Here is a 113613-nt window from a genome sequence, read left to right as displayed (position 1 = left end):
CGCGCAGGCCGCGCCGCAGCACAGCGCGAGGACGGAGAACAGCACGCGACGGGGCAGAGCTGGCATGGATGGGTCTTCGCCGATGAGGAGGGCGACGACTTAAGCATGCGCGGAAGCGACTGTCACGTGATGACGGTCAGTGGGACAACACTAGCGCTCGCGCGGGGAGCAGTTCGTCGTAGGAATCAACTGCCATGCAGCCGCGACGAACGATTCCTGCTGTGCACCCACCCTTTTGGTTACCTTTTTCTTTGCGCGAGAAAAGAAGCGCTTCTCAGCAGCCGAAGGCTGATCAAAGTAACTCGCCCGCAAGGGCGAAAGCCGTTGCTATTGCTCATTTTGTTGCGGCGGCAGTTGGATTGTAGGAGCGGCTTCAGCCGCGACCGGACTTTACCGGGAAAGCCTGGTCGCGGCTGAAGCCGCTCCTACAAGGGCGCTACAGGGGCACGGCGACATGATCGACACCGGCACGCCAGCGGCAAAACCTCGCTCCCCGCCTCAGTCCTGCAGCCCCAGCGCCGCCAGTACCTGCGCGGCCAGCGCTTCGGCATTGTCGCCATCGGCGTGCAGGTGCAGTTCCGGCCGCTCCGGCGCTTCGTACGGCGAATCGATGCCGGTGAAGTTGGGGATCAGGCCGGCGCGCGCCTTGGCGTACAGGCCCTTGATGTCGCGCGCCTCGGCCACCGGCAGCGGGACGTCGACGAACACCTCGAGGAATTCGCCCTCGCCGAAGCGCTCGCGCGCCAGTTGCCGCTCGGCGCGGAACGGTGAGATGAAGCTGACCAGCACGATCAGGCCGGCGTCGGTCATCAACCTGGCCACTTCGGCGACGCGACGGATGTTCTCGACGCGGTCCTCGTCGGTGAAGCCCAGGTCGCGATTCAGGCCGTGGCGGACGTTGTCGCCGTCGAGGATGAAGGTGTGGTAGCCCAGTGCGTGCAGGCGCTTGTCGACCAGGTTGGCGATGGTCGACTTGCCGGCGCCGGACAGGCCGGTGAACCACAGCACCTTCGGCGTCTGTCCCTTGATCCGCGCGCGCGCGGCCTTGTCCACGTCCAGGTGCTGCCAGTGCACGTTGCCGGCGCGGCGCAGCGCGAAATCCAGGGTGCCGGCGGCGACGGTGGCATTGCTGTGGCGGTCGATCAGGATGAAACCGCCGAGTGTGCGGTCCTGCGCGTACGGGGCGAAGGCGATCGGCTGGTCCAGCGCCAGGTTGCAGTAGCCGACCTCGTTGAGTTCCAGCCGCTTGGCCGCCAGCCGCTCCTGCGTGTTGACGTCGATGCGGTGCTTGATCTCGGTGACGCTGGCGGCCACGGTGCGCGCGCCGATCTTCAGCCAGTACGGGCGGCCCGGCAACAGCGCGGCATCGTCCATCCACAGCACGTGCGCGGCGAACTGGTCGGCCACCTCCGGCGGATCGCCGGCGGCGGCGATGACGTCGCCACGGCTGACGTCGATCTCCTCGGTCAGGGTCAGGGTCACCGCCTGCCCGACCACCGCGCGCGGCACCGGCTCGGCGCCGACCAGCACCTGTGCCACCTGCGCGCGCCGCGCCGACGGCAGCACCACCACCGCATCGCCGGGCTGCACCGCACCGGCCGCCACGGTGCCGGCGAAGCCGCGGAACTGCGCGTGCGGGCGGTTGACCCACTGCACCGGCAGGCGCAGGCCGCTGTCGCCGCCGCGCGCATCCAGCTGCACGCCTTCCAGATGCTCGAGCAGCGCCGGACCGGCGTACCAGGGCATGCGCGGCGAGCGCTGCGACAGGTTGTCGCCCTCCAACGCGGACAGCGGAATGCACTGCACGTCGGCGATGCCCAGTTGCGCGGCGAGCGCACGGTACTCGCTGGCGATGCTCTCGAACGTCGCCTGATCGAACTCGACCAGGTCCATCTTGTTGACCGCCAACACCACGTGGCGGATGCCCAGCAGGGCGACGATGTAGCTGTGCCGGCGGGTCTGGGTCAGCACCCCCTTGGCGGCGTCGACCAACACCACCGCCACGTCGGCGGTGGACGCACCGGTGGCCATGTTGCGGGTGTACTGCGCATGCCCGGGGCAATCGGCGACGATGAACTTGCGCCGGTCGGTGTCGAAATAGCGGTAGGCCACGTCGATGGTGATGCCCTGTTCGCGCTCGGCGGCCAGGCCATCCAGCAACAGCGCATAGTCGATGGCCCCACCGCGGGTGCCGTGGCGCTTGCTGTCGGCACCGAGCGCAGCCAACTGGTCGTCGAACAGCCGCTTGCTGTCGTACAGCAAGCGCCCGATCAGCGTGCTCTTGCCGTCGTCGACGCTGCCGCAGGTGATGAAGCGCAGCAGTGGCTTGTGTTCGTGTTGTTGCAAGTAGGCGGCGACTGCGTCGCCGCCTACGGGATTGGAGATTCGGGATTGGGGATTCGTAACAGCGTTCCCTCCCGACACCGCATCCGTCGCCGAACTGCGCTCTTGCGAATCCCCAATCCCGAATCCCGACTCCCGGCCCATCAGAAATAACCCTCCACCTTTTTCTGCTCCATCGACGCGCCCGGATCCTGGTCGATGATCCGGCCCTGGCGTTCGGAGGTGGTGGCCTGCAGCATCTCGGCGATGATCTTCTCCAGGGTGTCGGCCTGCGACTCGATCGCGCCGGTCAGCGGGTAGCAGCCGAGGGTGCGGAAGCGCACGCGGCGCAGTTGCGGGGTTTCGCCGGGACGCAGCGGCAGGCGCGCGTCGTCGACCATGATCAGCGTGCCGTCGCGCTCCACCACCGGGCGTTCGGCGGCGAAGTACAGCGGCACCACCGGGATCGCTTCGCGGTAGATGTACAGCCAGATGTCCAGTTCGGTCCAGTTGGACAGCGGGAACACGCGCACGCTCTCGCCGGGGTGGATCCGCGGGTTGTACAGATTCCACAGCTCCGGACGCTGCTGCTTGGGATCCCAGCGGTGGTGCGCGTTGCGGAACGAGAACACGCGCTCCTTGGCGCGCGCCTTCTCCTCGTCGCGGCGCGCGCCGCCGATGGCGGCATCGAACTTCCACAGGTCCAGGGCCTGCTTCAGCGCCTGGGTCTTCATCACGTCGGTGTGCACGCTGGCGCCGTGACTGAACGGGCCAACGCCCTGCGCGACGCCGTCGGGATTGATGTGCACGCGAAGCTCCACGCCGGTCTCGGCGGCGCGGTGGTCGCGGAAGGCGATCATCTCGCGGAACTTCCAGCGTGTGTCCACGTGCAGCAGCGGGATCGGCGGCAGCGCCGGCGCGAACGCCTTGAGCAGCAGGTGCAGCAGCACCGAGCTGTCCTTGCCCACCGAATACAGCAGCACCGGGTTGCGGAATTCGGCGGCGACCTCGCGCAGGATGTGGATGCTCTCGGCCTCGAGGCGGTCGAGATGGGACAGGGGTGACGAACTCATCGAGACGGCAGCGGCAGGCAGTGGAGACCGGACCGAAGCGTAGCAGCGGTCGTGGCAGTCGGGTCGGCAGTGTGCGTCCGCTGGCCACTCGGCAGAAATAAGCCCCGGGCATGAGCCGATAACCCCTGTTCCTTTCTGCACCGCGCAACGAATCCCTAACATCGGCCATCCCTTCCTCATACATCGGACCGGCCATGACCGCCGCCTCGCCCGCGTTGCCGCCCAGCCCCTTGCCCGAGGAGCGCAAGGCATTGCTGGCGCGGACCGTGGAGGGCCTGGACGCGGCCGGCCTGTGGTGGCTGTCCGGCTACGCCGCCGGCCTGGCCCAGGCGCAGGGGCCGGCGACCCCGGCGCTGGCCGTGGTCGCCGGCGCTGCCGCGGCCCCCTCGCCCGCGCCGCAGTTGAGCATCGTCTACGGCAGCCAGACCGGCAACGCGCGTCGCGCCGCCGAACAGGTGGCCGCCGAGGCCGAAACCGCTGGCCTGGCGGTGCGGCTGCTGCGCGCCGACGCCTATCCCACCCGCGAGCTGGGCAACGAGCGTCTGCTGTACGTGGTCATCAGCACCCAGGGCGAGGGCGACCCGCCGGACGATGCGATCGGCTTCGTCGAGTTCCTGCAGGGCCGGCGCGCGCCGAAGCTGCCGCAGCTGCAATACGCCGTGCTCGGCCTGGGCGATTCCAGCTACGCCGATTTCTGCGGCATCGCCCGGCGCCTGGACGCGCGCCTGGCCGAACTCGGCGCGCAGCGGCTGCTGCCGCTGGGCGAGGCCGACCTGGAGATCGAAACGGTAGCCGCGCCGTGGCGCGCGCAGGCGCTGGCGCAGGCACGCGCCGTGCTGGGCCGCACGCCCGCGGCGCCATCGGCCACGGTGACGCCGCTGCGCGGCGCCGCCGCCGCGACGTGGAGCCGCACCCAGCCGTTCGCCGCCGAGGTGCTGGCCAACCAGCCGATCAGCGGCCGCGATTTCAAGGGGCCGCGCTACGCCGCGCACGGCCAGGCCGACAAGGACGTGCGCCACCTGGAACTGTCGCTGGCCGGCAGCGGCCTGCACTACGAACCCGGCGATGCCTTGGGCGTGCGCCATCGCAATCCGCCCGCGCTGGTCGAGGCGGTGTTGACCGCGACCCGACTGGACGGTGACGTCGAATTCACTGCCGATGGGCAGACACTGTCCCTGCACGAGTGGCTCAGCGGCCACCGCGAACTGACCCGGGCCTCGCGCCCGTTGCTCGCCGCGGTGGCCGAACGCGCCGGCGCGACCGCGCTGACCGAGCTGCTCGACCCCACCCAGACCGCCGGCCTGGCGGCGCTGCTCGCCGATCACCAAGTGATCGACGTGCTGCGTCGCTGGCCGGCGGATTGGGACCACGCCGCGCTGCTGCAGGCGCTGCGGCCGATGGTCCCGCGGCTGTACTCGATCGCCTCCAGCCAAAAGCGGGTCGGCGACGAAGCCCACCTCACCGTCGACGTCCTCGCCTATGACGCACACGGCCATGCGCATGGCGGCGCCGCCAGCGGCTATCTGGCCGCCTTGGCCGAAGGCGACAGCGCGCCGGTCTACATCGAACCCAACGAACGCTTCCGGGTGCCGGCCGACGGCAGCCGCGACATCGTGATGATCGGCCCCGGCACCGGCGTGGCGCCGTTCCGCGGCTTCGTGCAGGAACGCGCCGAAAGCGGTGCCAGCGGCCGCAACTGGTTGTTCTTCGGCGCCCGCCACTTCAACCGCGATTTCCTCTACCAGACCGAATGGCAGCAGGCACTGCGCAGCGGCGAACTGCACCGGCTGGACCTGGCGTTCTCGCGCGACGTGCAGCCGCTGCACGGCACCGCCGCGCCAGCCAAGGTGTACGTGCAGCAGCGCCTGCGCGAACACGGCCGCGCCGTCTACGACTGGCTGCAGAACGGCGCGCACCTGTACGTGTGCGGCGCCATCGCCATGGGCAAGGACGTGCACGCCACCCTGCTGGAGCTCGTCGCCGAACACGGCGCCCACAGCCCCGAGGACGCCGCGGCCTACCTCAGCCAATTGCAGCGGGAGGGGCGGTATGCGCGCGATGTCTATTGAGGCCGGGATTTGGGAGTCGGGATTGGGGATTCGTCGAAGCGGCGATCCGCGCGCCTGTTGCTGTCGAAGGCTTTGATCCGTCAGCACACGTCTGCTCGCTCCACCAATCCCGAATCCCCATTCCCCAATCCCGGCCCTTCAATGTCCCATTCCGTCGAAGACATCAAGCACAAAAGCCAGCGGCTGCGCGGGTCGCTGCTGCAGAGCCTGGCCGATCCGGTCACCGGGGCGCTGCGCGAGGACGATCAGACCCTGATCAAGTACCACGGCAGCTACCAGCAGGACGACCGCGATCTGCGCGAGGAGCGGCGCCGGCAGAAGCTGGAGCCGGCCTACCAGTTCATGATCCGCACGCGCACCCCGGGCGGGGTGGTGGATCCGGCGCAGTGGCTCAAGCTCGACGCCATCGCCACCACCTACGGCAACCACTCGCTGCGCATCACCACGCGCCAGGCATTCCAGTTCCACGGGGTGATCAAGCGCGAACTGAAAGCGACCATGCAGGCGATCAACGCCGCGCTGATCGACACGCTGGCCGCCTGCGGCGACGTCAACCGCAACGTGCAGGTCGCCGCCAATCCGCTGGCCTCGCAGGCGCATGCCACGCTCTATGCCGATGCCGCGCGCGTGTCCGAACACCTGCTGCCCAACACCCGCGCCTACTACGAGATCTGGCTGGACGAGGAGCAGGTCGCCGGCAGCGGCCAGGAGGACGAGCCGATCTACGGCAACGCCTACCTGCCGCGCAAGTTCAAGATCGGCTTCGCACTGCCGCCGGTCAACGACGTCGACGTGTTCGCCAACGACCTGGGGTTCATCGGCGTGCTCGACGCCGACGGCACGCTGGCTGGCTACAACGTCAGTCTTGGCGGCGGCATGGGCGCCAGCCACGGCGACGCGGAGACCTACCCGCGCGTGGCCAACGTAGTCGGCTTCATCGACCGCGCGCAGTTGCTCGACGTCGCCACCGCCGTGGTCACCACCCAGCGCGACCTGGGCAACCGCACGGTGCGCAAGCGCGCACGCTTCAAATACACCATCGACGACCACGGCCTGGACACGGTGGTGGCGGAGATCGAGCGCCGCGCCGGCGTGCGCCTGCAGCCCGTGCGCGCCTTCGCCTTCGAGCACAACGGCGACCGCGACGGCTGGAACGAAGGCGAAGACGGCCGCTGGCACCTGACCCTGTCGCTGCCCGCCGGGCGTATCGCCGACCACGCCGACGGCGCGCAGCACCTCAGCGGCCTGCGCGCGATCGCCGCGCACCTGCGCGACGACGGCGACGGTGCGCACTTCCGCATGACCGCGAACCAGAACCTGGTGATCGCCGGCATTCCCGCCGCGCAACGCGCCGCGATCGACGCGCTGGTGCGCGCGCACGCGCTGGACGCCGGCAACCGCGCGCCCACCGCGCTGGCGCGCGCGGCGATGGCCTGCGTGGCCCTGCCGACCTGCGGTCTTGCGATGGCCGAGGCCGAGCGCTACCTGCCGGCCTTCGCCGCGCAGCTGCAACCGTTGCTGGCCCGCCACGGCCTGGAAGACGCGCCGATCCTGCTGCGCCTCTCCGGCTGCCCGAACGGCTGTTCGCGGCCGTACCTGGCCGAGATCGCCCTGGTCGGCAAGGCGCCGGGGCGCTACAACCTGATGCTCGGCGGCGACCACCGCGGCCAGCGCCTCAACACCCTGTACCGCGAGAACATCGCCGAGCCGGAGATCCTCGCCGCGCTGGAACCGCTGTTCGCACGCTATGCCAGCGAACGCGGCGCGGACGAGCGCTTCGGCGACTTCCTGCACCGCACCGGCGTGGTCGAACTGCCCGCCTACCCCACCCACCGTCACCTGATTCCGTCGGAACTGCACGCATGAGCGCTCTGCCCGCTGCCTCCCACAACGTCTCCGCCAACGCACCGGCGCCAGCCCTGGATCTCGATGCCGCCAATGCGCTGCTGGCGACGCTGTCCGCGCCGGAGCGGGTGGCCTGGGCGCTGCAGCACGGCCCGGCCGAGCCCGCGTTGTCGTCCAGCTTCGGCGCGCAATCGGCGGCCACCTTGCACCTGCTGACCCGGCAGCGCCCGGACATCCCGGTGATCCTGATCGACACCGGCTACCTGTTCGCCGAAACCTATCGCTTCGCCGACGCGCTCACCGAGCGGCTCAAGCTCAATCTCAAGATCTACCGCCCGCTGGTCAGCCGTGCCTGGATGGAAGCGCGCCACGGCCGCCTGTGGGAACAGGGCATGGTCGGCATCGAGCAATACAACAACCTGCGCAAGGTCGAGCCGATGCGCCGCGCCCTGGACGAACTGAAGGTCGGCACCTGGTTCACCGGCCTGCGCCGCAGCCAGTCCGACAGCCGCGCGCAGACCCCGTTCGTGCAGAAGCGCGGCGACCGCTACAAGATCAACCCGATCGCCGACTGGAGCGACCGCGACCTGTGGCAATACATGCAGCAGCACGACCTGCCCTATCACCCGCTGTGGGAGCAGGGCTACGTCTCCATCGGCGACTTCCACACCACCCGCCGCTGGGAACCGGGCATGCGCGAGGAAGACACCCGCTTCTTCGGGCTCAAGCGCGAGTGCGGGATCCACGAGGATCTGTGACGCGCTCCAGCACGCGCCCGGCCTGTTGTAGGAACTCTAGGAGCGGCTTCAGCCGCGACAGACGTACCGACCACACCGTGTCTTTTCCGTAGGAGCGGCTTCAGCCGCGACCGGGCGTTCCGATGCCCCCCGGTCGCGGCTGAAGCCGCTCCTACAAGGGCGGCCCCGTGCCCCCTGTGCAAGTCCCGACGCCAGCGCTGACCACTGATCCCTCCTTGTGGGAGGGACTTCAGTCCCGACTGCAGCCAGGCTGGAGGCGCCGACGGCTTCGCTTACCGCCGCAGAATCACAGTGGATGCCTCACCGACCTCCTAAGCCGCCACCGCGGGCTCGCGCCGCAGCACCAGCACCCAGTCCAGCGCCAGCATCAGCAGCAAGGACAGGCCGACCAGCGGGAACAGCATCCCGCCCAGCGCCAGCAGCGCGACCACGCCGCGCAAGGTGCGCCGATCCGCCGGTAACGGCGGCACCCCGAGCCCGCCCTGCGGACGCCGCTTCCACCACATCACCGCGGCGCTCACACACAGCAGCACGATGCCCAGGCAGGCGCCGATCAGGATGAGCTGGTTGAGCACGCCGTACTCCTGGCCGAGGTGCACGTTGATGCCCCACTCCAGCGTCTTGGCCAGCGGGCCGTAGTCGGCATAGCGCATGTCCAGCAGCACCTGGCCGCTGTACTGATCCAGATGGATCACCCGTTGCTGGGCCAGGTCCGGCGGATACACCGAGGCGGTATAGACCCCGCGCACGCCGCGCGGCAGCGCCACGCTGTAGCCCGGCGCGATGCCGCGCGCCTGGAACCGCGCCACCGCTGCATCCAGGCCGATCGCGTCCGCCGCCGGCGCGGCGTCCGGCATGTCGGCCATGCCGCCGTGTTCGGCGTGACCATCGTGCGCGCCGTGCGCCGCATGCGGGTCCGCGGCCGGCGGCGACGATTGCGGCAGGCGCGCCTGCCGCAACGACCACGCTGGCACCTCGCTGTCGCTCAGCCGCTGCGTCGACATCGGCACATCCACCCGCAGCCCGGACGGATAGCCATAGTGGTGGCCATTGGCCAGGCGGTTGACCTGCGCGCCCCAGAACCACGACCACGGCATCCCGGTCAGCGCCAGGAACAGCAGCAGCGCACCGACCACGCTGCCGGTGAGCGCATGCAGATCGCGCCAGAACACGCGCTGCGCCGGCCGCCCGCGCACCGTGGTCACGCCGCCACGGCGCCCGCGCGGCCACCACAGGTACACGCCGGTCAGCACCAGCAGGATCGCCCAGCCGGCCGCCACCTCGATCAGTGCATTGGCGAACCAGCCGACATAGTCGAGGCTGTGCAGGCGGCGGATCGTCCAGGCCACGGTGCCGTGCTCGGGCAACTGACCCAGCACCCGCGCCCGGTACGGATCCACGTACACGACCGCGTGGCGACCATCGGCGGTGGCGATGGTCACTTCGGCCGAGGCATCGCGCCGCAGCGGCGTGGTGTAGCGCAGCGCCTGGCCCGGTTGCGCGGCCAGGGCCGCATCCAGCAGCCGCTGCGGTGCCAACGCCTGCGCGTGCTCCGGCACCGGCACGGTCTTCAGCGCGCGGTGGAAGTAGCCGTCGATCGGCTGCTGGTAGACGAAGGCCGCACCGGTCAGCGCCAGCCAGAGCAGCAGCGGCAGCACCAGCAGGCCGGCATAGAAATGCCAGCGCCACACCGCGCGGTAGAAGCGCGCCGGCGCCGCCTCGGTGATGATGGCTTTCGTGGTCATCACCAACCCCAGCTCAGCGTGGCGTACAGCGCGCGGCCGTCGCCGGGCGAGTAGCCGGAGGACCCGCTGTCGTACCAGGCGTAGACGTAGTGCCGATCGGTCAGGTTCTTCAGTTGCAGCGACAGTTCGCGCTGCGCGCGCCAGCGCCAGGTCGCACCGAGATTGGCCAGCGCGTAGCCGCCGTAGCGGCCCAAGGTGTTGCTGCGCTCCACGTAGTAGTCGCCCTGCGCATTGCCCCAGGCCGACAGCGTCAGCCGCGGCGTGGCCTGCCAGTCGATGCCCGCCGTCGCAAGATAGTGCGGCACGTTCTCGATCTCCTTGCCGCGTGTGTCAGGCGCACTCGGGTCCGGCGTGACGATCAGCGCGCGTTGCCGCGAGTACGCCAGCCACAGCGTCCAACGTTCGTCCGGACGCAGGTTCAGTTGCGCGTCCCAGCCGCGGCGCAGGGTCTTGCCGACATTGCCGACCTCGCCGGTGCCGACACTGCCGTTCACGCCGAGGATGGTCGCCACTTCGTCGGAGGCGCGCTGCTCCCAGTAAGCCACGCGCGCGTCCCAGCGCTGCTGCGTGCCGGCGAACTTGAGGCCGGTCTCCCAGCCATCGTTGAACGAGGGCGCCAGGTTGCCTGCCTGGGTACGATAGGCGCCGTTGCCGCTGCCGATCTGGAAGGTGCGGCCGATGTTGGCGTACAGGCTGGCCTGCGCGGTCAGCGCATACACCGCGCTGAACTTGGGTTGGCGGATCGTGCCGTAGGCGTAGGCGGGATAGCGCGCGCCGCTGGCGACGTCGCGGAACTGCCCGCCGACGCGATCCACCCGGTAGCCGGGCACCAGCTGCAGGCGCGCGGTCGGGCGCAGCACCGCCTGCACGTAGGCGCCTTCGGTGTGCAGATCGAAGTCCCAGTCGCGCAGCGGCGCGGTGCGCACGCGCGCCACCGTGCGGTAGCGCTGCGAGATGTTGTCCTGCCACTGCGCATCCACCCCGCCCTCCAGCGCGAAGGCGTCGGCGCGGGCCAGCGCCGGGCGCCAGCTGAGCCTGGCCAGCACGCCGCGCTGGCGCTCGTCGGTGTCGCGCTCCTGCTGCGCGCCGGCGGCGGTGAAGCGCACCCAGCGCTGGTTGTCGTAGCGGTTCCAGTACGCCTTGGCGCTGCCCTGCACGCTGTCGGCCAGACGCCCGTCCAGGTGCAGCGACAGCTGCGTGGTGTGGCGTTGGCTGCGGTCGTCGCGCGCGTAGTCGGGGGAACTGCGCGGGGCGCGCTGCGCGGTGGCGTAGTCGAGATAGCCCGCCTCCAACGCCGTGTTGCGGTAGTCCCGCGCGCTGAGCCCGGCGCGCCAGCGCCCGTCCGGATCGGTATAGAACCATTTGCCGGAGAACGCGTGCTTGCGTGCGTCGGCGTGGTCGCGGTAGCCGTCGCTGTCGCGCCAGGCGGCGAAATAGTTCTGGCTCCAGGCGCCGCGCTCGATGCCCTGCGTCGCCTGCACCTCGCGGGTGCCGAAGCTGCCGACGGTGACGCTGGCGCGGCCGTCGTTGCCGCCGCTGCGGGTCAGCACGTCGACGCTGCCGGCGATCGCGTCCAGGCCGTAGCGCGGGTCGTTGGTGCCGCGCACGATCTCGATCGCGGCGATGTCCAGCGGGAATACCGCATCCAGGTACGGCATGGCGCCGGCATTGTCGTTGCTGGGCACGCCGTCGATCAGCAGCTTGACCGCATTGACCCGGCCTTCGCCGTTGAAGCCGCGAAAGGAAAAACGCCCGGCGTCGGTGCCCATCTTGAACTGGGTCACCTGCACGCCGGGCGCGCGCATCAGCAGTTCCCAGCTGTAGTCCACGTGCTGGTCCTGCAGCAGGTCGCCGCCGAGGATGTCGACGGAACTGAACACGCTGCGCGCGTTGGAACCGGCGGCCAGCGGCGAGGTGGCCTGGACCTTGCCCAGGGTGAGCACGGAATCGCCGGCGGCGCCCGGTGGCGCATCGGCGGCACGGGCGGGCGCGACCGCTGCGAGGCACACGCAGCAGCACGCCGCCACGGGCGGCATGGCAGAAAAGCGGAACATGGCGAAACTCCATCGGCACGAGGACATGCCGCAGCAGCGCCGCGGCACGGAAACGGCAACCCGTGGATCAGGAGAACAGCGGTGGCCCGCGCACCGGGTGTGCGCGGCGTGCGGTGGCCGTGACGACGCGGCGGCGCAGCGCCGCCACCGGCGCCGGCGGACAGCGCCAGGGCAGCAGCGCCAGCAACAGCGCCACCCACGGCAGCAGCCGCGCGGCGAGCAGGCAGTAATCGCAGGCCGGCGCATGCGCCAGCCCGGCATCGTCGTGATGGCCGCCATGCGCTGCAGACATGGCACCTGCCAGCGCCGCCAGGCGCAGGCCGCCACTGGTGCACAGCGCCTGGTCCTGCAGCGCCGCCGCCTCGGCCTGCGCCTGCCGCCACTGACTGATCGGCGGCGCCAGCAGCAACAGGCCGAGCGCCAGTGCGGCGAGCACGGCCCAGAGCGACGGCGGCTGGCGGAGACGGAACATCGGCGCATTCTAGAGGGTGTGCCGGCCATTGGACCGCCTGCGACGCGGTGTGCGGCGAAGTGACGCACACCCCGCGTCGCGGAAGTGCAGGACGGACCGCGTCATCGGTCGGCAGGCGACGGCCGTCAACAACGGCGCCTGCCTCCGTCATGGCCTCAGGCGGCGTCCTGCCGCCGGCCAGGCGCCCGGCAAGGTGGTCCATCGGTTACCCGGCCAGACCCGCTGTCGCTGCAGATCGACGACCGGCCGGTCCCATCCGGCCACGACCGCGACGAGCGCCGCGCACGCGCGGTGTCCGACGAGCGTGGCCCTTGCATGGCGCCGCGAATGCGGCACCATCGGCCGCGGCCGCGCAGCGCAGTCCCTTCCGGCCGCCCTTGTCCTGTCCATCCAGCGAGCCGCCCCATGCCGACGATCACCATCTACCACAACCCTGCCTGCGGCACTTCGCGCAACGTGCTCGGGCTGATCCGCAACAGCGGCGTCGAACCGACCGTGATCGAGTACCTGAAGACACCGCCGGACCGCGCCACCGTGCAGGCGCTGGCGGCCGCCAGCGGCCAGCCGCTGCGCGCACTGATCCGCGAGAAGGCCACACCGTACGCGGAGTTGGGACTGGACGATCCGGCGCTGGACGAGGACGCGCTGCTGGACGCCATCCAGCAACACCCGATCCTGCTCAACCGGCCGATCGTGGTCACCCCGCTGGGCACGCGCCTGTGCCGGCCGTCGGAGACGGTGCTGGAGATCCTGCCGTCGCCGCAGCGCGGCGCCTTCGCCCAGGAGGACGGCACGTTGCTGGTCGACGCGCAGGGCCGCTGGGTGGGCTGAAGCGAGGGGTCGCCGACGCTCCATCGAATTCGCTAAGCACGGGTGCAGCTCACGCGAGCGCCGCGTGAACGCCGTGTCGGCAAAAACCGTGACAGGTACCATAAACTGCGCGCCTTCCTGCCCGAGTCGCGCTGCATGTCCACCGTCGAAACCGCCGCCGACCCGGTCTACTGCGCGGCCAAGCCCCGCAACGAAGCGCTGCGCCTGGACGCACTGCACAGCTACGCGATCCTGGACACGCCGCGCGAGCCGGCGTTCGACGACATCACCCGGCTGGCCGGGCTGATCTGCCAGGCGCCGATCGCGGTGGTCAACCTGATCGACAGCGAGCGCCAGTGGTTCAAGAGCGAGATCGGGCTGGGCACGCGCGAAACGCCGTTGGCGACCTCGCTGTGCGCGCACGCCCTGCTCGAGGACGACCTGCTGCTGGTGCCGGATACCCGCGAGGACCCGCGCTTCGCCTGCAACCCGCTGGTCACCGGCGACATGCGCCTGCACTTCTACGCCGGCGCGCTGCTGAAGACCTCCGACGGCCTGGCCCTGGGCACGGTGTGCGTGCTGGACCGGCGCCCGCGCCAGCTCAGCTACGAGCAGATCGAAGCGCTGCGCGCGCTGGCGCGCCAGGCGATGGGGCAACTGGAACTGCGCAAGGCACTGCACATGGCGCAGGAATCCAACCACTACCGCAGCCGCCTGATGGCCATTGCCGGCCACGATCTGAAGGCGCCGCTGCGCACCGCGTCCTACGCGCTGAGCAAGCTGCAGCGTCAGCAGGACGCCGCGCAGGATGGTTCGCTGGAGACCGCGCGCGCCGCCTTGAACCAGGTCGCCAGCGGACTCGACCAGCTCGCCACCAACGCCGCCGCCGGCGAACTGCGCCTGCCGGCGCTGCAGGACCTGGCCCTGGCCGACGTGCTGGCGCCGATCCTGGCCACCTGGCAGCCGCAGGCGGCGGCCAAGGGCGTGCGGTTGCGCAGCGTGCCGACGTCCCTGCGCGTGCGCAGCAGTGCGCCCTTGCTGTCCACCTTGCTCGGCAACCTGCTGGGCAACGCGGTCAAATACACCGCGCAGGGCAAGGTGCTGATCGGCTGCCGGCGCCTTGGCGACCAGGTGGCGGTGGAGATCATCGACCGCGGCATCGGCATGGACGAAGACGGCCTGCGCACGCTGTTCCAGGCCTTCCGCCAGGCCGACCCGCGCAGCGACGGCCTCGGCCTCGGCCTGTGGATCGTGCGCCGCGCCGCCGAGACCCTGGGCTGCACCGTCGAAGTGCGCAGCCAGCCCGGCCAGGGCACCCGCTTCACCGTGCTGCTGCCGGCGGCCGCGCCCGTCACCTGAGCCGTGCCGGGCGCAGGAGCTGCCGCTGGCGCCCGCCCCCTCATCCGCCCCTTCGGGGCACCTTCTCCCGGTGGGAGAAGGGTGCGGCTCGACCCGCATGCAGTCGGGACTGAAGTCCCTCTCACAATGGCCACGCCCGCTCAGCGTGAGGGGCCTGGGCGCAGCCGCCGCGGAAATCCCGCCTTTGCGAATCCCGAATCCCGAATCCCCATTCCCGGCTTCACCGCGATTCCCCAATCCCGAATCCCCACTCCCGGCCTCACCATCACTCCTTCAACACCATATCGATGCACAGCACCGCCGCCATGATCAGGATCCGCCGCGGATCCTCGGCCGGTACGCTGTCGGCGATCGACAGCATGTAGTTGTCGGCGCTGGTGAACAGTTCCTTGCCCAGCCCGGCCCACTTCTTGGACACCTGCGCCAGTTCGTGCTCGCCCTGCACGAAGCGGAAATCCCAGCTGGTCCACTTGCCGCGCAGCGTGCACACCGGCGCGCCCTGGGCATCGAGCACATCGAACTTGCCGCCGATGGAAAAGAATTTCTGGCTGAAGGAACCGACCAGCCGGTCGTGCTCGTCCAGTACCTCGACCTTGGACAGGAACAGCGAGAACCCGCGCTTGACCGTCAGCACCTTCTGCCCGTCCGGGCTGCGCACTTCCACCTGGAACGGGGTCATGCGCTTGTAGTCGCTGAAACGAAAGATCTTGGTGAACACGCCCAGGTTCGGCTCGCGGCATTCCAGCAGCTTGCGGTTGCTGTGCGGGTCGAACACGTCGTAGTTGTTGGCGGCCTTGAACATGCCGACCTGTTCCTTGACGAAGAACAGGTTGTGCTGAAGAACAGGATGCATCGGGCGTCCTTGCGTTGGGGAAATCGACGCGCCCTGGGCGGCGGCCGCACGGCGGCGGCGCAGTGCCGGCCGCCGCCGGCACGTCCAGGGTCGCGGTCTGCCGGGTGGCAGAGCGGGCCGCATGATAGGCGGCGGCTCCGGCAGCGGCAACGCGCGCGGCGGGCAGCCGCGCCAGTGCGTGGTCTGCATTCCAGCATTCCAGTGCAGGCCGCGATGCCGTTGCCCTTGCTTCTTTTGCTCGGAAGCCTGTCCGAAGCCGTCGACGCATCGAGCACGGGGCGCCGCTGTTGCCATTCCCCATTCCCGATTCCCGACTTCATCGCGCCTTGGCTGGCGATGGCCTAATCAGCCGCACCAAGCGGCCATGTCGATGCATCGATGCGGGTCTTCGTTCCAGCATCCCGCACAGGCCGCGGTGTCGTTGCCCGCATGTCTTTTGCCCGGACGTCTGCCCGAAGCCAATCGACGCATCGCGAACGCGGCGCCGCTGTTGCCATTCCCCAATCCCGATTCCCCATTCCCGGCTTCAACTGGTGATGGTCTGGGTCAGCGCTTCCCAGCTCGGCGGCGCCGGCCAGTCCGGCTGCTGGTTGCCCTCCATCACCCGGCGCAGGTCGCGGGTGTCGATCTGCGGCGCCAGCACGTGCACCAGTTCCAGCGCGTAGTCGCGCAATACGCGGTCGCGCGGCAGCACCGCCCAGGCGATGCACTCGGGAATCTCCGGCGGTGCCGGCCACGCGCGCAGGTCGGTGTCGTTGGCGCTCACCGCCATCTCCGCCAGCAGGCCCACGCCGAGCCCGGTGCGCACATAGGTCTTGATCAGGTCGGCATCGAGCGCGGTCAACGCGATCCGCGGCTCCAGCCCAAGCCGGCCGAAGGCGCGCTGCAGCGAGGAGCCGGCGCGGGTCGAGGATTCGTAGCTGATCAGCGGCTGCGCCGCCAGCGCGGCCATGTCCGGCACCCGCTTCGGTACGTCCAGCGCATGCCCGCGCGGCACCAGCACCAGCCGCCGCCAGCGGTACAGCGGCACCGCGATGCCGGCCGCCGGCGCGGTGCCGGCGGTGCTGACGATGGCGATATCGGCATCGCCCTGGCTGAGCAGGTCCAGCGCCGCGCTCTCGGCGGCCTGCTGCAGGTGCACGCTGACCTGCGGATAGGCCTGCTTGATCTGCGCCACCGCCGGCGGCAGCACGAAGCGTGCCTGGGTGTGGGTGGTGGTGAGGGTCAGTTGACCCTGGCTCTCGCGGCGCTGGTTGGCCGCATAGGTGCGGATGTTGTTGGCCTCGGCCAGCACCGCACGGGCGCGCTCGATCACCTCGCGCCCGGCCGGCGTCACCGTCTCCAGGCTGCGGCCCTTGCGCACGAACAGCAGGAAGCCCAGTTCGTCCTCCAGTTGTTTGAGCTGCTTGGACAGCCCCGGCTGGGTGGCATGCACGCGCGCCGCCGCCAGGGTGATGTTCAGATCGGCATCGGCAATGGCGACGAGATAGCGGAGTTGGGTCAGCGTCATCGGGACGAGGGCGAGGCGCCGCCTGGCGGAGACGCTCGACTGTAGTGGAATTCGGCCTTTCACCTTATAACCGAAAGCTATCTGCGGTGGGCATGAAGTCATTTCCTGGGGCTATGAGCCGGCGCTACGGTCGTCGCTCCCGTCTGCCCCGCGTTGCGAGCCGTCCCTGTGAGCCCAGCCCCGATTGCCCTGTATCCGGACCTGCGCGACCGGGCCGTGCTGGTGATCGGCGGCGGCGCGGCCGCCGAGCGCCAGGTGCAGGCGCTGCTCGCCGCCGGCGCCGCGCCGCAGGTGGCGGCACCGGCCCTGACCCCGACGCTGCACGCGCTGGCCGCGCAGGGGCGGCTGGCGTGGCGGCGCGGCGCCTTCGACAGCGCCTGGCTGGACAGCGTCTGGTACCTGATCGCCGCCAGCGAGGACGCCGCGGCCAACCGCCAGGCGCTGCAGGCCGCTACCGCCAAGCGGGTGCTGGCGCAGGCGTTGCCGGCCGAGGCGCTGGCGACGCCGGCGGATGCCGCCGCCAAGTCGACGCTGCCGCCGCTGCGCCCAGGCAGCGTGACCCTGGTCGGCGCCGGCCCTGGCGATCCCGGCCTGCTCACCGGTCACGCGCTGCACGCCTTGCGCCAGGCCGACGTGGTCCTGCACGACCGCCTGGTCAGCGCCGCGATCCTGCAGCTTGTGCCGGCGGGCACCGAACGCATCGCCGTCGGCAAGTCGGCCGACGGCCACAGCGTCGCCCAGGAGCAGATCCACGCGCTGCTGCTGGAACACGCGCGGCGCGGGCGCCGAGTGGTGCGGCTGAAGGGCGGCGATCCGTTCGTGTTCGGCCGCGGCGGCGAGGAACTGGAGTACCTGCGCGCCCACGGCGTGGACTACGCCGTGGTGCCCGGCATCACCGCCGCACTGGCCTGCGCCGCCTACGCCGGCATCCCGCTGACCCATCGCGACCACGCGCAATCGCTGCGCCTGGTCACCGCGCACTGCAAGGCCTCGCTGGACACCCTGGACTGGGCCGCGCTGGCGCAGGAGCGACAGACCCTGGCGGTGTACATGGGCGTGGCCGGCCTGGACACGGTGCGCACGCGCCTGCTCGCCGCCGGCCGCGCCGCCAGCACGCCGTTCGCGCTGGTGGAGAACGGCTCGCGCACCGAGCAGCGGGTGGTGCTCGGGACCCTCGCCGACCTGCCCGACACCGCCCGTGCGCATGCGGTGCGCGCGCCGGCGCTGCTGATCCTCGGCGAGGTCGCCGCGCTGGCCGACACCCTGCACTGGTTCGGCGCCGCGCCGTTGCGCGCGCCCTCACCTTCCCCGAAGCCGGCCGTGCCTACCCTGGCCCACGCCGCCTGACCCGCACTTTCCGGAGACCCCACGCATGGCCATCTACGACAACATCCTCGACACCATCGGCCACACCCCGATCGTCAAGCTGCAACGCCTGGCGCCGGCGCACGTGGACCTCTACGTCAAGGTCGAAGCCTTCAATCCCGGCGGTTCGGTCAAGGACCGCCTGGCCCTGGCGATCGTGCTCGACGCCGAGGCGCGCGGCCTGCTCAAGCCCGGCGACACCATCGTCGAAGCGACCTCCGGCAACACCGGCGTGGCCCTGGCGATGGTCGCCGCCGCGCGCGGCTACAAGTTCGTGGCGACGATGGTGGAGACCTTCTCGATCGAGCGCCGCAAGCTGATGCGCGCCTACGGCGCCAAGGTCATCCTGACCCCGGCCGCCGAGCGCGGCAGCGGCATGGTGCGCAAGGCCGAGGAACTGGCCAAGCAGCACGGCTGGTTCCTGGCCCGGCAGTTCGCCAACCCGGCCAATCCGGCCTACCACCGCAGCACCACCGCCGCGGAGATCCTGCGCGACTTCGCCGGCCGCCGGCTCGACCATTTCGTCAGCGGCTGGGGCACCGGCGGCACGCTCACCGGCGTCGGCGAAGTGCTGCGCCTGGCCCGCCCGGAAGTACGCATCACCGCCACCGAGCCGGCCGGTGCGGCCCTGCTGCAGGGCCAGGAGTGGAAGCCGCACAAGATCCAGGGCTGGACCCCGGACTTCGTGCCCGAGGTACTCAACCGCGAGGTCTACGACGACGTGCTGAGCGTGGACGACGCCGACGCCATCACGGTGTCGCGCCGCCTCGCCGCCGAGGAAGGCATCTTCACCGGCATCTCGGGCGGCGGCACCGTCGCCACCGCACTGCGGGTGGCCGAGACCGCCACGCCCGGCGCGGTGATCCTGGCGATGCTGCCGGATACCGGCGAGCGCTATTTCTCCACGCCGCTGTTCGCCGACATCAACGAAGGCAGCGACGACGACTGGCTGGCCGGCCTGCCGTAAGCGCACCGTGGCGCCTGCGCGCTCGCCGCGCCACATCGGCGCGGCATCGCTAGTGCGCGTGCGGATCGAAGTACGCCGTCCATGACCCCGCGGCGGCGCGCAAGCTCGCCGCCTGCCGGAACGCGGCCCTGGCCTCGGCCTCCTGGCCCACGTTGAGCAAGGCCACGCCGAGGTTGAAGTAGGTATTGCGATCGTCGGACTGCAGGCGCTCGGCGCGGCGCAATGCCGTCAGCGCCCGCCGGTAGTGCCCGCGATCGCACAGCACCGCGCCCAGGCAGGTGAGTGCGCCGGGATCGGCCGGCGCCGCCCTGGCCGCGGCGCGCAACAACGCTTCGGCCTCGGCCAGCCGCGCATCGGCACGCTGCGGATCCTGGAACGCCGCCATCGCCAAGGCCTTCGCTTGGGCGAGGCGATCATCGGGCGAGGACGCGCTCATGCCGGAAGGGCCCAGACCGGCGCCCCGCCTGTGCCGCATGCGAGCGGCATGGACACAGGTCCGCTGCGCACCACGACGCCGCGCCTTGCACCGGACTGCACATCCGCGTGCGCCATGCCTCAGCCCGGCAGCGGCGCGCCCAGCGCCGGCGGCTGCGGCGCGGTCAGGCGCTCTACCAACAACTCTTCGATGGCCGCCACGTCGACCTCGCGCACCACCTGCTGCGCCTGCTCGCCCAGGCCCGGCTGGTAGCCCGGCGCCCACGACAGGATGTCGCCGTAGCCGGCGCCGAACTCGGTGTTGGTGTCCACGTACAGGGTCTCGCTGACGGTGGCCAGTTCCGGGCGCAGCCACAGCGCGGTGGCCAGTTCGTCCCACATCGGGAAGCCGGGTTCGCGCCGGCGCAGCGCATGGCCGATCGGCGTGTCGGCGGCGCTCATCCGCGCCAGCAACTGCGGGGTCAGTTCGGTGGCGGTGGACGGATCCACCGGCACCATCACCATGCGCCGCCACGGCGAGCGCATCACGATGCTGGCCGCCTCCGGATCCCAGCGGATGTTGAACTCGCGCCGCGGCGAATTGACGAACTCGCGCGCGAATTGCGCTGCCGACACGCTGTCGCGGCGCTGCCGCGGGTTGAGGCTGCCGCCCATGTAGACCAGTTCCTTGGCCAGCGAGGCGAACTCCGGGTCCAGCCGCTGCGCCAACGCCAGGTTGGTCAACGGCCCGGTGGCGACGATGCTGACCTCGCCGGGGAACTCGCGCACCTTGCGGATCATGAACAAGGCGGCCGGCTCGCTGGCCGCCTGCACCACGGTGGGATTGCCCAGCGGCAGGTCCGGGACCACGTCGTGGGCGTGGTAGCGCGGCGCGCTCTGCACCGTGTCGTGCTCGACCCATTGCTTGGTCCAGGCGCCCTTCCACAGCAGCTTGCCGTACAGCGCTTCCCAGCGCTCGGTGGCCAATTCGCTGTTGAGCAGCGGGAACACCGGGCCGGGCAACACCGGCACCTCGCCGCGCCCGGCGATTTCCAGCAGCCGGCGCGTATGCGCCAGCGCCTCGTCGCGCCAGATGTTGCCGCTGACCACCGAGATGCCGAGCACCTCGACCTCGGGCGATTGCAGCAACAGCAGCTGCGCCGGGGTGAAGCCGTCGATGTCGTCCTCGAGGATGACCCGGCGGCGTGGGGCGATGGCGGATGAGGACGCGAGAGTGTTGGCGGTGCTGGTGGAGGCGATCGGCATGAGGCGTGAAAGCGGATGGCGGAACGGAAACGGGACACGATCGGCGCGCAAGGACAGCGGTCGAGGTGGACGGATCCGGCACGTCGAAACGCAAGCGCGTGCGACGTGCCGCGTGGGCGCTAGGGTAATCGGTTTACGTGCATTGCCACGCGCGCGATACGCCGCCGGGCGCTGTCGGGCCGCGCTCGCGGCATCCGTGACGCGCTCGCGCGCGAACGCCGTGGGCAGCCGCGTAAACTTGCGCGGCCGCAACCAGACCAGGGAAGGACTTCATGCACGAACGAACCGACCGCACCGATCCACCGCCCGTACGCGCGCAGGCGCGCGTGCCGCTGCTGGTGCGCACGACCTCGCCGGCGCATTTCCTGCTGGCGCTGCTGCTCGGCGCCAGCCTGCAGCACGCGCTGCCCTTGCCGCTGCCGCAGGGCGCCGCCCTGGCCTGGCTGCAGTTGGGCGGCGGCGTGGTCGCGCTCGCCGGCCTGCTGCTGGCGTGCTGGTGCTTCGTGCTGTTCGCGCGCGGCCGCACCACCCTGCTGCCCAAGCGCGCACCTTCGCAGTTGGTCTGCCACGGGCCGTATCGGCATACCCGCAATCCGATGTACGTCAGCCTGACCCTGAGCTACCTCGGCCTGAGCGTGCAGATCGGCTGGCCGTGGTCGGCGCTGCTGCTGCCGTTGCCGCTGCTGGCCTTGCAGTGGGTGGTGATCCCCTACGAGGAGGCCCGCCTGCGCGAGCGCTTCGGCAGCGCCTACGACCGCTACTGCGCGCAGGTGGCGCGCTGGCTGTAGCCGTCGCCACGGGGGTTCGCCTCAACGCAGCAGCCACCAGGCCGCTGCCGCGACCAGCAGCAGCGCCAGCAGCACCCAACGCCAGGCCCCGCCGCGGTCGCCGGCCACCACGGTCGAAGCAGCGCCCAGCGTCGGCGCCGACCGCAGATGCCGCTGCACCATCTCCAGGGCCTCGCGCAGCGACATGTCCGGGTAGTGCTCGAACACCAGCTTGGCGGCCTTGCGCCGCTCGCCGCGGCGCAGCGCCAGTTCCGCCGCCGGCGGCAGCCGCCGTTCCTCGGCCACGGCCGGCGCGTGCGCCTCGGCCGTGGTATCCGGCCTTGCCGCCGCGCCGGAGGCATGGCGGTCGAGCAGGTCCGTCACCGAGCGCGCCGCGCCGTCCAGCAGCCACGCGTCGACCTGCTCCTTGGCGCTGCGCAGATCCATGCCGCTGTGCGTCCGCAGCAGCTTGATCGCCTTGATGATCTGGCCCTGCGCGATGGCCTCGGCGACCTGCGGTGGCGGCGGATTCGGGTTCATGTCGCAGGTGCTGAGATAGGGGCGCGCCAGTCTTGCCGCTAGCCGGTTAAGCGGCTGTGGCAATGCGCGACGGCAGTGGCGACACCCTCACGTGTCCATCATTCGGCTCCCCTAAAGATCGGCGTATGAACATCGAAATCTGGCAAGGCGACATCACCCAACTCGACGTGGACGCGATCGTCAACGCCGCCAACGAGTCCCTGCTCGGCGGCGGCGGCGTGGACGGCGCCATCCACCGTGCCGCCGGCCCGGACCTGCTGGAAGAATGCCGGCGCCTGCCGGAACTCAAGCCGGGCGTGCGTTGCCCGGTGGGCGAGGTTCGCGCCACTGCGGGCCACCGGCTCAAGGCGCGGCACGTGCTGCACACGGTGGGCCCGGTGTGGCGCGACGGCGCCCACAACGAACCGGCCCTGCTCGCCAACTGCTACTGGCGCGCCCTGCGCCTGGCCGAACAGATGGGTCTGCACTCGGTCGCCTTCCCGGCGATCAGCTGTGGCGTCTACGGCTACCCGCTGCACCAGGCCACACGCATCGCGGTCGCCGAGACCGACGCCTGGCAGCGCGCGCATGCGGTGCCGAAGCGGATCATCCTGGTGGCCTACAACGACGCCACCACCAAGGCATACCGACAGGCGCTGCGCGACATGCAGTGCGCCACCGCGGCCTGAGCGGCCGATTGCTGGCGGGGCCCAGCCGAGCATCTTCATCCCAAGCGCCCGCATCAAGCGCCTGACCATGCGATGCCTGCGCTCCACCCGATCGCAGGCATCGTCGATCGTCTGCAATGGCGGCGGCACCGCGCACTGCGGCATTCCCCCGATACCGTGTCGTGGGACGCCGTAAAGAGTGACTGCGCGCCAAAGCGCTGGGCGTGAACTTCCTCGAGTACGACCGGCGCCGACTCGACACGCAGATGTACCGCTTGCGGCGCCGCGTGGAAGAGATCAGCGGACGCCCGTTGCCGGTGAAGACCCTGCGCAACAGCGGCTACCGCTTCCACGCGCCGGCCGCGTTGGCGCCCTGAGCGCAGTGCGGCGTTTTTTCTACGCACGCCCTATCGCTGGCGTCAGCGCTGCGAAAGCACCTCTGCGCGCATCATCCGCACGACACTGGGCCTCAAAACGAAAAACGCCGGCGATGCCGGCGTTCTTCGTAGGCGGTGTCAGGAGGACTCAGCCCTGCCACTTGCCCAGCGCGGCCAGGCCGTTTTCCTTGGCGCGCTCGTACACCACCTGCTGCGCCTTGGCGAAATTGCCCTTCATGTCCTGCGCCCACAGCTTCAGCGCGGCCTGCTGCATGGCGCGGCCATAGGAGAAGCTCAGCGGCCACGGCAGGTTGCCGAGCTGGTTCATCGCGTTGAGGTGCGCGGTGGACTGCTCGTCGGTCTGGCCGCCGGACAGGAACACGATGCCCGGCAGGATCGCCGGCACGGTGCTCTTGAGGCACATCACGGTGGACTCGGCCACTTCCTCGACGCTGGCCTGCTCGTCGCAGTCCTTGCCGGCGATGACCATCGATGCCTTGAGGATGGTGCCTTCCAGGACCACGTTCTGCTCGTACAGCGCGCCGAACAGCGAACGCAGCGTGGCTTCGGTGACTTCGTAGCAGGTCTCGATGTCGTGGTCGCCGTCCATCAGCACTTCCGGCTCCACCATCGGCACCAGGCCCTGCTCCTGGCACAGCGCGGCGTAGCGGGCCAGCGCATGCGCGTTGGTCTCGATGCACACGCCGGACGGGATGTCCTCGCCGATGGTGATGACCGCGCGCCACTTGGCGAAGCGCGCGCCGAGCTTGTAGTACTCCTCCAGGCGTGCGCGCAGGCCGTCCAGGCCTTCGGTGATCAGCTCACCCGGCATGCCGGCCAGCGGATGCGTGCCCTTGTCGACCTTGATGCCGGGGATGATGCCGTGCTCGGCCATGTACTTGGCGAACGGCACGCCGTCCTTGGTCTTCTGGCGGATGGTCTCGTCGTACAGGATCGCGCCGGAGATGTGGTCGCCCAGCTTCGGCGTGGTCAGCAGCAGCTCGCGGTAGGCACGGCGGTTCTCTTCGACATTCTCGATGCCCACGCCGGCGAAGCGCTTGGCGATCGTGCTGGTGGATTCGTCGATCGCGATGATGCCCTTGCCCGGGGCGACCATTGCCTGTGCGGTTTCGGCAAGCTGTTCGATGCTCATACGGTTCCTGATGGCTGCAACGGGGGAACCCCCAGTATACCGGGCCGGCCTGCATGCATTCCGTTACCGCCAGCGCTGCAAGCGGTTACAGGCGTAGACCGCACTCGGTCGGCTTCAGCCGAGCGCGTCCGTCATCGCCTCGGACTGCGCCTCTTCGTCGACCTGCGCCGTCTGCAGCGGCGCAGCGCCCGCGGCTGGTGCCGGTGCCGGCGGATGCGCGGCCTGCGCCGCCGGCAGTGCGATGTCCAGCGCATCGAGCACGGGCCGCCAGTCGTCGGCGCTGCGCGCGCGGCGGTGCGCCAGCAACGCGGCATGGCGGCGCAGCCCGGGCAGTTGCCAGCGCAACTCGCAGCAGATGCGATCGACCTCCTCGGCCGCCTCCGGCGCGGCGATCAGCCACGGCAACTGCTCGACCATCTTGCCGGCACCGGAATCGTGGATGGCCATGATGTAGCCGACGATCAGCAGCAGCAGGTGTTGCAGGGCCGCGCGCTCGTCTTCGCGCAGGTCGCCGCCGCGCTGCAGCCGCAATACCTCGTCGCGAGCCTGTTCCAGGCCGTCGAGCGAGGCCGCCACCACCTCCCGAAGGCCCTGCGGGTCGTGCGTCGGCGCCGGCTCCAGCGCGCAATCGCGCAACCGCTCGGTCAACAGATCGACCACGTCGCGCGGGAACTGCCCGGGCACCATGCGCAGCGCGATGCGCATCCGCGCCAGCGCGTGCGCATGGCCGTGCTCGCGTTCGAGCAAGGCATCCAGCGCTTCGGCGCAGGAGATCAACCGGCCCAGCGGCGACAGCACTGGCGCGCCGACCGGATAGCCGGAGCCGTCGATGCGTTCGTGATGCTCGCGCGCGGCAGCGGCCTGCTGCGCCGAGTACACGCCGGATTCGCCCAGCAACGCGGCGCTGATCACCGGATGCACGCAATGCATGCGCCACTGCGCGAAATCCTGCTGCGCTTCCGGCAGCTCCAGCACCGCCGGATCCACGTACATCTCGCCGAGATCGTGCAGCAGACCGACCTCCGCGGCCTCGCGCATCGCCGCGTCCGAGCGCGACAGCAGCGCCGCCAGCCAGGCCACCAGCATCGCCGCCCGCACCGCGTGCGAGAACGCGGCCGGTCGGGTCTGGCCGAGCGTGGTCAGCAAGGTGCCGGGCGCGCCCAGCGTGCGGGCACGGGCCAGCGCGGTCATGACCGATTGCACGTCGTCGCCCAGCAGCACGCGCAGGTGCGGGTGTTCGTCCAGCTCGCGCTGCGCGGCCAGTTGCACTTCGCTCGGGCGCAGCTCCTCGCAGAACGCCAGCGAGGATTCGAGCGGGCGCAGCAGGCGCCGCGCGATCAGGCGTTCGCGAAGGCCGGCATTGATGCGCTGGCCCTTGGCGACCAGCAGGATGCCGCGGCGGTCGCGGATGTCCTCGGTGACCACAAGCTCGCGCGTGGCCGAGGCCTGGATCAGGTGTTCAAGACAATGCGTGCCGGGGCGCTCGGGCAGTTCCAGCCCGAGTTCGGCGTGCGCGCTCGTGGACGTCATAGGGAATCGCGATCAGGGAACGATGGATGCCGCGCCGTTCCATGCGCGATCGAGCAGGTGGTGCCGACGGTGCGGCGGCCTTGGCCGCCGCACCGCGCGTCCTTCAGAGTTCGCCGAGGCCGCTGGCGCGGCCGTCCGGGCCGACTTCGAGCAGGCGCAGGGTGTTGGTGGCACCGTGGGTTTCCATGTGCTCGCCGCTGGTGAACACCACACGGTCGCCCGGCGCCAGCAGGCCGGCCTCGACCAGCACGCGGATCGCGCCGCGCGCGGCCTCGCGCGGGGTCAGGCCGCGGCTGTCGAAGTTGATCGGGAACACGTCGCGCATCATCGCCATGTGCCGACGCGCGCCGTCGTGGCGGGTCACCGCGAAGATCGGCGCCTTGGCGCGGAAGCGCGACAGGTAGCGCGGGGTGCCACCGGATTCGGTCATCGCCACGATCGCGCGCACGCCCACGTGCTGGGACAGGAACATCGTGGCCATGGCGATGGCCTGGTCGGCACGCTCGAGGTTGCGCGGGGCCATGCCGAAGTCGGTTTCGGTTTCGAACTGGCGCTCGGCGCCCAGGCAGATGCGCGCCATCGCCTCGACCGCACGGATCGGATAGGCGCCGGCGGCGCTCTCGGCCGACAGCATCACCGCGTCGGTGCCGTCGATCACCGAGTTGGCCACGTCCAGCACTTCGGCGCGGGTCGGGATCGGGCTCTCCACCATCGACTGCAGCATCTGCGTGGCGGTGATCACCACTTTGTTCTGCGCCAGCGATTCCTTGATGATCTTCTTCTGCAGGCCCGGCAGTTCGGCGTCGCCGATCTCCACGCCCAGGTCGCCACGCGCGACCATCACCACGTCCGAGGCCTCGACGATCTCGCTGAGGTTCTCGATCGCCTCGGTGCGCTCGATCTTGGACACCAGCGCCGCGTCGCAGCCGTGCGCGCGGGCGATGCGGCGCGCCTCGTTCATGTCCTCGGCGTTGCGGCAGAACGACACGGCGATGAAGTCCACGCCGATCTTGGCGACGATGCCGATCAGTTCCTTGTCGCGCTCGGTCAGCGCGCCCAGCGACAGGCCGCCGCCCTGCTTGTTCAAGCCCTTGCGATCGGACAGCACGCCGTCGTTGAGCACGCTGGTGACGATGCGCTCGCCATTGACCTCGACCACCTGCAACTGCACCAGGCCGTCGTCCAGCAGCAGCACGTCGCCGGCGGCCACGTCCTGCGGCAGGCCCAGGTAGCTGACCCCGACCTGGGTCGCATCGCCGGGCGCGGCGTTGGGGTCGGCGATCAGGTCGAAGCGGTCGCCGAGCTTGAGCGAGACCTTGCCCTGGGCGAAGCGCTCGATGCGGATCTTCGGACCCGGCAGGTCGGCGAGGATGCCGATCTCGGCGCCGACGCGAGCCGCGGCGGCACGCACTTCGGCGGCGCGCTTGGCCTGGCCGGACGGATCGCCGTGGCTGAAGTTCAGCCGCACCACGTTGACGCCGGCGCGGAACAGATCCTCGAGCACGCCGGGCGGGTCGGTGGCCGGACCGAGGGTGGCGAGAATCTTGGTGCGGCGCTGGCGTTCGATCATGACGGCATCCTTGGAAAAGCGCTCAAAGCTAGCACACGCGCCCATCACACGGCATGGCATTTCGGCATAGACGCCCGCGCGGCCCGGCATAGCGACCGGACAATGCGGGACAGTATGTGGTCACGCCACGCCCGCAGACGCCGGCCTGCGGACGTTGCAGTGGCGATCGCAGCGTGCGCCATGCCGTGCATGGCGCCCCTCGCATGCGCCGGACACGCCGACGCATGCAGGCCTCAGGCCGCGACCAGCGCCGGCAACTGCGCCGGCGTCTGCGCGAGGACATCGGCGCCGGCCTGGCGCAGTTCCTCGGCATCGCCGAAGCCCCACAGCACGCCGATGCTGCGCATGCCGTGATGGCGCGCGCCGTCGATGTCCATGCGCCGGTCGCCGATCATGCGGCACTGCGCCGGCACGACAGAGAGCCGCCGCAGCGCCTCGGCGATCAGCTCGGGCTTGGCCCGGCGCGCACCGTCGTCGCTGGCGCCGATCACGTCCTCGAAGCGGGCGCCGAACGGCAGATGCTCGACGATGCGGCGCGCGAAGCGCTCGTTCTTCGAGGTCACCACCGCCAGGCGGTGGCCGGCCGCGGCGATCGCCTCCACCGCTGCGCCGATGTCCGGAAACACCGTGTGCTCGCGCCAGCCGTGGCTGTCGTAGCGGCTGCGGTACAGCGTCAGCGCCCGCTCCACCAATGCCGCGTCGTCGGGGAAGTGCTGCTGGAAGCTGTCGCGCAGCGGCGGGCCGATCCAGGCGCGCAACTGCGCCGGCGTCGGCAGCGGCTGCCCCAGTTCGGCAAAGGCATGGCGCAGGCTGCCGACGATGCCGGCCTCCGAGTCGACCAGGGTGCCGTCCAGGTCGAAGAACAGAACGTCGGCGGCGCTCACGCGCCGCGCGCCTGCAGTGCGGCCACCGCCGGCAGGGTCTTGCCTTCCAGGAACTCCAGGAACGCGCCGCCGCCGGTGGAGATGTAGCTGACCTGCTCGGCGATGCCGTACTTGTCGACCGCGGCCAGGGTGTCGCCGCCGCCGGCGATGGAGAACGCCGGCGACGCGGCAATCGCCCGCGCCAGGGTCTCGGTGCCCTTGCCGAAAGCGTCGAATTCGAACACGCCGACCGGGCCGTTCCAGACCACGGTACCGGCCTTGGCGATCAGGTCGGCGTAGTGCGCAGCGGTCTGCGGGCCGATGTCCAGGATCAGGTCGTCGTCGGCGACGGCGGTGACGGCCTTCACCGTGGCCTCGGCATCAGGCATGAACTGCTTGGCCACCACCACGTCGCTCGGCAGCGGGATCGCCGCGCCGCGCGCGTTGGCATCGGCCACGATCTTGCGCGCGGTCTCGAGCAGGTCCGGCTCGCACAGCGACTTGCCCACCGCATGCCCGGCCGCGGCGATGAAGGTGTTGGCGATGCCGCCACCGACGATCAGTTGGTCGACCTTGTCCACCAGGTTGGACAGCAGCTCCAGCTTGGTCGAGACCTTGCTGCCGGCGACGATCGCCAGCAGCGGCTTGGCCGGCTGTTCCAGCGCCTTGGCCAGCGCATCCAGCTCGGCCATCAGCAGCGGGCCGCCCGCAGCCACTGGCGCGAACTTAATCACGCCATGGGTGGACGCCTGCGCGCGGTGCGCGGTGCCGAACGCGTCCATCACGAACACGTCGCACAACGCCGCGTACTTCTTCGCCAGGGCCTCGTCGTCCTTGCCCTCGCCGACGTTCATGCGGCAGTTTTCCAGCAGCACGATCTGCCCCGGCTGCACGTCCACGCCATCGACCCAGTCGCGGATCAGCGGCACGTCGACGCCGAGCAGCGCGGCCAGGCGGATCGCCACCGGCTCCAGCGAATCCTCCTGGGTCCACACGCCTTCCTTGGGCCGGCCCAGATGAGAGGTCACCATTACCGCCGCGCCCTGCTCCAGTGCGTGCTTGAGCGTCGGCACCGAGGCCAGGATGCGCTGCTCGGAGGTGATCAGGCCATTGTCGATCGGCACATTCAGGTCTTGCCGGATCAGCACGCGCTTGCCGGACAGGTCGAGATCGGTCATTCGCAGGATGGACATGTGATTGCTCGCTTTCGTGGGGTTGCAAAGGGAAAACAGCGCCAGCCATGCAGTATCGGCGTCGGCTGCGGAACGTCGGGTGCACGGAAGCCGGCCGAGCGCCGCGCGGCGGTCAAACCGGCATTGTCCGGCGTCGGCCGCACAGCGGCAAATCGCGGTGGTGCGGTGCCGCGCACGGTACAGCGTGCGCGCCATCGCCGGATCGGTCAGCCCGTGCCGTCGGCGCCGCCGGGTTTGCGCAGCAGGCTCAGTGCGAAGCCGACCACCAGCAGCGCACCGCCGACCAGCAGCGCCCACAGCAGCCAGGTCTTCCAGTCGCGCGGCGGCGGCGGCGCCTGCAACGCCGCAGCGCCGGCCAGCGGCTGTGCGGCGCCGAGGCTGGCGGTGGCCGGCGCCCATTGCGGCCCGCGCTGAACATGCAAGGCCTGCAACGCGGCGGCCAACGGCGCCTGCGCACGCTGGGTGCGCGCACTGCCGGCAGCCAAGGCATACGGCGGCGCGCCCTGCGCCAGGAACACCAGCGTCTCCGGCTGATAGCCCAGGCGCAGCGCCGGCCGCTGCCGGCCCGGGTCCTGCGCCGCGAACAGCCGCCAGTAGCGGTCGCGTACCGGCGCGGTCAGCGCCTGCGGCGGCGAGCGGCTGCCGCCACCGACCTGGTAGGCCAGCCACGGACCGGCGCGGTCCTGCCAGGGCGCCTCGGCGCTGTCGCGGCTCTGCACGCGCCATTCAATCGCGTTGTTGCCGGGCAAGGCGACGTCCACGCGCGTCACCGGGTAGCGGCCCGGCGACACGAAGGCGTAGCTGTGCTGCGCGGGGTCGGTGCTGACTGCGTCCAGTTGCTGCCAATGCCAGTCGGCGGCCACCGGCGCGGGCGCCAGCTCGGCCTCCACCCCGGTCAGCGGCGGCGCGCTGGCGCCGGCCAGCGGCAGCAGGCGCAAGTAGCGCACCTGCCGGCCGATGGGGATGCGCAGTTGCTGCAGCCGGTGTCCCTGGTTGCTCAGGTCGACCAGGGTCGCATCCGCCACCAGCACCTCCCAGTCGCGCAGGTCGTCGCTGCCCTCGACCCGGTAGCGCGCCTGCTGCGGCTGCGCGGCGGCGGCCCATTGCAGCGACACCGCGCGCAGCGGCGCGTGCAGCGCGCTGGCGTCGACCAGCCAGCCTGCGCCGGCGTCGGCCGCGCCGCTGGCCACACGGGTCTGGATACGGCGCACGCTGCCATCGCGGTCGCGTTCGGCGATCAGCTCCAGGTCCGGTGTGCGCCCATCGCGCGAGGCCGGCAGCGGAAACCACGGCAACGGCTGCCGGCGCGGCGTGGTCTCGGCCTGCTCGGCGGCGAACAAGGCCGCCGGCAACGGATCGCCCGCCGCGTTGAACACCTCCACGTCGCCCAGCGAGGCGCGCTGCGCACGGCGGTAGACCGCATCGTCGAGCTGCACGCGATAGGCCCCGGCATCGGCGTCCTGCAGGGTCAGCGGCCACTGCTGGGCGTAATCGTCGCGCTGGCTGGCGGCGAAGGCGCACAGCGGCAGCCAGGCCAGCAGCAACGGACACAGCGCACGTCGGATCATGGGATGGCCCCCTCGGCCGGTTCGGCGGCGCGCGGCGGTGCCGGCGCCAGATAGCCGACCACGGTACACAACAGCCCGTAAGCGATGAACGACGCGATGCCGGCGACGTTGCCGAGGTTGCCGCGGTCCACCAGCAACAGCTTGCCCAGCACGACCGCCATCAACACCGCACCGGCCAGCCACAGCCCGCGCTGGCCGCGCCGCGAGCCCAGCACCCAGCCGAACACGCCCAGCACGCTCCAGACCACGGTCAGACTGGTCTGCGCCACCCCATTGCCCAACACGCCGGGCCACGGCACCGCCGCCCAATAGTGCACCGCATGCAGGGTGACGCTGGTGATCCACAGGAACCCGGCGCCGGCCAGCAGGTGCGTGCGCCAGGGACGCAGCAGCGCCGGCAGTTCGGGGCTGCGGGTCCAGCGCACGCCGAGCACCAGCAGCGCCAGTTGAGTCAGTTCCAGCGGGTTGAGCACCGGCACCCACGGCAGCGGCGCACTGCTGCCAGGCCGGCCCAGGCTGTACAGCCAGGCCACCGCGAGCAGGCCGAAGTAGGTGCTCTGCAAGGCCGTGCGCCACGGCGCGAACGCCGCGCCCAGCGGCGCCGCCAACCAGGTCCAGCGCCACAGCGACAGCGCCGCGACCAGCAGCCAGGGCGCCACCAGCAGCATCCAGCGCCAGCCGGCGGCGAGACCGCTGTGCAGCGCCAGCCAGCCGCACAGCAAGGTGGCCACGATCGGCCACACCAGCCACCACACGTACTGCGCCGCGCGCGCCACGCTGCCGCCACTGTCGCGCAGGCACAGCAGGCTGCGCACGCCGAGCACGGCGTACAGCGCCCAGGCCCAGGCGCCATGCCCGGCAAACGGCTGCCCGTGCGCATCGGCCTGCCAGGCCGCCAGCGGCACCGCCAGCGCCAGGCTGCCCAGCGTGGTCGCGGCCAATGCCGGTGCCGGCCAGCGCCGCTGCGCTTCGGCGGCGAGCCAGCCGCTGACCGCGACCCAGGCCAGCAACACATCGGCACGCGCATCGGTGTCGACGAACCGCAGGATCTCGGCAACGCCGATGCCGCACCACCAGGCCAGCCCCCACAGGTAGTAGCCCAGCGCCGGCAGCGCGGCACGCTCGCGGCGGTAGCACCAGGCGCTGACGAAGCCGGCCAGGGCCAGCAGCAGCGCGCTCATGAAGGTGGCATTGACGATCGCCTGGGTGTCCTGCACCACCGCGTCCAGGCCCACGGTGAAGCCGAACGCGGCCGCCAGTTGCAGGCCGGCGCCGCTGAGCTGCGGCAGCCAGCGCCGCTGACGCAGGCCCAGCCACACCAGCGACGCGCCCTCCAGCGCGAACACGCTGGCGGTGGCCCGCGCGGACAGCGCCAACGGCACCGCCAGCGTGGCGAAGCCCACCGCCAGCACCGCATACGCCTGCCCCAGCAGCGCGAAGCGCGCGCGCCGGATCAGCGCCGCCGCCAGCAGCGCATAGATCGCCGCCAGGCCCAGCGCGCAGAAGGCCAGCGGCAGGCGCTCGCCGCGCAGCAGACCGGCCTGCAGCGAGAACGCGATCAGCGGCGTGCCGAACAGCAGGCTGCCGTCGATCAGCGTGCTGCGCGTGGCCTCCTGGCGCCGCGCGTACAGGATCGGGATCAGCAGGTAGAAGGCGAAGAACAGCAGCAGGAACGGCTCGGTGCTGGCGAACTTGTCAGGACGGTACTGCAGCACGCCCCACAGCGTGCCGATGCCGAAGGTGAAGCCGAACCCGAGCAGGTTCAGCACCCGCCACGGCCGGTACCAGGCGATCGCGAACACCGCCGCGTTGAGCAGCGCGTAGTAGGAGAACAGCGCGACGTGGTTGCCGCTGCCGGTGGATAGCCACAGCGGCGCGAGGAAGCCGGCCAGCGTGCCCAGCACCGCCAGCGTGCGCGACTCCTGCGCCACCGCCAGCACGCACATGCCCGCGACCAGCGCGACGCTCAGCGCCAGCGCCGCGCCGGCGGGGATCAGCCCGGACAGCTTGAACGCGGCAAACACGGTCAGCAGCAGCACGCCGATCGCCCCGCCCTGCAGGGCCAGCGCAAAGCTGCGCTTGCGCGTGCGCTGGCGCCAGCCGAAGGCCAGGCCGGCCAGCGACGCGGCGGCGATGCCGGCATAGCGCAGCTCGATCGGCATGCGCAGCCAGCCCTGGTCGCCGGCGTACTTCAGCAGCGCGGCGACGCCGGCCAGCAGCACCAGCATGCCGATCTTGACCGGGACGTTGCCCTCGGTGAACCAGCGTTTGATCCCGCCCAGCAGCCGCTCGATCGGATCCGGCCGATGCAGCGCGGCGATCGCGGCGCTGGCGGCGGCGCGCGCCTGCGCCTGCTCCCGCTCGGCCTGTTCGACCGCGGCGGCCAGCGTCGCGAAATCGTCGGCCTGCGGCGGCACCGGCAAGGGCGGCGGCACGCCGGCATCCTCCGCGACCTGGTGCGGACGCGCGAGGTCGAGGGACGCCGCGATCGGCAGGCCCTCGGCCTCCACCTCGGGTTCGGCGGCAGCATCGGGCGTCCCGGCCGCGGCCACGGGGCCGGCCCAGGCCGTCGCAGGCGGCACCGGGGCGGCGGCCATCCGTGCGACCTGCGCCTCCAACGCGGCGAGCCGCTGGCGCAGACGCGATTGCCCCACCAGCGTCACGATCAACAGCACCGGCACCGCCAGCACCGCCAACACCACCAGCACGATCAACATCTCCATTCGACTCGCATCTCCACAGCGGTGGTGCGGCGCCACAAGGCGCCCATCCGGTGTCCGGCAGCGCCGGACCTGGCGCAGATGGTAGACGAGTTCGGTGCCGGCATCGGTCCGCGAACGCGGCCGCGACCCAGGCAGGGCAAGGCACGACGTTCCGACGGACGGTCTTCACGCCACCCTCAAGGCGTTAGCTCGACGGCCGCTACACCCCTTACCACGTCGTGCGTCTGCTGTTCCCTCCCACCCCACCGGCAGCATGAATGAACCTACCCGCCCACCCCGCCGACGCGGGGATCGATGACCATATCCGCGCGGTCGTCGGCCTGTCCGACCAATTGCTGGGCCAGCTGCGCCGCTCGTTGCAGGGCATCGACGCGATCAACCGCACCACCCACATGATCTCGATGAACGCGCGCATCGAATCGGCGCGGATCGGCGCCGCCGGACGCGGCTTCAGCGTCATCGCGCAGGAAATGGACGGGCTGTCGCGACGCGTGGCCGAAGCCACGCAGGACCTGGACAAGGTCGCCGCGCGCACCAGCGCGGAGATGCGGCAGACGCTGGGCCGGCTGCAGGACGACGTGCGCCGCACCCGGCTCAGCGAACTGGCGCTGAGCAACATCGACCTGATCGACCGCAACCTCTACGAGCGCAGTTGCGACGTGCGCTGGTGGGCCACCGACGCCGCGGTCGTGGCGGCGGCACGCGCCGACAGCGACGCCGATGCACTGGCCTACGCATCGCGGCGCATGGGCCAGATCCTGGATTCGTACACGGTTTACTTCGACCTGATCCTGGCCGGCAGCGATGGCCGCATCCGCGCCAACGGCCGGCCGCGGCAGTTTGCCTCGGTCGGCAGCGACGTCTCCGCACAACCGTGGTTCGAACACGCCATGCGCACCCGCAGCGGCGAGGACTTCAGCTTTCAGGGCGTGCACCCCAGTGCGCTGGCCGATGGCGAGCGGGTGCTGGTGTACGCGTGCACGGTCCGCGAGGGGGGCCGCATCGATGGCCGCGTGCTCGGCGTGCTGGGCATCGTGTTCCGCTGGGACGCACTGGCGCAGACGATCGTGCAGCGCACGCCGCTGTCCGAATCCGAATGGGGCCGCAGCCGCGTCTGCATCGTCGACGCGCAGGGCCAGGTGCTGGCCGACTCGGCCGGACGCATGCTGCAGGAGCGGCTCGACTTCGACGGCCGCGAGGCCTTGTTCAAGCAACCGCGCGGCGCGTTGCTGATCGACCTCGATGGCCGGCCGCACTGCATTGCGCATGCCGCCTCGCCCGGCTACGAAACCTACCGCACCGGCTGGCACTCGCTGATCCTGCAGGCGCTGTAGTCGGTACACGACGCACCGCGTCCTGCGCAAAAAGCGGCAGCGGATCACAGGGCAGTGCGTGCTGTGTCGGCACGATGCGCAGGCAACGCCATGCCGCATCGCGTTCGCGATCCGGCCACGAGCATCGCCGACACAGGTGTCGTCGCTGCCTGAACGCCGCTGCATGCCGTATTGACGGCGTCATTTCGCCATGCCTAAGCTCGTTGCGCCGCGCTGATGCCGGACCGACGCATCGCCTCGACGCGACCGGTGCACGCTGGATTGCAGACGCCACTCCCCAGGTAAACGGACATGACCATGAAACCCTTTCGCACCCTGCTGATCTCGACGCTGCTGGCCGCGTCCTTCGCCGCTCCCGCCCTGGCCGAAAAGGTCGACAATCCAGCGCTTTACACCCCTGATGCGGTCAAGAAGAACATCGTCATCGGCAAGACCACCAGGGAGCAGGTGCGCGCCATCTATGGCGAGCCCACCTATGTCTCCAGGACCTCCGGGAAAGAAGGCGGTTACGAGAAGTCTTGGAGCTATCGCCCTAGCGAATCCCACGGCGAGAAGGCGCGCAAGACCGCCACCGGCTTGCTGAAGCGCATGCTGCCCGGTTACTACACCGGCCCTGCGGTCAACGAGGCGCAGGAGCATGGTGTCGGCGCGCGCAACGTCAAGTCGTACGACCTGGAAGTGGAATTCGATGCCAAGGGCGTAGTCACCGATTACCAGCAGAGCGAAAGCAACGTCTCCAAGGACGCGCTGTAACGGCGGCTGAGACGGAGCCGGTGCTCATCGCGCCGTCTCCATCCGCAGCAGTCGGGCCGCCGTCGCGACGGCAAAGCCCATCACGCCACGCCCTGTCACAGCAAAAAGGAGCGCCGATGCGCTCCTTTTTGTTTGCGTCCGTTCGCGGTGTCGCGGGCGTTCGACCGGCGGCGGCACGCCGCCGCGGTCGATGCCACAAGGCCGCGCCGTCCGCACTCGGCGAACGACGCCAGGCGTCTTACTTCGCCACCACCTTGACCATTTCCAGGCACTTGTTGGAGTAGCCCCACTCGTTGTCGTACCAGGACACCAGCTTGACGAAGGTGCTATCCAGGGCGATGCCGGCATCGGCATCGAAGATCGAGGTGCGTGCGTCGCCGCGGAAATCGGTGGCCACCACCTTGTCCTCGGTGTAGCCGAGGATGCCCTTCAGCGCGCCTTCGCTCTGCGCCTTCACTTCGGCACAGATCTCGGCGTAGGTGGCCGGCTTCTCCAGTTCCACGGTCAGGTCGACCACCGACACGTCCGAGGTCGGCACGCGGAAGCTCATGCCGGTGAGCTTCTTGTTCAACTCCGGGATCACCACGCCGACCGCCTTGGCCGCGCCGGTGCTGGACGGAATGATGTTCTCCAGGATGCCGCGGCCGCCGCGCCAATCCTTGTTGCTCGGGCCGTCCACGGTCTTCTGGGTGGCGGTGGCCGCGTGCACGGTGGTCATCAGGCCACGCTTGATGCCCCACTTGTCGTTGATCACCTTGGCCAGCGGCGCCAGGCAGTTGGTGGTGCAGCTGGCGTTGGAGACGATGGCCTGGCCGGCATAGGTGCTGTCGTTGACGCCGTAGACGAACATCGGCGTGTCGTCCTTCGAAGGCGCCGACAGGATCACCTTCTTGGCGCCGGCGTCCAGATGCTTCTGCGCGGTTTCCTTGGTCAGGAACAGGCCGGTGGATTCGATCACCACGTCCACGCCGACCTCGCCCCACTTCAGCGCCGCCGGATCGCGTTCCTGGGTCAGGCGGATCTTCTTGCCGTTGACCAGCAGGTGGCCGCCGTCGACCGACACCTCGCCCTCGAAGCGGCCGTGCACGGAGTCGTACTGCAGCATGTAGGCCAGATAATCCGGCTCCAGCAGGTCGTTGATGGCGACGATCTCGATGTCGCTGCCGAAATTCTGCACCGCCGAGCGCAGCACGTTGCGCCCGATGCGACCGAAACCGTTGATGCCGACCTTGATTGCCATTTCAGTAGCTCCTGCGGCCGCGCCTGGCGCGGCGGATGGAAGGGGAAATCCCATTCTAGCAGGCCAGCCGCGCCCCGCCGGACACGCCGGTTTGATCAGGATCAAGGCGCCACGGTGCGCCGCGCCGGACACTGCGCCCACACCCAACCGAGACTCCACCATGCGTACCCCCTCCCCCTTCCTGCTCACCGGCCTGGCCGCCGCCCTGACCCTGTGCGCCCTGCCGGCGCTGGCGCAGTCGCAAGGCGACTGGACCATCGGCATCGGCGCCCACCAGGTCAATCCGAAGTCCGACAACGGCGCGTTGGCCGGTGGCACCCTGCCGCTGCGCATCGACAGCAACATCCGCCCGACGGTGACCTTCGAGTATTTCGTGCAGCAGAACCTGGGCGTGGAAGTACTGGCCGCGCTGCCGTTCGAGCACGACATCAGCGTCAAGGGCGTGGGCAAGGTCGGCAGCACCAAGCATCTGCCGCCGGTGGTGTCGCTGCAGTACCACTTCAACAGTGCCGGCAAGGTCTCGCCGTTCATCGGCGCCGGCCTCAACTACACCACCTTCTTCAGCGAGAAGACCACCGGCGCGCTGGCCGGCAGCAAGCTCAAGCTGGACGACTCCTGGGGCCTGGCCGCGCACGCCGGCGTGGACATCGCGCTCACCGAAAAATCGGCGCTGCGCGTGGACATGCGCTGGATCGACATCGACAGCAAGGTGAAGGTCAACGGCAGCGATCTGGGCACCGCGCACATCGATCCGCTGGTGTACGGCCTGGCCTACGTGATGAAGTTCTGAAAAGGCTCCGGCGCCGCCGCCATGTGCGACGGCGCCGACAGGACTGGCGCCGTTCGCCGCGGTGGCGCCTCCCGGGCACCGGTCGCGCGCCAGGTCGGCAGCGGCCACGCACGCGGACACGCCGGTCGCAGCGCGTCCGCGGCGCTTCTCTGGCAGACTACGCGCCACACGGATGTGGATCGGCGCACGCCGGGCCGACACGGGGTTCGCATCCGCCCACTCGTCGTCCACCGGGGTCTCCCATGCCGCCACGCCTGTTCCGTCGCCTTGCCGTCGCCGCCATCGCCAGCATCGCCCTGCCCGCTGCGGCGCAATCGGCCGGCCATTTCACCACCAGCTACGGCCTGCACGGCATGGTGCCGGGCGGCTCCAACGGCACGCTGCGCGGCAGCGACCAGCGCTTCGACGCCGACACCGCGCCGGCCGTATCGTTCAGTTACGAGTACTTCTTCCGCGGCAACCTCGGCGTGGAGATCCAGGGCCTGGTCGGCCAGCAGAAGATCGGCGTGGACCGCGGCGGCGATATCGGCAGCGCCTGGATGCTGTCGCCCACCATCTCGCTGCAATACCACTTCAACGGCAACGGCGACATCTCCCCGTTCGTCGGCGCCGGCCTCAACTACACCGCCTTCCTCGGCAGCGACGGCAAGGGCGCATTTTCGTCCAATGACGTGAAGTTCAAGGACAGCGTCGGCCCGGCGCTGCATACGGGCGTGGACTTCGCCGTGGGCGAGCGCAGCGCGATCCGCGTGGACGCACGCTGGACCGGCATGCGCAGCGACGTGGAGGTCGATGGCAGCAAGCTCGGCAAGGCCAAGCTCGATCCGGTCACCTACGGCGTCGCCTACCTGATGTATTTCTGAGCCAGCGCATCGGGCCGCGTCCAAGGCGGCCCTGGGCAGCCGGCACACCTGCCGCGCCACGTTGTCGCCACGCTGAGCCGCAGCGCAACGGACCCGGCACGGGTCATGGCCGCGTCGTCGTCGCCGGCTAGAATCCGCGCATGAAAACCTCTTCCCTCGTTTGCACCGCGCTTGCCGCGGCCCTCGCCGCCGCGCCGTCCGCCGCTTTCGCCTGGGGCCCGCTGGGCCACCGCCTGGTCGCCGATCTCGCCGACACCCAACTCACCCCGGAAGCCCGCGCCCAGGTCCAGGCCCTGCTGCAGGGCGAACCCGAACCGACCCTGGCCGGCGTGGCCAACTGGGCCGACCAGCTCCGCGAACACGATCCCGACCTGGGCAAGCGCAGCGCGCGCTGGCACTACGTCAACCTGGCCGAGAACGACTGCCACTACGAACAGACCCGCGACTGCCCGGACGGCAACTGCGCGGTCGAGGCGCTGCGCCGCCAGGCCGCGATCCTCGCCGATCGCAGCCAGCCGCAGGCCGCGCGCGTGCAGGCACTGAAGTTCGTCGTGCATTTCACCGGCGACGTGCAGCAGCCGCTGCATGCCGGCTACGCCCGCGACAAGGGCGCCAACACCGTGCAGATCCAGTTCGATGGCAAGGGCACCAATCTGCACGCGCTGTGGGACAGCGGCCTGCTGCGCAGCCGTGGATTCGACGAACAGGCCTACCTGGCCGAGCTGGAAAAGCAGCCGTTGCCGGCGCCGTCCCCGGCCGGCAGCGCACTGCCGCCGCCAGCGGCCGCCTGGGCCGAGGCCTCCTGCAAGATCATGATGCGCCCGGGCTTCTATCCGCCTGGCGCCAAGCTGCCGGCCGATTACGTGACGACCTGGCGCCCGGTCGCCGAGGCGCAATTGCGCCAGGCCGGCGCCGACCTGGCGGCAACCTTGAACGCAGCGCTGGGCAAGTAAGCGCGGCGCACAGTGTAGGAGCGGCTTCAGCCGCGATGGGCTTGCCTGGGAAAGCACATCGCGGCTGAAGCCGCTCCTACAAGAGCACTTCTTACGCCACACCCGGCTGCGCCCGCGCCCAGCGCACGATCTCGGCGGTGCCGATGGCGCCGCTGTGCCGGCCGAGTTCGCGTCCCTGCCGCAGGAGAATCAGCGTCGGAATGCTGCGAATCCCGAAGCGCCCGGCCAGCGCCGGCTGCGCGTCGCTGTCGAGCTTGCCCAGGCGCAATTGCGGCTCCAGTTGCGCCGCAGCAGCGGCGAAATGCGGGGCCATGGTCCGGCACGGGCCGCACCACGGCGCCCAGACGTCCACCAGCAGGGGAAGATCGCTGCGTTCGGCATGCGCGGCCAAGTTGTCCGCAGTCAGCGTCACCGGCGTGGCGTCGAACAAACCGCGATGGCAGCGCCCGCACTGCGGCGACGCCGACAGCTTATCGCCCGGCACGCGGTTGAGCGCGGCGCAGTGCGGGCAGGCGACATGCAGCGGCTCGCTCATGCCCCGGCCTCGATGCTCTTGTCACCGAGCAGCACGGTGCCCTGCGCATCCTTGACGGTGACCTGCACGTCGATGCCCTGGCGCACGCTCTGGGTGACCACGCAGAACTGCTCGAACTGGGCGAGGATCCGCTCCAGTTGCGCGTAGTCCTGGTTGGCGCCGGGCAACTGCAGTTCCACCGACGCCTGCGGAATGCGCCAGAACCCCTCCGGATTGCGCATCGGCGTGGCGGTGATGTGCGCGACCACACCGGCCGGATCGTTCTTGTACTTGCGCATCGCGAACAACAGGCTCGCCGCCAGGCAATTGGCGATGCCGGCCAGCAGGATGCGCGTGGGATTGGGGCCGCGCTCCTGGCCCAGCGGCGCGGCTTCGTCGCTCAGCCAGGGCTCCAGCGCGGTTTCGTCGAAGCGGATACGGAACGCGAAGTCCGTGTCATGCTCCAGGGTGACGCGGATCGGATCGCCGATGGGCATGCCGGAGGCTCCACTGCGAAGAAGGGACTTGCGACTCTACGCCGGCACCGGGAACGGGATGTGGACGCATCGTCGCGCTCACGTCGCCGCTTCGCGCCGCGCCAGCGGGTAGTACAACAGCGGGATGACCAGCAGGGTCAGCGCGGTGCTGACCAGGATGCCGAACAGCAGTGCCACCGCCAGGCCGTTGAAGATCGGATCGTCGAGGATGAACAACGCGCCCAGCATCGCCGCCAGGCCGGTCAGCACGATCGGCGGCGCGCGCACCGCGCAGGCCTCGATCACCGCCTGTTCGGCGCTTCGCCCTTGCGCCAAGGCATGGCGAATGAAGTCCACCAGCAGGATCGAGTTGCGCACGATGATACCGGCCAGCGCGATCATGCCGATCATGCTGGTCGCGGTGAACTGCGCGCCGAGCAGGGCGTGGCCCGGCATCACTCCGATCACCGTCAGCGGAATCGGCGCCATGATCACCAGCGGCAGCAGATAGCTGCGGAACTGCGCCACCACCAGCAGATAGATCAGCAACAGGCCGACCGCGTAGGCGATGCCCATGTCGCGGAAGGTCTCGTAGGTGATCTGCCATTCGCCGTCCCACTTCACCGCGAAATCGCCGGTGTCGGCCGGCGGCGCGATGAAGTGCTGCTGCAGCGTCTGGCCGCCGGGCTGGTGCCGGCGCAGTTGCCCGACCAGGTCGAACATGCCGTACAGCGGGCTATCCAGGCGCCCGGCTTCGTCGCCGGTGACGTACACCACCGGCCGCAGGTCCTTGTGCGCGATGCTGTCGTCCCAGGGCAGGCGCTGCACCGCCACCAGTTCCGACAACGGCACCAGTTGCCCATCGCCGCCGCGCACGCGCAGCGCCAGCAGGCGTGCACTGGCGGCCTGCTCGGCAGCCGGCAGGCGCAGCCGCACCGGCTGTGCCACCTTGGAGGCGCCATCGTGCAGCCAGGTGACGTCCAGGCCCTGCACGGCTGTGACCAGGGCGTCTGCGACAGCCGCCTGGCTCACGCCAAGGCGGGCGGCGCGGACCCGGTCCACCACCAGCGTTTCGCGGCTGGCTGCGCTCTCCACGCTGGTGTCGACATCGACCACGTTCGGCGTGCGCAGGAAGCGCTGCGCCAGCGCCAGGGCGATCTGGCGGCTGCGCGCATAGTCCGGCCCGTACACCTCGGCCACCAACGGCGCCAGCACCGGCGGCCCCGGCGGCACTTCCACCACCTTCAGCGAGGCGCCATGACGTCGCGCGATCGCTGCCAGCGGCGGCCGCAGCGCACGGGCGATGGCGTGGCTGTGGCGCGTGCGCTGGTGCTTGTCGACCAGGTTCACCTGCAGGTCGCCGACGTTGTTGCCGCTGCGCAGGAAGTACTGGCGCACCAGACCATTGAAGTTGACCGGCGCCGAGGTACCGGCGTAGCCCTGGTAATCGTGCACCTCCGGCGTGCGCTCGAGCACGCCGGACAGTTCCACCAACAGCGCGTCGGTCTCTTGCAGGGTGCTGCCCTCGGGCAAGTCGACCACGATCTGCAGTTCGGACTTGTCGTCGAACGGCAGCATCTTCAGGACCACCCATTGCAGCCCGACCAGGCCCACCGCGGCCAGCAGCAAGGCGGCGATGCCGGCGAACAGCCAGCCGCGCCGCCGCGCGCCGCGGACCGGATCCAGGAACGGGTGCAGCAAGCGCGCGAACAGGCGCTGCAGGCGCGGCGGCGCGTTGCCCCCCGCCTCTGCCTGCGCGGCTTGTACCGGCACATGGCGTTTCAGCAGCTTCAGCGCCAGCCACGGCGTCACCACCAGCGCGATCGCCAGCGACAACAGCATGCCGACCGAGGCATTGATCGGGATCGGCCGCATGTACGGCCCCATCAGGCCGCTGACGAAGGCCATCGGCATCAGCGCCGCGATCACGGTGAACGTGGCGAGGATGGTCGGCCCGCCGACTTCGTCCACCGCCGGCGGAATCGCCTCGCGCAGGGTCTTGCCGCCGGCACGGAGATGGCGGTGGATGTTCTCGACCACCACGATGGCGTCATCGACCAGGATGCCGATCGAGAAGATCAGCGCGAACAACGACACGCGATTGAGGGTGAACCCCATCGCCCACGAGGCGAACAGCGTGAGCGCCAGGGTCAGCACCACCGCGCTGCCGACCACGATGGCCTCGCGCCAGCCCAGCGCGAACAGCACCAGCAGCACCACCGAGGCGGTGGCGAACACCAGTTTGTGGATCAGCTTGCCGGCCTTGGCCGCCGCGCTGGCGCCATAGTCGCGCGTGACCTCCGCATGCACGCCCTGCGGCAGCAGCTCGCCACGCAATGCCTGCAGGCGCGCACTCACCGCGCGGGTGAGCGCCGAGGCGTCGCTCCCCGGCTTCTTGGCGATGGCCAGGGTCACCGCCGGCGCACGTCCCTGCGCCGGCCCGCCGCGCGCGGGCGGCGCGCCGTACCACACATACGCATCGGGCAGGTCGGCGCCGGCCTGCACCTGCGCCACGTCACGCAACTGCAGCGGCTGGCCACCGTGCATGCCGATCACCAGGTCGCGCACCGTATCGGCATCGGCCAGGAAGCGGCCGGCACTGAGCGGCACCGCGCGGCCGCCGCCGATCCGGTCGCCGAGCTGGCGCACCACGTTCGCGCCCTGCAACGCCTGACCGAGGTCGGCCACGGTGAGGTCGTATGCGGCCAGCCGCGCCGGGTCCAGGGTCACCGTCAGCACTCGCGGCGGCGCACCGATGCTGTAGATGTCGCGCGTGCCGGGAATGCGCTTGAGTTCGGTTTCCAGCGTGCGCGCGATCGCGCCCAGGTCCGCGGCGCTGCGCTGCGGATCGTCGCTCCACAGGGTCACGCTCATCACCGGTACGTCGTCGATACCCTTGGGCTTGATCAGCGGCGCGCTCGCGCCCATCCGTGTCGGCAGCACGTCCAGGTTGGAATACACCTGGTTGTACAGGCGCACCAGGGCGGTCTGGCGCGGCACCCCGACCTCGAACTCGACGGTCAGCACCGCCTGGCCCGGGCGGCTGACCGAGTACACGTGCTTGATGCCTTCGATCTCGTCGAGCTTCTGTTCCAGCGGCGTGCTCAGCAACTGCTCGACTTCGCGCGCATCGGCGCCGGGCAAGGCGACGAAGACATTGGCCATGGTCACGTCGATCTGCGGCTCTTCTTCGCGCGGGGTGACCGCCACCGCGGCCAGGCCGAGCAGCAGGCCGAGCAGGGCCAGCAGTGGCGTCAGTGGATTGGCCTGGAAGAACGCCGCCAGGCGCCCGGACATGCCCATCTCAGCGCTCCGCCAGCGCGCGCCGCTGCGCCGCCAGCGCCTGTCCGGCGGCGACCGGGTCGCGCACCACACGCTCGCCCGCGCGCAACCCGGCCAGCACTTCCACCCGCTGTGCATCGCGCCGCCCGATCCGCAGCTGACGCAGGATCAGCCGCCCATCGACCAGGACATAGGCGGCGCTGAGCTCGCCTCGCTGCAACAACGCCGAGCGTGGAATGCTCAACGGCACCGCCTCCGCGGCATCGCCGACGGCCAGCGCAAAGCCGACCTTGGCCGTGGTGCCCGGCGCCGGGGCCGGCTGCAGCGCCGGCAGCGGCACCCGCACCGTCACGCTGTGGCTGCGCGGATCGGCGGTGGGGAACACCGCCACCTGCGGAACCTGCAGGCTGCGCCCATCATCCAGCCGCACCTGCGCGCGCGGCGCGGCACGGATCGCCTCCGCATCGGACTGCGGCACCTGCACCTCGATGCGCTGCGCGCCGGGCACGTACAGCGACAGCAACGCCTGCCCGGCCGCCACCGCCTCGCCCGGCTGCACCTGGCGCGCGCTGATCACCCCGGCAAACGGCGCGCGCACCAGCGTGTACTCGGCCGGCTGTTGCGCCTGGGCCAGTTGCGCGGCGGCCGCGGCGCGGGCCGCGCTGGCCGCATCGCGGGTGGCGCGGGCCTGATCCAGTTGTGCGCGCGACACGTACTGCGCGTCGGCCAGGGCGGCATAGCGGCGGTAGCTGGCCTCGGCCTCGCCGGCGCTGGCCATGGCAGCGCGCAGCTGCGCCTGTGCGCTGTCGACACCGGCGCGCTGTTCCACCGCGCTCAGTTGCAGCAGCACCTGGCCGGCGGCGACCCGATCGCCCACGTCCACCGCGACGCTGCGCACCCGACCGCCGGTCTGCGCGCTCAGCTCTGCATGTTCCACCGCGGCGACCACGCCGTCCCAGGAGCGGGACCCTATCGCCACGGCTTCCACCGGCGCGGTCGCCAGCACCGGCAATGGCGGCGGCGCAACGGCAGCGGCGTCATGGCGGCAGCCGGCGAGCGCCAGCATGGCCAGCGACGCGAACACAGCGGGCAGGGTCGCGCGGACGCTCCGGCGCAACGGCGTGGCGGCAGCCGTGCCCGTGCAGCGCCGCCGTCCGGCGTTCTCCGCGTCCCAGATCGGCCAACGACGCACATGCATGATCGAACTCCAGAAGGAAAGGCAGGTTTGCGCCGTCGACGGGCGATGCCCCGCGGCGGCGGTTGCGACCGCGCGAGGCTGGCCGCGAGATAAATTAGAATTTTCTTATATTAGAGTCAACTGATATGATGTGCACACTTTCCCGCCGAGCACCCCCAATGCCCGTCTCCTCCGCTCAAGCCCTGGTCGATCGCGCACGCGCGCAAATCCACGAAACCCCCGTCCACACCGATGCCGCCGCCACGCCGCTGCCCGGCGAATGGATCATCGACGTGCGCGAACCCGGCGAGTTCGCCATGGGCCACCTGCCCAACGCCCTCAACATCCCGCGCGGCATCCTCGAGTTCCGCCTCGACGCCGATCCGGCGCTGGCCCGGCGCGACCAGCCGATCCTGCTGTACTGCGCCAGCGGCGGCCGCTCCACGCTGGCGGCGCTGAGCCTGCAGCACCTGGGCTACACCGCGGTGCGCTCGCTGACCGGTGGCTTCCTCGGCTGGACCGCGGCCGGCGGCCCGGTCGATTTCTGAGCCCATGCCGCGCCGCGCCGCGCCCGCCCTGGATCCTGCCGCGATGCGTGCGCACGCCAGCGAGGCCGCACGCCTGCTGAAGGCGCTCGGCAACGAGAAGCGGCTGCTGCTGTTGTGTCTGCTGGTGGACAACGAACAATCGGTCGGTGAACTCAACGCACGCGTGGAGTTGAGCCAGTCGGCGCTATCGCAACATCTGGCGCTGCTGCGCGAGGATGGGCTGGTGCAGACCCGTCGCGACGGCCAGACCATCTATTATTCGCTGGTGCCCGGCCCGGTGCAGCGCATCCTCGAGGTGCTGCACGGCATCTACTGCAGCGCCGCGCCGCCCGCCGCCGCCAGGAGCGATCGATGAGCCAGCGTCCGCACGTCCATCCCTTCCACCATGCCGGTTCCGGCACCTGGAGCTATGTGGTCGAGGACGGCCAGGACGCCGCGGTGATCGACCCGGTGGTGGGCTACGACCCGCAGACCGGCGCACTGGACGACGCACCGGCGCAGGCCCTGGCCGAGTGCCTGGGCGAACGTGGACTGCACTTGCGCTGGATCCTCGAGACCCACGCCCACGCCGACCATGTCTCCGCGGCGCAGTGGTTCAAGCAGCGCTGGCCGCAGGCGACGCTGGCGATCGGCGACGGCATCCGCGAGGTGCGCGCCCGCTTCGCGCCGCAGTTCGGCTTGGACACAGAGGCGCAAACGCAGGCGCGCTGCGGCTTCGATCACCTGTTCGCCGATGGCGAGCGCTTCGCGATCGGCGAGCTGCAGGCGCAGGTGATCGCGGTACCCGGCCACACCGGCGACAGCGTCGCCTACCTGATCGGCGATGCGCTGTTCCCGGGCGATTCGCTGTTCATGCCCGACAGCGGCACCGCGCGCTGCGATTTCCCCGGCGGCGACGCGGCCACGCTGTACCGCTCGATCCAGCGGCTGTACGCGCTGCCGGAGGCGACGCGCGTGTTCGTGTGCCACGACTACGGCGCCGGCGGCCGCGCGGTCGCCTGCCAGACCAGCATCGGCGAACAGCGCCGCGCCAACATCCACGTGCGCGACGGCATCGACGAAGCGGCCTTCGTGGCCTTGCGCCAGGCGCGCGATGCGACGCTGGCCGAGCCGCGGCTGATGCAGCCGTCGGTGCGCGCCAACATCCAGGCCGGCCGCACCGACGATCTGGCGCCGCCCACGCACTGAAGACGCTAGGATGCGGGCATGCAACGATCCCGCTTACTCGCCCTGCTCTGCCTGAGCCTTGTCTGCATGCAGACCCGGGCGCAGACCGCACCCGCGCCCGGCGACGCCGCAACGCATGCCGCCGGCGCCCTGCCCATCGCCCTCGACCCGACCGCGCTGGCCGCGGTTCCACGCGAGCGGATCGTCGCGCAGGCGCACGGCCAGCGCCTGGACTGCGAAGGCGTGGCGCTCGCCGCCCTGTTGCAGGCGCAACACGCGATGCCGACCGAGCCGCTGCGTGGCGCGCAGTTGCAACGCCGGATCGAGGTCGTCGCACGCGACGGCTACACTGACGTGTTCGCCCTGGCCGAGCTGGACCCGACCCTGGGGGCGCGGCGCGTGCTGCTGGTCGACCGCTGCGGTGGCGAGCCACTCGCGGCCGACGCGGGGCCACTGCGCCTGATCGTGCCGCAGGACCAACGGCCGGCGCGATGGGTGCGCCAGGTTCGCGCGATCACCGTCATCACCCCCTGATCCTCTGGAGCCGCTCATGCCCCGTTTCCTGCGCCGCTTGTGCCTGTTCGTCCTCGCCGCCGCCATCGCGCTGCCATCGGCCGCCGCGCAGACGCCGCTGACCGTGTTCGCCGCCGCCAGCCTCAAGGAATCGCTGGACGAGGCCGCCAGCGCCTACCAGCAAGCGCACGGCACCCCGGTACAGGTGTCCTACGCCGCCAGCTCCACGCTGGCCCGGCAGGTGGAACAGGGCGCGCCGGCGGACGTGTTCGTGTCCGCCGACCAGGAATGGATGGACTACCTGCAGCAGCGCAAGCTGATCGACCCGGCGCAGCGCCGCGATCTGCTCGGCAACACCCTGGTACTGGTGGCGCCGGCCGCCAGCACGGCCCAGGTCGATCTGCGCAAGCCCGGCGCGCTGCTCGCCGCGCTCGGTGCCCAGGGGCGGCTGGCGGTCGGCCAGACCGCCAGCGTGCCCGCCGGCAAGTACGCACGCGCCGCGCTGCAGGCGCTGGGCCAGTGGGACAGCGTGCAGCCGCGCCTGGCCGAGAGCGAGAGCGTGCGCAGCGCGCTGATGCTGGTGGCGCGCGGCGAGGCCCCGCTGGGCATCGTCTACGGCTCCGACGCCCAGGCCGAGCCGAAGGTGCGGGTGGTGGCGACTTTCCCCGCCGACAGCCATGCACCGATCGTGTACCCGGTGGCGCCGCTGCGCGCGAGCACGCAAGGCAAGGCCGCCGCAGAGTTCGTGCGCTGGCTGGGCACGCCGCCGGCACAGGCGATCTTCCGTCGCCACGGATTCTCTCTCGCCCACTGAGGCCTGCCGTTGTTCGACTTCACCGCGCAGGAACTGACCGCGATCGCACTGAGCGTCAAGGTCGCGCTGGTCGCGGCGCTGGCCAGCCTGCCGTTCGCGGTGGCCTGCGGCTGGCTGCTGGCGCGGCGCCGCTTCTTCGGCAAGGCCTTGCTGGACGCGCTGCTGCACCTGCCGCTGGTGATGCCGCCGATCGTCACCGGCTATGCGCTGCTGCAGTTGTTCGGCCTGCAGGGCCCGATCGGCGGCTGGCTGTTCGAACAGTTCGGCGTGCAGTTCGCGTTCCGCTGGACCGGCGCGGCGCTGGCCAGCGCAGTAATGGGCTTTCCGCTGATGGTGCGGGCGATCCGCCTGGCCCTGGAAGCCACCGACCGCCGCCTGGAAGCGGCCGCCGCCACGCTCGGCGCCGGCCCATGGCGGGTGTTCTTCACCATCACCCTGCCGCTGGCGTGGCCGGGCGTGGTCGCCGGCGGCGTGCTCGGCTTCGCCAAGGCGCTGGGCGAGTTCGGCGCCACCATCACCTTCGTCTCCAACATCCCGGGACAGACCCAGACCCTGGCCTCGGCGATCTACGGCCTGCTGCAGGTGCCTGGCGCCGAAGCCGGCATCTGGCGGCTGGCGGCGGTGGCGCTGGCGATCTCGCTGGGCGCCTTGCTGGCCTCCGAGTGGCTGGTCCGGCGCCAGCGCGGCGCGGAGGCGGACGCATGAGCCGCGCGTGCATTCGGAGCCGGCACCGATGCTGAGCATCGACCTCCACCTGCAGCGCGGCCGCTTCGCGCGCCACGTGCGCATCGAGGAACAGGCGCGCGTGGTCGCCCTGGTCGGCCCGTCCGGCGCCGGCAAGACCAGCCTGCTCAACGCCATCGCCGGCGTACTGCCGCCGCGCAGCGGGCGCATCGCCATCGATGGCCGGGTGCTGTACGACAGCGCCGCCGGCATCGACCTGCCGGCGCACCGCCGCGGCATCGGCTACGTGTTCCAGGACGCGCGGCTGTTCCCGCACATGGACGTGCGCCGCAACCTCGGCTACGGCCGCCACGGCCGCGGCCAGCCGGCACGCTTCGCACTGGACGCAGTGGTCGACCTGCTCGGCATCGGCGCCCTGCTCGGGCGGCGCCCCGACACGCTCTCCGGCGGCGAAGCGCAGCGCGTGGCGATCGGCCGCGCGTTATTGGCGCAGCCGTCGCTGCTGCTGTTCGACGAACCGCTGTCGGCGCTGGACGCCGATCGCCGCAGCGAACTCATTCCCTACCTGCAACGCGTGCGCGACGAAGTGCGCCTGCCGATGCTCTACGTCAGCCACCAGGCCGAGGAAGTGGCGCGCATCGCCGACGCGGTGCATCGGCTGGACTGACGCCGACACCGCGTTCACCGCCGCTGGCGAGACTGGGTTCTCCGCCCGCCAGCACACTTCGCATGCGCCGCTACCGCAAGCTCGACTTCCCCACGCAGGAGGTCCGCCGCTTTCTCGAGCCGGGCCCGGTGGTGCTGGTCAGTTCGGCCTGGAAGCAGCAGCGCGACATCATGACCCTGGGCTGGCACATGGTGCTGGAGTTCTCGCCGTCGCTGCTTGCCTGCTGCATTTCCAGCGCCAACCACAGCTTCGACCTGATCCGGCGCAGCCGGCAATGCGTGATCAACCTGCCCACCGCCGACCTGGTCGACACCGTGGTCGGCATCGGCAATACCAGCGGCGCGGAGCTGGACAAATTCTCGCACTTCGGCCTCACCGCGGTACCCGCCACGCACGTGGCGGCGCCGCTGATCGCCGAGTGCTACGCCAGCTTCGAATGCCGCCTGCACGACGGCAGCCAGATCGGCAAACACGGCCTGTTCGTGTGGGAGGTGGTCAAGGCGCACGTCGCCGCCTCGCCGAAGCGGCCGCGCACCCTGCACTACCGTGGCGACGGCCGCTTCATGCTGTCCGGCCCGGATATCTCGCGGCGGCGCCTGTTCAAGCCGGAGATGCTGTAGCCCCGCGCGGATCGCGCCGCTGTCAGTGGAGCGGAGCGGAAGCGGACAATCCCTGTGCCGCCCCGCCCGAGCGAGGACCACGGGCATCCGGAAGACCGTCCTGACCGGATGCCCCAGCCGCCGGCTCAGCGCACGCCGCTCACGCGTCCGGACTGCACGCTGGCCTTGCCTTGCCGGACCTCGAAGGTGAACGCATAGGCCAGCGTCACCGGCACTTCCTGCACCGACTGCGCGTCGTCGCAGCGCCCGTCCTGCGCCGGCCGCTGCGCCGGATCGGCATAGGTACAGATCGCCGCCGGCACGAAGCGCCACTGCGCGACCGCGTCCTGTACCGCCTGCAGCAGATCGGCCATCTCCGGCTGCGCGCCCGCGCTGCAATCCGGGCGATCGTCCAGCAGCGCGCTGCGCTCCACCGCGCCTTGTGCGGACAGGACCACCCGCACACAGACCGTGGTCGGGGACAGGCTGCGGCGCGGCGAATCGGCCGGCAGCTGCGGGGTCGGTGCCTGCAGCGGTTGCGGCATGCGGAACACCTGCTGCGGCTGCATCTGATACGACTGCACCGCGGCCGCGCCCGGCGCCGCGCCGAAGCCCGTTTCCAGCATGCGCTGATCCACCGAGTCGATCCGTTGGGTCTGCTGCGGGGCCTCCCGTGGCACCTGGCTGGCGCAGCCGGTCAAGCCGAGTGCGAGCAGCATGCCGGTTCGCCAGTGCGCCTTCATCGCACGGTCCGCACCATGCCGCACAGCGGCGCGGCACCGCCCGTGCCGGGGAACACCTTGTCGCACAGGCTCGCCACCGCATCGCCGGCACCTTCGCCCAGGCGGTACCAGCGGTAATCGGCGGCCTCGGCGACGCCCGCCGGCGCCTCCACCGGATCCATCTCCACGTCGAACGCCACCGGGATCTTCATGCGGCTGGGCACGGGGCTGCCGTGTTCGGTCGCCGGAGAGAACCGCCACTTCCAGGCGGCGGACACCGCCGCCGCATCCAATGCCGCACTGCCGCTGCCATGATCGAGCACGCGCACACCGCTGGGCGTCCCGTGCGCGTCGAGGTCGACCAGCAGCATCACCTTCCCGGAGACGCCGGCACGCACGGCGGCTTCGGGATACTTCGGCGGGGTCATGTCGATCACCTTGGCGGGCCGCGTGGTCGCCCGCGCTTTGGCAGATCCGCGCTGCGGCACGGATGCCTGTGCGCTGTCCATCTCACTGGCAACCAACTCGCGCGCCATCCCGCCGACCGGCGCAGCGCTAGGCAGCGCCAACACCACGGCACTCCCGCTCAACGCAGCCAGCGTCACCACCGCGATGCCGGCACGACGCCGCCAGCCGCGCACCGCCGGACGCCGCAGCAGGGCAATGCGCTGGCACAACACGCTACCCGCCTGCCAATGGCAGCCCACCGGCAAGGCCAGCGCATCCAGTTGCGTCTGCAGCATCGCCTCGGCGTAGTGGCGGCGCGTGCCGGGATGGAGTGCCAGCACCGCCGCATCGCAGGCCAGTTCCTGATCCAGGCGGAAGCGCGTGGCCGCCCAGTGCAGCAGCGGATTGAACCAGTACACGCAGCGCAACGCGGCGAGCAACAGATTGCAGCGGGTATCGCCGCGGGCGATGTGCATGCGCTCGTGCGCCAGCACCAGCTGCGCCTGCGGCGGCGGATAGCGCGCGGCGAAGTCCATCGGCACCACCACCTGCGGCCGCCACGCGCCCAGCACCAGCGGCCCGTGCGACGCATGTTCGGCGACCAGCACGCCCTCCTCGCCCGGCCTCAAGCGACCCAGGCTGCGCCGATAGCGGCGCTGTTGCCGCCACAGCACGGCCGCCGAGGCCAACGCACCTGCCAGCCACACCGCCAGCAACCACACCGTGGCGTGACCGTTCGCCGGCACGCCGCCGCCTGCGGACATCTGCGCCTGTGGCGCACCGACCAGCACCGCCGGCATGTCCAGCACCAACTCCGCCGGCAACGATGGACGCCAGCCACTCGGCAACAGCGCCACCAGCAGCGCCAGCGGCACCGCCGTCCATAGCGCGTAGGCGATGCTGGCGCCGAACGCGCGCCGCATCGGCACGCGCAACGCCAACACAGCCGCGATGGCCACGCTGACGACCAGCGCGGTGCTACCGAGGTCCCTCACGATCCCGTCAATGCTCATCGTCCAGCTCCTGGATCAGTCGTTTGAGTTCGGCGATATCGGCGTCGCTGAGCTTGCCGCGCTCGCTGAAGTGCGCCACCAGCGGCGCTATACGGCCGCCGAACAGGCGGTCGAGCAGGCCTTCGCTCTGCTGCTGCACCCACTGCGCGCGCAGCAGCAGGGGCGTGTACAGATAGCGGCGGCCTTGTTTGTCGGCGCGGATCGCGCCCTTGTTGAGCAAGCGGTTGAGCAGGGTCTTGACCGTGGGTTCGGCCCAGCCGCCATGGCCGGACAAGGCGGCGAACACCTCCTCGGCGCTGAGCGGGTGGCGCTCCCACAGCACCTCCATGACCACGGCTTCCGCATCGCTGATCGACATCCGTTTACACCCGTAAATTTTCATCGATTACACGAGTAAACAAAACCGCTGTCAAGCGTTTTTTCCAATCCCGGTGCCGCCGCCGCGACAGGTATCGCACCGCCAACACCGGGCGACGAGTGCCGCAGCGCCCGGACACTGCGGCGACAGCGAACACGCCGACGCGTGACCGGCGCCCGGCGGCTACAAGCACTCATCGGAAGCCGTCCCGCCTGCACCGACGTACCCGCGCCATGTCCGAAAGCACTGCAATCGGCGGCACACCCTCTAAGCTATGCCGATGACCGATCATCTCGACGACCTCGACGCCGCTGCCGACCTGATCCTGCAGCGCATCGCCGGCCCGCTGCGCGTGGGCGCACCGCTGGGCCTGGGCAAACCGCACCGCCTGCTCAACGTGCTGTACGACCGGGTCGAACACGATCCGACGCGGCCGCTGCAGATCTACACCGCGCTGTCGCTGCATCCGCCAGCGCCCGGCGGCGGGTTGCAGGGGCGTTTCGCGCGGCCGTTCGTGCAACGCCATTTCGGCGATGACTTCCCGCGCCTGCGCTACGTGCAGGCGATGCAGCGCGATGCGCTGCCGGCGCACATCCAGGTCGAAGAGTTCTACATGCAGTCCGGCGCGCTGCTGCGTTCGACCCAGGCGCAGCGCAGCTACACCAGCCTCAACTACACCCATGCCGCCGACGCGGTGGCGCAGCGCGCGCCGAACCTGATCGTGCAGAAGGTGGCGCGCGAGCCCGACGGCACCCGGCTGTCGTTCTCGTGCAACAACGACATCACCCAGGACACCCTGGCCGCGGTGCAACGGCGCGGCCTGCCGCGGCCACTGCTGGTGGCCGAGGTCGATCCGCAGCTGCCGTGGATCGGCGGTTGCGCGGCAGTGGAGCCGAGCTTCTTCGACGTGGTGGTGACCCCGCCGGGGCCGTATCCGCGCCTGTTCGGGCTGCCGCGGCAGCCGGTCGCCGATGCCGATTACGCCATCGGCCTGTACGCCAGCACCCTGGTGCGCGACGGCGGCACGCTGCAGATCGGCATCGGCACCCTGGCCGATGCGCTGTGCCACGCGCTGGTGCTGCGGCATACCGACAACGCGCGCTACCGGCAGGTGCTGGCGGCGCTGGATCCGGGCCTGGAGCGGCATCCGGCGGTGCGCGAATGCGGTGGTCTGGATCCGTTCGCGGTCGGCCTGTTCGGCTGCAGCGAGATGCTCAACGAGGGCTTCCGGCAACTGGTCCAGTGCGGAGTGATCCGGCGCAAGGTACTCGACGACGCGCCGCTGCTGCAGCGCGTGGCCGACGGCAGCGCCGACGCGCAGGACCTGCAGCGCCTGGAGCGCGAGGGCGAATACCTGCAGGGCGCGTTCTACCTGGGCTCGCCGGAGTTCTACGCCTGGCTGCGCGACATGGATCCGCAGACGCGCGCGGCGATCGGCATGCGCCGCATCAGCGAGATCAACCAGCTCTACGGCGGCGAGACGCTGCGCCGGCTGCAACGGCGCGAGGCGCGCTTCTTCAACTCCTGCATGATGGCCACCGCGCTCGGCGCGGCGGTGTCCGATGCGCTGGACGACGGCCGCGTGGTGTCCGGCGTCGGCGGCCAGTACAACTTCGTGTCCATGGCGCACGCGCTGGACGACGCGCGCAGCGTGCTGATGTTCCGCGCCGTGCGCAGCGATGCCGGCGCAGCGCAGTCCAACGTGCGCTGGAACTACGGCCACACCACCATTCCGCGGCACCTGCGCGACCTCTACGTCAACGAATACGGCATCGCCGATCTGCGCGGCCTGACCGACGAGGATTGCATCGCCGCCATGACCGGAATCGCCGACGTGCAGGCCCAGCCCGCATTGCTGGAGACGGCGAAGGCCAACGGCAAGCTGGGTGCCGATTTTGCGGCGCCTGCGCACTGGCAGCGCAACCACGCTGCGCGGGTACGCGACGCGCTGGCGCCGTTCCGCCGCGACGGCACCCTGCCCGACTACCCGCTGGGCAGCGATTTCACCGAGGTCGAGCAGCGTCTGCTGCGCGCCCTGTCCTGGCTGCAGCAACACACCGCCACCACCGGCGCCAAGCTGAAGACGGTGGCCAGCGCGGTGCTGGCGCGCCCCACGGCGGATGCCGCCTGCATGCAGCGCATGGGGCTGGATGCACCGCGCAGCATCGGCGAGCGCCTGGAAGCGACATTGCTGGCGTTCGCCCTGCAGCGCACGCGCACGCCGCAGTGACGCGCGAACGCGCCTGACGCGCCAATGCGCAGGCGCGGGTCGATCGCGGCCGACGGCGCGAGAGGGTGATCGCAGTCGCGCGCGCGACGCATCGCAGGGTTCGCCGCACATCGGCAGCGATGACACGATTCGGCAACATGCCGGCAGGACGCGCGTCAACTCCGCTCGGGATGCTGTCGGGATATCGTTACCAAACGGACCCGCGATGCCTTCCAAGCGTTCTGTCCCGATGTCGTCGAATTCCTGTCGCGGGTCGGTTGCGCTGCGCGCCCTGTTGGTGGTGTTGGCGCTGTTGCCGTTGGCGCTGCACGCCGAGCCCAAACTCAACGACCTGCAATACATCGGCAGCCACAACAGCTACCACGCCGGTTTCGCGCCCAGCGAAGCGGCGCTGTGGAAGCGGCTGGACCCGGCGACGTTCGCAGTGCTGGATTACCGGCATCCGCCGTTGACGCAGCAACTGGACGACGGCGTGCGCCAGATCGAACTGGACATCTACGCCGACGCCAAGGGCGGACGCTACGCGCACCCGGCGATGATCGACCAGCTCGCCAAGGCCGGCCTGCCGCCGGCGCCGCCAATCGCTGCGCCTGGGGTGATGCAGCGACCGGGCTTCAAGGTCATGCACATCCAGGACCTCGACCAGCGCAGCACCTGCCAGCCGTTGCTGGCCTGCCTGCGCGAAGTGCGGGCGTGGTCGAAAGAGCACCCCGGGCATCTGCCGATCTTCATTCTGCTGGAAACCAAGCAATCGACGCTGCCGGCAGCGTTTCCCACGGTGCAGCCGGAGCCGTTCGACGGCAAGGCGCTGGATGCGCTGGACGCCGAGCTGCGCTCGGTGTTCGCCGCGAACGCGTACATCAGCCCTGACCTGGTGCGCGGCAACGCCGCCACGCTCAACGCCGCCGTGCTCGCGCATGGCTGGCCGACGCTGGCGGCGGCGCGCGGCAAGGTGGTGTTCCTGCTCGACCAGCGTGCCGTCGGCCCGGCCTACCTCGCCGGCCATCCGGCCTTGCGCGGCCGCGTGTGCTTCACCAACGCCGATCCCGGCACCGCCGATGCCGCCTTCGTCGAGCGCAACGACGGCAGCGCCGATGAGATCGCGCAGTTGGTGAAGGCCGGCTACCTGGTGCGCACGCGTACCGATGCCGACCTCAAGGAAGCCGCGCACGCCGACACGAAACGGCGCGACGCCATGCTGGCCAGCGGCGCGCAGTTGCTCAGCACCGACTTTCCCGACCACGAGCCGGCAGCCTCCGGCTACGTGGTGCGCTTTCCCGGCGACGCCGTCGCCCGCTGCAATCCGCAACGTCCGCAGGCCGACTGCCACGGCGTCGACCTGCGCCACTGATCGCCCGCGGCCGCGCTGCGTCGCGGCCACGCCCACACGCATGCAATGGAAGGCCTGGGCGATCCGCGCGCCGGCATCGGCGTGTCCGGACCTCGGATCGCAACCGCTGTTTCCCCCAACGAGTCGCCCCCATGTCCCCGTTCCATCGCCCCCGTCCCCTGTGCTGTGCCATCGCCCTCGCGCTTGCGCTCTCGCCCGCCGCCCACGCCAGCGACGCCGATGACGTCCCTGACGCCAGCGCGCGCACCACCACCCTGGATTCGGTCAACGTGCAAGCCGCGCAGGCCACCGTGCCGGGTTCGCTGGACGAACAGCGCCTGTCCAACGGCGTCAACAGCGTGATGAGCAAGCAGCAGATCGATGCGATTCCCTCCGCCGGCATCGCCGACGTGGTCGCGCACCTGCCCGGGCTGTCGGCCTACAGCGACATGCACCTGGGCCAGGCCACCACCGGCGAGAACGCCTACGTCAGCATCCGCGGCCTGGATGCCAGCTACAACAGCTACCGCCTCAACGGCTTCGGCATGCCCGAGACCGACTCGTCCACGCGCGCGATCTCGCTGAACATGCTGGCGCCGTTCGGCATCCAGTCGGTGAAGGTCTCCAAGTCGCCGACCCCGGACCTGCCGGGCGACGCGATCGGCGGCGCGATCGACATGCGCACGCCCAGCGCGTTCGACTTCGATGGCGATTTCTACGGCAAGACCACCGCGCAAGGCCAGTTCAACGCGCTCGCCTCCGACCTCGGCGGCAAGCACACCGGCGGCACGGTGCAACAGGAGCTGGCCTGGAAGTTCGGCGACGACCACGCGTTCGGCGTCTATGCCTCGGCGTACTACGGCAAGAACAACAACATGGCGCAGGCGCCCGCGCCCAACAGCGCGTACTTCCCGGCGGATCCGGCGCAGGCCAAGGCCGTCGACCTGCGCGATGTCGGCCCGCTGCTCAGCGCCCGCTACAAGTACAGCGTCTACACCAGCCAGATCGAGCGCTACGGCGGCAATCTCGCCTTCGACTGGCAAGGCGACCATAGTTCCTTCTTCGCCCGCGCCATCTACGGCAGCTACAACGTCACCGGCCAGCAGGATCAGTCCAGCGCACGCCTGGAAACCGTCAACAACCAGCCGACCGCGGTGCGCGGCGGCTACTTCAACACCCACGACATCAAGGAAACCCTGGCCACGCTGCAACTGGGTGGGCAGACCACGCTGGACCGCCTGCGCTTCGATTACGGCAGCTCGTTCGGGCGCGGCACGCGCAGCCGCCCGGACTACGTCGCGGCGAGCCTGTACGGCTTCACCCCGGGCAGTTTCGCGTTCGATCTCAGCGACCCGACCTACCCGAGCATCGGCCCGAGCTCGCCGGCCCTGAAGAACTTCTTCTACAGCCTGGATTCGGCGCTGTTCTGGAAGACCCAGGGCCACGATGCCGGCAGCCACGACAACCGCGCCAGCGCGCATGCCGACATCAGCTATCGCGTGGACGGCGACATCCTCGACGAGGTCAAGACCGGCCTGTCGCTCGACCACGCCGATCGCGGTTCCTACGATCACCCGTTCTTCCACAAGGACGGCAACTTCATCTACAACGGCCCCTACTTCGGCGGCAGCAACTACGTGTTCCCCAACGCCGGCGGCCCGCCGCTGAGCGCGCTCCCCGGCCGCCTCACCTACGCGGCGTTCGATGGCCACTATGCCGGCCCGTTCAAGATCCTGGACCGCGACTGGGTACGTGCGCAGGCGGTGCCGTACAAGTACGTCAACGATCCCAACGGGGCCGGCGTCTACACCGCCAACGACTACAACGCCAACACCACCTCCAGCACCGAGGCGATCTACGCCGGCTACGCGATGGCCACGCTGCATGTCGGCGCGGTGACCATCCTGCCCGGCGTGCGCTACGAACTGACCCGCTACTCCGCCGACGCCTGGCAGTCGAACGGCGACGGCATCAACGGCCGCTTCGTCGGCAGCGGTCGCAGCTACGGCGAGGTGTTGCCGGGCATCAGCCTCAACTACCGTCCTGACGACCTGACCGTCTACCGCGCCTCGTTGCGACGCAGCTTCAGCCGCCCGGCGTTCGGGCTGATTTCCGGCGAGACCGTGTACACGGTCGACCCCACCCAGAAGGTCATCGGCATCTCCAAACCCAATCCCGACCTGCAGCCGAGCAAGGCCGACAACGCCGATCTGTCCGCGGAATTCTACGACCGCAACGGCGGCGTGCTCAGCGCCTCGACCTACTACAAGCGCATCAGCGGCTTCATCTACACCTCGCAGTCGGCGACCAGCAACGACAACACGCTCGGCGGCCTGGTCCCGACCGGCACCACCTTCGAGGACGGCGTGCCGGTGACCATGCCGCAGAACGGCGGCACCGCCAAGCTGTACGGCGTGGAGCTGGCCGGCAGCAAGCGCCTGCAGGACCTGCCCGGGTTCTGGGGCAATTTCGGCATCGCCGCCAACCTGACCCTGCAGCACAGCTCGGCCGACAGCAAGCGCGCCGACCAGCCCGGCAAGACCTGGCTGCCGCGTGCGCCCGAGCGCATCTACAACCTCGACCTGTTCTACGACGACAGCCACCTGCGCGCCGACCTCAGCTACAACTACACCGGCCTGCAACTGCTCGGCCTGACCAGCGACCGGCTCAACTACTACCTGCAACCGGTCAAGTCGCTGGACTTCACCGCCACCTACCACCTGCCGCACGGCATCGACGTCGGCATCGCCGCCAAGAACCTGCTCAACTCGGCCACGTTCTACGAGACCCAGGGCAAGTCCACGCGCTACATGGCCTACGACCCGGGCGCCGATGGCGCCTATGTGGAAACCGGGCGCGTGTACATGCTTACGCTGAGCTATACCTACTGACGCTCCCCCTGCCTCCGGCGCGCCGCGCCGGAGGCCTTGTGGCGTATCGGCAGCCTTGGACGCGCCGGGCTGTGCGCACGCCTGGAATAGCGATTGGTCCCGAGGGCCGCGTGAGCGGCGCCTCGCATCCCTGGGCGCATGCGACGCCAGCGCCACCTGCGCGCCACCAGGACCGCGCGACGCCCGCCACGCAACGGTTTCCGCCCCACAGACGCACGCGCCGGCGGGGGATGTCATTCGCGTGTAAAATTGCGGGTTTTTGACCACTCACATGGCGAAAGCCCCTCCACGGGCGCCCGTCCCGGGCCCAGCCTTCATTCGCCTGCTGGCGCGCCTGAGCGATGCGCCGATGCCCGCGTCCAGCCCCGCGCTGGCCGACAGGCTCGGCCAATGGATCGACTGGAACCGCGCGGTGGCGGTGTCGCGGGCGCTGGACGGCAAACTGCCCGAGCCTGCCGAGGACGCGCCCGAGGTGCCGGAACCGTCGGCGCTGGAGGCCGAATGCGGCCGCGTGCGCGCCGCGCTGGAAGAGAGCATCGCGCTGGATATCGCCAAGGAGACCGGCAAGCCCGTGGGCAAGCGCCAGCACGACCCTGACGCACCGATCGAGTACGCGCCGTTCCGCCAGCGCTACCTGGCGCTGCAACGGTCAATGCTCACCGCCACCGGGCGCCTGCGCGGCCTGCTGCGCGACGCACTGGTCCCGCTCTCGCCGGACATGGCGCGGCTGGCCGAGGTCGACGCGGTGATGGAACTGACCCTCAGCCCGCGCGAGCAAAGCTTGCTGGCCACGGTGCCCAACCTGCTCGAAGCGCATTTCCAGCGCCTGCGTGCCGCTGCGGCGGCGCACGCCCCCGATCCCTCCCTCACCGACGTCTCCCCGGCGCCGTCCGATACGGCCTGGCTGGACCTGTTCCGCCAGGACCTGCACAGCGTCCTGCGCGCCGAACTGGACGTCCGCTTCCATCCCATCGAAGCGCTGCTCGCCGCGCTTCGCAGCCGTTGATCCGACCCTCATGCCCAAGACCCTGTTCCATTCCGCCCTGTTCCTCGCCGGCCTCGCCGTGGTCTGCTGGATCGGCGCCGGCTATCTCGGCTCCAACCCGCTGGGCGCCGGCTTCGCCGCGTTGATCGGCCTCTGCTACCTGGCCGGCGTCGCCGAGCTGTACCGCTACCGCCAGGCCACCGCGACCCTGCACACCGCGCTGCGCGACGCCGAGGCCGCGCGCAGCGATCTGGGCGGCTGGCTGCAACGGCTGCACCCGAGCCTGCGCAACGCGGTGCGCCTGCGCATCGAAGGCGAGCGCGCGGCCCTGCCGGTGCCGGCGCTGACCCCGTACCTGGTCGGCCTGTTGGTGCTGCTGGGCATGCTCGGCACCTTCCTGGGCATGATGGCGACGCTGCGCGGCACCGGTCTGGCGCTGGACAGCGCCACCGACCTGCACGCCATCCGCGCCTCGCTGGCGGCGCCGCTGAAGGGCCTGGGCTTCGCCTTCGGCACCTCCATCGCCGGCGTGGCCGCCTCGGCGATGCTCGGTCTGCTCGCCGCGTTGTGCCGGCGCGAGCGCCTGCAGGCAGTGCAGCAACTGGATCTGCATGCGGCCACCGCGCTGCGCACGCACTCGCTGGCCTACCAGCGCAACGAGGCGTTCAAGCTGCTGCAGACCCAGGCCACGCTGATGCCGAGCCTGATCGAGCGCATGCAGACGATGATGGCGGCGCTGGAACAGCACAGCGCGGTCAGCGGCGAACGCCTGGCCAGCAGCCAGGACGCGTTCCACAGCCGCACCGAGGCCGCCTACACGCGCCTGGCCGGGTCAGTCGAACACGCCCTGCAGGCCGGCGTGGCCGCGCACGCGCGTGCGTTCGGCGACGCGCTGGAGCCGGTGGTGCAACGCACGCTCGACGGCGTGGCGCGCGAGACCGCCGCGCTGCAGGACACCGTCGGCCAGGCGGTGCAGCGGCAACTGGACGGCCTGGCCAGCGGCTTCGCACAGGCCGCCGAGCAGGCCACGCAGCGCTGGGACAGCGCGCTGGCCGAACAGCAACGCGTCAACGGCGCGCTGCTGCAGGAACTCGGCAGCGCGCTGCAACGCGCCGGCGACGGCCTGGAACAGCGTGCAACCACGCTCGTGGAGGCGACCGCGGCGCGCCTGCAGGCCGCCAGCGACGACGCCAGGCAGGCCTGGGCCGAGGCGCTGACGCAACAACGCGAGGCCAACGACAGCCTCGCCGCGCGCCATGCGCAGGCACTGGACACCGTCGCAGGCCGCCTGGATGCCACCGCCGAGGCCGCACAGCAGGCCTGGAACGCCGCGCTGGAGCAGCAGCGCGATGCCAACGCGGCACTGGTCACACGCAACGCGCAGGCGCTGGACACCGTGGCGATACGCTTGGACGCCACCGCCGCGGCCGCGCAACAAGGCTGGGGCGCGGCGCTGGCACAACAGCGCGAGGTCAACGACACCCTCGCCACGCGCAATGCGCAGGCACTGGAGACCGTGGCGAGCCGCCTGGATGCCACTGTCGAGGCCGCGCAGCACGCGTGGAGCGCGGCGCTGGTGCAGCAACGCGAGGTCAACGAGGCCCTGGCCGCGCGCAATGCGCAGGCGCTGGACTCCGCTGCGGCCAGCCTGGAACAGCGCGCCGCCGCGCTCGCCGAGACACTGCAGCAGGCCCATGCCGACCTGCAGGAGGCGCTGGAAGCGCGCGACCAGGCGCGCCTGCGCGCCTGGACCGACAGCTTCGCCAGCATGGCCGCGACCCTCGGCGGGCAATGGGAGCACCACGGCGAGCGCATCGCGCAGCGCCAGCAGGAGATCTGCAGCACGCTGCAGGAGACCGCCGCGGCGATGTCGGAACAGAGCCAGGCGCAGGCGCGCGACACCATCGCCGAGATCGAACGGCTGGTGCAGGTGGCCTCGGAAGCGCCAAAGGCCGCGGCCGACGTGGTCGCGGAACTGCGCCAGAAACTCTCCGACAGCATGGTCCGCGACACCGCGATGCTGGACGAACGCAATCGTCTGCTGGCCACGCTGCAGACCTTGCTGGAGGCGGTCAACCACGCCTCCACCGAGCAGCGCAGCGCGGTGGACGCGCTGGTCGCGACCTCGGCGGATTTGCTGGAGCGCGTCGGCAGCCGTTTCACCGACCAGATCGAAGCGCAGACCGGCAAGCTCGGCGACGCCGCCGCGCAGGTCGTTGCCGGCGCCACCGAGGTGGCCAGCCTGGGCGACGCGTTCTCCGGCGCGGTGCAGGCGTTCGGCGAATCGAACATGGCCCTGCTGGAACGCCTGCAGGGTATCGAGCAGGCCTTGGACAAGTCGCTGGCGCGCAGCGACGAACAGTTGGCCTACTACGTGGCGCAGGCACGTGAGGTGATCGACCTGAGCATGCTGTCGCAGCAGCAGATCACCGAGGAGCTGCGCCAGCTCGCCGCGCGCCAGGCGCCCGACCAGGCCGACGTGGCATGAGCGACGAGCTGGAACTCGACGCCGACACCGGCGCGCCGGTCTGGGCGGTGTTTGGCGACCTGATGTCGGTGCTGCTAGGCGCGTTCGTGCTGATCCTGATCGGGGTGATCGGCGTGCAGTTGCAGTTGTCGAACAAGCTGGACGAAGAAATGCGCCAGCGCCAGCTCGAAGCGCAGCAGCGCAAGACCCTGGAACAGGCGCTGGCGGCGCCGCTGGCGGCCGGCCGGGTAACCTTAGTCGACGGCCGCATCGGCATCCGTGGCAACGTGCTGTTCGCGCTGAACTCCGACCAGTTGCAGCCGGAAGGTCGCGACCTGCTGAAGAGCCTGGCCGCGCCGCTGGCCGGTTATCTCAAGGCGCGCAACGAGATCCTGATGGTCAGCGGCTTCACCGACGACCGCCAGGTGCGCGAGAGCAACCGCCAGTTCGCCGACAACTGGGAACTGTCGGCCGAGCGCGCGCTGACTGTGACCCGTGCGCTGATCGAGGCAGGCGTCCCGGCCGATGCGATCTTCGCCGCCGCCTTCGGCGCACAGCAGCCGGTGGCGCCGAACGCCGACGAGGCCGGACGCGCCAGCAACCGCCGCGTGGAGATGGCCCCGCTGCCGCGCATGAGCAAGCGTGCCGCGACACCGCATGCGCCCTGATCCGATTCCCGCCATCGACCGCCTTGCCGCCTGGCGCGCACAGCACGCCGAGCGGCTGGACCCGCTGCGCTTCCGCTTCCTCGAAGCGCTGGCGCGCCGCACCGAGGCGCAGCAGGGCAAGACGCGGGAGCTGCTGGAGCAGAAGCTGTCCGCCCTGCTCGACGCCTACGCGGCGGCGCTGGATGCGTCCTCACGGAACGCCGGCGATCCTGATGCCGACGCCGCGATGCGATCGACCCAGCCGAGTCCGCTCGGCGCCCTGTTGGCGCAGTATCGTGCGGCCGCTGCGCCCACCATGTCCGGCACCGATGCCGAACCTGGCAGCGGCACCGACAACACCGCCGGCGCTGCGGCGCAGGCAGTGCCGATGGCAGCGGAGGCAACGACGTCATCGCCCGCCGCGACCGCGGCCGCGCGCCTCGCTGCGCCGCAGCTGCCCGCCGTCGAAGAGGCGCGCCGGCTGTGGACCGAACTGCGCAGCCGCAGCCAGCTGCGGCAATCGCTGCAACAGGCACCCGCCGATGCCGGCCCGCTGAATTCCGGCGTGCTGGTACACCGCTCGCTGGCGTTGATGCGCACGCTCTCGCCCGGCTACCTGCAGCACTTCCTGTCCTACGTCGATGCACTGTCCTGGCTGCAGCAACTGCACGATGGCGGCGCACTGGCGAAGCAGCAGCAATCCGGCAGCGCCGTCGGCAAAGCGACGACACCGCGCAGCAAGCCGCGCAAACGCGGTTGACCACATCGCCAATGCACGTAACGCCGACAGCGTCGTGGTAGGAGCGGCTTCAGCCGTGACGGGCGTTACAGGGAACGGCGGTCGCGGCTGAAGCCGCTCCTGCCAAAGCCACTTTCCTCACACGACACATCCACACAGGCAAGAAAAAGGCCGGCATGCGCCGGCCTTTCCCGTCACCCATCGTGGAGCTCGGCTTACAGTGCCTTCGCCGCCGCCACCACGTGCTCGGCGGTGATCTGGAAGTGCTTGTACAGCACATTCGCCGGCGCCGAGGCGCCGAAGCTGTCGATGCCGACCACGGCGCCGTCCAGGCCCACGTAGGCGCGCCAGAACGCGGTGACACCGGCTTCCACCGCCACGCGCTTGCGCACCGCCGACGGCAGCACCGACTCGCGGTAGGCGGCGTCCTGGCGATCGAACACGTCGGTGCACGGCATCGACACCACGCGCGTCTTCAGGCCCGCCGCATCCAGCGCCTGCTTGGCTTCCACCGCCAGGCCGACTTCCGAGCCGGTGCCGATCAGGATCACGTCGGGCGTGCCGCCCTCGGCATCGGCCAGCACGTAGCCGCCGCGCTCGATCTGCTTGATCTGCTCGGCGCTGCGCGCCTGGAACGGCAGGTTCTGGCGGCTGAACACCAGGCAGCTCGGGCCATCCTTGCGGGTGATCGCGGCCTTCCAGCTCACCGCCGACTCCACCGTGTCGCAGGGGCGCCACACGTCGTTGTTGGGGATGTAGCGCAGCGACGCCAGGTGCTCCACCGGCTGATGGGTCGGGCCGTCCTCGCCCAGACCGATCGAGTCGTGGGTGTAGACGTGGATCGCATGCGCCGGGATCAGCGCGCTCATGCGCACGCCATTGCGCGCGTAGTCGCTGAACACCAGGAAGGTGGCGTCGAACGGAATGAAGCCGCCATGCAGCGCCAGGCCGTTGGCGATGGCAGTCATGCCGAACTCGCGCACGCCGTAGTACACGTAGTTGGCGTTGGGATCGTCAGTGGCGACCGACTTGCTGGCCTTCCACAGGGTGAGGTTGGAATGCGCCAGGTCGGCCGAACCGCCGACCAGCTCCGGCAGCAGCGGCGCGAAGGTTTCGATCGCCATCTGCGAGGCCTTGCGCGAGGCGATGGTCTGGCCTTCGGCGGCCTGCTTGGCGATGTAGGCGTCGGCCTGGGCGAGGAAGTCCTCCGGCAGCTCGCCGTGCGAGCGGCGGGTCAGCTCCGCGGCTTCGGCCGGGTACTGCTTGGCGTACTTGTCGAAGGCCTGCTCCCACTCGGCCTGGCGCAGCGTGCCGGCCCCGCCGGCGCGCCAGCCGTCGTAGATTTCCTGCGGAATCTCGAACGGCGCGTACGGCCAGTTCAGCGCCTTGCGCGCGCCTTCCAGCTCTTCCTTGCCCAGCGCGGCACCATGCGAGGATTCCTTGCCGGCCTTGGTCGGCGCACCGAAGCCGATGGTGGTGCGGCAGCACAGCAGGGTCGGCTTCTCGCTCTCGGCGATGGCCGCCTCGATCGCGGCCTTGACCGCGTCGGCGTCCTGGCCGTCGACATCACGGATCACGTGCCAGCCGTAGGCCTCGAACCGGGCCGGGGTGTTGTCGCTGAACCAGCCGGCGGTGTTGCCGTCGATGGAGATATGGTTGTTGTCCCAGAACGCGACCAGCTTGCCCAGGCCCCAGGTGCCGGCCAGCGAGGCGGCCTCGTGGGACACGCCTTCCATCATGCAGCCGTCGCCCATGAACACCCAGGTGCGGTGGTCGACGATCTGGTGCTCGGGGCGGTTGTAGCGCTGCGCCAGCAGTTTTTCGGCCAGCGCGAAACCGACCGCATTGGCGAAGCCCTGGCCGAGCGGACCGGTGGTGGTCTCCACCCCGGGGGTCTCGCTGCGCTCCGGGTGGCCGGCAGTCTTGCTGTGCAGCTGGCGGAAACGCTTGAGCTCCTCGATCGGCAGGTCGTAGCCGGACAGGTGCAGCAGCGCGTACTGCAGCATCGAGCCATGGCCGTTGGACAGCACGAAGCGGTCGCGGTTGAACCAGTGCGGATTGTTCGGGTTGTGGCTGAGGAAGTCGTTCCACAGCACTTCGGCGATGTCGGCCATGCCCATCGGCATGCCGGGATGGCCGGAATTGGCGGCCTCGACCGCATCGGCGGCAAGGAAACGGATCGCGTTGGCGAGTTCGCGGCGGGTAGGCGTCGTCATGAGGGATCTGTCGGAAGCGGGCGCGTGGCGTCGGGTCCGTTATTGTCCCACAGGCGGGGATTGGAGATTGGGGATTGGGGATTCGCAGCGGCACTGGCTGGACGCTTCAGATGGCGTCGGAGCGGCTTCAGCCGCGGCGGGCCATTCCCGGCAAACACCTATCGCGGCTGAAGCCGTTCTCACGCGTGGTCCGTCAGGCGGCGGCACTGCCGCCTTTACCAATCCCTAATCTCGAATTCCTAATCCCGGCCGTCCTCGCCCTTGGCCACCAACGTGGTCAGGGCCAGGTCGCCGGTCACGTTCAGCGCGGTGCGGCACATGTCCAGGAAATGGTTGACGCCCAGGATCATGCCGATGCCGACCGGGTCCACGCCGACCATCGCGCAGATCAGCGCCACCACCGGCAGCGAGCCGGACGGCACGCCGGCGGTACCGATGCCGCCGAGGATGCAGACCAGCATCACCATGCACTGCTGCGCGATGCTCAGCTCCACACCGAAGAACTGCGCCAGGAAGATCACCGTCACGCCTTCGAACAGCGCGGTGCCGTTCTGATTGGCGGTGGCGCCGACGGTCAGCACGAAGCGCGAGACCTTGTGCGGCAACCCCATCTGGTCGGCCACGCGCAGCGCGGTCGGCAGGGTGGCGTTGCTGGACGCGGTGGAGAACGCCATCACCGTCGCTTCGCGGGTGGCGCGGAAGAACCACAGCGGCGAGCGCCCGGCCAGGCGCACGGCCACGCCGTAGCTCACCACCATGTGCAGGCCCAGCGCCAACACCACCACGCCCACGTAGGCGCCCAGCCGTACCAACAACTCGAAGCCGAACAGGGCCGCCAGGTTGAACATGAAGCAGGCCACTGCGTACGGCGCCAGGCGGATCACCAGCCCGATCAGGGTCATCGAGATCTCGAACACGCCTTCGATGCCGCGCCGCAGCGTCGCCACCTTGGCGTCTTCGCTGAGCACCATGCCCACGCCGAACATCACCGCGAAGAACATCAGCGACAGGATCGCGCCGTTGCTGGAGGCGGCTTCGATCACGTTGTCGGGCACGATCGACAGCAGCATGTCCATGCCGTGCGGCTGGTGCTTGCTCTGGTCGACGATCTGCGCGGTACGCTCCACGTTCTGCTGCAGCAACTGCTGCGCCAGCTCGCGATCCACGCCGATGCCGGGCTTGAGCACGTTGACCAGCACCAGCCCGAGCAGCACCGCCACGCCGGACAGCACCACGGTGTAGCCCAGCGTCTTCCAGCCGATCCGGCCGAGCGCGCGGATGTCGCCCATCTCCGAAATGCCCATCACCAGCGCCGAGAACAGCAACGGCACGATCAGCATGAAGATCAGGTTGAGGAACAGCTTGGAGAACGGCGTGGTGAGGTACTTGGTCAGCGCCTGCACCCAGGCCGCATCGCCCCCGACGCTCATGTGTACCGCCAGGCCCAGCACCAGTCCGAGGACGAAGCCGATTGCCATTTTCCAGTGCAACGGCAAGCCGGTTTCGGCCTTCACGGGGGTGTCGGTCATGAGTGCGCCTTGCGAGAGAGAACCCCGAGCTTAACAAACCCCCACTGGGAGGCCGCAAGCCCGCGCGGGCCGTGCGCCAGCCGCGCCGCATCCATGCCCGCATGCGTGGCCGTGATCCGCGATCAAGACACGCTTCGCCCCCTCTCTTTCTCCATACACGCTAGCGCGACCGCGTCAGCCCTGCCAAGACAGGTCTTGCTGACGCCGGGCGCGCATCGGCCGTCCCTCGCATCCTCGACACAGGCAAAGACGCCTCGGCCACGCACATCTTGCGACCCATGACATCGAAGCAACGGCTGCTGGAGGAAATACGCCTCTGTCTTCTCTCCGGGACCAATCCGTCGCCACGCGCCAGCTTGCGGCAACTCCTTGACGCACGCACTACGCGGCGCCGTTCGCTCTCGCCGACGCGGGACGCTTCACGCGTCGCGCGGATACAGCGGCGGCAGCTCGTCCTTGTCCTGCTTGCGCGGCGTAGTGCGCCAGCGCGGTCCGGCCCAGAACGCCTGGCGCAACGCGGCGCGCGCGCCGGCCACATCGCCACCACCGCCCCAGCGTGCGTGTTGCATGCGCAGCACCGCGTCGCGCTGCGTCGGATCGTCCAGACGCCGCACCACCGTATCCAGGTCGGCGACGCCAGCCTGCGCGCACAGGATCGCCGCGACCTCGTCCAGTCCGCCGCTGTCCAGGGCCTTGCGCAACTCCGGCAGCGCGGCGCGTGGATTCACGGGCGCCGATGTCGCGCCAGGCGCAGCGTTGGGCGCCGTCGCCGGCAATGCGGCGGCGACGCGCAAGCGGCGCGCGCGACGCCAGGCCCAGACCAGGGTCGCGAACCACAGCACCGCGAAACCCGCGGCCAGCCCCATCCACAGCGGCAACGAGGCCAGCCATCCCTGCAACGTGTGCGTCGGCGCCACGGCGTTGTCGGCCGGCACCACGCTCAGCGTCGGCGCCGCGGGACTGACCGGGGCCGGTGCCGGCGCAGGCACGCCTTGTCCGGGCTGCACCTGCAAGGTCAGGTCCGGCAGGCTGGCCTCGCGCGCGGCGCCGGCGCCGACGTCCCACCACGGCATGCGCAGGCCACGCACCAGCAACGGGCCCGCCGCCTGCGGCACGATCGAATAGCGACGGCTGACGGTCACCTGCGGACCGCCGTCGACGAAGCGTTCCTGCACCTGCGGCGGCTCGGCGAACACCTGTGCACCATCGACGCTGGGCGTGGGCAGCTCGGGGAACTGCGCCTGGGTTGCGCCGCGTGCGGTGGCCTCGACCACGATGTCGGCAGCCTCGCCGGCCTTCGCGCGCTGCGGCGTGGCGGTGTAGCGCAGGCGCAGTTCGTGCAGCGGCAGCCACGGCTGCGGCGCGTTGGCCGGCTGCGCGCGCACCTGCAGGGTTTGCGCAGTGCCGCGCGCATTGAGTTCGCCGCCGCGACCGAAGTAGTCGTCGAAGAAGCCGGTGGGACCGCGGCCACTGAAACGCGCGCCCGGCAGCAGCAGCGAACCGCTGCGTTCGGGGACCAGCAGGTAGTGCCGTTCGACCACCGTGTACATGCGTCCGTCGATCTGGCGGCGGTTCTGGATGTCGTCGCCGACGCGCTGCAGCGACGCGCCGGCCGGCGCGTCCAGGTCGAGTTCGCCCGAACTCAGCGGCACGCCGAGATACAGCCGCACCACCACGCCCACGCTCTGCTGCACATAGGGCTGTGCGTCGTCGACGACGGTCTGCACGAACACGTCGGCGTTGCCCACCTGCGCCGGCATATCGGCATTGGTGGTCGCCGGCGCCGCGGCACTGGCCGCAGCCACCTCCAGCCGCAATGGCGCGGTGCGCTCGTTGCCGACCTGCAGCGACGGAATCTCCAACGTGCCGGTGTTGCGCGGCGTCAGCATCACGCCGAACAAGGACTTCGCCGAGACCGCGCCATTGACGATCTGCATCTGCCGGCTCTTGACCTCGTTGCTGAGCGCGAAATCGGCGCGCAGCGGCGTGTAGTCCGGCGTCGCCGCCGCCTGGTCGGTCTCGATGTTGAGGGTCACGCCCTCGCCGGCGCCGACGTTGTCGCGATCCAGCCACGCGCGCGTGGCGGCGCCCGCCGGCAACGCCAGCAGCAGCGCGGCCACTACCATCAACGCCGCGAAGACGCGTGCCCCCTGGCCGAGTCGCTTGAAGTGGGTCATGGTTCTTGTTCCCGCTGCCTGCGTTCGTGTTCCAGCCTGAATTTGGCGCGCAGCAGATTGCCCGGATCGTCCGGCACCCGCCGCAACCACGCCTCCACCGCCTGGCGCTGCTCGCGCTGCTGCGGCGTCTCGTTCGCGGCGGCAGCGGCACGTTCGGCGGCCTGCTTGTCGGCGCCGCCCTGCTGCGCCATCGCCCGCTGCATCTGCTGGCGCTGCGCCGCATCGGCCTGCTGTTGCGTCTGCGCATCGCCGGGTTTCGGCGGCGCCTGTTGCGCGTCCTTGGTGCCATTGCGTCCCTGCTGGCCGTTCTGCTGCTGGCCGCCCTGTTGCTGATCCTTCTGCTGCTGATCCTTCTGCTGCTGGTCCTGCTGCTTGCCCGACTGCTGCTGACTGTTCTGCTGCTGACCGCTCTGCTGTTGACCGCTCTGTTGCTGGCCGTTCTGCGGCTGCCCATCCTTCTGCTGCTTGCCGTCCTTGCCCTGCTGGCCGGACTTCGAATTCTGCGACGACTGGCGCTTGCGTGCCGCCTCCACCGCCGCGCGGTTGGCGATCGCATCGGCCATCTGCGGATGCAGCTTCAGCGCCTTGTCATAGGCCTCGATCGCCTCGTCGTAACGGCCCTGGCGGGCCAGGGCATTGCCGAGGTTGTACCAGCCGGCATCGCTGTCGATGCCTTCGAACTGCTGTTGCGCGGCGGCGAAATCGCCCTTGCGGTAGGCCTGCACGCCCGCGTCCAGCCGTTGCTGGCGGACCTGGTCGGCACGTTCCCACCACCCGCCTGCGACAGGACCGGGCGCCGGCGTCTGTGCCTGCGGCGCCGCCGGTGCCTGCGCATGAACCGGTAGCGGCATCGCCAGCGGCGCCAACACCAGCAGCAGCACCGCGGCGCCACCACGGCGGCGGAACGCGAGCAATGCCAGCAGCATCAGCGGCGGCAGCAACCAATAGCCTTGATCGAGCCACACGCGGCCATGGCTTTCGTCGGCCGCCGTCGCCTCTTCTTCCTGCGGCCGCAGCACGCCCAGCGCGCGCAGATCCGCATCGTCGGGCGTCAACGCGGCATAGCGTCCGGCGCCGGCCGTCGCCAACGCACGCAGCGAACCCGCATCCAGTTGCGCGTGCGCCAGCCGGCCCTGGTCGTCGCGGTACGCAGCACCCTGCGCAGTGCCCAGCCCCAGCGCTGAAACGTGATACCCCTGCCCGGCCGCACGCGCCGCCGCCTGCTGCGCTTGTGCGTCGGCATGATCGCTGAGCACCAGGATGTCGCCGCGGGAGAAGCCGGCCTGACGCAACAACTGCGCCGCCCAGTCGATCGCCAGGTCGGTACGCTGTCCCGGCACCGGCATCACCTGCGGCGTCAAGGCGTCGAGGAACAGGCCGACGTTCGCCGCATCGTCGGTCAGCGGCGCCACCGTGTATGGCTCGCCGGCATACGCGAGCAAGGCGACTTCGCCGCCGGCGCGCTCGTGCAGCAAGCGCGCCAGCTTGGCCCGCGCCTGCAGCAGCCGCGACGGCGGCAGATCGCGCGCATCGATCTGCGCGGACAGGTCCAGCGCGATCACCAACGGCGTGCGCGCCTGCCACAGCGGCTGCTGTTCCTGGCGCCAGCTCGGCCCGGCCAGCGCCAGCACAGCCAGCGCATAGCCCAACGCGCCCACCAGCAGGCCGGCACTGCCCTTGGCGTCGCCACGTGCCAACAGGTGCGGCAGCAGATGCGGGTCCACCGTGCGCCGCCAGATGTCGCGGCGGCGACGCCGGCGCCACCAGCTCCAGCCCAGCAACGGCAGCAACAGCAGCGCCCACAGCCATTCAGGGCGCAGCAGGTGCAGGGCCTGGAGGAACTCCATCACGCGGGTCATTGCCGCCTCCAGGGCCAGATGAAGGACAGCAGGGCCAGCGCCAGCGCCGCAGCCAATGGCCAGGCGTAGCGCTCGATCCGCGGCCGCACCGCCGGACCGGCCGAACGCACCGGTTCGAGCCGGTCCAGTTCGGCGTAGATCGAGGCCAGTTCGGCGGTATCGCGGGCGCGGAAGAAGCGACCGCCGGTGTCCTGCGCGATCTTGCGCAGCGTGTCCTCGTCGACCTGGTCGTCGCCGCCGCTGCCGGGAATCGGCAGGCCGAACAGCGACATGCCGCCATCGCCGCCGAAGGCGATGGTGTACACGCGCACGTGTTCGGCCTTGGCCAGTTCGGCGGCCTTCAGCGGGTCGAGCACGCCGGCGGTGTTGACGCCGTCGGTGAGCACGATCAGCACCCGCTCGCCCTGCTGCTGCTCGCGCAGGCGCTTGACCGCCAGCGCGATCGCATCGCCCAGCGCGGTCTCGCGGCCGGCCAGGCCGACCACGCTGTCGCGCAACTGGTCGCGCACCGTGGCAAGGTCCGCGGTCAACGGCGTCAGCGCATACGCCTGCTGGCCGAACACCAGCAAGCCGATGCGGTCGCCGTCGCGGCGGTCGAGGAAGTCGGCCAGCACCGCCTTGGCCGCGGTCAGGCGATCGACGACGCGCCCGCCCAGGGTCATGTCCGGCTCGCTCATGCTGCCGGACAGATCCACCGCCAGCATCAACTGCCGCGCCTGCTGCGGCGGCGCGATGGGTTCGCCAAGTTGCAGCGGCCGCGCCGCGGCGGCACACAGGCAGAACCATGCCAGCCAGGCCAGCCAGACGCTGGCGCGCCACAACCCGCCACGCGCGGGGGCGGCGGCCACGGCCTGCAGGCGCTCGCCATAGGGCACGCGCAAGGCCGGCGCATTGCCGCGCCGCGCCGGCAGCAGCAGATTGGCCAGCAAGGGCAGCGGCATGGCCAGCCACATCCAGGGCCAGGCGAAGCCGGCCACCAGGTCGCTGAGGCTCTGCCACGACGACGGCAACAGACTCATCGCCGTCCTCCGCGCCGCGCCGCCATCAACGCCAGGAACCGGCGCCGCGCCAGCGGCAGCAGCGCCTGCACCTGCGCCGGGTCCACGCTGGGCCGGTAGCCGCCATCGAGCAGCACACGGCCGGGGCCGGTGGAGAAATCCTGGCGTTTGTCGCCGCCATCCAGGAACCGCAGCCAGTCCTCGCCCTGCAAGGCCGCAGCGGCCGGATCGCGGTGTTGTGCCGCACGCCGCAACAACTCCGAGACCGCGGCCACCTGCGCCGGCGGTTCACCCGTGCGCGTTGCCGCGTCGAATTGGCGCTGCCAACGCTGCACGCGCTGGCGCCGGCGCATCCACACGAACAGCGCCGCGCCGATCGCCAGCAGCAACACCGCCGCCAGCATCCACCAGCCCGGCGCGGGCGGCCACCAGGCCGGTGCCGGCGGCAGATGCACATCGCGCAGGGGCAGTTGCTGCGGGCTCATACCGTCGCGCCCCGCTGCACCGGCAGCAACCACGACTCGCTGGGCGCGTCGCTCAGCAACACCCGCACCTGCACGCCGCGGCCCGGCAGTTCCGCGGCCAGGGTTTCCAACGGCTGCACGAACTGCGCGCGCCAGCGCTGTTGTGCGGTGCTCGCCAGCAGATCCACTTCCACGCGGCGGCCGCTCGCCCAGAACGGCAGGGCCGCGCGCGGCGGCTGCACTTCCAGCGGATCGGCGAGCAGCAGCAGCTCCACTTCGTTGTGCAGTGCCAGCGCGGCCCAGCGCGCCGCGGGCACGGCCTGCGCGCTGGCCGGGTCGGCCAGCACGGTCAGGCGCGATCCCGGCCGCAACAGCTTGGCCGCGTGATCCAGGGCCATGCCCAGGCCGGCATCCTCCTGCGGCGGCTGTGCATACCAGCGCGTCAGCGCATCCAGCACGCGCAGGACGCCGCGCGGTCCGGAGGCGGGCGGCACCGGTGCTTCGCTGCGGCTGCCGCGCAAGGCGGCCAGGCGATCGCCCTGGCGCTGCGCTGCCCACGCGGCGACCGCCCCGGCACGCGCCGCCTGCACCGACTTGAAGCGGACGCGGGTGCCGAAATACAACGACGGCGCGGTGTCGGCAACGATCAGGCTGAGCCGTTCGCGCTCGGCCTGGAACAATTTTGTGTGGGTGCGACCGCTGCGCGCGGTGAGCCGCCAGTCGATGTGGCGGACGTCGTCGCCCGCCACATACTCGCGCGATTCTGCGTACTCCATGCCGCGCCCGCGCATGGGCGACGGGGCAGCGCCGCTGAGGCCATGGCGGCCGCGGCGCGGTGGCGGGATACGCGCAACGGCGGCACGCAGGGCCACCAACTCGGCCAGGCTGGGACGGATCCCCGCCTCGGCCGGCGCGGCGGCGTGCGGCATGCCAGGCGCGGTCGGCTGCGGTGCCATGCTCGTTACTCCGCGCGCAGGCGGGCGGCGGGCGACAGCCGTGCTTGGCCGCGTCCGGTCATGGCGGCGGCACCTTGTCCAGCAGCGCCGCGACCAGGCGATCGCCGTCCCAGCCTTCGGCGGTGGCTTCGTAGCTGGGCAGCACGCGGTGGCGCAATACATCGGCGGCGACCGCGCGCACGTCGTCGGGCGTGACGAAGTCGCGTCCGGCCAGCCATGCCCGGGCGCGCGCGCAACGCTCCAGCGCGATCGAGCCGCGCGGGCTCGCGCCCCAAGCAATGCGCCGCGCCAACGTAGCGTCGTAGCCGCTGGCATCGCGCGAGGCCAGCACCAGTTCGATCAGATAGCGCTCCAGCGGCGGCGCCATGTGCAGCGCCAGCACCGCGCGTCGCGCCGCGAACACGTCGTCCAGCGGCATGCGCGGCGGCGGCGCCTCGCCCGCCTCCAGCGTCTCGCGCGCGCGTTCGCGCGCCAAGCGCAGGATCTCCGCTTCCGCTGCCGCTTCCGGATAGCCGATCCGCACGTGCATCAGGAACCGGTCCAGTTGCGCCTCCGGCAGCGGGAAGGTGCCTTCCTGCTCGATCGGGTTCTGCGTCGCCATCACCAGGAACAGCTTCGGCAGCGCATAGGTGTGCCGGCCAACGGTGACCTGGCGCTCGCCCATCGCTTCGAGCAGCGCCGATTGCACCTTGGCCGGTGCACGATTGATTTCGTCGGCGAGCAGGATCGGATGGAAGATCGGCCCGGGCAGGAACTCAAAACGGCTCTCTTGCGGACGCCACACCTCGGTGCCGGTGAGGTCGGCCGGGAGCAGGTCGGGCGTGAACTGCACGCGGGCGAAGTCGGCCTCCAGGCGTGACGCCAGGGCGCGAATCGCCGTGGTCTTGGCCAGGCCTGGCGCGCCTTCGACCAGCAGATGGCCGTCGGCGAGCAGCGCGATCAGCAGGCGCTCCACCAGCGCCGACTGGCCGACGATGGTCTGGGACAGGCCGTCGCGCAGGGCGACGAACGCGGCGTGCAGACGCTGCTGCTCGGGCGCGGCCAGCGGGGAATCGGGGGTCGGGGATGGAGTGTTCATTTGCGCAGTCTGACCGATCGCCGGTGAAAATGGTTCCGCGTCTGGCCGAGGCTCCAGGCCGCGAATTCAGGGTTTCCTCATCCATGGCCGCAAACGGCGACGGGAGAGGCCTGCGCCTCTCCCGTCGGAAGATCCCGCCTGTCCGCAGCGGCTCAGCCCGGCGCGCGCTTGGCTACGCGCATCACCTTCGGGGTCACGAAGATCAGCAACTCTGCCTTGCTCTTGCTGCGACCACGCTGCTTGAACAGGTTGCCCAGGAACGGGATGTCCCCCAGGAACGGCACCTTGGAGATGCTGCTGCGATCGCTGAACTCGTAGACGCCGCCGATCACCACGGTCTGCCCGTCTTCGACCAGCACCGCGGTATTGATTTCGCGGCGATTGATTTCCGGAACGGTGCCGTACAGCGGCAGGGTGACGTAGCGCTCCACCTCGTCCTTCTTGACGTTCATGTTCAAGAAGATGCGGTTGTCATCGGTGATCGTCGGCGTCACCTTCAGTTCCAGCAGCACTTCCTTGAACTGCACGTTCGGGGTGGCGGCGGTGCCGCCGGTACCGCCGGTGACCGTGACGTAGCCGATTTCCTTGCCCTGCCGGATCACCGCCTCGCGCTGGTTGGAGGTCACGATGCGCGGATTGGAGATCACCTCGCCCCGGCCTTCTTCCTGCAGCGCCGACAACTCCATGTCCAACGAAAAGTTGGCGCCCAGCAAGGTGTAGGCGATGGCGCCGGGCGTCCCGGTGGTGAAGGTCCCAGCCGGCATGTTGAAGTTCAGGCCGCCGGGGATGTTGTGCACGTTGTTGTTGATGATCGACGTGTTGTTGGCCAGGTTGCCGCTGACCACGCCGGTATTGCCGCCGTACTGCCGGCGGCCGGCAATGCCGAAGCGCGCGCCCAGGTCGCGGGCGAAGGTGTCGGTGGCGATAACGATGCGGCCCTCGATCAGCACCTGGTCGACCGGCCGGTCGATCACGTTGATCAGCTCGCGCATCTGCGCGACCTTCTTCGGGATATCGCTGATCATCAGCGTGTTGGTGCGCTCGTCGGCGACGAGGCGCCCGCGTGGCGACAGGAAGCCGTTGTCGTTCTGGCTGCTGCCGCTGCCACCCGAGCCGCCACTGCCACCACCGCCACCGCCACCACCGATGCCCTTGGCCTCAGTCAGCGCCTTGAAGATCGCCGTGGCGCTGTGGTAGTTGATCTGCACATAGTCGGTGATCAGGTCCTCGCGGTTCTCGATCGCGATGCGCGCGTCTTCCTTGTCCTGCTCGAACTTGGCCAGTTCCTGCTGCGGCGCGACCCAGATCACCTTGCCGTCGCGGCGCTTGTCCAGGCCCTTGGCGCGCAGCACGATATCCAGCGCCTGGTCCCACGGCACATTGACCAGGCGCAGGGTGACGCTGCCCTGCACGGTGTCGGAGGCGACGATGTTGAGATTGGATTCCTCGGCGATCAGCTGCAGCACCGTGCGCACCGGCACGTCCTGGAAGTTGAAGGTCACCGGCTTGCCGCTGTAGCCGCGCTCGGCCACCTGCGCGGCGGCCTGGCTGACCGTGGTCGCGGTGACGGCGCCCACCGCCGGCGCGGCGGCGCGCGGGGTGATCTCGACCACGTACTCGTTGCCCGACTGGTAGGCCAGCGATTCGAATGCGCCATTGGTGTTCAGCACCAACTGCGCGCCGCCCGCGTAGGGCTTGGCATCGATGCGCTGCACCGGCGTGGCGAAATCGGTGACGTTGAGCGGGTGCTGCAGCTCAGGCGGCAGCATGGCGTTACCGACGTCGACCACGACGCTGTTGCCCTGGGTACGCAGGTCAGGACTGGCGCCGTTGCCGTTGAAGGACAGGATCAGCCGCCCGGCACCGCCGTCGCCGCGCTTGAAGTCGATCTTCGACACCGTGAGCTTGGCCGGCGCCGCCGCGGGTGCGGCGGGCGTGACAGCAGGCGCGGCGGCCGGCGCCGCGCTGGCGACGACCGCATTCCCGAGCAGTGCCGCCAACCCCAACGCGCATAGCCGCATCGTCGCATGACGCCGGATGGGGCGCAGGCTCAGGGCTTTGGAAAAAGTCATCGTGCTATCCCCATAATCAATCATTGATCGTCCAGCGCGACGGAGGCGGGACGTTCCAACCAGCCGCCGGCGCCATCCGGCACCAGTTCAATCAAATCGATGCGATCCTCGTGCACCCCGGTCACGCGGCCATCGCTCTGCCCCATGTACACGCCCGGACGCACGCGGTAGGTCACCTTGTCCGGCGCCATCACCAGCGCGACCTGACCCGCGCCGCTACCCAGCGTGCCGACCATGTTGAGGCTGTCCAGCGGGAACTGCTCCAGCGGTTCCTTGCGGCGGTTCGGATCCGGGCGCAGACCGCTGCTGCCATCGGGATTGGCCCAGGCATCGCTGAACGGATCGCGCAGGCCCTGCGCCGCGTATTCGAAGGTCTCGAACTGCTGCATCACCGGCAACGGCTCCAGCGGCTGCGCCGGTCGCGCACGTACTTCCTTCACCCAGTTCTCCAGGTTCGGCGCATCGCCCGGCGTGCTGGTGATGGTGCGGCCGCACGCGCCAAGCACCAGCGCCAACGCGCCCGCAACGAGCATCCTGACCATCCGCTGCTGCCGGCTCATGCGCCACCGCCTTGCTTGCCCGCCTTCTTGGCGGCCTGCTCCTGCTCTTCCATTTCCTTGTCGTCCAGGTAGCGATAGGTCTTGACCGTACCGGACAGTTCCAGCTCGCCGCGCGCGGTGATGCCGTTGCTCTTGTCGCGCGGTTTCAGGTTGATGTCGTGCATGGTCAGGATCACCACCCGTGGCAGCGACGCCACGCCGCTGACGAAGGCGCCGAACTGGTGGTAGCTGCCGACCATGCGCAAGGCGATCGGCTTCTCCGCGTAGAACTCCTTCGGCGACTCCGGACCCGGCTGGAACAATTCGTTGGTCAGGCCGCTGGACAGTGCGGTCTGCGAGATGTCGATGATCAGGTCGGGCATCTCGGTCTTGCTCGGCAGCTGCCGCAGCATCTGCTGCAGCACCTGCTCCATCTGCACCAGTTGCTGCTTGAGCGGCTGCAGGTTGACCGCACGGCTCTGTTCCTTCTCGAAGGAGGCGCGCAACTCGGTTTCCTTCTGTTCCAGCGCCTGCAGCTCGTCGCTCTTGCTGCTGATCAGCAGGAACCAGGACAGGATCAGGATGAACAGCGTCACCAGCACGCAGAACACGATCTTGGCCTGCTGCGGCCAGTTGCCGATGTTGTTGAAATCCAGCTCTTTGATGTTGAATTTCTTGCTCATGACGCCGGTCCCTGTTGCGCTGGCTTGGCGGCGGGTGCCGGCGGAGTGGCCGGGGCCGGGGCGGCAGCGCTGCCGGGGGCAGGTACGGCCGCAGGTGCTGCGCCCGGCGCCTGCGCAGGCATCGACGTGCCAGGCGCGCCGCCCGCGGGGGCTGCGCCAGGGGTTGCGGGCGTGGCGGCACCGCCCGGCGCCGTGCCGGCGGCCGCCGGATCGGTGCTCTCGCCCGGCACCGGCAGCTTGACCCGCAGCGTGAACACGTACGGCAACGCCTTGGTGTCGAGGATCGGGCCCTTGGCTTCCTTCTCCTGGGCCTTGGCCTCGATCACCGTCAGCTCCGGATTGGTCATCCAGCCCGAGCCTTCGAGGTTGCGCATGTAGGTACTGACTCGCGCGTTGGACTGCGAGCGACCTTCCAGGGTCAGCATGTCGCCTTCCTGCTTCACCGAGGTCAGCACCACGCCGTCGGGGATGGTCCGCACCAGCGAGTCGAACAGATGCACCATCTGCGAGCGCTTGGCCTGCAGTTCCTCGATGACCTGCTTGCGCGCCAGCAGCCGGCGCTTCTTCTCGTCGAGGGTGTCGATTTCCTTGTTCTGCGCCTGGACCTTCTCGATCTCGGTCTGCAGATACGCGTTGCGCTCGTTCTGGCCGCTGATCTGCAGGTCGTAGTAGAACCAGATCAGCCCCGCCAGCAGCACCCCGGCGAATGCGGCCAGGCCCAGCATCGAGTAGAACTCGCGTTCGCGCTGCTTGCGCCGTTCCGCCCGCCAGGGCAGCAGATTGATCTTCGCCATCAGTCGAAGCTCCTCAGCGCCAGGCCGGTGGCGATCATCAGCGCCGGCGCATCCTGGGCCAGCGCGTGCGCCTGGACCTTCGGCCCCAAGGTCATCTGCGCCAACGGATTGGCGACCACCGTGGCCACGCCGAGTTGCTCCTCCACCATCTCCGGCAAGCCGGCCAAGGCAGCGCAGCCGCCGGCCAGGACGATGTGATCGACCCGGTTGAATTCGCTGCCGGCGTAGAAGAACTGCAGCAGGCGGCTGATCTGCTGCACCGTGGCTTCCTTGAACGGTTCCAGCACCTCGACCTCGTAGCTCTCCGGCAGCCCGCCCTGGCGCTTGGCCATGCCGGCTTCCTCGTAGGTGAGCCCGTAGCGGCGCATCACTTCGTCGGTCAGCTGCTTGCCGCCGAACACCTGCTCGCGGCTGTACAGGCTACGCCCGCCGCGCAGGACGTTGAGGGTGGTCATGGTGGCGCCGATGTCGACCAGGGCGACGATGCCGTCGGCGGCCACCGGCAGCTCGCTGGCCACCAGCGCGAAGGCGTTCTCGACCGCGAAGGCCTCCACGTCCATCACCTTGGCCACCAGGCCGCCCAGTTCCAGGGCCGACTGGCGCAGTTCCACGTTCTCCGAGCGCGAGGCAGCCAGCAGCACCTGCACCATCTCGGGGTTGTTGGGGATGACGCCCAGCACCTCGAAATCCAGGTTCACTTCGTCGATCGGGTACGGGATGTAGTTCACCGCCTCCAGCTCGACCTGGGCTTCCAGTTCGCTCTCGTCCAGCTCGGCCGGCATCGGGATCACCTTGGTGATCACCGCCGAACCGGCCACGGCGGCCGCGGCATGCTTGGCGCGGGTGCCGGAACGGGTCACGGCGCGGCGGATCGCCTCGCCCACCGCCTCGACCTCGACGATGTTCTTTTCGACCACGGCATTGGGCGGCAAGGGTTCGACGGCGTAATGCTCGACACGGAACCGGTTGCCGTTACGCGAAAGCTGCAGCAGCTTGACCGCAGTCGAGCTGATGTCGATGCCGATCAGCGGTTGCTGACTCTTTGGGATAAGCCCCACGGATTTTCCCCTGCCGGCGGGCACTTGGACGCCAATGTTGCGCCAGCGCATTAATAACAAATTTTTTGCAATTGGCAACCGCCCGGTTGCATGCCGCGATCCGTGTCACGGCACGACCTGCGGCAGCAAACCCGTCGCATCCCCGGAACCGGCCCCAGCCGTTCCCCGGCGTACTCTATACTCTGCGCCCAAGAAATCTGCAATCGGAATCTCTCGCGATGCCCCGTTTTCGTCGTTGGCTGCGCTGGGCGCTGGTCATGTTGGTCCTCCTTGGCCTGGTCGGCGCCGCCGTGGCAGGCGGGCTCTACTACGTCGTCTCCTCCAAGCTCCCGGACGTGCAGACCCTGCGCAAGGTCGAACTGCAGGAGCCCATGTACGTCTACTCCAGCGACGGCAAGCTGATGGCGCTGTTCGGCGAGACCCGGCGCTACCCCATCACCATGAAGGACGTGCCGGAGCGGCTCAAGCAAGCCTTCCTGGCCACCGAGGACGCCCGCTTCTACGAGCACGGCGGGGTCGACTACAAGGGCATCGCCCGCGCGGTGTGGCTGCTGGCCACCACCAACGACAAGCGCGTGCCGGGCGGCTCCACCATCACCCAGCAGGTCGCCCGCCAGTTCTTCCTGAGCTCGGAATACAGCTACACCCGCAAGCTGGCGGAGATCCTGCTGGCGCGCAAGATCGAGGCCGAGCTGACCAAGGACCAGATCTTCGAGCTGTACCTCAACAAGAGCTTCTTCGGCAATCGCGCCTACGGCATCGCCGCCGCCGCCGAGTACTACTACGGCAAGAAGCTCAACGAGCTGAGCCTGGACGAGATGGCCTCGCTGGCCGGCATCCCCAAGTTCCCCTCCAGCGGCAACCCGATCAGCAACCCGGAGCGCGCCAAGCAGCGCCGCGACAACTATGTGCTCAGCCGCATGGCCGCCCTGGGCTTCATCACCCCGGCCGAGGCCGAGGCGGCCAAGGCGGTGCCGATGCACGCCGCGCCGCACGAGCGCCCGGTCGAGGTCGAGGCCCCGTATGTCGCCGAACTGGTGCGCCAGGAGATGATCGCGCGCTTCGGCGGCGACGTGCTGGACAAGGGCTACCACGTCTACACCAGCATCGATTCGACCCTGCAGACCGCCGCCAACCATGCGGTGCGCCAGGGCCTGGTCGTCTATGACCGCCGCCACGGCTGGCATGGCGTCGAGAAGCATTTCGACCTGCCCGCCAGCGCCGATGCGGCCGCACTGGCCAGCCACCTGAGCGGCGTCTACGCGCAGGGCGGGATGCTGCCGAGCATCGTCGCCAGCACCGGCAGCGACGGCAGCGCTACCGTGGTGCTCGCCAACAAGACCGAGCTGGTGCTGCCGGTGGCCGCCAGCCGCTGGACCGGGCGCAGCCCGGCCACCCTGCTCAAGCGCGGCGACCTGGTGCGTATCCAGGCCGGCGACAAGCCGGGCGAATGGGAGATCACCCAGATCCCGCGCGGCCAGGCCGCGCTGGTGTCGCTGGACGCCCACAACGGCGCGCTGCGCGCCATGGTCGGCGGCTTCAGCTATGCCGGCAACAAGTTCAACCGCGCCACCCAGGCGCGCCGCCAGCCCGGCTCCAGCTTCAAGCCGTTCCTGTACGCGGCCTCGTTCGAAAAGGGCTTCAACCCGGCCTCGATCGTGCTCGACGCGCCGGTGGTGTTCCGCGACCGCCGCGGCAAGACCTGGTCGCCGCAGAACGACGGCGGCGGCTTCCGCGGCCCGATGCGCCTGCGCGAGGCGCTGGTGCAGTCGCGCAACCTGGTCTCGGTGCGCCTGCTGGACGCCATCGGCGTGGACTTCGCGCGCAAGTACATCAGCCAGTTCGGCTTCCAGGAAGCCGAACTGCCGCCGAACCTGTCGATGTCGCTGGGTACCGCCTCGCTGACTCCGCTGTCGGTGGCGCGCGGTTACACCGTGTTCGCCAACGGCGGTTCGCTGGTCGACACCTGGATCATCGACAAGGTCACCGACCGCGACGGCAATGTCCTGTTCCAGGAGCACCCGCTGACTGCCTGCCGCAGCTGCGGCAGCGTCGGCGGCAACGCGGCGCCGGTCAGCCAGGTGGTCGACGGCTTCAACTTCGGCGCGGCCACGCCGCCGGCGGCGGCCAAGCCGGCCGCGACCACCGCGCCAGCCGCGGACGAAAAGGCCCCGGCCACCGATCCCGAGGCCAAGGTGGCGCCGCGCGCCATCGACGAGCGCACCGCCTATCAATTGGTGTCGATGATGCGCGACGTGGTCCAGCGCGGCACCGGCGCCGCGGCCAAGGTGCTCGGCCGCGAGGACGTGGGCGGCAAGACCGGCTCCACCAACGACCACCGCGACGCCTGGTTCTCCGGCTTCGGCGGCCCCTACGTGACCACGGTGTGGGTCGGCCGCGACGACTACCGCTCGCTCGGCTACCGCGAGTACGGCGGCAAGGCCGCGCTGCCGATCTGGATCGACTACATGCGGATCGCGCTGAAGGACCAGCCGATCGCCCGCAACGATCCGCCGGGCGGCATGGTCCAGGTCAGCCTCAACGGCGCCACGGAATGGGTCAAGACCGAGGACATGGACCGCATCCAGCAGTTCGACGAAAGCCTGCAGGACCAGAAGACCGACGACGCCGCGTTCGACATCTTCTGATCACTCCGCTTCCCCCGCCCCCGGCGCTCGCCGGGGACACGTCCGCCGGGCGCGCCTCGCCCGGCGGACGCTGGCTCACGCGACACCGCCGCTACACCTGAATTTCGCAAGGCTGCGGTACAGTCGGGGCAGGCTTTGAGGGGAGGCGCACCATGCACCACGCTCGGCAACATGCCCGGACCCGCACGCACGAACGCCGTCGCCGACTGGCGCACGAAGCCGCCCGGCTGATGGCCGAAGGCGGCATCCGCGATTTCCACCAGGCCAAGCTCAAGGCCGCCGAGCGGCTCGGCATCCATGACGACGCCTCGCTGCCGCGCAACAGCGAGATCGAGGACGCGCTGCGCGAATACCAGCGGCTGTTCGCCGGTCCGGACCATGCCGGCGAACTGCGTCGGCGGCGCGAGGCGGCGCTGCGCGCGATGGACTTCCTGCATGCGTTCGCGCCACGCCTGGCCGGACCGGTGCACGACGGCACCGCCGATGCCAACAGCCCGGTGCAGTTGCACCTGCACAGCGACGACGCCGAGGCGGTGGCGCGCTTTCTCGAAGAACACCGGATCCCGGCCGAGCTGCGCAGCCGCCGCCTGCGCCTGGACCGCGAGCGCAGCGAGGACTTCCCGGTGTGGCTGTTCGCCGCCGAGGAACTGACCTTCGACCTGACCGTACTGCCCTACGACGCGCTGCGCCAGGCGCCGCTGTCGCAGGTGGACGAGAAGCCGATGCGGCGCGCCTCGATGCCGCAACTGCGGCAACTGCTGACCGAGCAGGACATCGCCGCCTACCAGGACGGCTGAGCGCACCACCATTCCGCGTCGTGGATGCGACGGGCGCCGCACGATCGCGCGGGCGCCCGTATTCCGGCTCGCCGCGCACGCGACGAGGCGCCTGCCACTTCCCTTCCCCGCTTCACCCGCCACAAACGAAAAACGCCCCGCGAGGCGGGGCGTTCCGGACAGCCTTGCGGCGATCGATCAGCGCTTGTCGGCGTTGGTGTAGTCGCGCTTGTCGTAGCCGGTGTAGATCTGGCGCGGACGGCCGATCTTCATTTCCGGGTCGACCTGCTGCTCCAGCCAATGCGAGACCCAGCCGGCAGTACGGGCGATGGCGAACATCACGGTGAACATCTCCACCGGAATGTTCAGCGCCTTGTAGATGATGCCCGAGTAGAAGTCGACGTTCGGGTACAGCTTGCGCTGCACGAAGTAGTCGTCCTTCAACGCGGCCTCTTCCAGCTTCAGCGCAACTTCCAGCAGCGGGTCGTTGACGCCCAGCTCGCCCAGCACCTTGTGGGTCATCTCGCGGATGATCTTCGCGCGCGGGTCGAAGTTCTTGTAAACGCGGTGGCCGAAGCCCATCAGGCGGAAGCTCGAGTTCTTGTCCTTGGCCTTGGCCACGGCGCTCTCGACGTTGTCGGCGGTGCCGATCTCTTCCAGCATCTTCAGCACGGCTTCGTTGGCGCCGCCATGCGCCGGGCCCCACAGCGCGGTGATGCCCGCGGCGACCGAGGCGTACGGGTTGGCGCCGGTGGAACCGACCAGGCGCACGGTCGAGGTCGAAGCGTTCTGCTCGTGGTCGGCGTGCAGGATGAACAGCAGGTCCAGGGCCTTGGCCACGACCGGGTTCATCTCCAGCTGCTCGCTCGGCACCTCGAACATCATGTGCAGGAAGCGCTCGACGTAGCCGAGGTTGTTGCGCGGATAGCGGATCGGCCAGCCGATCGAGTAGCGATAGGCGGCGGCGGCGATCGTCGGCACCTTGGCGATCAGGCGGATCGCGGCCAGGCGGCGCTGCTCCGGATCGTTGAGGTCGAGGGTATCGTGGTAGAACGCCGACAGCGAGGCCACGGTACCGGCCATCATCGCCATCGGGTGCGCGTCGTGGCGGAAGCCGCCGAGGAAGTTCTTCAGCGACTCGTGCATCATCGTGTGATGCGTCACTTCGTGGTCGAACTTCTTGAATTCGTCGGCGGTGGGCAACTCGCCGTTCATCAGCAGGTAGGCCACTTCGAGGAAGTTGGACTTCTCGGCCAGTTGCTCGATCGGGTAGCCGCGGTACAGCAGCACGCCGTTGTCGCCGTCGATGTAGGTGATCGCCGACTTGCAGCTGGCGGTCGCGGTGAAGCCCGAGTCGTAGGTGAAGAGACCGGTCTCCTTGGTCAACTTGGAAATGTCGACGCAATCGTTGCCCAGGGTGGGCTTGAGTACCGGAAGAACGACCGACGTGTCGCCGGCGTTCAACGTGACCTGATCAAGATCGGACACAGTGTGCGCTCCTCGATGGAAGGCGCCTGTCCGATTACGTTGCGAACAGACGCGTGAAGGAAGTCCACGGCAATCGCCACGGATCGCGCCATTATCGCACAGCAGCATTTGCGTCGTCGCTCACCGCTCATGGCGCACGATGGCGGCAGGAAAGCGACACAGCGTTGCATCCTCGCCGCACTTTCACGGAAGGATGACACCGGCGCATCACGCCGGGAGGAGATCGCAGATAGCAAAACGGCCGCGCAAGCGGCCGTCGCTTTACATCCGTTCGACGGTTCCGATCAGCGCGCGTAGCGCTTCTGGAACTTGTCGATGCGGCCGCTGGTGTCGATGACCTTGTGCTTGCCCGTGTAGAACGGGTGCGAAGCCGAGGAAATTTCGACCTTGATCAGCGGATACTCTTCGCCGTCCTCCCACTTGACCGTCTCTTTCGAGGACATGGTCGAACGGGTCAGGATCTTGAAATCGGAGGTGACATCGTGGAACACGACGTCGCGGTACTGGGGATGGATGTCGGCCTTCATGGGCTCGCACCGTAGGTGGCTGCTGGACAAGAGGGAAACTATAACAGCCCTCCTGCCCTGCACGCAACGTTTACGTGATGGCACGTGAGGTGACGGCTCACGAGGCCGCCGCCCTACCAATGGGTCCCGCCCGGACTCGGGCGGGACCGGCAGGCTCAGCCGGCACCGACCGCCGTGCGGGCCAGATCCAGGAACCGTGCATGGTCGTAGCGGATGAGCATGGTCGCGTTGTCCGGCAGGCCCAACTGGCGGTTCCAGTCGACCAGGGTGGCGCCGCGGGTGTGCACCCCGGACAACTCGATCTGCATCGGGCGCGACTGCACCTCCTGCGCACCGTCGGGCTGCAGCGCCCAGGCCATCGCCAGCGCGTCGGCGGCATACCAGTGCTCGCCGCGCGCGTCTTCCGACCACAGCCGGGTCTTGCGCGAGATCAGCTCGTAGAAGCGCGCCTTCGGCGCATCCACCGCCAACCACTGCTCTACCTCGCGGTGCGGCAGGCCGTGCGCCACGGTCGCCTCCCAATCGGCGACCTCGATGTGCGGGAACGCCTTGAACACGATGTGCGCCGCCTCCGGATCGAAGGCGATGTTGAATTCCGCGGCCGGGGTGATGTTGCCGTGGCAGGTGATCGCCCCGCCCATCACCAGGAAGCGGCCGACGCGCTGCGGCAGGGTCGGGTCCAGCTTCAGCGCCAGCGCGATGTTGGTCAGCGGCCCCAGCGCGACCAGCAGCAGGCGCCCGGCGTACTGGTGCGACAGGCGCAGGATCGCCAGCGCGGCATGCTCGGCCTCGGCGCCGCGTGCGGCCGGCGGCAGGTCGACGTCGCCGAAACCATCCTGGCCGTGCACGTGCCCGGCGTCCACCGACGGATGCAGCAGCGGATCGGCGCAGCCGGCGAACACCGGCACATCCTCGCGCCCGGCCACTTCGCACAGCTTCAGCGCATTGCGCACGGTGTGGCGCAGCCCGACGTTGCCGGCGGCGATGGTCAGCCCGACCACCTCATGGCGCGGATCGGCGAACGCCATCAGCAGCGCCAGCGCATCGTCCACGCCGGGGTCGGTATCGATCAACAGGGGAATCTTGTCGCTCATGCGTCGCTTCGCTCGTCCATTCGGTCGCCGAGTCTGGCACTGCGGCGCAGGCATGGGAAGGAGCGGGGATTGGGGAGTCGGGATGACCAGCCATTCGGCTGTTGAAAGCGGGGATTCGCAAAAGCGGCATCGCCACGTCTTCGTTCGAAGGGGCGGCTTTAGCCGCGATCGGGTCTCCTGGTAACGCCCGGTGGCGGCCGAAGCCGCTTCCTACAACAGCAGGCGGACGGCCGCTTCTAACGAATCCCCAATCCCGAATGCCGAATCCCGGCCGCTCAGGCTCCGGCGAACCGCACCGCCCCACCGACCCAGCGCGCGACGATGCGGTCGGCCAGCACCGGCGCCTCCTCCAGCAGCCGGTCGGCCAGGGCATGCACGCGCGGCAGCAGGCCGGCGTCGCGGGCCAGGTCGGCCACGCGGAACGCGGCCAGGCCGGTCTGGCGGGTGCCGAGCAGTTCGCCCGGGCCGCGCAGTTCCAGATCCTTCTCGGCGATGACGAAGCCGTCGTTGGTCTGGCGCATGGTTTCCAGGCGCTGCCGCGCCATCGCCGACAGCGGCGCCTGGTATATCAGCACGCAGCTCGACGCCGCCGCGCCGCGCCCGACCCGGCCGCGCAACTGATGCAGCTGCGCCAGGCCCAGGCGTTCGGCGTTCTCGATGATCATCAGCGAGGCATTGGGCACGTCCACGCCGACCTCGATGACGGTGGTGGCGACCAGCAGGTCGATCTCGCCCTGCTTGAACGCGCGCATCGCCGCCTGCTTCTCCGCCGGCTTCATGCGCCCGTGCACCAGGCCCACGCGCAGCTCCGGCAATTGTGCCGACAGCGCCTCGAAAGTGGCCTGCGCGGCACTGGCCTCGAGCCGGTTGCCGGCGCCGGCCTGCGCGGACTTCTCGCTGTCCTCCGCCTCTTCGATCAGGGTGCAGACCCAGTAGGCCTGGCGGCCTTCGGCGCAGGCCACGCGGATGCGCTGCACCAGCTCGGGACGGCGCTCGGCATTGAGCACGATGGTCTGCACCGGGGTGCGCCCCGGCGGCAGCTCGTCGATGGAGGAGACGTCCAGATCGGCATACGCGGCCATTGCCAGCGTGCGCGGGATCGGCGTGGCGGTCATCACCAGCTGGTGCGGCACGCCGGCGCCGGAGGCGCCCTTGTCGCGTAGCGCCAGGCGCTGGTGCACGCCGAAGCGGTGCTGCTCGTCGACGATGGCCAGGGCCAGGTCGTGGAAGCGCACCGCCTCCTGCATCAGCGCATGCGTGCCGACCACCACCTGCGCCTCGCCCGAAGCGATCTGCGCCAGGGTCGCGCTGCGCGCCTTGCCGGTGACCTTGCCGGCCAGCCAGGCCACGCGCACACCCAGCGGCTCCAGCCAACCGCGCAGGTTGGCCAGATGCTGCTCGGCGAGCAGTTCGGTCGGCGCCGCCAACGCCGCCTGCTTGCGCTTGTCCACCGCCAGCATCGCCGCCAGCGCGGCGACCACGGTCTTGCCGCTGCCGACGTCGCCCTGCACCAGCCGCAGCATCGGCGCCGGCCGCTCCAGGTCGGCGCGGATCTGCGCGAACACACGCTGCTGTGCACCGGTCAGTCGGAACGGCAGCGACTGCTGCAGGCGCTTGGCCAGCAGCCCGCGGCCGCGCAGCGACGGCGCCGGCTGGCATTGCATGGCGATGCGCTGGCGACGCAGGCTCAGGTGATGCGCGAGCAGTTCCTCCAGCGCCAGGCGCTGCTGCGCCGGATGCAGACCAGCGGCGAGCGCAGCCAGATCGGCCTGCGGCGGCGGCCGGTGCGCGACCAGCAGCGCGCTGCGCAGCGACGGCAGGCCGAGTTCGGCCAGCAGCGAGGCCGGCAGCAATTCCAGCGCGGCTTCGTCCGGCAACCGGTCCAGCGCCTGGCCGATCAACCGGCGCACGGTCGCCGGGCCGACGCCCTCCACCGCCGGGTACACCGGATCCAGGCGATCGCCCAGCGCCGCGTCGTCGTCCTCGCCGAGGATCTGATAGCTGGGATGCACGAATTCCAGCCCGTGCTGGCCCGGCTTGGGCGTGCCGAAGGCGCGCAAGCGCGCACCGACCGCGAACTGCGCGGCCTGCGCGGCACGGAACTGGAAGAAACGCAGCACCAGGGTGCCGCGCGAATCGTCGGCCACCGCCACGCGCAGCATCGGCCGGTAGCGGAAGCCGCGGTCCACCGCCTGCACCCGCCCTTCGATCTGCGCCGGCACACCCGGCTGCAGCGCCGCCACGGTGGTCAGGCGGGTGCGGTCCTCATAGCGCAGCGGCAGGTGCAGCCACAGGTCCTGCAGCGTGGACAGGCCGCGCGCGGCGAATTTCTCCGCCAGCTTGGGACCGACGCCGGGCAGCGTGGTCAGCGGCACCTCGCCTGCCGCCGACAAGGCCGGCGCCGGAACCTGCACGCGCGGCACGGCTGGGAATCAGTCCAGCACCATCACCGCATCCACTTCGAAGCCCGCGCCCTTGGGCAGCGCCGAGACTTCGATGGTGGAGCGCGCGGGGAACGGCGCCTGGAAGTAGTCCTGCATCACCGCGTTGACCTGCGCGAACTGCGCCAGATCGGTGAGGTACAGTCCCAGGCGCACGATGCGGTCCAGCGAGCCGCCGGCCGCCTCGGCCACCGCCTGCAGGTTGTCGAAGGCGCGGCGCGCCTGCGCGGCGATGTCGCCGGCGACGATCTCGCCGGTGGCCGGATCCAGCGGGATCTGCCCGGAGAAGTACACGGTGTTGCCGGCACGCACGGCCTGCGAATACGGGCCGATCGCGGCCGGTGCACGGTCGGTATGGATGATCTGGCGGGACATGGCGACTCCGTTGGAAGAATGTCCGCCTAGTTTAGCTGGCGTGCGCGGTTGGGGATTGGGGATTGGGGATTGGGGATTGGGGAATCGGGAATCGGGAATCGGGAATCGGGAATCGGGAATCGGGAACAGCGTGCCCGCCGGGGATGCCGGCCATGCGCTTCGCCCGTTTTTCGTAGGAGCGGCTTCAGCCGCCACGCTTTATCGGTAAGGCGTCGCGGCTGAAGCCGCTCCTACGACGCCAGGACCAGGCCCGCTTCGAATCCCCAATCCCGACTCCCCAATCCCGGCACCACCTATTGGCGCCGCACGCTCTGCACCGCATGCAGACGCCGCAGCCGGCGCATCACCTCGGCCAGGTGGTTGCGGTCGCGCACTTGGATGTTGAAGCGCAGCACCGCGGCGTTGAAGTCGCGGTCCAGGTAGTCGACGCGCTCGATGTTGGACTGGCTCTGCGCGATCGCCGCGGCCAGCTGCGCCAGCACGCCGGTGCGGTTCTCGACCTCCACCACCAGCGCGGTGTCGTAGTCGCCGATGACGCTGCTGTCCCAGCCGATCGGCACCCAGCGCTCGGGCGACTTGCGCAGTTCGGCCAGGTTCGGGCAGTCCAGCCGATGCACCACGATGCCCTTGCCGGCGGTGTGGTAACCCATGATCTCGTCGCCGGGAATCGGCTGGCAGCAGTTGGCGAAGCTGACCACGCCGCGCTCGGTGCCGTTGATCAGGATCTTTTCCTGCGAATGCTTGGAGTGGCCGCCGCCACGCAGTTCGGCATAGGCCATCAGCGCCTGCGCGGCCTGGTTCGGCATCCAGTTGCCCAGCGCCACGTCGGCCAGCAACGCTTCCAGACGCGGGTAGCGGTGCTCGCTGAGAAACGAATCCAGGCGTCCCTTGGGCAGCCGCTCCAGCGAGCTGTCCATCGCTTCCAGCGCGCGGTCGAGCATGCGGTGGCCGAGCTGCACCGCGTCCTCGTGCTCGAGTTGCTTGAGCTGGTGGCGGATCGCGGTGCGCGCCTTGCTGCTGACCACGAATTCCAGCCATTGCGGCTTGGGCGTGGCCGAGCGCGCGGTGATCACTTCCACGGTCTGCCCGCTGACCAGCTTGGTGCGCAGCGGCACCAGCTTCTTGTCCACGCGCGAGGCCACCGCGCGGTTGCCGACGTCGGTGTGCACCGCGTAGGCGAAGTCCAGCGCGGTGGAGTTGCGCGGCAGCGCCAGGATCTTGCCCTTGGGCGTGAACAGGTAGACCTCGTCCGGGAACAGGTCGACCTTGACGTTGTCCAGGAACTCCAGCGACGAGCCGGCGGCGCGCTGCGATTCGATCAGTTCCACGATCCACGCATGCGCACGGCTCTGCGCGCTGTTGGGCGAATCGCCGCCGAACTTGTAGGTCCAGTGCGCGGCGACGCCGCGCTCGGCGATCAGGTCCATTTCCTCGGTGCGGATCTGCACTTCGATCGGCGAGCCGTAGGGCCCGAACAGCACCGTGTGCAGCGACTGGTAGCCGTTGGCCTTGGGAATGGCGATGAAGTCGCGGAAGCGCGCATCCAGCGGCTTGAAGGTGGCATGCACTGCGCCCAGCGCGTGGTAGCAGTCGGGCACGCCGCGCACCACCAGGCGGAAGCCGAACACGTCCATCACCTGGTCGAAGGATTTGTTCTCGTCGCGCATCTTGTTGTAGATGCTCCACGGCGTCTTGATCCGGCTCACCAGGCGGTGTTCCAGCCCCTCCTTGGCCAGACGCTGCGACAACTGCACCTCCACCTGCGCCATCGATTCGCGGCGCACCACCGGCTGGCTGCGGATGTGCTTTTCGATGATCGCGTGGCGCCACGGATGCAGCGCGCGGAAGCCGAGGTTCTGCAGCTCGGACTTCATCAGGCTCATGCCCAGGCGCTGGGCGATCGGCGCGTAGATCTCCAGGGTTTCGCGAGCGATGCGGCTGCGCGCCTCGGCGCTCTGCGCGCCCAGCGTGCGCATGTTGTGCAGGCGGTCGGCGAGCTTGATCATGATCACGCGCAGGTCGCGCGACATCGCCAGCAGCATCTTGCGGAAGCTCTCGGCGGCCGCTTCCTGGCGGTCGCGGAACTTGAGCTTGTCCAGCTTGGTGACGCCATCGACCAGTTCGGCCACCGCCTCGCCGAACTCGGCGGCCAGCTCGGCGCGGGTCAGCGGCGTGTCTTCGATGGTGTCGTGCAGGATCGCCGCGATCAGCGCCTCCACGTCCAGGCCCAGCTCGGCCAGCACGCCGGCCACCGCCACCGGATGGGTGATGTAGGGCTCGCCGGACTTGCGGGTCTGCCCGGCGTGCGCGGCCGCACCGACCTCCCAGGCGCGGCGCAGCAGCGGGATCTGCTCGGCGGGCAGATAGCTGGCGCTGCGTTCGAGCTGCAGGACGTAATCGGGGACCGCCTCGTCGGCCGACGAAGGCGCGGCGTGGGCGACCTGGGCAGAAGGGCCTGGGTTCATGCGGAAAGACTATGCCAGCGGCGCGTGGACGGCAAACCCGCAAAACGAAACAGCCCGCGGATGCGGGCTGTTCGTGGGACGATCGCGACGCGGAGACGCGATCAGTCGTCGTTCTTGGACATGTCCTCGTCGGCGACGACTTCGGCCGCGGCCCATTCCAGCGCCTCGCGCTCGGCGCGCTCGCGCTCGGCCTTCTCGACCTCGTCGATCAGCGCGTTGTCGATCTTGCGCGCGGCGATCTCGCGCAGCGCCAGCACGGTCGGCTTGTCGGCCGATTCGCTGTTGTCGAGGGTGGCCTGCACGCCGTTGGCGAGCTGGCGGGCGCGCTTGGACGCCATCATGACCAGTTCGAAACGGTTGTTAACGACTTCCAGGCAATCTTCTACGGTGATGCGGGCCATGCGGGCTCCCGGCGGGCCGGTGGCGGCCGCGCGTTCGAATGAGGGAAAGGGCGGGGATTGTAGGGCGACAACCGCCCGAGTTCAACCCCACCCCATCCGGTTCCCTTTGGAATCAGCCAGTTGGCTGTTCCTGCAGGAGGGTATCGATCAGCCCGGCATGGCGCAGCTGCTGCTGCGGCCGGCGCAGGCGGCTGGCCACGAAGATCGCGCACATCTCGTCCACCGCGGTATCGAAGTGCTCGTTGACGATCACGTAATCGAAGTCGGCGTAGTGCGACATCTCCTCGCGCGCGGCGGCCAGCCGCTGCGCGATCACCGCCTCGCTGTCCTGGCCGCGCTTGCGCATGCGCTGCTCCAGGGCCTCGCGCGAGGGCGGCAGGATGAACACGCTGACCGCGTCCGGCACCTTGGCCCGCACCTGGCGCGCGCCCTGCCAGTCGATCTCCAGCAGCACGTCGTGGCCGGCGGCCAGTTGCGGCTCCACCGACTGCCGAGCAGTGCCCTTCCAGTCGCCGTGGACCCGGGCGTACTCGAAGAAGTCGCCGGCATCGATCATCCGCTGGAACTCGTCGGCGGAGACGAAATGGTAGTGCTCGGCATGGCGTTCGCCCGGGCGCGGCGCGCGCGAGGTGAACGAGATCGACAGCGCGATCTGCGGGTCGCGCGCCAGGGTGGCGTTGACGATGCTGCTCTTGCCGGCGCCGGACGGGGCCGCCACGATGTAGAGAGTGCCGCGCATAGGATCAGGGATTCGGGAGTGGAGAGTCGGGATTCGCGAACGGAGCCGCGGGCCAACACCCACGGGGTCGATATGCTACCCGGTATTGGACGTGACCGGCCCGGCGCGCCAATCCCCAATCTCGAATCCCGCCATCCCGGCTATTCGAGGTTCTGCACCTGCTCGCGGATCTGATCGATCAGCACCTTCAGTTCCACCGCGGCGTTGGAGGTGCGGCTGTCCACCGACTTCGAGCCCAGGGTGTTGGCCTCGCGGTTGAACTCCTGCAGCAGGAAATCCAGGCGCCGGCCCGCCGGTTCCGGCTGGCGCAGCACCCGGCGCAGTTCCTTGATGTGGCTGCCGAGCCGGTCCAGTTCCTCGTCCACATCGAGCTTCTGCAGCCACAGCACCAGCTCCTGCTCGGCGCGGCCGGGATCGACCGGATGCGGCAAGTCGGCCAGGCGTGCCGCCAGCTTGGCGCGCTGGCCGTCGCGGATGGCCGGGATCAGCGTGCGCACCTCGCCGGCGATGCGCTCCACCGCATCGACCCGTTCGGCGATGGCCGCGGCCAGCTTGCCGCCCTCGCGCTCGCGCGCGGCGACGAACTCGGCCAGCACCTCGTCCAGCAGTTCCAGCGCCTGCGCCTGCAGCGCCGCCGGATCGACCGTCTGCCCCTGCAGCACCCCGGGCAACTGCAGCAGATCGACGAACTGCACCTGCATCTGCCCAAAGCGCGCACCCAGCCGCTGCGCGAGCACGCCCAACTGTTCGACCAGGGCCTCGTTCACCGCCAGCGTCTGCGCCGCATCCGGCGCGCGCAGGCGCAACATCAGGTCGAGCTTGCCGCGGCTGATGCGCGCGGCCACGCGTTCGCGCAGCTGCGGCTCCAGCGCGCGCAGTTCTTCCGGCAGGCGCACGCCCACTTCCAGGAAACGGTGGTTGACCGAGCGCAGCTCGCATCCCAGCGTGCCCCAGGGAGTGATGCGCTCGGCGCCGGCGTAGGCGGTCATGCTGCGGATCATGCGGTGTTCCGGTGCGGACAAGGGGCGAATGTTAACCTAGGGCTCTCTCACGCCTCACCGACGCGGTCACATGCCGCGCACGGCCCCGCCCTTCCCGGAACCCCTGCATGTCCTTCTCCCGTCCCAGCGGCCGCACGGCCGATCAGTTGCGCCCGGTCCGCATCGAACGCGCCTTCACCCGCCACGCCGAAGGTTCGGTCCTGGTCAGCTTCGGCGACACCCGCGTGCTGTGCAACGCCAGCGTCGAGAACCGCGTGCCGGGCTTCCTGCGCGGCAAGGGCGAAGGCTGGGTGACCGCCGAATACGGCATGCTGCCGCGCGCCACCCATTCGCGCTCCGATCGCGAAGCCGCGCGCGGCAAGCAGGGCGGACGCACGCTGGAGATCCAGCGTCTGATCGGCCGCGCGCTGCGCGCCTGCGTGGACCGCAATGCGCTGGGCGAGCGCACCATCACCCTGGACTGCGACGTGCTGCAGGCCGACGGCGGCACCCGCACCGCCGCCATCACCGGCGCCTATGTGGCGCTGGTGGATGCGGTGAACTGGCTGCAGAAGCGCGGCGACCTGAAGAAGCCGGTGGTGCTGGGCGCGGTCGCGGCAGTCTCGGTCGGGGTCTACCGCGGCGTGCCGGTGCTGGACCTGGACTACGCCGAGGACAGCGACTGCGATACCGACATGAACGTGGTGATGAACGACGGCGGCGGCTTCATCGAGGTGCAGGGCACCGCCGAAGGCCATGCCTTCCGCCGCGACGAACTGGACGCGCTGCTCGGCCTGGCCGAGCGCGGCATCGGCGAGCTGCTGGCGGCGCAGCGCGCAGCCCTGGCGCAATGAACCGGCGCCTGGCCCTGGTCACCCTGGTGGTGGCCGACTACGACGAGGCCATCGCCTGGTACACCGGCAAGCTGGGATTCCAGTTGCTGGAAGACGTGGACCAGGGCCACAAGCGCTGGGTCGTGGTCGGGCCTGGCGATGCGCACGGCGCGGCGCTGCTGCTGGCGCGCGCCGGCAACGATGCCCAACGCAGCCGCATCGGCGACCAGACCGGCGGCCGCGTCGGCTTCTTCCTGCACACCGACGACTTCCAGCGCGACCATGCGGCGATGCTCGCCGCCGGCGTGGAGTTCCTGGAAGCCCCGCGTCACGAACCCTACGCCACGGTCGCGGTGTTCCGCGATCTGTACGGCAACACTTGGGATCTCCTGGAGCCCACCGCATGAAACTGGTCCTGGCCAGCAGCAACGCCGGCAAGCTCGAAGAACTGCACGCCCTGCTCGACGACGTCGGGGTCGAGTTGATCGCGCAATCCACGCTCGGCGTCAGCGATGCCGACGAAACCGGCCTGACCTTCGTCGAGAACGCGCTGCTCAAGGCACGCCACGCCGCCCGCGTCACCGGCCTGCCGGCGCTGGCCGACGATTCCGGCATCTGCGTGGACGCGCTGCACGGCGCGCCGGGGTTGTACTCGGCGCGCTACGCCGGCGAACACGGCAATGCGCAGGCCAACATCGACAAGCTGCTGGACGCGCTGCGCGATGTGCCCGACGCACAGCGTGGCGCGCACTTCTACTGCGTGCTGGTGCTGCTGCGGCATGCCGAGGATCCGCAACCGCTGCTGGTGGAAGGCCGCTGGCGCGGCCGCATCGCGCATGCCCGCGCCGGCAGCGGCGGGCACGGCTACGACCCGGTGTTCCTGGATCCGGAACATGGTCAGACCGCGGCCGAGATGCCACTGGCGCTGAAGAACCGCATCAGTCATCGCGCCCTCGCCCTGCAGCAGCTCAAGCAGCGCCTGGCCGACCTGCTGGCGGCGCAGCCCGTCGGGTGAACGCGCCGCGCGCGGGCACCGGGCCAGTCCAGGCACCGCGGCGCGCGCAGACTGCCTTGCGCCGCTGCGCCAAGCCCTGAGCCATCCAGCGCCCGCACCGCCCGCTTCTCCGTTTCCCAGATTCCCGCCCGCCATGCCGCACGCCCACGACCATTGCCAGCATCCGCCCGGCACCGCCTGCCCGGACCCGTCCGCGCACGCCGACAGCCCGGCGCTGGTGCCGCCGCCGCTGTCGCTCTACGTGCACCTGCCCTGGTGCGTGCGCAAATGCCCGTACTGCGACTTCAATTCGCATGCGGCCAAGGGCGCGCTGCCCTTCGACGCCTATGTGGATGCACTGATCCGCGACCTGGACCAGGACCTGCCGCTGGTCTGGGGCCGCGTGGTCAACAGCGTGTTCTTCGGCGGCGGCACGCCCAGCCTGTTCCCGCCCGAGGCGATCGACCGCTTCCTGCAGGCGGCCAGCGCCCGGCTGCGCTTCGCGCCGGGCCTGGAGATCACCCTGGAGACCAATCCCGGCACCGCCGAGCACGGCCGCTTCGACCGCTACCTGGCGGCCGGGGTGAATCGCCTCAGCTTCGGCATCCAGAGCTTCGACGATGCGGCGCTGCAGCGGCTGGGCCGCATCCACGACGGGGCCGAGGCCGAGCGCGCGGTGAAGCTGGCGCAGGACGCCGGCTACGCCAATTTCAACCTGGACCTGATGTACGCGCTGCCGCAGCAGACCCTCGCCGAGGCCGAGCGCGACATCGCGCGGGCGCTGGCGCTGCAGCCGACCCACATGAGCCACTACCAGCTCACCCTGGAACCGAACACCGTGTTCGCCGCGCGGCCGCCGCAGGGCATTCCCGAGGACGACGACGCCTGGGACATGCAGGAGCGCTGCCAGGCACTGCTGGCCGAGGCCGGCTACGCGCAGTACGAGGTCAGCGCCTACGCCCGCGCCGGCTACCGCTGCGCGCACAACCTGAACTACTGGACCTTTGGCGACTATCTCGGCATCGGCGCCGGCGCCCACGGCAAGATCAGCTCCGGCGCCGAGCAGAGCATCCTGCGCCGCTGGAAGCACAAGCACCCGCAGGCGTTCCTGGACGCGGCCGGGACGCCGGCGGCGATCGGCGGCGACGAGTGGATCGCGCCGGAGCGGCGTCCGTTCGAGTACATGCTCAACGCGCTGCGCCTCAACGACGGTTTCGCGCTGCGCGACTTCAGCGCCCGCACTGGCCTGCCGCTGCAGGCGATCGCCCCTGCCCTGGCCACCGCGCAGGCCCGCGACTGGCTGCGGGTGGACGCCGGCCACGCCGTGCCGACCGAGCTGGGGCGTCGTTTCACCAACGACGTGGTCGCCCTGTTTCTGCCCTGAGACGCGTCCTGGCGAGGCCGCCCGCCTTGGTTGCGGCGGCGGATCGTGCTACATACCCCGCAGAAAAGTACAACGGCGATCACAAGATGCCCGTGTCTGCGACCCTGTCGGCCCCGCCGGCGACGCTTGCCAGCGCCGCCCTGCCGGCGCGCGTGCGCGATCTCCTGCTGGGCCTGAACGACCTGCTGTGGCAGTCCCTGGAGGGGCCGTTACAGGCGACCCTGGACGACCTGGAGCAGACCCTGTTCGAGCAGGCCGAGCGCGCCCGCAACGGCCAGGTGCAGCAGGACATCTACCAGGAGGCGCAGCGCCTGCGCGCGCAGCGCGCGCGCTTCGCGCCGTTCTATCGGGCGCACCTGGAAGCCGAGCTGGCCGGCATCCGCAGCTCGGCGGCCCTGGCCGCCGCGCCGCGCGCGCCCAGGGCCGGCGCCGCCGCGCAGATGCTGACCCTGGTCGCCGACGTGGATATCGACCGCGACATCGTGCTGCACGAAATCGCCCGCCGCGAGGCCACCCGCTGCAACATCCCGCTGCAACTGCTCGGCCAGCGCTTCGGCGTGCTGGCGGCGCGGCCGGCCTTCGAGATCGAGCAATTGCCGCCGGGCCCGCATGCGCTGTGCCGGCTGCTGCGCGATGCCGGCCAAGCGCTGGGACTGGGCCTGGACACGCAACTGGCGCTGTACCGCGCTTTCGAACGCCAGGTGCTGTCGCGCTACGGCGAAATCGTGGAACGGGCCAACGGCATGCTTACCCACGCCGGAGTGCTGCCTGGCCTGATCTACCTGCCCTACGTGGCGCGCAGCACCAGCGTGGAGCCGGGCGCGCGCCGCGTCGCGCGCATGCCCGCAGGCGCCGATCCGGCCCCTGCCGCAAGCGGACCCAGGGGGCACGGCCGCGCCCCCGCCCCCGGCCAGGCCATGCCCGGCATGGGCACGGCATCGGCGGCCGCTGCCGCCGAGCCGGCCGCCAGCGGCCCGGATCTGGCCACGCTGCGCCAGTTGCTGACGGCCGCGCGCGCGCATGCCGCACCCGGCGCGCCCGCGGCGATGACCGCCGGGGCCGCCACGCTTCCGCCGCTGCCGGCGAGCGCCGCCGGCACGGCTCCGGTTCCGACCGCCAGCCTGCTGGAGGCCCTGGGCGAACTGCAGGCGCAGCCGCCGGCCCACAGCACCCTTGGCGGGCTGCGCAGCCGCCGCCACCTGCGCGACGTGCAGACCGCCCTGCTGCAGACGCTGCGCGCCACCCACGGCGCGCAGGCGACGCTGGCCGCGCAGCAGGCCGACACCTTCGACCTGCTCGGCCTGCTGTATGGCGAGATCGAACGCGAGGTGCGTCCCGACGCCCCGGCCGCGGCGCTGCTGGAACGCCTGCAGGTACCGCTGGTGCGCGCCGCGCTGCAGGATCCGGCGTTCTTCGCACGCAGCCAGCACCCGGCGCGGGAGCTGCTCAACGCCGTCGCCGAATCGGGCGCGACCTGGCTGGGCGAAGAGGACAGCGATCCGACGCTGCTGCTCAAGCTCAACCAGGCGGTGGACCGCGTGGTCGAGGAGTACGAAGGCGACGCGGTCGTCTTCGAACAGGCCCACCAGGACATCCAGGCGCAGCAGCGCAGCCTGGCGCACAAGGCGGAGATCGCCGAACGCCGGCACGTCGAGGCCGCGCGCGGCAAGGAACGGCTGGAGCTGGCCAAGCAGACCGCGGCCGCCACCCTGGACGCGCTGTGCACCGCCCGGCAACCGCCCGGCTTCGTGCAGACCTTGTTGCAACAAGCCTGGTCCGACGTGCTGGTGCTGACCCTGCTGCGTCAGGGCGAGGACTCGGAGACCTGGCGCGAGCGTATCGGCCTGGCCGAGCGCATCGCCGAGGTCACCTGCCGCAGCGATGGCGCCTCCGATGCTGCCCTGGCCGAGCGCGTGGGCCAGGCGCTGCTGCAGGTGGGCTACCACCAGCAGGAAGCCGAGGCCATCGCCCGCCGCCTGTCCACGCCCGGCGGCGCCGACGCCACCACCTCGCGCACCGAACTCAGCATGCGGCTGAAGGCGCACACCCGCCTCGGCGAGCAGGGCGAGGACGGCGAGCGGCCGTCGCTGCCGCCACGCACGGAGGCCGAACAGGCCGCGTATGCGCGGCTGCGTACGCTGGCGTTCGGCACCTGGTTCGAATTCGTCATCAACCAGCAGGGCGACCTGAAGCGACAGCGGCTGTCCTGGTACAGCCCGATCACCGATCGCGCGCTGTTCGTCAACCAGCGTGGACAGAAGGCCGCCGAACACACCCTCGATGGACTGGCGCGCTTGCTGGCGCAGGGCCAGGCCCGCATCGTCAGCGAAGACCGCGCCCGTCTGATCGATCGCGCCTGGCAGGCCGCGGTCCGCGCACTGCGCACCCTGGCCGGCGCCCCCGCGGCCGACGACAGCATGGAGAACACATGAGCGTCGACGCCCGCCGCTCGCCGCGCCGCCAGGTTCCGGAGATGGTGCCGGTGCTGGACCTGATGGAAGACGCCGTGGTCGGCCGCCTCGGCAATGTGTCCGAACACGGCATGCTGTTGCTGGCCTCGGCGCCGCTGCACGAGGACGCGCTGTACCAGTTGCGCTTCGCGATGCCGCACGCCGACCGCGAGGTGCAGATCGACGTCGGCGCGCACCTGTTGTGGAGCGAACCTTCGCACGCACCCGGCCAGGCCTGGGCCGGCTTCCGCTTCCTGACCATTTCCGCTGCGCATCGCGATCTGTTGCGGCAGTGGATCAACTCGGCCCCCGGCGGCTAACAAGGTCAACCTCGTCGCAGCGGCTCTTGTCGCCTTTGCGGGATCAGCCGCTGCTACGACGGCCATGCGCGCCCATTGCGCGATCTGATGCAAGGAAGATCCGACGGAATCGGCAAAGACCGCCACGTCGCCAACGCAGCTTCGCATCGCCGTATGCATGCGCATGCCACACACGCGTGTCCGCACGTCCGCACCGTTTCCGGCACACTTGGCGCCCCCGTTTCCGCATCGCCGAACGAGCCACCGCCATGCCCCAGCACGACCCAAGCGCCCTGTATGCCGACCACCTGCGCACCCTGACCCGACGCGCCGACGAGGCGCTGGCGCGCGGCGGCTTCGACCACCTGGTCGTCCCCAGCGGCAGCCTGCACTACCAGGTGTTCGACGATCGCGACTATCCGTTCGCGGTGAACCCGCAGTTCAAGGCCTGGCTGCCGCTGACCCGGGTGCCGAACAGCTGGCTGGTGTACACGCCCGGGCACCGGCCGCAGGTGATCTTCCACCAGCCGCGCGACTACTGGCACGTGGTGCCGGACGCGCCCAGCGGCTGGTGGGTGGAACACTGCGACATCCACCTGATCCGCACTCCGGACGAGGCGCTGGCGCGACTGCCGGATGCCGCACGCAGCGCGATCCTGGGCGAGCCGCAGAGCGCGCTGGACGGCTACGTGCCGAACAACCCGGCGGAGGTGCTGCAGTACCTGGAGTACCACCGCGCCTACAAGACGCCCTACGAGCTGGCGCTGATGCGCCAGGCGCAGCAGTCGGCGGTGCGCGGCCATCGCGCGGCCGAGGCCGCGTTCCGCGACGGCCGCAGCGAGTTCGAGATCCACATGGCCTACTGCGCAGCAGTCGGGCAGGACGCGAACGAGCTGCCGTACGGCAACATCGTGGCGTTGAACGAGCACGGCGCCGTGCTGCACTACACCGACCTGCAGCGGCAGGCGCCGACGCCGCTGCGCAGCTTCCTGATCGACGCCGGCGCCTCCGCGCACGGCTACGCCAGCGACATCACCCGTACCTACGCCGCCGATCCCGGCAGCGAGTTCCAGGCGCTGATCGACGCGGTGGACGCCGCGCAGCAGCGCATGGGGCAGAACGTGCGTGCCGGCGTCGACTATCGGCAATTGCACCTGGATGCGCACCTGGCGCTGATGGGCGTGCTCAAGGATGCCGGCGTGCTCACCGTGTCGCCGGAAGCGGCGGTCGCCACCGGCGTCAGCGCCGCGTTCTTCCCGCATGGCCTGGGCCACCCGATCGGCCTGCAGGTGCACGACGTCGCCGGCTTCGCCGCCAGCGACCGCGGCGGCCGCATCGAACGCCCTGATGGCCACCCCTACCTGCGCATGACCCGCACCCTGGAACCGGGCATGGTGGTGACGATCGAGCCGGGCCTGTACTTCATCGACATGCTGCTGGACGAGCTCAAGCAGGCCGGCCACGGCGGCAGCGTCGACTGGGCGCGGGTGGAGCAGTTCAAGCCCTACGGCGGCATTCGCATCGAGGACGAGGTGGTGTGCACCGAGGACGCTCCGGAGAACCTGACACGGCCGGTGTTTGCGGCGGCGGCCTGAGCCGCCGCCGCGGGATTGGGGAATCGGGATTGGGGATTTGCCAGTGCGCGCAATGCCGTGCCGCGAGGCGAGGCTGCACCCGCTCTTCTTCAGGATGATCAGCCCGCGCCAGCCGCCGCGGTTACCTCATCCCTAATCCCGAATCCCCAATCCCGGCTCCCCAGCCATCAAGGCCTCGATCTCCTCGGCGCTGCGCGCCAGCGCATCGGTGAGCACGCGGTGGCCGTCGTCGGTGATCAGCACGTCGTCCTCGGTACGGATGCCGATGCCGCGCCACTTCGGGTCCACGTCCTTGTCGTCCGGCGACACATACAGGCCGGGCTCGATGGTGAACACCATGCCCGGCTCGAGCAGGCGCGATTCGCCGGCCAGCCGGTAGTCGCCGACGTCGTGCACGTCCAGGCCCAGCCAGTGCCCGGTCTTGTGCCGGTAGAAACGCCGGTAGTCGCCGCTGGCCAGGTTCTGCTCCAGGCTGCCCTTGAGCAGGCCCAGCCGCAGCAGGCCCTCGGTCAGGGTCTGCACTGCGGCCAGGTGCCCGGCCTCGTAGGCCACGCCCGGGCGCGCCTGCGCCAGCGCCGCGGCATGCGCGGCGCCGACCAGGTCGTGCAGCGCGCGCTGTTCGGCGCTGAAGCGGCCGTTGGCCGGGAACGTGCGGGTGATGTCGGCGGCATAGCCGCGGTACTCGGCACCGGCGTCGACCAACACCAGCTCGCCGTCGCGCAGGCGCGCGGCGTTGGCGCGGTAGTGCAGCACGCAGGCGTTGTCGCCGCTGCCGACGATGCTGCCGTAGGCCGGCCAGGCGTCGCCGGCACGGAACTCGCGCTCGATCTCGGCCTGCAGTTGGTATTCGTGCATGCCGGGCCGCGCCAGCCGCATCGCCGCGCGATGCCCGGCCACGCTCAGGTCGGCGGCCACCTGCATCAGCGCGATCTCGTCGCGCGACTTGAACAGGCGCTGCTCGTGCAGCAGGTGGCCCAGTTCCAGGAACTCGTGCGGCGGCTGCGCGCCGTGCCGCACCTGCTCGCGCACGCGCTTGACCCAGCCGATCAGCTTCAGGTCGAAATCGACGTCGCGGCCGAAGTGGTAATAGACCCGCGAGCGGCCTTCCAGCAGACCCGGCAGGATCTCGTCGAGGTCGTCGATCGGATAGGCATCGTCCATGCCGTAGCGCTCGACCGCGCCGTCCTGGCCCGCCCGCGGGCCGTCCCAGGCTTCGCGTTCGGGATCGCGTTCGCGGCAAAACAGCAGCGCCTCGCCATGACGGCGCCCGGGCACCAGCACCAGCACCGCATCCGGTTCGGGGAAGCCGCACAGGTACCAGAAGTCCGAATCCTGCCGGTACGGGTAGTGCGTGTCGTGGCTGCGCACCCGCTCCGGCGCGCTCGGCAACACCAGGATGGCCTGCTCGCCGGCCATGTCCATCAGCTGCCGGCGCCGGCGCGCGTACTCGCCGGAGGAAATCCCGGTGAGCCGCTTCATCAGTTCAGGCGCTGCCGGTGGCGCGGGCCGAGCACGCAGTCGCTGTGCAGCAGCAGCACCGCCACGCGCACGAACTCCTCGATCTCGGCCAACGCGTCCTCGTCCTCGTCGCCGCTGTCGAAATCGTCGGCGCTGGCCTGGGCCAGCCGCGCCACGTCCTGCAGCGCTTCCTGCCCTTCCTCGGACAGCGGCGGCGCGGCCCCTGCGGCCAGGCCGAAGCCGCCGAGGAAGCCGCGGCACCAGTCGAACAGCGCGTCGGCCCGCTCGGGCAACGGCGCGCCGGCATCGGCCAGCACCAGGTCGAAGCCGAAATCGCGGTCGTTCAGTTGCGCAGTCGTGGCCTCGCGCAGGCGATCCAGTGCGTCGCCGGGGCGTGGCGCGGCGATGCTGGCGTCGGCGAGCACGGCCGCCGGCCATGCCGGCAACTCGGCGCCGCCGCCGGCCAGCCAGCCGCACAGGCCGCCGTGCAGTTCGGCCGCCGACGCAGCCAGGCCAAGCGTCCGGCTGGCATCGGCGATCTGGTCGGCAGTGGGAAGTTCAGTCATGGAGCGAAGCCTGTCGGGCGCTGGCCGCCGGCCTGTCGAGGCCCGCAGCGGAATCGGGACTGCGCAGTGTAGCAATCGCGTGTGCGCCGCCGCTTGTGGAGGCTTCCGGCACGCGCCTACACTCCACCACCCGTTCTTTGACAGAAGTCACTTTCCGCCATGCCATTGGAGCACGTTGCTGCAGGAGCTGCGGAAGGGATCGGCCTCGCCCTGGTTGGCGAAACGCTGCTGGCCGCGTGGCCGCTGGCGGCCATCGCCGCGCTGGCGGCGGGCACCCTGCTGGCGCTGTCCGCGCTGCGTTCGCGGCGGCGCCTGCGCGAGCAGTTGCAACGGCATGCGCAGCTGCAGCAGCGCGACCAGCATCTGAAGCTGGCGCTGTGGGCCTCGGGCGAGCACTTCTGGGATTACGACCTGCAACAGCGCACGCTGCGGCTGATGCGCGCAGACGAGGCCACGCCGCACGCGCAGGACATCGGCCTGGTGATCCGCGAGAACGAGCAGCTGCGCATCCACCCCGACGACATGGAACAGGCGCGGCAGGTGCTGCAGGAACACCTGCAGGGCCTGACCGCGATCTACACCGCCGAGTACCGGGTGGACCTGGCCGGCGACGGGGTCTGGCACTGGGCGCGGGTGCGCGGCCGCGTGGTCGACTACGATGCCAGCGGCGCACCGCGCCGGCTCGCCGGCACCGCGCGCGACATCACCTCGCACCGCCAGGCCGACCTGGAACGGCGCATCGCCGCCGAAGTGCTGCGCAGCATGGGCGAAGCGGTCGCCGTGCTCGACGAGGACCGCCGCTTCATCTCGGTCAACCCGGCCTTCACCCGCATCACCGGCTACAGCGAGCGCGAGGTGCTGGGCCAACCGATGGCGCTGATCGACCACGCACCGGAAACGCCGGCGGCGCCGGTGGCCGACCACGGCCGGCACTGGCGCGGCGAGGCCTGGAAGCGGCGCAAGGACGGCCAGGAGATCCTCTGCCACCTGCGCCGCAACACCGTGGTCGACGCCGACGGCCGCCAGAGCTTCCAGGTGGTGGTGCTGGAAGACATCACCGAACAGAAGCGCGCCGAGCAGGAACTGCGCTACCTGGCCAACTACGACACGCTGACCAGCCTGCCCAACCGCGCGCTGCTGTCCGAGCGCCTGGCGCGGGCGATCGTGCGGGCGCGGCGCCAGGCCGGTTCGGTCGCGGTGCTGTTCCTGGACCTGGACCGCTTCAAGGACATCAACGACTCGCTCGGCCACGCGGTCGGCGACCGCGTCCTGCGCGCCGTGGCCGAACGCCTGCAGCAGGCGGTGGGGCCGCAGCACACGGTGGCGCGCCTGGCCGGCGACGAATTCACCGTGGTGGTCGAGGACATCGTCAGCCAGGGCGAGGCCGAGGCGGTGGCCGCACGCGTGCTGGCCGCGTTCGAGGCGCCGCTGCGGCTGGACGAACGCCCCGACGTCGCGGTCTCCACCTCCATCGGCATTTCGCTGTTCCCGCAACACGCGCTGCTGCCGAGCGAACTGCTCAAGCACGCCGACACCGCCATGTACCAGGCCAAGGCTGCCGGGCGCCGAAACGCCCAGGTGTATTCGGCGCGCATGGACGAGGCCACGCGCCACCGTGCCACCCTGGCCAGCACGCTGCGCAAGATCCCGCTGGACCAGGAACTGAAGCTGGTCTACCAGCCGCGCTACTCGCTGCGCACGCAGCGGGTGGTCGGCGTGGAAGCGCTGCTGCGCTGGCACAGCGCCGATTTCGGCCCGATCTCGCCCAGCCAGTTCATCCCGCTGGCCGAGGAGACCGGGCTGATCCTGGAGATCGGCGAATGGGTGCTGCGCCAGGCCTGCAGCGCGCTGCGCGACTGGCGGCGGATGGGGCTGACCGACCTGTGCATGTCGGTGAACGTCTCGGCGATCCAGCTCGAGCGCGGCAACCTGCCGGACCTGATGGCCGAGATCCTCGCCGAGACCGGCGTGCCGGCCGCCAACATCGAACTGGAACTGACCGAGAGCGTGGTGATGTCGCAGGTCGGCAAGAACGCCGAGCTGCTGCGCGCCTGCCGCGCGCTGGGGCTGACCCTGGCGATCGACGACTTCGGCACCGGCTATTCGTCGCTGGCCTACCTGAAGCGCCTGCCGATCAACACCTTGAAGATCGACCAGGAATTCATCGGTGACCTCACCCGCGACCCGGACGACGAGGCCATCACCAGCACCATCATCGCGATGGGCCACTCGCTGGCATTGAAAGTGGTGGCCGAGGGCGTCGAAGACGCCGGGCAGCTGGCGTTCCTGCGCGCGCATGGCTGCGACGAGATCCAGGGCCACCTGGTGGCGCCGGCGCTGGAGCCGGACGCCTGCCTGCGCCTGTTGCAGCAACCGTTGCGGCTGCCTGCCTGAGCGCCGGCCATGGCACCGCCGCGCGGCGTCTTGACCGCCCCTCGGGCGCATGCCTATCGTGAGCGCCATGGACAGCCCTGACACCCTCGCCGAGCTTCGCGCCCTTGCCGCGCGCGTGGAAACGCTGGTCGAGCGCTGCCAGCGCCTGTCCGACGAGAACCGCAGCCTGCGCCAGCAGCAGGAACAGCTGATCGGCGAGCGCTCGCAGTTGCTGACCAAGAACGAACAGGCGCGCTCGCGCGTGGAAGCGATGATCGCCCGATTGAAGTCCCTGGAGCAGCACACGTGAGCGAACCGGTCAGCGTCCGCATCCTCGACCGCGAATACACCGTCGGCGTCGAGGCCGAGGAGCGCGACGGCCTGCTCGCCGCCGCGCGCCTGCTCGACGCGAAGATGCGCGAGGTGCGCGGCAGCAACCGCATGGCCGCCGTGGATCGCGTCGCCGTCCTGGCGGCGCTGAACCTGGCGCACGAGTTGCAGCAACTGCGCGACGAACAGGCAAAGCGCGACCGCGAGATGGCGCGCACACTCGCCGATCTCAATCGGCGCCTGGACAGCGTCGTCGATACGACACGCTGATCCGTCATTGGCGTTGCGATCATCAACGTGAATTGCAACGCACCGAAGGACCGACGAACGGACTAGCCAAGCGCGATCACGGCGCTATACTCCACTTGCGTTCTCTGCTGTGAACGACAGCGTGTGCAAACATTCGCCTTGTCCCTTAATGACGACCACGGGGTGGCGACGGAATCGGGAGTGCAGGTCCGCCTCGTAGCGGGAAGCCCGATGATTCTCCAGCCATCCCACTTGAACCCCGGGTTCAAGGTCGTTTCGCACGCATCGTCACGGCGGAGAATGCAATTTTTCCAGGAAGCGGCGCCGCAAGGCGCCGTTTCCTTTTTGCGCGTCCGCCACGTGCGTGCCCACCCGCGTCGTCGCCGACGCAGCGCAGGCGCCACGCGTTCTCGCGTCGGCCGAAACCCGGGATACTGGTGCACCCACCACGGAGATCCCGGATTGCCGACGCTCGCCCAGATCCTCGAAAGCTTCGACCCCGCCGCGGGATTCGACGTCCCCGCCAGTTGGCGGCAAGGCCGTACCGCCTTCGGCGGCCTGTCCGCGGCGCTGGCGCTGCAGACCGCGCTGCGCACCGCGCCGTCGACGTTGCCGCCGCTGAAGTCGGCGCATATCGGGTTCATCGGCCCGGCCGATGGCACCCTGCGCTTCGATGCGCAGGTGCTGCGCCAGGGCAAGTCCACCACTTCGGTAGGCGTCGATTGCCTGGCGGACGGGCAGGTCGCCTTGCGCGCGGCGCTGCTGTTCGCGCAGCCGCGCGCCAGCCGCATCGCCCACGACTTCCTGCTGGCGCGGCCGGCGGTGGTCGGCCCCGACGCGGCGACGCCGATCGCCGACAGCGCGGCGACCCCGGCCTTCGTCGCCAACTTCGACATGCGCCTGGCCGGCGGCGCGCTGCCGCTGTCCGCCGCGACCGACCCGGAATTGCTGGTCTGGGCGCGCCATCGCGACCCCGGCGGCGTGGACCCGAGCGTGGCCCTGGTCGCGCTGGGCGACTGCCTGCCGCCCGCCGCGATGACCTGCTTCACCGAGCCGGCGCCGGTCAGCTCGATGACCTGGAGCCTGGACTTCCCGCAGCCGGCCAGCGCCGGCGACTGGTTCCTGCTGCGTTCGGCCAGCCGCCATGCCGAGGACGGCTACTCGCTACAGGACATGCAGATCTGGGACACGGCCGGGCGGCTGGTGCTATGGGGCAGGCAGACGGTGGCGCTCTACGCGTGATCGCGGCAGCGGCGGCCGCGCCCAGGACCTGTCCTCCTGGCATGCCGCGCCGCACCGCGATTGCGTATGCCTGCGGCAAGGAAGCGCGAGAATGTGGACGTCCGTCCACGCCCGCGCGATGACGCGGCCGTGGACCCGCGCGACCGCAGCTCTTCGGGTTGGGCCTGGCGGATCCAGCGCGGCGTACTCGGAGATGGAGGCCCCACCCTGGTCAGGGTGTGCGCTGGCGCCGACAATAGCGCCCTCCCTCGCTCCGCCTGCCCGATGACTGCCGACGACCGCGACTCCCTGCGCCAGGATCTGCGCGCCCGCCGCCGCGCGCTCTCGGCGCCTGTACGCCTGGCCGCCGCCGACGCGCTGGCGCAGCGCTTGCTGGACCTGCCGTTCGCGCCGCAGCACGGCCATGTCGGCGGCTATTGGGCAATGGACGGGGAGATCGCGCTGCACCGCTGGCAACTGTCGTTGCCGGACACGGTGCAGTACTGCCTGCCGATGCTCAGCGGCGACACCTTGCGTTTCGCGCCGTGGCGCCCCGGGCAGCCGCTGCGCGCCAATCGCTACGGCATCCCCGAGCCCGACGTCGACCCGGCCACGACCCTGGCGCCGGCGCAGATGGCGCTGGTGGTGACGCCGCTGGTCGGCTTCGATACCGTCGGCGGCCGCTTGGGCATGGGGGGCGGCTGGTATGATCGCAGCTTCGCTTTCCGCCAGCGGCAGGCCCCACCGCCCTGGCTGGTCGGGGCCGCCTTCGACGCGCAACGGGTCGCGGCCTTGCCGCTGGCGGCCTGGGACGTGACGCTGGATGCGGTCTGCACCGAATCCCTCACCCTGTCGACCGCGCCCGATCTGACCGCATGACCGCACGCACCCGCTATTGGCTGATGAAGTCCGAACCGGACGCCTTCTCGATCGACGACCTGCAGCGGGTCGGCACCGAACCCTGGAACGGCGTGCGTAACTACCAGGCGCGCAACTTCATGCGCGACGGCATGAAGGTCGGCGACGGCATCCTGTTCTATCACTCCAACTGCAAGGTGCCGGGCATCGTCGGCGTGGCGCGCGTGGCCAGCCAGGCCTATCCCGACGCCACCCAGTTCGACCCGTCCTCCGACTACCACGACCCCAAGGCCACCCCGGAACAGCCGCGCTGGTACCTGGTGGACGTGGCGTTCGAGCGCAAGCTGGCGCGCACCATCGCGCTGGACGAGATCAAGCAGCACGCCGACGCGCTGGGCGAGGGCTTCCCGCTGGTCGCCCGCGGCAACCGCTTGTCGGTGTTCCCGGTCAGCGCCGCGCAGTGGAAGCTGCTGCTGTCGCTCGAGTAGCCGGGATTCGGGATTGGGGATTGGGGATTCGCCCGGTCCCATCCGCCGACCCGCTTTTCACGAATCTCCAATCCCGAATCCCCACTCCCGAGCTCTCCAAATGTCAGAAGCCAAACGCCTTGCCGCCGAGAAAGCCATCGACTACGTCCAGGACGGGATGATCGTCGGCGTCGGCACCGGCTCCACCGTCGCCTACTTCATCGACGCGCTGGGACGCATCGGCCACCGCATCAAGGGTGCGGTGTCCAGTTCCGAGCAGAGCACCGCGCGCCTGCGCCAGCACGGCATCGAGGTGCTGGAGCTGAACCACACCGGCAACCTGTCGCTGTACGTGGACGGCGCCGACGAGTGCGATCCGAACAAGTGCCTGATCAAGGGCGGCGGCGCGGCGCTGACCCGCGAGAAGATCATCGCCGAGGCCAGCGAGCGCTTCATCTGCATCGTCGACCCCAGCAAGCAGGTGCAGACCCTGGGCGCGTTCCCGCTGCCGATCGAGGTGATCCCGATGGCGCGCAGCCTGGTCGCCCGCGAGATCCTGGCGCGCACCGGCGGCCAGCCGGTGTGGCGCGACGGCGTGATCACCGACAACGGCAACGTGGTGCTGGACGTGCACCACCTTTCGATCACCGACCCGGTGGCGCTGGAGCGCGAACTGAACCAGATCCCCGGCGTGGTCTGCGTCGGCCTGTTCGCGCGCCGCCCGGCCGACGTGGTGATCGTCGGCGGCGAGCCGCCGCGCGTCCTGTAGGACGCGCGGCGGGATTGGGGAGTCGGGATTGGGGATTCGTAAAAGCCGAGATCCCTGCCTTTGCGAATCCCCAATCCCGACTCCCCAATCCCCGCTCTCTTGACTCGTCGCGCACCATGCAACAAGGTGCGCGCTGTCCTCCTCGCCCCGGCCCTGCCATGTCCCTCATTCGCGCTTGCTGCGTCCTTCTCCTGCTCGCCCTCAGTGGCTGCGCCAGTGCCGGCGGCGACCATTGGGTGGAACTGGGCGGACACCGCTACGACGTGGAACTGGCGCAGAACGATGCGACCCGCGCGCGCGGGCTGATGTTCCGCGATCAGATGGAAGCCGACCACGGCATGCTGTTCATCCACGACCGCGAGGAACCGCAGGCGTACTGGATGAAGAACACCAAGATCCCGCTGGACATCCTGTACTTCGACAACCAGCGCAAGCTGGTGGCGCAGCAGCGCGACGTGCCGCCGTGCTCGGCCGGCGACGCCTGCCCGCCCTACCCCAGCAACGCGCCGGCGCGCTACGTGCTCGAACTCAACGCCGGCCAGGCCGAGCAGTTGAAGCTGCAGGACGGCACCGAACTGCGCTTCGGCCCCGGGATTCCGCAGGGCCGCTGATCGCCCGACGCGTCGGCCCGGGTCGGGAAAAGATCCCGCGACCACGGCGCTGAACCCGACACCGCTGTCGGGAACCGCCGGACTTGATCGGGCCCGGCTTTGCCGCCAGTCTTGGGCCATGGCCGCCCGATTGACATTGCCGAGCTGGAATACCCTGGCCGCTCTGGACGACGATGCCCTGCCGCTGCTGGCGACCGCCCTGCTGATCGCCCGCGACGAGTATCCGGAGCTGGATGCCGCCCATTACGACACCCTGGCGCAGAGCCACGCCGACCACCTGCGGCACGAGGTGGCGATGATCGAGCAGTGGCCGCTGAAGATGGCGGCGATCAATCGCCACCTGTTCGAAGAATTGGGCTATAGCGGCAACCACGACGAGTATTACGACCCGCGCAACAGCTACATGAACCAGGTGTTCGAGCGGCGCCTGGGCAACCCGATCTCGCTGGCCCTGGTGCAGATGGAAGTGGCGCGGCGCCTGGACATCCCGCTCGACGGCGTGTCCTTCCCCGGGCATTTCCTGGTGCGCTTGCCGGTGGACGACGGGCTGCTGGTGATGGACCCGTTCAACGGCGGTCGTCCGCTGGCGGTGGAGGAGTTGCGCGAGCGCGCGCGGCCGCACATGGGCGGCGAAAGCCCGGACGACCGCGCGCTGCTGCAGATCCTGGATCCGGCGCCGCACCGCGCGATCCTCGCCCGGGTCCTGCGCAACCTGCATGGCCTGTATGCCGAACGCGACGAGTGGGACCGCGCCGCACGCAGCGCCGACCGCGTGCTCAAGCTGATGCCGGACCAGCCCGAAGCCCTGCGCGACCGCGGCATGGCCTACCTGCAGATGGACTACGTGCCCGGCGCGCGCCGCGACCTGGGCCGCTACCTGCAACTGAACCCCGAGGCCTCCGACGCGCTGCCGATCCGCGAACGCCTGGTGGAACTGAGCGCCCGCGCGCAGCGGATGCATTGACGGCAGGGAGTGGGGAGTCGGGATTGGGGATTCGCAAGAGCGGCCATCCGCAATGTGCAAGTCGTCCTGAGCATCTTCAGCCTGGAAGCCCTCAAGAGAAAGCAGCGTTGCTCAGCGACGCGTCAGGTCACGCCGCAGCCGCTCTTGCGAATCCCCAATCCCGACTCCCCATTCCCAGCGCTCAATCCATCTCCACCATCTCGAAATCGTCCTTGGTCACGCCGCAATCCGGGCAGGTCCAGGTGTCGGGCACGTCTTCCCAGCGGGTGCCAGGCGCGATGCCTTCTTCGGGCAGGCCGTCGGCCTCGTTGTAGATGAACCCGCAGACGACGCACATCCAGGTGCGATAGGTGGTGGCGGTGGCGTCGCTCATTGGATAATCGCAGGTCACAGTCGGACGGAACGGCATTGTCCCATCGCCGCCGACGCATCGGAAGGCTTGGCCATGAACGCATCCCCGGCGCCGCGCGGCGTGTACCTGATCACCCCCGACGAGGCCGATGGCGCGCGCCTGCTTGCGCGGGTGACGCCACTGCTGGACCAGGGCGTGACCTGGCTGCAGTACCGCAACAAGCGCGCCGACGCGGCGCAGCGGCGGGATCAGGCAGCAGCGCTGCGGGCGCTGTGCGCGCAGGCAGGGGTACCGCTGATCGTCAACGACGACGTCGCACTGGCGCAGGCGGTGGGTGCGGCCGGCGTGCACCTGGGCGAGGACGACGGCGACCTGGCCGCTGCGCGCGCCGCGTTGGGGCCGCAGGCGTTCATCGGCGCGTCCTGTTACGACGACCTGGCCCTGGCCCGCAGCGCTGCGGCGGCCGGCGCCAGCTATGTCGCCTTCGGCGCGTTCTTCCCCACGCGCAGCAAGGTCACCACGCGCCGCGCCACGCCCGACCTGCTGCGCGAAGCGGCGGCACTGGACCTTCCGCGCGTGGCGATCGGCGGCCTCACACCCGACAACGCACGCCCGCTGGTGGCGGCCGGCGCCGACCTGCTGGCGGTGATCAGCGGCGTATTCGATGCGCCCGACCCGCGCGCGGCGCTGGCGGCGTACCGCGCGTGTTTCGACTGAGGTGGCAGCGCCTTTCCTTCTCCCACCGGGACCATGGCCCCCTTTTCGGGGGAAGGTGCCCCGCAGGGGCGGATGAGGGTACGGGCGCAGCCTCGTGCCCCCAAACATCGCGAGCCGCTGCGCGCCGGACCCTCACCCCAACCCCTCTCCCGACAGAAGAGGGGCTTTGGCTTCTCCCTTCTCCCACCGGGAGAAGGTGCCCCGCAGGGGCGGATGAGGGTTCGGGCGCAGCCTCGTGCCCCCAAACATCGCGAGCCGCTTCGCGCCGGACCCTCACCCCAACCCCTCTCCCGGCGGGAGAGGGGCTTTGGCTTCTCCCTTCTCCCACCGGGAGAAGGTGCCCCGCAGGGGCGGATGAGGGTACGGGCGCAGCCTCCTGCACCCAAACATCGCGAGCCGCTGCGCGCCGGACCCTCTCCCCAGCCCCTCTCCCGGCGGGAGAGGGGCTTTGGCTTCTCCCTTCTCCCACCGGGAGAAGGTGCCCCGCAGGGGCGGATGAGGGTACGGGCGCAGCCTCGTGCACCTAAACATCGCGAGCCGCTACGCGCCGGACCCTCACCCCAACCCCTCTCCCGGCGGGAGAGGGGCTAGCGCTGCTCGATCGCAGGCAGCAGATCACGGCGCAGCACCGGCCGCGACGGGTCGGCAACATGGCGCATGTCGGCGGCAGCCGCGACAATAGACCGCCTCGCTCCGCGCCCGGCCGATCGGCCTGGCCAGCATCGCCAAGGATTCCCGCTCATGAACCAT

Annotated in this window: 101 protein-coding genes and 1 other RNA gene (2 of these 102 running past the window's edge); 51 read left to right on the top strand and 51 right to left on the bottom strand. The window is 70.1% G+C overall.

Features of this window, described 5'->3' with window-relative positions; genetic code table 11:
- From GGR64_RS09420 to cysD, 3 genes are all read right to left on the bottom strand, one after another.
- A protein-coding gene (locus GGR64_RS09420) for a M1 family metallopeptidase (RefSeq protein WP_184645433.1) crosses the window boundary here: on the bottom strand, positions 1 to 66 show its 5' end (the start). Its footprint begins 2613 nt before the window's first position; only the first 66 of its 2679 coding nucleotides appear in the window; its start codon is at positions 64 to 66; its stop codon lies off the left edge, out of view.
- Positions 67 to 498: 432 nt separating this feature from the next.
- A complete protein-coding gene (gene cysN, locus GGR64_RS09415) occupies positions 499 to 2487 on the bottom strand; it encodes a sulfate adenylyltransferase subunit CysN (protein ID WP_184645431.1) in 1989 nt (662 codons plus the stop codon).
- Positions 2487 to 3395 (bottom strand): sulfate adenylyltransferase subunit CysD, encoded by a 909-nt coding sequence (gene cysD, locus GGR64_RS09410; protein ID WP_184645429.1) that lies wholly within the window; start codon positions 3393 to 3395, stop codon positions 2487 to 2489. The genes cysN and cysD overlap by 1 nt, the downstream gene beginning before the upstream one ends.
- Positions 3396 to 3589: 194 nt before the next feature.
- Between cysD and GGR64_RS09405 the strand changes: the two genes are divergently transcribed.
- From GGR64_RS09405 to GGR64_RS09395, 3 genes are all read left to right on the top strand, one after another.
- The gene (locus GGR64_RS09405) at positions 3590 to 5464 is read left to right on the top strand and encodes an assimilatory sulfite reductase (NADPH) flavoprotein subunit (protein ID WP_184645427.1); all 1875 of its coding nucleotides are present in this window, start codon (positions 3590 to 3592) and stop codon (positions 5462 to 5464) included.
- Positions 5465 to 5605: 141 nt separating this feature from the next.
- Positions 5606 to 7330 carry an assimilatory sulfite reductase (NADPH) hemoprotein subunit gene (cysI, locus tag GGR64_RS09400; RefSeq protein WP_184645425.1) on the top strand — a complete coding sequence of 575 codons (1725 nt, stop codon included), beginning with the start codon at positions 5606 to 5608 and terminating at the stop codon, positions 7328 to 7330.
- The gene (locus tag GGR64_RS09395) at positions 7327 to 8067 is read left to right on the top strand and encodes a phosphoadenylyl-sulfate reductase (protein WP_160967619.1); all 741 of its coding nucleotides are present in this window, start codon (positions 7327 to 7329) and stop codon (positions 8065 to 8067) included. Before cysI ends, GGR64_RS09395 begins: the two co-directional genes overlap by 4 nt.
- A 311-nt stretch (positions 8068 to 8378) precedes the next feature.
- Here the strand turns inward: GGR64_RS09395 and GGR64_RS09390 are convergent, their stop codons facing one another.
- From GGR64_RS09390 to GGR64_RS09380, 3 genes are all read right to left on the bottom strand, one after another.
- The gene (locus GGR64_RS09390) at positions 8379 to 9812 is read right to left on the bottom strand and encodes a PepSY domain-containing protein (protein ID WP_184645423.1); all 1434 of its coding nucleotides are present in this window, start codon (positions 9810 to 9812) and stop codon (positions 8379 to 8381) included.
- On the bottom strand, positions 9812 to 11866 hold the full coding sequence (locus GGR64_RS09385) for a TonB-dependent receptor (RefSeq protein WP_221236159.1): 2055 nt from the start codon (positions 11864 to 11866) through the stop codon (positions 9812 to 9814). Before GGR64_RS09385 ends, GGR64_RS09390 begins: the two co-directional genes overlap by 1 nt.
- Positions 11867 to 11933: 67 nt before the next feature.
- The gene (locus GGR64_RS09380) at positions 11934 to 12338 is read right to left on the bottom strand and encodes a DUF2946 family protein (RefSeq protein WP_184645421.1); all 405 of its coding nucleotides are present in this window, start codon (positions 12336 to 12338) and stop codon (positions 11934 to 11936) included.
- A gap of 405 nt (positions 12339 to 12743) precedes the next feature.
- On the opposite strand from GGR64_RS09380, the gene arsC reads away from it, so the two are divergent.
- Positions 12744 to 13169, top strand: a complete 426-nt coding sequence (gene arsC / locus GGR64_RS09375) for an arsenate reductase (glutaredoxin) (protein ID WP_184645419.1) — start codon at positions 12744 to 12746, stop codon at positions 13167 to 13169.
- A gap of 135 nt (positions 13170 to 13304) precedes the next feature.
- Positions 13305 to 14507, top strand: a complete 1203-nt coding sequence (locus GGR64_RS09370) for a HAMP domain-containing sensor histidine kinase (RefSeq protein ID WP_184645417.1) — start codon at positions 13305 to 13307, stop codon at positions 14505 to 14507.
- A gap of 265 nt (positions 14508 to 14772) precedes the next feature.
- Here GGR64_RS09370 and GGR64_RS09365 read toward each other — a convergent pair whose 3' ends face one another.
- Together GGR64_RS09365 and GGR64_RS09360 are read right to left on the bottom strand one after the other, a co-directional pair.
- A complete protein-coding gene (locus GGR64_RS09365; RefSeq protein WP_184645415.1) occupies positions 14773 to 15360 on the bottom strand; it encodes a phospholipid scramblase-related protein in 588 nt (195 codons plus the stop codon).
- 526 nt (positions 15361 to 15886) lie between these two features.
- Entirely contained in the window at positions 15887 to 16870 is a 984-nt protein-coding gene (locus GGR64_RS09360) for a LysR family transcriptional regulator (protein WP_048490360.1), read from the bottom strand.
- A gap of 168 nt (positions 16871 to 17038) precedes the next feature.
- On the opposite strand from GGR64_RS09360, the gene cobA reads away from it, so the two are divergent.
- Both cobA and cysK read left to right on the top strand, forming a co-directional pair.
- Positions 17039 to 18217 (top strand): uroporphyrinogen-III C-methyltransferase, encoded by a 1179-nt coding sequence (gene cobA / locus GGR64_RS09355; RefSeq protein WP_184645413.1) that lies wholly within the window; start codon positions 17039 to 17041, stop codon positions 18215 to 18217.
- Positions 18218 to 18242: 25 nt separating this feature from the next.
- Positions 18243 to 19202 carry a cysteine synthase A gene (gene cysK, locus GGR64_RS09350; RefSeq protein WP_184645412.1) on the top strand — a complete coding sequence of 320 codons (960 nt, stop codon included), beginning with the start codon at positions 18243 to 18245 and terminating at the stop codon, positions 19200 to 19202.
- A gap of 49 nt (positions 19203 to 19251) precedes the next feature.
- Here cysK and GGR64_RS09345 read toward each other — a convergent pair whose 3' ends face one another.
- A complete protein-coding gene (locus GGR64_RS09345) occupies positions 19252 to 19638 on the bottom strand; it encodes a tetratricopeptide repeat protein (protein WP_184645410.1) in 387 nt (128 codons plus the stop codon).
- Positions 19639 to 19757: 119 nt separating this feature from the next.
- A complete protein-coding gene (locus tag GGR64_RS09340) occupies positions 19758 to 20882 on the bottom strand; it encodes a nucleoside hydrolase (RefSeq protein ID WP_184645408.1) in 1125 nt (374 codons plus the stop codon).
- A gap of 272 nt (positions 20883 to 21154) precedes the next feature.
- Here GGR64_RS09340 and GGR64_RS09335 point away from each other — a divergent pair, with 272 nt between their 5' ends.
- The gene (locus GGR64_RS09335) at positions 21155 to 21670 is read left to right on the top strand and encodes an isoprenylcysteine carboxylmethyltransferase family protein (RefSeq protein ID WP_184645406.1); all 516 of its coding nucleotides are present in this window, start codon (positions 21155 to 21157) and stop codon (positions 21668 to 21670) included.
- A 21-nt stretch (positions 21671 to 21691) separates the two neighbouring features.
- On the opposite strand, the gene GGR64_RS09330 is transcribed toward GGR64_RS09335, so the two are convergent.
- Positions 21692 to 22189 (bottom strand): hypothetical protein, encoded by a 498-nt coding sequence (locus GGR64_RS09330; RefSeq protein WP_184645403.1) that lies wholly within the window; start codon positions 22187 to 22189, stop codon positions 21692 to 21694.
- A 125-nt stretch (positions 22190 to 22314) separates the two neighbouring features.
- Between GGR64_RS09330 and GGR64_RS09325 the strand changes: the two genes are divergently transcribed.
- Entirely contained in the window at positions 22315 to 22857 is a 543-nt protein-coding gene (locus GGR64_RS09325) for an O-acetyl-ADP-ribose deacetylase (protein ID WP_184645401.1), read from the top strand.
- 203 nt (positions 22858 to 23060) lie between these two features.
- The gene (locus GGR64_RS09320) at positions 23061 to 23213 is read left to right on the top strand and encodes a winged helix-turn-helix domain-containing protein (RefSeq protein WP_326520324.1); all 153 of its coding nucleotides are present in this window, start codon (positions 23061 to 23063) and stop codon (positions 23211 to 23213) included.
- Between the two features lie 148 nt (positions 23214 to 23361).
- Here the strand turns inward: GGR64_RS09320 and GGR64_RS09315 are convergent, their stop codons facing one another.
- From GGR64_RS09315 to GGR64_RS09285, 7 genes are all read right to left on the bottom strand, one after another.
- Complete coding sequence (locus tag GGR64_RS09315) at positions 23362 to 24366, bottom strand: class I fructose-bisphosphate aldolase (protein ID WP_160967600.1); 1005 nt, start codon at positions 24364 to 24366, stop codon at positions 23362 to 23364.
- A gap of 114 nt (positions 24367 to 24480) precedes the next feature.
- On the bottom strand, positions 24481 to 25896 hold the full coding sequence (locus GGR64_RS09310) for an HD domain-containing phosphohydrolase (RefSeq protein WP_184645399.1): 1416 nt from the start codon (positions 25894 to 25896) through the stop codon (positions 24481 to 24483).
- 103 nt (positions 25897 to 25999) lie between these two features.
- Positions 26000 to 27466: a pyruvate kinase gene (gene pyk, locus GGR64_RS09305; RefSeq protein WP_160967596.1), complete on the bottom strand. Its 1467-nt coding sequence runs from the start codon at positions 27464 to 27466 to the stop codon at positions 26000 to 26002.
- Between the two features lie 233 nt (positions 27467 to 27699).
- Positions 27700 to 28350 (bottom strand): HAD-IA family hydrolase, encoded by a 651-nt coding sequence (locus GGR64_RS09300; protein ID WP_184447041.1) that lies wholly within the window; start codon positions 28348 to 28350, stop codon positions 27700 to 27702.
- Positions 28347 to 29522, bottom strand: coding sequence for a phosphoglycerate kinase (locus GGR64_RS09295; RefSeq protein ID WP_184645397.1), 1176 nt, complete (start codon positions 29520 to 29522; stop codon positions 28347 to 28349). Before GGR64_RS09295 ends, GGR64_RS09300 begins: the two co-directional genes overlap by 4 nt.
- 206 nt (positions 29523 to 29728) lie before the next feature.
- Positions 29729 to 31090: a DUF3999 domain-containing protein gene (locus GGR64_RS09290; protein WP_184645395.1), complete on the bottom strand. Its 1362-nt coding sequence runs from the start codon at positions 31088 to 31090 to the stop codon at positions 29729 to 29731.
- On the bottom strand, positions 31087 to 33813 hold the full coding sequence (locus GGR64_RS09285; protein ID WP_184645393.1) for a DUF2339 domain-containing protein: 2727 nt from the start codon (positions 33811 to 33813) through the stop codon (positions 31087 to 31089). The genes GGR64_RS09290 and GGR64_RS09285 overlap by 4 nt, the downstream gene beginning before the upstream one ends.
- Positions 33814 to 34070: 257 nt before the next feature.
- Here GGR64_RS09285 and GGR64_RS09280 point away from each other — a divergent pair, with 257 nt between their 5' ends.
- A complete protein-coding gene (locus GGR64_RS09280; RefSeq protein ID WP_184645391.1) occupies positions 34071 to 35147 on the top strand; it encodes a methyl-accepting chemotaxis protein in 1077 nt (358 codons plus the stop codon).
- A 291-nt stretch (positions 35148 to 35438) separates the two neighbouring features.
- The gene (locus tag GGR64_RS09275; RefSeq protein WP_184447044.1) at positions 35439 to 35900 is read left to right on the top strand and encodes a hypothetical protein; all 462 of its coding nucleotides are present in this window, start codon (positions 35439 to 35441) and stop codon (positions 35898 to 35900) included.
- A gap of 238 nt (positions 35901 to 36138) precedes the next feature.
- Here GGR64_RS09275 and gap read toward each other — a convergent pair whose 3' ends face one another.
- Positions 36139 to 37140, bottom strand: coding sequence for a type I glyceraldehyde-3-phosphate dehydrogenase (gene gap, locus GGR64_RS09270; RefSeq protein WP_152236154.1), 1002 nt, complete (start codon positions 37138 to 37140; stop codon positions 36139 to 36141).
- Positions 37141 to 37300: 160 nt separating this feature from the next.
- Between gap and GGR64_RS09265 the strand changes: the two genes are divergently transcribed.
- From GGR64_RS09265 to GGR64_RS09255, 3 genes are all read left to right on the top strand, one after another.
- Entirely contained in the window at positions 37301 to 37930 is a 630-nt protein-coding gene (locus tag GGR64_RS09265; protein WP_184447045.1) for an OmpW family outer membrane protein, read from the top strand.
- 242 nt (positions 37931 to 38172) lie between these two features.
- Positions 38173 to 38793 (top strand): OmpW family outer membrane protein, encoded by a 621-nt coding sequence (locus tag GGR64_RS09260; RefSeq protein ID WP_184645389.1) that lies wholly within the window; start codon positions 38173 to 38175, stop codon positions 38791 to 38793.
- A 140-nt stretch (positions 38794 to 38933) separates the two neighbouring features.
- Positions 38934 to 39746: a S1/P1 nuclease gene (locus GGR64_RS09255; protein ID WP_184645387.1), complete on the top strand. Its 813-nt coding sequence runs from the start codon at positions 38934 to 38936 to the stop codon at positions 39744 to 39746.
- Positions 39747 to 39837: 91 nt separating this feature from the next.
- Here GGR64_RS09255 and trxC read toward each other — a convergent pair whose 3' ends face one another.
- The 4 genes from trxC to GGR64_RS09235 all read right to left on the bottom strand — a co-directional run bounded on the left by trxC (position 39838) and on the right by GGR64_RS09235 (position 45216).
- A complete protein-coding gene (trxC, locus tag GGR64_RS09250) occupies positions 39838 to 40281 on the bottom strand; it encodes a thioredoxin TrxC (protein ID WP_184645385.1) in 444 nt (147 codons plus the stop codon).
- Positions 40278 to 40757 (bottom strand): OsmC family protein, encoded by a 480-nt coding sequence (locus GGR64_RS09245; RefSeq protein ID WP_184645383.1) that lies wholly within the window; start codon positions 40755 to 40757, stop codon positions 40278 to 40280. The genes trxC and GGR64_RS09245 overlap by 4 nt, the downstream gene beginning before the upstream one ends.
- Positions 40758 to 40835: 78 nt before the next feature.
- Positions 40836 to 44039 carry an efflux RND transporter permease subunit gene (locus tag GGR64_RS09240; protein ID WP_184645381.1) on the bottom strand — a complete coding sequence of 1068 codons (3204 nt, stop codon included), beginning with the start codon at positions 44037 to 44039 and terminating at the stop codon, positions 40836 to 40838.
- A 1-nt stretch (position 44040) separates the two neighbouring features.
- Complete coding sequence (locus tag GGR64_RS09235; protein WP_184645379.1) at positions 44041 to 45216, bottom strand: efflux RND transporter periplasmic adaptor subunit; 1176 nt, start codon at positions 45214 to 45216, stop codon at positions 44041 to 44043.
- Between the two features lie 158 nt (positions 45217 to 45374).
- On the opposite strand from GGR64_RS09235, the gene GGR64_RS09230 reads away from it, so the two are divergent.
- From GGR64_RS09230 to GGR64_RS09195, 8 genes are all read left to right on the top strand, one after another.
- The gene (locus GGR64_RS09230) at positions 45375 to 45743 is read left to right on the top strand and encodes a rhodanese-like domain-containing protein (RefSeq protein WP_184645377.1); all 369 of its coding nucleotides are present in this window, start codon (positions 45375 to 45377) and stop codon (positions 45741 to 45743) included.
- Between the two features lie 4 nt (positions 45744 to 45747).
- Positions 45748 to 46098 carry a metalloregulator ArsR/SmtB family transcription factor gene (locus GGR64_RS09225; RefSeq protein ID WP_160965434.1) on the top strand — a complete coding sequence of 117 codons (351 nt, stop codon included), beginning with the start codon at positions 45748 to 45750 and terminating at the stop codon, positions 46096 to 46098.
- Complete coding sequence (locus GGR64_RS09220) at positions 46095 to 46931, top strand: MBL fold metallo-hydrolase (protein ID WP_184645375.1); 837 nt, start codon at positions 46095 to 46097, stop codon at positions 46929 to 46931. The genes GGR64_RS09225 and GGR64_RS09220 overlap by 4 nt, the downstream gene beginning before the upstream one ends.
- 18 nt (positions 46932 to 46949) lie before the next feature.
- Positions 46950 to 47444: a hypothetical protein gene (locus tag GGR64_RS09215; RefSeq protein ID WP_184645373.1), complete on the top strand. Its 495-nt coding sequence runs from the start codon at positions 46950 to 46952 to the stop codon at positions 47442 to 47444.
- Between the two features lie 16 nt (positions 47445 to 47460).
- Complete coding sequence (gene modA, locus GGR64_RS09210) at positions 47461 to 48237, top strand: molybdate ABC transporter substrate-binding protein (protein WP_184645371.1); 777 nt, start codon at positions 47461 to 47463, stop codon at positions 48235 to 48237.
- A gap of 9 nt (positions 48238 to 48246) precedes the next feature.
- Positions 48247 to 48942: a molybdate ABC transporter permease subunit gene (gene modB, locus GGR64_RS09205; RefSeq protein ID WP_184645369.1), complete on the top strand. Its 696-nt coding sequence runs from the start codon at positions 48247 to 48249 to the stop codon at positions 48940 to 48942.
- A 28-nt stretch (positions 48943 to 48970) separates the two neighbouring features.
- Complete coding sequence (locus tag GGR64_RS09200) at positions 48971 to 49588, top strand: ATP-binding cassette domain-containing protein (protein WP_048491974.1); 618 nt, start codon at positions 48971 to 48973, stop codon at positions 49586 to 49588.
- 62 nt (positions 49589 to 49650) lie between these two features.
- Positions 49651 to 50208, top strand: a complete 558-nt coding sequence (locus GGR64_RS09195) for a flavin reductase family protein (RefSeq protein WP_184645367.1) — start codon at positions 49651 to 49653, stop codon at positions 50206 to 50208.
- 125 nt (positions 50209 to 50333) lie between these two features.
- On the opposite strand, the gene GGR64_RS09190 is transcribed toward GGR64_RS09195, so the two are convergent.
- The 3 genes from GGR64_RS09190 to GGR64_RS09180 are packed head-to-tail and all read right to left on the bottom strand — an operon-like array spanning position 50334 to position 52727.
- A complete protein-coding gene (locus GGR64_RS09190; RefSeq protein WP_184645365.1) occupies positions 50334 to 50930 on the bottom strand; it encodes a hypothetical protein in 597 nt (198 codons plus the stop codon).
- Positions 50927 to 52369, bottom strand: a complete 1443-nt coding sequence (locus tag GGR64_RS09185; RefSeq protein WP_184645363.1) for a TonB family protein — start codon at positions 52367 to 52369, stop codon at positions 50927 to 50929. The genes GGR64_RS09190 and GGR64_RS09185 overlap by 4 nt, the downstream gene beginning before the upstream one ends.
- A complete protein-coding gene (locus GGR64_RS09180; protein WP_160965418.1) occupies positions 52359 to 52727 on the bottom strand; it encodes a BlaI/MecI/CopY family transcriptional regulator in 369 nt (122 codons plus the stop codon). The genes GGR64_RS09185 and GGR64_RS09180 overlap by 11 nt, the downstream gene beginning before the upstream one ends.
- A 274-nt stretch (positions 52728 to 53001) precedes the next feature.
- Between GGR64_RS09180 and GGR64_RS09175 the strand changes: the two genes are divergently transcribed.
- The 7 genes from GGR64_RS09175 (at position 53002) to GGR64_RS09145 (ending at position 64037) form a co-directional block, all read left to right on the top strand.
- Positions 53002 to 54957, top strand: coding sequence for an acetyl-CoA hydrolase/transferase C-terminal domain-containing protein (locus GGR64_RS09175; RefSeq protein ID WP_184645361.1), 1956 nt, complete (start codon positions 53002 to 53004; stop codon positions 54955 to 54957).
- A gap of 229 nt (positions 54958 to 55186) precedes the next feature.
- The gene (locus GGR64_RS09170; protein ID WP_184645358.1) at positions 55187 to 56308 is read left to right on the top strand and encodes a phosphatidylinositol-specific phospholipase C1-like protein; all 1122 of its coding nucleotides are present in this window, start codon (positions 55187 to 55189) and stop codon (positions 56306 to 56308) included.
- A 131-nt stretch (positions 56309 to 56439) separates the two neighbouring features.
- A complete protein-coding gene (locus GGR64_RS09165) occupies positions 56440 to 59178 on the top strand; it encodes a TonB-dependent receptor (protein ID WP_184645356.1) in 2739 nt (912 codons plus the stop codon).
- 271 nt (positions 59179 to 59449) lie between these two features.
- Positions 59450 to 60184, top strand: a complete 735-nt coding sequence (locus tag GGR64_RS09160; protein WP_184645354.1) for a DUF3348 domain-containing protein — start codon at positions 59450 to 59452, stop codon at positions 60182 to 60184.
- Positions 60185 to 60194: 10 nt separating this feature from the next.
- Complete coding sequence (locus tag GGR64_RS09155; protein WP_184645353.1) at positions 60195 to 62651, top strand: DUF802 domain-containing protein; 2457 nt, start codon at positions 60195 to 60197, stop codon at positions 62649 to 62651.
- Entirely contained in the window at positions 62648 to 63298 is a 651-nt protein-coding gene (locus GGR64_RS09150) for an OmpA family protein (RefSeq protein ID WP_184447065.1), read from the top strand. Before GGR64_RS09155 ends, GGR64_RS09150 begins: the two co-directional genes overlap by 4 nt.
- Positions 63288 to 64037: a DUF2894 domain-containing protein gene (locus GGR64_RS09145; protein WP_184645351.1), complete on the top strand. Its 750-nt coding sequence runs from the start codon at positions 63288 to 63290 to the stop codon at positions 64035 to 64037. The genes GGR64_RS09150 and GGR64_RS09145 overlap by 11 nt, the downstream gene beginning before the upstream one ends.
- Before the next feature lie 194 nt (positions 64038 to 64231).
- Here GGR64_RS09145 and tkt read toward each other — a convergent pair whose 3' ends face one another.
- The 13 genes from tkt to GGR64_RS09080 all read right to left on the bottom strand — a co-directional run bounded on the left by tkt (position 64232) and on the right by GGR64_RS09080 (position 80439).
- Complete coding sequence (gene tkt, locus GGR64_RS09140; RefSeq protein WP_184447067.1) at positions 64232 to 66232, bottom strand: transketolase; 2001 nt, start codon at positions 66230 to 66232, stop codon at positions 64232 to 64234.
- Between the two features lie 239 nt (positions 66233 to 66471).
- Positions 66472 to 67761, bottom strand: a complete 1290-nt coding sequence (locus GGR64_RS09135; protein WP_184645349.1) for a dicarboxylate/amino acid:cation symporter — start codon at positions 67759 to 67761, stop codon at positions 66472 to 66474.
- 419 nt (positions 67762 to 68180) lie between these two features.
- A complete protein-coding gene (locus GGR64_RS09130; protein WP_184645871.1) occupies positions 68181 to 69887 on the bottom strand; it encodes a BatD family protein in 1707 nt (568 codons plus the stop codon).
- Between the two features lie 47 nt (positions 69888 to 69934).
- The gene (locus GGR64_RS09125) at positions 69935 to 71797 is read right to left on the bottom strand and encodes a tetratricopeptide repeat protein (RefSeq protein WP_184645347.1); all 1863 of its coding nucleotides are present in this window, start codon (positions 71795 to 71797) and stop codon (positions 69935 to 69937) included.
- Entirely contained in the window at positions 71794 to 72816 is a 1023-nt protein-coding gene (locus GGR64_RS09120; RefSeq protein WP_160965396.1) for a VWA domain-containing protein, read from the bottom strand. Before GGR64_RS09120 ends, GGR64_RS09125 begins: the two co-directional genes overlap by 4 nt.
- Positions 72813 to 73280 carry a DUF4381 domain-containing protein gene (locus tag GGR64_RS09115; protein ID WP_184645345.1) on the bottom strand — a complete coding sequence of 156 codons (468 nt, stop codon included), beginning with the start codon at positions 73278 to 73280 and terminating at the stop codon, positions 72813 to 72815. Before GGR64_RS09115 ends, GGR64_RS09120 begins: the two co-directional genes overlap by 4 nt.
- The gene (locus GGR64_RS09110) at positions 73277 to 74215 is read right to left on the bottom strand and encodes a DUF58 domain-containing protein (RefSeq protein WP_184447070.1); all 939 of its coding nucleotides are present in this window, start codon (positions 74213 to 74215) and stop codon (positions 73277 to 73279) included. Before GGR64_RS09110 ends, GGR64_RS09115 begins: the two co-directional genes overlap by 4 nt.
- Positions 74216 to 74273: 58 nt before the next feature.
- Positions 74274 to 75293, bottom strand: coding sequence for a MoxR family ATPase (locus GGR64_RS09105; RefSeq protein WP_184645343.1), 1020 nt, complete (start codon positions 75291 to 75293; stop codon positions 74274 to 74276).
- A gap of 152 nt (positions 75294 to 75445) precedes the next feature.
- On the bottom strand, positions 75446 to 77365 hold the full coding sequence (locus tag GGR64_RS09100) for a type IV pilus secretin PilQ family protein (protein WP_184645341.1): 1920 nt from the start codon (positions 77363 to 77365) through the stop codon (positions 75446 to 75448).
- A gap of 20 nt (positions 77366 to 77385) precedes the next feature.
- On the bottom strand, positions 77386 to 77925 hold the full coding sequence (locus GGR64_RS09095) for a pilus assembly protein PilP (protein WP_160965391.1): 540 nt from the start codon (positions 77923 to 77925) through the stop codon (positions 77386 to 77388).
- Entirely contained in the window at positions 77922 to 78587 is a 666-nt protein-coding gene (locus GGR64_RS09090; protein ID WP_160965390.1) for a type 4a pilus biogenesis protein PilO, read from the bottom strand. The genes GGR64_RS09095 and GGR64_RS09090 overlap by 4 nt, the downstream gene beginning before the upstream one ends.
- Complete coding sequence (locus GGR64_RS09085; protein WP_184645339.1) at positions 78584 to 79381, bottom strand: PilN domain-containing protein; 798 nt, start codon at positions 79379 to 79381, stop codon at positions 78584 to 78586. Before GGR64_RS09085 ends, GGR64_RS09090 begins: the two co-directional genes overlap by 4 nt.
- Positions 79381 to 80439 carry a pilus assembly protein PilM gene (locus GGR64_RS09080; protein WP_017908825.1) on the bottom strand — a complete coding sequence of 353 codons (1059 nt, stop codon included), beginning with the start codon at positions 80437 to 80439 and terminating at the stop codon, positions 79381 to 79383. The genes GGR64_RS09085 and GGR64_RS09080 overlap by 1 nt, the downstream gene beginning before the upstream one ends.
- 218 nt (positions 80440 to 80657) lie before the next feature.
- Between GGR64_RS09080 and GGR64_RS09075 the strand changes: the two genes are divergently transcribed.
- A complete protein-coding gene (locus GGR64_RS09075; protein WP_184645337.1) occupies positions 80658 to 83087 on the top strand; it encodes a penicillin-binding protein 1A in 2430 nt (809 codons plus the stop codon).
- 152 nt (positions 83088 to 83239) lie between these two features.
- Complete coding sequence (locus tag GGR64_RS09070; RefSeq protein WP_160965387.1) at positions 83240 to 83884, top strand: hypothetical protein; 645 nt, start codon at positions 83240 to 83242, stop codon at positions 83882 to 83884.
- 177 nt (positions 83885 to 84061) lie between these two features.
- Here GGR64_RS09070 and GGR64_RS09065 read toward each other — a convergent pair whose 3' ends face one another.
- The 9 genes from GGR64_RS09065 to GGR64_RS09025 all read right to left on the bottom strand — a co-directional run bounded on the left by GGR64_RS09065 (position 84062) and on the right by GGR64_RS09025 (position 94394).
- A complete protein-coding gene (locus GGR64_RS09065) occupies positions 84062 to 85351 on the bottom strand; it encodes a citrate synthase (RefSeq protein WP_160965386.1) in 1290 nt (429 codons plus the stop codon).
- A gap of 284 nt (positions 85352 to 85635) precedes the next feature.
- Entirely contained in the window at positions 85636 to 85878 is a 243-nt protein-coding gene (locus GGR64_RS09060; protein ID WP_010341537.1) for a type B 50S ribosomal protein L31, read from the bottom strand.
- A gap of 155 nt (positions 85879 to 86033) precedes the next feature.
- Positions 86034 to 86972 (bottom strand): nucleoside hydrolase, encoded by a 939-nt coding sequence (locus GGR64_RS09055; protein ID WP_160965384.1) that lies wholly within the window; start codon positions 86970 to 86972, stop codon positions 86034 to 86036.
- 275 nt (positions 86973 to 87247) lie between these two features.
- Positions 87248 to 89395, bottom strand: coding sequence for an ATP-dependent DNA helicase RecG (gene recG / locus GGR64_RS09050; RefSeq protein WP_184645335.1), 2148 nt, complete (start codon positions 89393 to 89395; stop codon positions 87248 to 87250).
- Positions 89396 to 89404: 9 nt separating this feature from the next.
- Positions 89405 to 89788 (bottom strand): RidA family protein, encoded by a 384-nt coding sequence (locus GGR64_RS09045; protein ID WP_010341827.1) that lies wholly within the window; start codon positions 89786 to 89788, stop codon positions 89405 to 89407.
- Positions 89789 to 90081: 293 nt separating this feature from the next.
- Positions 90082 to 92253 carry a bifunctional (p)ppGpp synthetase/guanosine-3',5'-bis(diphosphate) 3'-pyrophosphohydrolase gene (locus GGR64_RS09040; protein WP_160965378.1) on the bottom strand — a complete coding sequence of 724 codons (2172 nt, stop codon included), beginning with the start codon at positions 92251 to 92253 and terminating at the stop codon, positions 90082 to 90084.
- A 101-nt stretch (positions 92254 to 92354) separates the two neighbouring features.
- Positions 92355 to 92654, bottom strand: a complete 300-nt coding sequence (gene rpoZ, locus GGR64_RS09035; RefSeq protein ID WP_160965376.1) for a DNA-directed RNA polymerase subunit omega — start codon at positions 92652 to 92654, stop codon at positions 92355 to 92357.
- 112 nt (positions 92655 to 92766) lie between these two features.
- Complete coding sequence (gmk, locus tag GGR64_RS09030; RefSeq protein WP_160965374.1) at positions 92767 to 93393, bottom strand: guanylate kinase; 627 nt, start codon at positions 93391 to 93393, stop codon at positions 92767 to 92769.
- A 140-nt stretch (positions 93394 to 93533) separates the two neighbouring features.
- Positions 93534 to 94394, bottom strand: coding sequence for a YicC/YloC family endoribonuclease (locus GGR64_RS09025; RefSeq protein ID WP_184645333.1), 861 nt, complete (start codon positions 94392 to 94394; stop codon positions 93534 to 93536).
- Positions 94395 to 94501: 107 nt separating this feature from the next.
- On the opposite strand from GGR64_RS09025, the gene rph reads away from it, so the two are divergent.
- From rph to pepQ, 7 genes are all read left to right on the top strand, one after another.
- On the top strand, positions 94502 to 95227 hold the full coding sequence (gene rph / locus GGR64_RS09020; protein WP_184447076.1) for a ribonuclease PH: 726 nt from the start codon (positions 94502 to 94504) through the stop codon (positions 95225 to 95227).
- Entirely contained in the window at positions 95224 to 95613 is a 390-nt protein-coding gene (locus GGR64_RS09015) for a VOC family protein (RefSeq protein WP_184447077.1), read from the top strand. The genes rph and GGR64_RS09015 overlap by 4 nt, the downstream gene beginning before the upstream one ends.
- On the top strand, positions 95610 to 96221 hold the full coding sequence (gene rdgB, locus GGR64_RS09010; protein WP_184645331.1) for an RdgB/HAM1 family non-canonical purine NTP pyrophosphatase: 612 nt from the start codon (positions 95610 to 95612) through the stop codon (positions 96219 to 96221). The genes GGR64_RS09015 and rdgB overlap by 4 nt, the downstream gene beginning before the upstream one ends.
- Positions 96222 to 96354: 133 nt before the next feature.
- Complete coding sequence (gene hemW, locus GGR64_RS09005; RefSeq protein ID WP_184645329.1) at positions 96355 to 97584, top strand: radical SAM family heme chaperone HemW; 1230 nt, start codon at positions 96355 to 96357, stop codon at positions 97582 to 97584.
- A gap of 86 nt (positions 97585 to 97670) precedes the next feature.
- Entirely contained in the window at positions 97671 to 100016 is a 2346-nt protein-coding gene (locus tag GGR64_RS09000) for a DUF1631 domain-containing protein (RefSeq protein WP_184645327.1), read from the top strand.
- Positions 100013 to 100354, top strand: coding sequence for a PilZ domain-containing protein (locus GGR64_RS08995; protein WP_160965360.1), 342 nt, complete (start codon positions 100013 to 100015; stop codon positions 100352 to 100354). The genes GGR64_RS09000 and GGR64_RS08995 overlap by 4 nt, the downstream gene beginning before the upstream one ends.
- A gap of 248 nt (positions 100355 to 100602) precedes the next feature.
- Positions 100603 to 101928 carry a Xaa-Pro dipeptidase gene (gene pepQ / locus GGR64_RS08990; RefSeq protein WP_184645325.1) on the top strand — a complete coding sequence of 442 codons (1326 nt, stop codon included), beginning with the start codon at positions 100603 to 100605 and terminating at the stop codon, positions 101926 to 101928.
- A gap of 132 nt (positions 101929 to 102060) precedes the next feature.
- On the opposite strand, the gene GGR64_RS08985 is transcribed toward pepQ, so the two are convergent.
- Together GGR64_RS08985 and GGR64_RS08980 are read right to left on the bottom strand one after the other, a co-directional pair.
- A complete protein-coding gene (locus GGR64_RS08985) occupies positions 102061 to 103407 on the bottom strand; it encodes an aminopeptidase P N-terminal domain-containing protein (protein ID WP_184645323.1) in 1347 nt (448 codons plus the stop codon).
- Complete coding sequence (locus tag GGR64_RS08980) at positions 103407 to 103952, bottom strand: YecA family protein (protein WP_160965354.1); 546 nt, start codon at positions 103950 to 103952, stop codon at positions 103407 to 103409. The genes GGR64_RS08985 and GGR64_RS08980 overlap by 1 nt, the downstream gene beginning before the upstream one ends.
- Positions 103953 to 104111: 159 nt before the next feature.
- On the opposite strand from GGR64_RS08980, the gene GGR64_RS08975 reads away from it, so the two are divergent.
- The 10 genes from GGR64_RS08975 (at position 104112) to GGR64_RS08930 (ending at position 111794) form a co-directional block, all read left to right on the top strand.
- On the top strand, positions 104112 to 106346 hold the full coding sequence (locus GGR64_RS08975) for a GGDEF and EAL domain-containing protein (protein ID WP_260302974.1): 2235 nt from the start codon (positions 104112 to 104114) through the stop codon (positions 106344 to 106346).
- Positions 106347 to 106413: 67 nt separating this feature from the next.
- Positions 106414 to 106635 carry a TIGR02449 family protein gene (locus GGR64_RS08970; RefSeq protein WP_184645321.1) on the top strand — a complete coding sequence of 74 codons (222 nt, stop codon included), beginning with the start codon at positions 106414 to 106416 and terminating at the stop codon, positions 106633 to 106635.
- Entirely contained in the window at positions 106632 to 106925 is a 294-nt protein-coding gene (locus GGR64_RS08965; RefSeq protein ID WP_048491763.1) for a cell division protein ZapA, read from the top strand. The genes GGR64_RS08970 and GGR64_RS08965 overlap by 4 nt, the downstream gene beginning before the upstream one ends.
- Positions 106926 to 107023: 98 nt before the next feature.
- Positions 107024 to 107208, top strand: a non-coding RNA gene (gene ssrS, locus GGR64_RS08960) — 6S RNA.
- Between the two features lie 158 nt (positions 107209 to 107366).
- Positions 107367 to 108146, top strand: coding sequence for a thioesterase family protein (locus tag GGR64_RS08955; protein WP_184645320.1), 780 nt, complete (start codon positions 107367 to 107369; stop codon positions 108144 to 108146).
- Between the two features lie 264 nt (positions 108147 to 108410).
- Entirely contained in the window at positions 108411 to 109004 is a 594-nt protein-coding gene (locus GGR64_RS08950) for a 5-formyltetrahydrofolate cyclo-ligase (protein ID WP_184645318.1), read from the top strand.
- Positions 109001 to 109471, top strand: a complete 471-nt coding sequence (locus GGR64_RS08945) for an EVE domain-containing protein (protein ID WP_017915860.1) — start codon at positions 109001 to 109003, stop codon at positions 109469 to 109471. The genes GGR64_RS08950 and GGR64_RS08945 overlap by 4 nt, the downstream gene beginning before the upstream one ends.
- Before the next feature lie 100 nt (positions 109472 to 109571).
- Complete coding sequence (rpiA, locus tag GGR64_RS08940; protein WP_048491766.1) at positions 109572 to 110219, top strand: ribose-5-phosphate isomerase RpiA; 648 nt, start codon at positions 109572 to 109574, stop codon at positions 110217 to 110219.
- Positions 110220 to 110377: 158 nt separating this feature from the next.
- A complete protein-coding gene (locus GGR64_RS08935) occupies positions 110378 to 110830 on the top strand; it encodes a DUF192 domain-containing protein (RefSeq protein WP_160965342.1) in 453 nt (150 codons plus the stop codon).
- 118 nt (positions 110831 to 110948) lie between these two features.
- Positions 110949 to 111794 carry a SirB1 family protein gene (locus tag GGR64_RS08930; RefSeq protein ID WP_160965340.1) on the top strand — a complete coding sequence of 282 codons (846 nt, stop codon included), beginning with the start codon at positions 110949 to 110951 and terminating at the stop codon, positions 111792 to 111794.
- Positions 111795 to 111975: 181 nt separating this feature from the next.
- Here the strand turns inward: GGR64_RS08930 and GGR64_RS08925 are convergent, their stop codons facing one another.
- Entirely contained in the window at positions 111976 to 112167 is a 192-nt protein-coding gene (locus GGR64_RS08925) for a rubredoxin (RefSeq protein WP_160965338.1), read from the bottom strand.
- Between the two features lie 72 nt (positions 112168 to 112239).
- Here GGR64_RS08925 and thiE point away from each other — a divergent pair, with 72 nt between their 5' ends.
- Together thiE and hemL are read left to right on the top strand one after the other, a co-directional pair.
- The gene (gene thiE / locus GGR64_RS08920) at positions 112240 to 112863 is read left to right on the top strand and encodes a thiamine phosphate synthase (protein WP_184645316.1); all 624 of its coding nucleotides are present in this window, start codon (positions 112240 to 112242) and stop codon (positions 112861 to 112863) included.
- A 741-nt stretch (positions 112864 to 113604) separates the two neighbouring features.
- Positions 113605 to 113613, top strand: partial view of a glutamate-1-semialdehyde 2,1-aminomutase gene (gene hemL / locus GGR64_RS08915; protein ID WP_184645314.1) — the start only. 1284 nt of this gene lie beyond the right edge of the window; 9 of the gene's 1293 nt are visible here — the first part of the coding sequence; it begins with the start codon at positions 113605 to 113607; its stop codon lies beyond the right edge, outside the window.

This window comes from Xanthomonas sp. 3307 (assembly GCF_014199735.1).
Lineage (GTDB): Bacteria > Pseudomonadota > Gammaproteobacteria > Xanthomonadales > Xanthomonadaceae > Xanthomonas_A > Xanthomonas_A rydalmerensis.
Note: the sequence above shows the minus strand (reverse complement) of the source record. Positions and strands in the feature narration are given on the sequence as shown.

Excerpts from the sequence above, each read along its gene's own strand:
- GGR64_RS09390 (WP_184645423.1), bottom strand. The coding sequence starts at position 9,812 with ATGACCACGAAAGCCATCATCACCGAGGCGGCGCCGGCGCGCTTCTAC.
- GGR64_RS09295 (WP_184645397.1), bottom strand. The coding sequence starts at position 29,522 with ATGTCCATCCTGCGAATGACCGATCTCGACCTGTCCGGCAAGCGCGTG.
- GGR64_RS08975 (WP_260302974.1), top strand. The coding sequence starts at position 104,112 with ATGCCATTGGAGCACGTTGCTGCAGGAGCTGCGGAAGGGATCGGCCTC.
- GGR64_RS09395 (WP_160967619.1), top strand. The coding sequence starts at position 7,327 with ATGAGCGCTCTGCCCGCTGCCTCCCACAACGTCTCCGCCAACGCACCG.
- GGR64_RS09025 (WP_184645333.1), bottom strand. The coding sequence starts at position 94,394 with ATGATCCGCAGCATGACCGCCTACGCCGGCGCCGAGCGCATCACTCCC.
- GGR64_RS08935 (WP_160965342.1), top strand. The coding sequence starts at position 110,378 with ATGTCCCTCATTCGCGCTTGCTGCGTCCTTCTCCTGCTCGCCCTCAGT.
- GGR64_RS09015 (WP_184447077.1), top strand. The coding sequence starts at position 95,224 with ATGAACCGGCGCCTGGCCCTGGTCACCCTGGTGGTGGCCGACTACGAC.
- GGR64_RS09340 (WP_184645408.1), bottom strand. The coding sequence starts at position 20,882 with ATGCCGATCGCCTCCACCAGCACCGCCAACACTCTCGCGTCCTCATCC.
- pepQ (WP_184645325.1), top strand. The coding sequence starts at position 100,603 with ATGCCCCAGCACGACCCAAGCGCCCTGTATGCCGACCACCTGCGCACC.
- GGR64_RS09170 (WP_184645358.1), top strand. The coding sequence starts at position 55,187 with ATGTCGTCGAATTCCTGTCGCGGGTCGGTTGCGCTGCGCGCCCTGTTG.
- GGR64_RS09225 (WP_160965434.1), top strand. The coding sequence starts at position 45,748 with ATGCCGCGCCGCGCCGCGCCCGCCCTGGATCCTGCCGCGATGCGTGCG.
- GGR64_RS09095 (WP_160965391.1), bottom strand. The coding sequence starts at position 77,925 with ATGAGCCGGCAGCAGCGGATGGTCAGGATGCTCGTTGCGGGCGCGTTG.
- GGR64_RS08995 (WP_160965360.1), top strand. The coding sequence starts at position 100,013 with ATGAGCGTCGACGCCCGCCGCTCGCCGCGCCGCCAGGTTCCGGAGATG.
- GGR64_RS09315 (WP_160967600.1), bottom strand. The coding sequence starts at position 24,366 with ATGAGCATCGAACAGCTTGCCGAAACCGCACAGGCAATGGTCGCCCCG.
- GGR64_RS09040 (WP_160965378.1), bottom strand. The coding sequence starts at position 92,253 with ATGAACCCAGGCCCTTCTGCCCAGGTCGCCCACGCCGCGCCTTCGTCG.
- GGR64_RS09125 (WP_184645347.1), bottom strand. The coding sequence starts at position 71,797 with ATGACCCGCGTGATGGAGTTCCTCCAGGCCCTGCACCTGCTGCGCCCT.
- GGR64_RS09230 (WP_184645377.1), top strand. The coding sequence starts at position 45,375 with ATGCCCGTCTCCTCCGCTCAAGCCCTGGTCGATCGCGCACGCGCGCAA.
- GGR64_RS09165 (WP_184645356.1), top strand. The coding sequence starts at position 56,440 with ATGTCCCCGTTCCATCGCCCCCGTCCCCTGTGCTGTGCCATCGCCCTC.
- GGR64_RS09235 (WP_184645379.1), bottom strand. The coding sequence starts at position 45,216 with ATGCATGTGCGTCGTTGGCCGATCTGGGACGCGGAGAACGCCGGACGG.
- GGR64_RS09075 (WP_184645337.1), top strand. The coding sequence starts at position 80,658 with ATGCCCCGTTTTCGTCGTTGGCTGCGCTGGGCGCTGGTCATGTTGGTC.
- arsC (WP_184645419.1), top strand. The coding sequence starts at position 12,744 with ATGCCGACGATCACCATCTACCACAACCCTGCCTGCGGCACTTCGCGC.
- GGR64_RS09000 (WP_184645327.1), top strand. The coding sequence starts at position 97,671 with ATGCCCGTGTCTGCGACCCTGTCGGCCCCGCCGGCGACGCTTGCCAGC.
- GGR64_RS09180 (WP_160965418.1), bottom strand. The coding sequence starts at position 52,727 with ATGTCGATCAGCGATGCGGAAGCCGTGGTCATGGAGGTGCTGTGGGAG.
- cysI (WP_184645425.1), top strand. The coding sequence starts at position 5,606 with ATGTCCCATTCCGTCGAAGACATCAAGCACAAAAGCCAGCGGCTGCGC.
- GGR64_RS09085 (WP_184645339.1), bottom strand. The coding sequence starts at position 79,381 with ATGGCGAAGATCAATCTGCTGCCCTGGCGGGCGGAACGGCGCAAGCAG.
- GGR64_RS09405 (WP_184645427.1), top strand. The coding sequence starts at position 3,590 with ATGACCGCCGCCTCGCCCGCGTTGCCGCCCAGCCCCTTGCCCGAGGAG.
- GGR64_RS09045 (WP_010341827.1), bottom strand. The coding sequence starts at position 89,788 with ATGTCCCGCCAGATCATCCATACCGACCGTGCACCGGCCGCGATCGGC.
- GGR64_RS09160 (WP_184645354.1), top strand. The coding sequence starts at position 59,450 with ATGGCGAAAGCCCCTCCACGGGCGCCCGTCCCGGGCCCAGCCTTCATT.
- thiE (WP_184645316.1), top strand. The coding sequence starts at position 112,240 with ATGAACGCATCCCCGGCGCCGCGCGGCGTGTACCTGATCACCCCCGAC.
- GGR64_RS09275 (WP_184447044.1), top strand. The coding sequence starts at position 35,439 with ATGACCATGAAACCCTTTCGCACCCTGCTGATCTCGACGCTGCTGGCC.
- GGR64_RS09105 (WP_184645343.1), bottom strand. The coding sequence starts at position 75,293 with ATGAACACTCCATCCCCGACCCCCGATTCCCCGCTGGCCGCGCCCGAG.
- GGR64_RS09155 (WP_184645353.1), top strand. The coding sequence starts at position 60,195 with ATGCCCAAGACCCTGTTCCATTCCGCCCTGTTCCTCGCCGGCCTCGCC.
- GGR64_RS09240 (WP_184645381.1), bottom strand. The coding sequence starts at position 44,039 with ATGGGCATGTCCGGGCGCCTGGCGGCGTTCTTCCAGGCCAATCCACTG.
- GGR64_RS09255 (WP_184645387.1), top strand. The coding sequence starts at position 38,934 with ATGAAAACCTCTTCCCTCGTTTGCACCGCGCTTGCCGCGGCCCTCGCC.
- GGR64_RS09145 (WP_184645351.1), top strand. The coding sequence starts at position 63,288 with ATGCGCCCTGATCCGATTCCCGCCATCGACCGCCTTGCCGCCTGGCGC.
- GGR64_RS09280 (WP_184645391.1), top strand. The coding sequence starts at position 34,071 with ATGAACCTACCCGCCCACCCCGCCGACGCGGGGATCGATGACCATATC.
- hemW (WP_184645329.1), top strand. The coding sequence starts at position 96,355 with ATGCCGCACGCCCACGACCATTGCCAGCATCCGCCCGGCACCGCCTGC.
- GGR64_RS09265 (WP_184447045.1), top strand. The coding sequence starts at position 37,301 with ATGCGTACCCCCTCCCCCTTCCTGCTCACCGGCCTGGCCGCCGCCCTG.
- GGR64_RS09310 (WP_184645399.1), bottom strand. The coding sequence starts at position 25,896 with ATGACGTCCACGAGCGCGCACGCCGAACTCGGGCTGGAACTGCCCGAG.
- GGR64_RS09185 (WP_184645363.1), bottom strand. The coding sequence starts at position 52,369 with ATGAGCATTGACGGGATCGTGAGGGACCTCGGTAGCACCGCGCTGGTC.
- GGR64_RS09335 (WP_184645406.1), top strand. The coding sequence starts at position 21,155 with ATGCACGAACGAACCGACCGCACCGATCCACCGCCCGTACGCGCGCAG.
- GGR64_RS09220 (WP_184645375.1), top strand. The coding sequence starts at position 46,095 with ATGAGCCAGCGTCCGCACGTCCATCCCTTCCACCATGCCGGTTCCGGC.
- GGR64_RS09360 (WP_048490360.1), bottom strand. The coding sequence starts at position 16,870 with ATGACGCTGACCCAACTCCGCTATCTCGTCGCCATTGCCGATGCCGAT.
- GGR64_RS08925 (WP_160965338.1), bottom strand. The coding sequence starts at position 112,167 with ATGAGCGACGCCACCGCCACCACCTATCGCACCTGGATGTGCGTCGTC.
- cysN (WP_184645431.1), bottom strand. The coding sequence starts at position 2,487 with ATGGGCCGGGAGTCGGGATTCGGGATTGGGGATTCGCAAGAGCGCAGT.
- GGR64_RS09195 (WP_184645367.1), top strand. The coding sequence starts at position 49,651 with ATGCGCCGCTACCGCAAGCTCGACTTCCCCACGCAGGAGGTCCGCCGC.
- pyk (WP_160967596.1), bottom strand. The coding sequence starts at position 27,466 with ATGATCGAACGCCAGCGCCGCACCAAGATTCTCGCCACCCTCGGTCCG.
- gmk (WP_160965374.1), bottom strand. The coding sequence starts at position 93,393 with ATGCGCGGCACTCTCTACATCGTGGCGGCCCCGTCCGGCGCCGGCAAG.
- GGR64_RS09370 (WP_184645417.1), top strand. The coding sequence starts at position 13,305 with ATGTCCACCGTCGAAACCGCCGCCGACCCGGTCTACTGCGCGGCCAAG.
- GGR64_RS09215 (WP_184645373.1), top strand. The coding sequence starts at position 46,950 with ATGCAACGATCCCGCTTACTCGCCCTGCTCTGCCTGAGCCTTGTCTGC.
- GGR64_RS09120 (WP_160965396.1), bottom strand. The coding sequence starts at position 72,816 with ATGAGTCTGTTGCCGTCGTCGTGGCAGAGCCTCAGCGACCTGGTGGCC.
- GGR64_RS09290 (WP_184645395.1), bottom strand. The coding sequence starts at position 31,090 with ATGATCCGACGTGCGCTGTGTCCGTTGCTGCTGGCCTGGCTGCCGCTG.
- GGR64_RS09110 (WP_184447070.1), bottom strand. The coding sequence starts at position 74,215 with ATGGCACCGCAGCCGACCGCGCCTGGCATGCCGCACGCCGCCGCGCCG.
- GGR64_RS09070 (WP_160965387.1), top strand. The coding sequence starts at position 83,240 with ATGCACCACGCTCGGCAACATGCCCGGACCCGCACGCACGAACGCCGT.
- GGR64_RS09365 (WP_184645415.1), bottom strand. The coding sequence starts at position 15,360 with ATGCATCCTGTTCTTCAGCACAACCTGTTCTTCGTCAAGGAACAGGTC.
- GGR64_RS09345 (WP_184645410.1), bottom strand. The coding sequence starts at position 19,638 with ATGAGCGCGTCCTCGCCCGATGATCGCCTCGCCCAAGCGAAGGCCTTG.
- GGR64_RS08970 (WP_184645321.1), top strand. The coding sequence starts at position 106,414 with ATGGACAGCCCTGACACCCTCGCCGAGCTTCGCGCCCTTGCCGCGCGC.
- GGR64_RS09245 (WP_184645383.1), bottom strand. The coding sequence starts at position 40,757 with ATGCCCATCGGCGATCCGATCCGCGTCACCCTGGAGCATGACACGGAC.
- GGR64_RS09200 (WP_048491974.1), top strand. The coding sequence starts at position 48,971 with ATGCTGAGCATCGACCTCCACCTGCAGCGCGGCCGCTTCGCGCGCCAC.
- cysK (WP_184645412.1), top strand. The coding sequence starts at position 18,243 with ATGGCCATCTACGACAACATCCTCGACACCATCGGCCACACCCCGATC.
- GGR64_RS09130 (WP_184645871.1), bottom strand. The coding sequence starts at position 69,887 with ATGGTAGTGGCCGCGCTGCTGCTGGCGTTGCCGGCGGGCGCCGCCACG.
- GGR64_RS09380 (WP_184645421.1), bottom strand. The coding sequence starts at position 12,338 with ATGTTCCGTCTCCGCCAGCCGCCGTCGCTCTGGGCCGTGCTCGCCGCA.
- rpoZ (WP_160965376.1), bottom strand. The coding sequence starts at position 92,654 with ATGGCCCGCATCACCGTAGAAGATTGCCTGGAAGTCGTTAACAACCGT.
- GGR64_RS08950 (WP_184645318.1), top strand. The coding sequence starts at position 108,411 with ATGACTGCCGACGACCGCGACTCCCTGCGCCAGGATCTGCGCGCCCGC.
- GGR64_RS09325 (WP_184645401.1), top strand. The coding sequence starts at position 22,315 with ATGAACATCGAAATCTGGCAAGGCGACATCACCCAACTCGACGTGGAC.
- GGR64_RS09135 (WP_184645349.1), bottom strand. The coding sequence starts at position 67,761 with ATGACCGACACCCCCGTGAAGGCCGAAACCGGCTTGCCGTTGCACTGG.
- trxC (WP_184645385.1), bottom strand. The coding sequence starts at position 40,281 with ATGAGCGAGCCGCTGCATGTCGCCTGCCCGCACTGCGCCGCGCTCAAC.
- GGR64_RS09150 (WP_184447065.1), top strand. The coding sequence starts at position 62,648 with ATGAGCGACGAGCTGGAACTCGACGCCGACACCGGCGCGCCGGTCTGG.
- GGR64_RS09260 (WP_184645389.1), top strand. The coding sequence starts at position 38,173 with ATGCCGCCACGCCTGTTCCGTCGCCTTGCCGTCGCCGCCATCGCCAGC.
- gap (WP_152236154.1), bottom strand. The coding sequence starts at position 37,140 with ATGGCAATCAAGGTCGGCATCAACGGTTTCGGTCGCATCGGGCGCAAC.
- rph (WP_184447076.1), top strand. The coding sequence starts at position 94,502 with ATGTCCTTCTCCCGTCCCAGCGGCCGCACGGCCGATCAGTTGCGCCCG.
- modA (WP_184645371.1), top strand. The coding sequence starts at position 47,461 with ATGCCCCGTTTCCTGCGCCGCTTGTGCCTGTTCGTCCTCGCCGCCGCC.
- GGR64_RS09090 (WP_160965390.1), bottom strand. The coding sequence starts at position 78,587 with ATGAGCAAGAAATTCAACATCAAAGAGCTGGATTTCAACAACATCGGC.
- GGR64_RS09385 (WP_221236159.1), bottom strand. The coding sequence starts at position 11,866 with ATGTTCCGCTTTTCTGCCATGCCGCCCGTGGCGGCGTGCTGCTGCGTG.
- GGR64_RS09060 (WP_010341537.1), bottom strand. The coding sequence starts at position 85,878 with ATGAAGGCCGACATCCATCCCCAGTACCGCGACGTCGTGTTCCACGAT.
- GGR64_RS08985 (WP_184645323.1), bottom strand. The coding sequence starts at position 103,407 with ATGAAGCGGCTCACCGGGATTTCCTCCGGCGAGTACGCGCGCCGGCGC.
- GGR64_RS09190 (WP_184645365.1), bottom strand. The coding sequence starts at position 50,930 with ATGAAGGCGCACTGGCGAACCGGCATGCTGCTCGCACTCGGCTTGACC.
- GGR64_RS09100 (WP_184645341.1), bottom strand. The coding sequence starts at position 77,365 with ATGACTTTTTCCAAAGCCCTGAGCCTGCGCCCCATCCGGCGTCATGCG.
- GGR64_RS09285 (WP_184645393.1), bottom strand. The coding sequence starts at position 33,813 with ATGGAGATGTTGATCGTGCTGGTGGTGTTGGCGGTGCTGGCGGTGCCG.
- GGR64_RS08945 (WP_017915860.1), top strand. The coding sequence starts at position 109,001 with ATGACCGCACGCACCCGCTATTGGCTGATGAAGTCCGAACCGGACGCC.
- tkt (WP_184447067.1), bottom strand. The coding sequence starts at position 66,232 with ATGACGACGCCTACCCGCCGCGAACTCGCCAACGCGATCCGTTTCCTT.
- GGR64_RS09330 (WP_184645403.1), bottom strand. The coding sequence starts at position 22,189 with ATGAACCCGAATCCGCCGCCACCGCAGGTCGCCGAGGCCATCGCGCAG.
- GGR64_RS09115 (WP_184645345.1), bottom strand. The coding sequence starts at position 73,280 with ATGAGCCCGCAGCAACTGCCCCTGCGCGATGTGCATCTGCCGCCGGCA.
- GGR64_RS09175 (WP_184645361.1), top strand. The coding sequence starts at position 53,002 with ATGCCGATGACCGATCATCTCGACGACCTCGACGCCGCTGCCGACCTG.
- cysD (WP_184645429.1), bottom strand. The coding sequence starts at position 3,395 with ATGAGTTCGTCACCCCTGTCCCATCTCGACCGCCTCGAGGCCGAGAGC.
- GGR64_RS08980 (WP_160965354.1), bottom strand. The coding sequence starts at position 103,952 with ATGACTGAACTTCCCACTGCCGACCAGATCGCCGATGCCAGCCGGACG.
- GGR64_RS08930 (WP_160965340.1), top strand. The coding sequence starts at position 110,949 with ATGGCCGCCCGATTGACATTGCCGAGCTGGAATACCCTGGCCGCTCTG.
- GGR64_RS09055 (WP_160965384.1), bottom strand. The coding sequence starts at position 86,972 with ATGAGCGACAAGATTCCCCTGTTGATCGATACCGACCCCGGCGTGGAC.
- rdgB (WP_184645331.1), top strand. The coding sequence starts at position 95,610 with ATGAAACTGGTCCTGGCCAGCAGCAACGCCGGCAAGCTCGAAGAACTG.
- rpiA (WP_048491766.1), top strand. The coding sequence starts at position 109,572 with ATGTCAGAAGCCAAACGCCTTGCCGCCGAGAAAGCCATCGACTACGTC.